The organism is Salinispora pacifica DSM 45544, from assembly GCF_000378845.1.
In the GTDB taxonomy this organism is placed as follows: Bacteria; Actinomycetota; Actinomycetes; order Mycobacteriales; family Micromonosporaceae; genus Micromonospora; species Micromonospora pacifica.
This window is the reverse complement of sequence record NZ_KB905359.1, coordinates 1,625,374-1,708,450: the sequence shown is the minus strand read 5'-3', so window position 1 is coordinate 1,708,450 and position 83,077 is coordinate 1,625,374. Positions and strand designations below refer to the sequence as shown.

73 protein-coding genes and 2 pseudogenes (1 of these 75 cut by a window edge) are annotated in these 83,077 nt (G+C 71.5%); 52 read left to right on the top strand and 23 right to left on the bottom strand.

The annotated features are described in order from the left end of the window. The first annotated feature begins 1 nt into the window (after position 1). Positions 2 to 838, top strand: coding sequence for a GNAT family N-acetyltransferase (locus tag SALPAC3_RS0107715; protein WP_080635137.1), 837 nt, complete (start codon positions 2 to 4; stop codon positions 836 to 838). An 82-nt stretch (positions 839 to 920) separates the two neighbouring features. Here the strand turns inward: SALPAC3_RS0107715 and SALPAC3_RS0107710 are convergent, their stop codons facing one another. Beyond that, entirely contained in the window at positions 921 to 1,910 is a 990-nt protein-coding gene (locus SALPAC3_RS0107710) for a MerR family transcriptional regulator (protein ID WP_018220675.1), read from the bottom strand. 276 nt (positions 1,911 to 2,186) lie between these two features. On the opposite strand from SALPAC3_RS0107710, the gene SALPAC3_RS0107705 reads away from it, so the two are divergent. The 4 genes and pseudogenes from SALPAC3_RS0107705 to SALPAC3_RS26800 all read left to right on the top strand — a co-directional run bounded on the left by SALPAC3_RS0107705 (position 2,187) and on the right by SALPAC3_RS26800 (position 4,860). Further along, on the top strand, positions 2,187 to 2,771 hold the full coding sequence (locus tag SALPAC3_RS0107705) for an RNA polymerase sigma factor (RefSeq protein ID WP_018220674.1): 585 nt from the start codon (positions 2,187 to 2,189) through the stop codon (positions 2,769 to 2,771). Next, positions 2,768 to 3,754: a hypothetical protein gene (locus SALPAC3_RS0107700; protein ID WP_018220673.1), complete on the top strand. Its 987-nt coding sequence runs from the start codon at positions 2,768 to 2,770 to the stop codon at positions 3,752 to 3,754. The genes SALPAC3_RS0107705 and SALPAC3_RS0107700 overlap by 4 nt, the downstream gene beginning before the upstream one ends. Before the next feature lie 115 nt (positions 3,755 to 3,869). Continuing rightward, positions 3,870 to 4,517, top strand: a complete 648-nt coding sequence (locus tag SALPAC3_RS0107695) for a maleylpyruvate isomerase family mycothiol-dependent enzyme (RefSeq protein ID WP_018220672.1) — start codon at positions 3,870 to 3,872, stop codon at positions 4,515 to 4,517. Between the two features lie 123 nt (positions 4,518 to 4,640). Further along, a pseudogene (locus tag SALPAC3_RS26800) lies at positions 4,641 to 4,860 on the top strand (mycothiol transferase). Between the two features lie 126 nt (positions 4,861 to 4,986). On the opposite strand, the gene SALPAC3_RS0107685 reads toward SALPAC3_RS26800, so the two are convergent. Further along, positions 4,987 to 5,565 carry a hypothetical protein gene (locus tag SALPAC3_RS0107685; protein WP_026185329.1) on the bottom strand — a complete coding sequence of 193 codons (579 nt, stop codon included), beginning with the start codon at positions 5,563 to 5,565 and terminating at the stop codon, positions 4,987 to 4,989. 478 nt (positions 5,566 to 6,043) lie between these two features. Between SALPAC3_RS0107685 and SALPAC3_RS0107680 the strand changes: the two genes are divergently transcribed. Next, positions 6,044 to 9,646 carry an ABC transporter ATP-binding protein gene (locus tag SALPAC3_RS0107680; protein WP_018220669.1) on the top strand — a complete coding sequence of 1,201 codons (3,603 nt, stop codon included), beginning with the start codon at positions 6,044 to 6,046 and terminating at the stop codon, positions 9,644 to 9,646. Positions 9,647 to 9,740: 94 nt separating this feature from the next. On the opposite strand, the gene SALPAC3_RS0107675 is transcribed toward SALPAC3_RS0107680, so the two are convergent. Then, positions 9,741 to 11,048, bottom strand: a complete 1,308-nt coding sequence (locus SALPAC3_RS0107675) for a dicarboxylate/amino acid:cation symporter (protein ID WP_018220668.1) — start codon at positions 11,046 to 11,048, stop codon at positions 9,741 to 9,743. Positions 11,049 to 11,359: 311 nt separating this feature from the next. Between SALPAC3_RS0107675 and pcaF the strand changes: the two genes are divergently transcribed. The 5 genes from pcaF to SALPAC3_RS0107645 all read left to right on the top strand — a co-directional run bounded on the left by pcaF (position 11,360) and on the right by SALPAC3_RS0107645 (position 17,607). Next, positions 11,360 to 12,565, top strand: coding sequence for a 3-oxoadipyl-CoA thiolase (gene pcaF, locus SALPAC3_RS0107665; RefSeq protein WP_018220666.1), 1,206 nt, complete (start codon positions 11,360 to 11,362; stop codon positions 12,563 to 12,565). A 157-nt stretch (positions 12,566 to 12,722) separates the two neighbouring features. After that, positions 12,723 to 13,541 (top strand): SAM-dependent methyltransferase, encoded by an 819-nt coding sequence (locus SALPAC3_RS0107660; protein WP_026185328.1) that lies wholly within the window; start codon positions 12,723 to 12,725, stop codon positions 13,539 to 13,541. Positions 13,542 to 13,546: 5 nt separating this feature from the next. After that, on the top strand, positions 13,547 to 15,700 hold the full coding sequence (locus SALPAC3_RS0107655; RefSeq protein WP_018220664.1) for a putative bifunctional diguanylate cyclase/phosphodiesterase: 2,154 nt from the start codon (positions 13,547 to 13,549) through the stop codon (positions 15,698 to 15,700). Positions 15,701 to 16,039: 339 nt separating this feature from the next. Next, a complete protein-coding gene (gene map / locus SALPAC3_RS0107650) occupies positions 16,040 to 16,897 on the top strand; it encodes a type I methionyl aminopeptidase (RefSeq protein ID WP_026185327.1) in 858 nt (285 codons plus the stop codon). After that, on the top strand, positions 16,894 to 17,607 hold the full coding sequence (locus tag SALPAC3_RS0107645) for a VIT1/CCC1 transporter family protein (RefSeq protein ID WP_018220662.1): 714 nt from the start codon (positions 16,894 to 16,896) through the stop codon (positions 17,605 to 17,607). Before map ends, SALPAC3_RS0107645 begins: the two co-directional genes overlap by 4 nt. Positions 17,608 to 17,617: 10 nt before the next feature. Here SALPAC3_RS0107645 and SALPAC3_RS0107640 read toward each other — a convergent pair whose 3' ends face one another. The 3 genes from SALPAC3_RS0107640 to SALPAC3_RS0107630 form a co-directional block, all read right to left on the bottom strand. Continuing rightward, positions 17,618 to 18,088, bottom strand: coding sequence for a nitroreductase family deazaflavin-dependent oxidoreductase (locus tag SALPAC3_RS0107640; RefSeq protein ID WP_018220661.1), 471 nt, complete (start codon positions 18,086 to 18,088; stop codon positions 17,618 to 17,620). 86 nt (positions 18,089 to 18,174) lie between these two features. Then, on the bottom strand, positions 18,175 to 18,618 hold the full coding sequence (locus SALPAC3_RS0107635; protein WP_018220660.1) for a ferritin-like domain-containing protein: 444 nt from the start codon (positions 18,616 to 18,618) through the stop codon (positions 18,175 to 18,177). Then, positions 18,615 to 19,046 (bottom strand): hypothetical protein, encoded by a 432-nt coding sequence (locus tag SALPAC3_RS0107630; protein WP_018220659.1) that lies wholly within the window; start codon positions 19,044 to 19,046, stop codon positions 18,615 to 18,617. The genes SALPAC3_RS0107635 and SALPAC3_RS0107630 overlap by 4 nt, the downstream gene beginning before the upstream one ends. Positions 19,047 to 19,284: 238 nt before the next feature. On the opposite strand from SALPAC3_RS0107630, the gene rimP reads away from it, so the two are divergent. From rimP to SALPAC3_RS0107575, 10 genes are all read left to right on the top strand, one after another. Beyond that, positions 19,285 to 19,938 (top strand): ribosome maturation factor RimP, encoded by a 654-nt coding sequence (gene rimP / locus SALPAC3_RS0107625; RefSeq protein WP_018220658.1) that lies wholly within the window; start codon positions 19,285 to 19,287, stop codon positions 19,936 to 19,938. After that, positions 19,935 to 20,978 carry a transcription termination factor NusA gene (gene nusA, locus SALPAC3_RS0107620; RefSeq protein WP_018219008.1) on the top strand — a complete coding sequence of 348 codons (1,044 nt, stop codon included), beginning with the start codon at positions 19,935 to 19,937 and terminating at the stop codon, positions 20,976 to 20,978. Before rimP ends, nusA begins: the two co-directional genes overlap by 4 nt. 15 nt (positions 20,979 to 20,993) lie before the next feature. Further along, positions 20,994 to 21,326 (top strand): YlxR family protein, encoded by a 333-nt coding sequence (locus tag SALPAC3_RS26795; protein WP_026185325.1) that lies wholly within the window; start codon positions 20,994 to 20,996, stop codon positions 21,324 to 21,326. A 93-nt stretch (positions 21,327 to 21,419) separates the two neighbouring features. Then, positions 21,420 to 24,422 carry a translation initiation factor IF-2 gene (infB, locus tag SALPAC3_RS0107610; RefSeq protein ID WP_018220657.1) on the top strand — a complete coding sequence of 1,001 codons (3,003 nt, stop codon included), beginning with the start codon at positions 21,420 to 21,422 and terminating at the stop codon, positions 24,420 to 24,422. Positions 24,423 to 24,508: 86 nt separating this feature from the next. Beyond that, positions 24,509 to 24,802 carry a DUF503 domain-containing protein gene (locus SALPAC3_RS0107605; RefSeq protein ID WP_018220656.1) on the top strand — a complete coding sequence of 98 codons (294 nt, stop codon included), beginning with the start codon at positions 24,509 to 24,511 and terminating at the stop codon, positions 24,800 to 24,802. Between the two features lie 155 nt (positions 24,803 to 24,957). Then, on the top strand, positions 24,958 to 25,428 hold the full coding sequence (gene rbfA, locus SALPAC3_RS0107600) for a 30S ribosome-binding factor RbfA (protein WP_018220655.1): 471 nt from the start codon (positions 24,958 to 24,960) through the stop codon (positions 25,426 to 25,428). Continuing rightward, on the top strand, positions 25,425 to 26,471 hold the full coding sequence (locus SALPAC3_RS0107595) for a DHH family phosphoesterase (RefSeq protein WP_018220654.1): 1,047 nt from the start codon (positions 25,425 to 25,427) through the stop codon (positions 26,469 to 26,471). Before rbfA ends, SALPAC3_RS0107595 begins: the two co-directional genes overlap by 4 nt. 214 nt (positions 26,472 to 26,685) lie before the next feature. Beyond that, positions 26,686 to 27,093, top strand: coding sequence for a hypothetical protein (locus SALPAC3_RS0107590; RefSeq protein ID WP_018220653.1), 408 nt, complete (start codon positions 26,686 to 26,688; stop codon positions 27,091 to 27,093). After that, a complete protein-coding gene (locus SALPAC3_RS0107585) occupies positions 27,093 to 27,302 on the top strand; it encodes a DUF6186 family protein (RefSeq protein WP_018219014.1) in 210 nt (69 codons plus the stop codon). The genes SALPAC3_RS0107590 and SALPAC3_RS0107585 overlap by 1 nt, the downstream gene beginning before the upstream one ends. Positions 27,303 to 27,817: 515 nt before the next feature. Next, the gene (locus SALPAC3_RS0107575) at positions 27,818 to 29,146 is read left to right on the top strand and encodes an MATE family efflux transporter (protein WP_018220652.1); all 1,329 of its coding nucleotides are present in this window, start codon (positions 27,818 to 27,820) and stop codon (positions 29,144 to 29,146) included. 78 nt (positions 29,147 to 29,224) lie between these two features. Here SALPAC3_RS0107575 and SALPAC3_RS0107570 read toward each other — a convergent pair whose 3' ends face one another. Further along, on the bottom strand, positions 29,225 to 29,542 hold the full coding sequence (locus SALPAC3_RS0107570) for a hypothetical protein (RefSeq protein ID WP_018220651.1): 318 nt from the start codon (positions 29,540 to 29,542) through the stop codon (positions 29,225 to 29,227). A 101-nt stretch (positions 29,543 to 29,643) separates the two neighbouring features. Between SALPAC3_RS0107570 and truB the strand changes: the two genes are divergently transcribed. From truB to dapB, 6 genes are all read left to right on the top strand, one after another. After that, entirely contained in the window at positions 29,644 to 30,567 is a 924-nt protein-coding gene (gene truB / locus SALPAC3_RS0107565) for a tRNA pseudouridine(55) synthase TruB (protein ID WP_018220650.1), read from the top strand. 38 nt (positions 30,568 to 30,605) lie between these two features. Beyond that, positions 30,606 to 31,535, top strand: coding sequence for a bifunctional riboflavin kinase/FAD synthetase (locus SALPAC3_RS0107560; RefSeq protein ID WP_018220649.1), 930 nt, complete (start codon positions 30,606 to 30,608; stop codon positions 31,533 to 31,535). Positions 31,536 to 31,757: 222 nt separating this feature from the next. Further along, complete coding sequence (rpsO, locus tag SALPAC3_RS0107555) at positions 31,758 to 32,027, top strand: 30S ribosomal protein S15 (protein ID WP_018219020.1); 270 nt, start codon at positions 31,758 to 31,760, stop codon at positions 32,025 to 32,027. A gap of 233 nt (positions 32,028 to 32,260) precedes the next feature. Continuing rightward, positions 32,261 to 34,624: a polyribonucleotide nucleotidyltransferase gene (locus SALPAC3_RS0107550; RefSeq protein ID WP_018220648.1), complete on the top strand. Its 2,364-nt coding sequence runs from the start codon at positions 32,261 to 32,263 to the stop codon at positions 34,622 to 34,624. Between the two features lie 93 nt (positions 34,625 to 34,717). Beyond that, positions 34,718 to 36,064 (top strand): M16 family metallopeptidase, encoded by a 1,347-nt coding sequence (locus SALPAC3_RS0107545; RefSeq protein ID WP_018220647.1) that lies wholly within the window; start codon positions 34,718 to 34,720, stop codon positions 36,062 to 36,064. A gap of 144 nt (positions 36,065 to 36,208) precedes the next feature. After that, positions 36,209 to 36,982 carry a 4-hydroxy-tetrahydrodipicolinate reductase gene (dapB, locus tag SALPAC3_RS0107540; protein ID WP_018220646.1) on the top strand — a complete coding sequence of 258 codons (774 nt, stop codon included), beginning with the start codon at positions 36,209 to 36,211 and terminating at the stop codon, positions 36,980 to 36,982. A 114-nt stretch (positions 36,983 to 37,096) separates the two neighbouring features. Here dapB and SALPAC3_RS0107535 read toward each other — a convergent pair whose 3' ends face one another. Beyond that, positions 37,097 to 37,693, bottom strand: coding sequence for a GNAT family N-acetyltransferase (locus tag SALPAC3_RS0107535; RefSeq protein WP_018220645.1), 597 nt, complete (start codon positions 37,691 to 37,693; stop codon positions 37,097 to 37,099). Between the two features lie 35 nt (positions 37,694 to 37,728). On the opposite strand from SALPAC3_RS0107535, the gene SALPAC3_RS0107530 reads away from it, so the two are divergent. From SALPAC3_RS0107530 to SALPAC3_RS0107505, 6 genes are all read left to right on the top strand, one after another. Further along, positions 37,729 to 38,964 carry a glycosyltransferase 87 family protein gene (locus SALPAC3_RS0107530; RefSeq protein ID WP_018220644.1) on the top strand — a complete coding sequence of 412 codons (1,236 nt, stop codon included), beginning with the start codon at positions 37,729 to 37,731 and terminating at the stop codon, positions 38,962 to 38,964. A 10-nt stretch (positions 38,965 to 38,974) separates the two neighbouring features. Beyond that, positions 38,975 to 40,204 (top strand): winged helix-turn-helix domain-containing protein, encoded by a 1,230-nt coding sequence (locus SALPAC3_RS0107525; RefSeq protein WP_018220643.1) that lies wholly within the window; start codon positions 38,975 to 38,977, stop codon positions 40,202 to 40,204. After that, positions 40,201 to 40,788: a DUF2752 domain-containing protein gene (locus tag SALPAC3_RS0107520; protein ID WP_018220642.1), complete on the top strand. Its 588-nt coding sequence runs from the start codon at positions 40,201 to 40,203 to the stop codon at positions 40,786 to 40,788. The genes SALPAC3_RS0107525 and SALPAC3_RS0107520 overlap by 4 nt, the downstream gene beginning before the upstream one ends. A gap of 252 nt (positions 40,789 to 41,040) precedes the next feature. After that, positions 41,041 to 41,784, top strand: a complete 744-nt coding sequence (gene thyX / locus SALPAC3_RS0107515) for an FAD-dependent thymidylate synthase (RefSeq protein ID WP_026185323.1) — start codon at positions 41,041 to 41,043, stop codon at positions 41,782 to 41,784. A 46-nt stretch (positions 41,785 to 41,830) separates the two neighbouring features. Further along, positions 41,831 to 42,757 carry a 4-hydroxy-tetrahydrodipicolinate synthase gene (gene dapA, locus SALPAC3_RS0107510; RefSeq protein WP_018220640.1) on the top strand — a complete coding sequence of 309 codons (927 nt, stop codon included), beginning with the start codon at positions 41,831 to 41,833 and terminating at the stop codon, positions 42,755 to 42,757. 52 nt (positions 42,758 to 42,809) lie between these two features. After that, positions 42,810 to 44,498 carry a ribonuclease J gene (locus SALPAC3_RS0107505; RefSeq protein WP_018220639.1) on the top strand — a complete coding sequence of 563 codons (1,689 nt, stop codon included), beginning with the start codon at positions 42,810 to 42,812 and terminating at the stop codon, positions 44,496 to 44,498. A 35-nt stretch (positions 44,499 to 44,533) separates the two neighbouring features. On the opposite strand, the gene SALPAC3_RS0107500 is transcribed toward SALPAC3_RS0107505, so the two are convergent. After that, positions 44,534 to 46,168 (bottom strand): type III secretion system chaperone family protein, encoded by a 1,635-nt coding sequence (locus SALPAC3_RS0107500; protein ID WP_018220638.1) that lies wholly within the window; start codon positions 46,166 to 46,168, stop codon positions 44,534 to 44,536. Further along, positions 46,165 to 46,641, bottom strand: a complete 477-nt coding sequence (locus SALPAC3_RS0107495; RefSeq protein WP_018220637.1) for a type III secretion system chaperone family protein — start codon at positions 46,639 to 46,641, stop codon at positions 46,165 to 46,167. The genes SALPAC3_RS0107500 and SALPAC3_RS0107495 overlap by 4 nt, the downstream gene beginning before the upstream one ends. Before the next feature lie 112 nt (positions 46,642 to 46,753). On the opposite strand from SALPAC3_RS0107495, the gene SALPAC3_RS0107490 reads away from it, so the two are divergent. After that, positions 46,754 to 49,219, top strand: a complete 2,466-nt coding sequence (locus SALPAC3_RS0107490) for an FtsK/SpoIIIE family DNA translocase (RefSeq protein ID WP_026185322.1) — start codon at positions 46,754 to 46,756, stop codon at positions 49,217 to 49,219. 95 nt (positions 49,220 to 49,314) lie between these two features. On the opposite strand, the gene SALPAC3_RS0107485 is transcribed toward SALPAC3_RS0107490, so the two are convergent. Further along, positions 49,315 to 49,629 (bottom strand): DMT family transporter, encoded by a 315-nt coding sequence (locus tag SALPAC3_RS0107485; RefSeq protein ID WP_018220635.1) that lies wholly within the window; start codon positions 49,627 to 49,629, stop codon positions 49,315 to 49,317. Between the two features lie 102 nt (positions 49,630 to 49,731). Here SALPAC3_RS0107485 and SALPAC3_RS0107480 point away from each other — a divergent pair, with 102 nt between their 5' ends. From SALPAC3_RS0107480 to pspM, 7 genes are all read left to right on the top strand, one after another. After that, entirely contained in the window at positions 49,732 to 50,652 is a 921-nt protein-coding gene (locus tag SALPAC3_RS0107480) for an ornithine cyclodeaminase family protein (protein WP_026185321.1), read from the top strand. 130 nt (positions 50,653 to 50,782) lie between these two features. Beyond that, on the top strand, positions 50,783 to 52,306 hold the full coding sequence (gene rimO / locus SALPAC3_RS0107475) for a 30S ribosomal protein S12 methylthiotransferase RimO (protein WP_018220633.1): 1,524 nt from the start codon (positions 50,783 to 50,785) through the stop codon (positions 52,304 to 52,306). A gap of 56 nt (positions 52,307 to 52,362) precedes the next feature. After that, on the top strand, positions 52,363 to 52,950 hold the full coding sequence (pgsA, locus tag SALPAC3_RS0107470) for a CDP-diacylglycerol--glycerol-3-phosphate 3-phosphatidyltransferase (RefSeq protein ID WP_018819400.1): 588 nt from the start codon (positions 52,363 to 52,365) through the stop codon (positions 52,948 to 52,950). 25 nt (positions 52,951 to 52,975) lie between these two features. Next, positions 52,976 to 53,503, top strand: a complete 528-nt coding sequence (locus SALPAC3_RS0107465; protein WP_018220631.1) for a CinA family protein — start codon at positions 52,976 to 52,978, stop codon at positions 53,501 to 53,503. A gap of 201 nt (positions 53,504 to 53,704) precedes the next feature. Further along, positions 53,705 to 54,160: a helix-turn-helix domain-containing protein gene (locus SALPAC3_RS0107460; RefSeq protein WP_018220630.1), complete on the top strand. Its 456-nt coding sequence runs from the start codon at positions 53,705 to 53,707 to the stop codon at positions 54,158 to 54,160. Between the two features lie 147 nt (positions 54,161 to 54,307). Next, the gene (locus SALPAC3_RS0107455; RefSeq protein WP_018220629.1) at positions 54,308 to 55,183 is read left to right on the top strand and encodes a PspA/IM30 family protein; all 876 of its coding nucleotides are present in this window, start codon (positions 54,308 to 54,310) and stop codon (positions 55,181 to 55,183) included. Between the two features lie 23 nt (positions 55,184 to 55,206). Continuing rightward, positions 55,207 to 55,986, top strand: a complete 780-nt coding sequence (pspM, locus tag SALPAC3_RS0107450; RefSeq protein ID WP_018220628.1) for a phage shock envelope stress response protein PspM — start codon at positions 55,207 to 55,209, stop codon at positions 55,984 to 55,986. Between the two features lie 47 nt (positions 55,987 to 56,033). Here pspM and SALPAC3_RS0107445 read toward each other — a convergent pair whose 3' ends face one another. Both SALPAC3_RS0107445 and SALPAC3_RS0107440 read right to left on the bottom strand, forming a co-directional pair. Then, on the bottom strand, positions 56,034 to 59,840 hold the full coding sequence (locus SALPAC3_RS0107445) for a hypothetical protein (protein ID WP_018220627.1): 3,807 nt from the start codon (positions 59,838 to 59,840) through the stop codon (positions 56,034 to 56,036). An 18-nt stretch (positions 59,841 to 59,858) separates the two neighbouring features. Then, positions 59,859 to 60,707 carry a helix-turn-helix transcriptional regulator gene (locus SALPAC3_RS0107440; RefSeq protein WP_018220626.1) on the bottom strand — a complete coding sequence of 283 codons (849 nt, stop codon included), beginning with the start codon at positions 60,705 to 60,707 and terminating at the stop codon, positions 59,859 to 59,861. Positions 60,708 to 60,843: 136 nt separating this feature from the next. Between SALPAC3_RS0107440 and SALPAC3_RS0107435 the strand changes: the two genes are divergently transcribed. Next, complete coding sequence (locus SALPAC3_RS0107435; RefSeq protein WP_018220625.1) at positions 60,844 to 61,623, top strand: NAD(P)H-dependent oxidoreductase; 780 nt, start codon at positions 60,844 to 60,846, stop codon at positions 61,621 to 61,623. A gap of 34 nt (positions 61,624 to 61,657) precedes the next feature. On the opposite strand, the gene SALPAC3_RS0107430 is transcribed toward SALPAC3_RS0107435, so the two are convergent. The 3 genes from SALPAC3_RS0107430 to SALPAC3_RS0107420 all read right to left on the bottom strand — a co-directional run bounded on the left by SALPAC3_RS0107430 (position 61,658) and on the right by SALPAC3_RS0107420 (position 68,049). Further along, complete coding sequence (locus SALPAC3_RS0107430; protein WP_018220624.1) at positions 61,658 to 62,476, bottom strand: DNA-formamidopyrimidine glycosylase family protein; 819 nt, start codon at positions 62,474 to 62,476, stop codon at positions 61,658 to 61,660. Between the two features lie 38 nt (positions 62,477 to 62,514). Beyond that, complete coding sequence (locus tag SALPAC3_RS0107425) at positions 62,515 to 63,327, bottom strand: S-adenosyl-L-methionine hydrolase (RefSeq protein ID WP_018220623.1); 813 nt, start codon at positions 63,325 to 63,327, stop codon at positions 62,515 to 62,517. Between the two features lie 81 nt (positions 63,328 to 63,408). Then, complete coding sequence (locus SALPAC3_RS0107420; protein WP_018220622.1) at positions 63,409 to 68,049, bottom strand: ATP-dependent helicase; 4,641 nt, start codon at positions 68,047 to 68,049, stop codon at positions 63,409 to 63,411. Positions 68,050 to 68,223: 174 nt separating this feature from the next. On the opposite strand from SALPAC3_RS0107420, the gene SALPAC3_RS0107415 reads away from it, so the two are divergent. From SALPAC3_RS0107415 to SALPAC3_RS0107395, 5 genes are all read left to right on the top strand, one after another. After that, positions 68,224 to 68,616: a hypothetical protein gene (locus tag SALPAC3_RS0107415; RefSeq protein WP_018220621.1), complete on the top strand. Its 393-nt coding sequence runs from the start codon at positions 68,224 to 68,226 to the stop codon at positions 68,614 to 68,616. Positions 68,617 to 68,776: 160 nt separating this feature from the next. Next, entirely contained in the window at positions 68,777 to 70,333 is a 1,557-nt protein-coding gene (locus tag SALPAC3_RS0107410) for a M20/M25/M40 family metallo-hydrolase (protein WP_026185319.1), read from the top strand. Between the two features lie 178 nt (positions 70,334 to 70,511). Continuing rightward, entirely contained in the window at positions 70,512 to 71,870 is a 1,359-nt protein-coding gene (locus SALPAC3_RS0107405; protein ID WP_018220619.1) for a hemolysin family protein, read from the top strand. Continuing rightward, the gene (locus tag SALPAC3_RS0107400; protein ID WP_018220618.1) at positions 71,867 to 72,931 is read left to right on the top strand and encodes a hemolysin family protein; all 1,065 of its coding nucleotides are present in this window, start codon (positions 71,867 to 71,869) and stop codon (positions 72,929 to 72,931) included. Before SALPAC3_RS0107405 ends, SALPAC3_RS0107400 begins: the two co-directional genes overlap by 4 nt. Positions 72,932 to 72,954: 23 nt before the next feature. Next, complete coding sequence (locus SALPAC3_RS0107395) at positions 72,955 to 73,884, top strand: sporulation protein (protein ID WP_018828060.1); 930 nt, start codon at positions 72,955 to 72,957, stop codon at positions 73,882 to 73,884. Between the two features lie 44 nt (positions 73,885 to 73,928). Here SALPAC3_RS0107395 and leuE read toward each other — a convergent pair whose 3' ends face one another. After that, positions 73,929 to 74,591, bottom strand: coding sequence for a leucine efflux protein LeuE (gene leuE, locus SALPAC3_RS0107390; RefSeq protein WP_018220616.1), 663 nt, complete (start codon positions 74,589 to 74,591; stop codon positions 73,929 to 73,931). 90 nt (positions 74,592 to 74,681) lie between these two features. Further along, the gene (locus tag SALPAC3_RS0107385) at positions 74,682 to 76,121 is read right to left on the bottom strand and encodes an MFS transporter (protein WP_018220615.1); all 1,440 of its coding nucleotides are present in this window, start codon (positions 76,119 to 76,121) and stop codon (positions 74,682 to 74,684) included. 220 nt (positions 76,122 to 76,341) lie between these two features. On the opposite strand from SALPAC3_RS0107385, the gene SALPAC3_RS0107380 reads away from it, so the two are divergent. Next, positions 76,342 to 77,844 (top strand): glycerophosphodiester phosphodiesterase family protein, encoded by a 1,503-nt coding sequence (locus SALPAC3_RS0107380; RefSeq protein ID WP_232430473.1) that lies wholly within the window; start codon positions 76,342 to 76,344, stop codon positions 77,842 to 77,844. A 46-nt stretch (positions 77,845 to 77,890) separates the two neighbouring features. Here the strand turns inward: SALPAC3_RS0107380 and SALPAC3_RS0107375 are convergent, their stop codons facing one another. Genes SALPAC3_RS0107375 through SALPAC3_RS0107365 form a run of 3 tightly spaced genes read right to left on the bottom strand, consistent with a single transcriptional unit; the run spans position 77,891 to position 78,662 of the window. Further along, positions 77,891 to 78,160 (bottom strand): hypothetical protein, encoded by a 270-nt coding sequence (locus SALPAC3_RS0107375; protein WP_026185318.1) that lies wholly within the window; start codon positions 78,158 to 78,160, stop codon positions 77,891 to 77,893. Next, positions 78,157 to 78,444 (bottom strand): hypothetical protein, encoded by a 288-nt coding sequence (locus SALPAC3_RS0107370; protein WP_018220612.1) that lies wholly within the window; start codon positions 78,442 to 78,444, stop codon positions 78,157 to 78,159. The genes SALPAC3_RS0107375 and SALPAC3_RS0107370 overlap by 4 nt, the downstream gene beginning before the upstream one ends. Further along, the gene (locus SALPAC3_RS0107365; RefSeq protein WP_018220611.1) at positions 78,444 to 78,662 is read right to left on the bottom strand and encodes a hypothetical protein; all 219 of its coding nucleotides are present in this window, start codon (positions 78,660 to 78,662) and stop codon (positions 78,444 to 78,446) included. Before SALPAC3_RS0107365 ends, SALPAC3_RS0107370 begins: the two co-directional genes overlap by 1 nt. A 180-nt stretch (positions 78,663 to 78,842) precedes the next feature. Here SALPAC3_RS0107365 and SALPAC3_RS0107360 point away from each other — a divergent pair, with 180 nt between their 5' ends. Continuing rightward, entirely contained in the window at positions 78,843 to 79,610 is a 768-nt protein-coding gene (locus tag SALPAC3_RS0107360; protein WP_018220610.1) for a DUF5753 domain-containing protein, read from the top strand. Further along, positions 79,601 to 79,792 (top strand): DUF397 domain-containing protein, encoded by a 192-nt coding sequence (locus SALPAC3_RS26790; protein ID WP_018744547.1) that lies wholly within the window; start codon positions 79,601 to 79,603, stop codon positions 79,790 to 79,792. Before SALPAC3_RS0107360 ends, SALPAC3_RS26790 begins: the two co-directional genes overlap by 10 nt. 143 nt (positions 79,793 to 79,935) lie before the next feature. Here the strand turns inward: SALPAC3_RS26790 and SALPAC3_RS28645 are convergent. Beyond that, positions 79,936 to 80,805 (bottom strand): annotated as a pseudogene (locus SALPAC3_RS28645) (peptidoglycan DD-metalloendopeptidase family protein); the annotation flags it as partial. A 61-nt stretch (positions 80,806 to 80,866) separates the two neighbouring features. Next, positions 80,867 to 81,121 (bottom strand): hypothetical protein, encoded by a 255-nt coding sequence (locus SALPAC3_RS26785; protein ID WP_080635135.1) that lies wholly within the window; start codon positions 81,119 to 81,121, stop codon positions 80,867 to 80,869. Between the two features lie 346 nt (positions 81,122 to 81,467). Here SALPAC3_RS26785 and SALPAC3_RS0107340 point away from each other — a divergent pair, with 346 nt between their 5' ends. After that, a complete protein-coding gene (locus SALPAC3_RS0107340) occupies positions 81,468 to 82,439 on the top strand; it encodes a helix-turn-helix transcriptional regulator (RefSeq protein WP_018220607.1) in 972 nt (323 codons plus the stop codon). 158 nt (positions 82,440 to 82,597) lie between these two features. Next, a protein-coding gene (locus tag SALPAC3_RS0107335) for an autotransporter outer membrane beta-barrel domain-containing protein (protein ID WP_018220606.1) crosses the window boundary here: on the top strand, positions 82,598 to 83,077 show its start. 948 nt of this gene lie beyond the right edge of the window; the window shows 480 of its 1,428 coding nt (coding positions 1-480); the start codon lies at positions 82,598 to 82,600; the stop codon falls past the right edge of the window.

The following is an 83,077-nucleotide window of genomic DNA, read 5'->3' as shown; positions in this document are numbered from 1 at the left end:
GCTGACGACGCCGGTACGGCAACTCGGGGATTCGGAGCGTCGCGCAGTCGAGCAACTGCTCGACCTCGACCCGTACGCGGGCGCACAGGTCGCCGAGCGGGTCGCCGCGCGCGGGCTCGGCTGGTGGCGGTCCGAGGGACGCGTCCTCGGCTACGGCCCCCGTCGAAGTCTGGAATCCGTCTGCTGGCTGGGCGGCAACCTCACCCCGGTGCTCGCGACCGAGCCGGCCATCGCCGCCTACGCCGACCTACTCGCCGGGCAGGAGCGGCTCTGCTCGTCGATCGTCGGCCGGGCGGACGCGGTGCTCGGCCTCTGGGAGCGGCTCGCCTCGACCTGGGGCCCGGCCCGCGACGTCCGCCCCAACCAGCCGTTGCTCGCCACCGACACCGTGCCCGCGGTGGCCCCGGACCCACAGGTGCGCCACGTCCGCCGCGGCGAGGTGGACCGGCTCTTCCCGGCCGCCGTGGCCATGTACACCGAGGAGGTCGGTGTCTCGCCGCTGTCCGAGGACGCCGGGCGCGGCTACTACCGTCGGGTCCAGGACCTGGTTCGGTCCGGTCGGGCCTACGTCCGCTTCGTCGACGGCGAGGTCGTCTTCAAGGCCGAGCTGGCGGTGGTGACCCGGCGCACCGCCCAGGTACAGGGGGTCTGGGTGGCCCCCGAGTGGCGGGGTCGGGGGATCGCTGCTGCGGCGATGGCCGCCGTCGTCCGCGACGCGCTGCACCGCTTCGCGCCCACGGTGAGCCTCTACGTCAACGACTTCAACCAAGCCGCCCGGCGGGTCTATGAGCGCTGCGGCTTCCGCCCGGTGGGCACCCTGGCCACCGTCTTGTTCTGAGCGAGTAGCACGCAGCCAGCCACTGGATCAGCCTCGCCGGCAACTCCGGCTGAATACCGGCACGACCCCGGGCCGTGCAGCGTCAGTGCGGCAGGGCGGATGCGCGCAGTGCCGCGGCTAGCCACTCCCACGGGAACTGCTCCTGCGGCGCGTTGTTCACGGTCTCGACCAATGCCATGTATCGGTCATACGGTCCCTCCGGCTGCGGAGGCGTGCGGTCCCACTCCGCGCCCGCCAGCATGTGGTCAGCCGCCTGGATCCGGAACTCGGGAGTATCCGGTGACTCGGGGCTGTCCGGCGTTGCGAAGACGCCGGACAACCACCCGATCCATTGGTCGGCGATCTCCCGCCCCCGCGGCGAGTCCGGTGGCACCTGCTCCCGCGACGCGTCCATCGCGGCCTGACTGATCGGCGTGGCCGCTTCCAGGCTGTCCAGCATCGGCGACGAGGTCATCAGCGGCCCGGCCCCGGTGGTGCATGCCTCGTACAGCTGACGGCGTACGGCCTGCCGCGCCTCGTTGTCCTGGACCAGCTCAGCCAACTCGATCCACGCCTCCAACTGGGCCGTGGCGGGATAGTCGGGCAGTTCCGGCCGCGCCGCCCGCCACCACTCAGTCATTCGCTCCGGCGGCTCCCAACCGGTGCAGACCTCGGTCCAGAACTCGTCGATCAACTGGTGGCGCTCCTCGTCCGACAATCCAACCAGCTTGTGCATCAGCAGTACCTGCTCGGCCGTGGAGTCCTGTCTGAGGATCGTCGACAGCACCGCGCGCCGCCTGCGCAGCCCCGCCTCCTGTCGCTCCAACAGGGCCAGGTGGGTGGCGGCCAACTCGCGCAACGTCGCCTCACCGGCCAGCACCCGCCGGATTTCGTCCAGGCCGGCACCGAGCTCCCGTAGCGTCCGGACCAGTTCCAGCCGAGCGATGGCCGACACGTCGTACAGGCGGTGGCCGGCCGGGTTGCTGGCGGAGGGCGTGACGACACCGACGTCCGCGTAGTACCGGACGGCGCTGATGCTCAGGCCGGTCCGCCGGGCGACATTGCCGATTGGGTACAGCTTGTTCATGTCCATGAGGCTCACCTTGCAACCTCGAGCGGCTTGAGACGCAAGTTTTGGTCCAGTACCTGATGAGAGCCTCACCCCGGCGTGTCCGTCGGCGACCCTGAGGCACGCCACCAACGGCGGCGAGTGAGACGCGGACGGCGTGAACCCCAGGACGGCGACCGGGCATGAGGAAGTGTGACCACCAAACCAGGGTTGCAAGCCCGTCAACGTGAACCGGGGAGCCCTGCGGCTGGCAGATCGTCGCCCGCCGACGGCCCCCCGGCCGACCATGCCCCCGACGAGGTGCCGGACGGCTCCCCGATCGACCAGCCCCCCGACGAGGTGCTGATCAAGCAGTCCCTGCTGGTGGCGGAGCGGTTCGGGCCGCTGTTCGACCGGCACGCCAGCGCCGTACACCGGTATCTGGCCCGACGGATCGGGTCGGACGCCGACGACCTGTTGGCCGAGACGTTCCTGATCGCGTTCCGCCGACGAGCGACGTACCGGAAGCTGCACGTCGACGTACGCCCCTGGCTGTTCGGCATCGCCACCAACGTGCTGCGCCGACACGCGCGTCAGGAGAAGCGGCGGTACCGGGCCCTGGCCCGGGTCCCAGCGGATCCCAGTGGCGAGGCGTACGCCACCGACGATGCGCTCGGGCGGCTGGAGGCCCAGGCACTGCGCCGGGACCTGGCCGCCGCGCTGGCCGCACTCAAGCGGGGCGACCGGGACGTCCTGCTCCTGTCCGCGTGGGCGGAGCTGTCGTACAACGAGATCGCGGCGGTGCTGGACATCCCCGTCGGCACCGTTCGCTCCCGCCTGAACCGGGCGCGACGGGTGACTCGTGCGGCCCTCAGCGTCACTATCACCAGCGAGGAACGCGCATGAACGAGATCACTCTGCTCCAGCAACACGGTCCCGATTCGGCGCCTGCCACCGAGAGCGTGCTGAACTCTGCCCGCCACCGGCTGCTGACCGAGATCGCCGGAGCGGCGACCGAACCCCGGCAGCGGCGGGCGGGACTGCACCGCCAGCACGGCATTCAGCGGGCCCGGGTACTGGCCATGACTGTCATAGCGGCCAGTGCGCTCTTCGTTGTTTCGGTGGTGGTCGGCGGTGTGAACTCCGCCGAGCAGTCGCCGGACCGAACGCCGGCCGCCGTCACCCTCGTCGCGTTCCAGATGCCGGTCTTCCCGCTCGCCCTCGATCCGATGCCGGCCGGGCTGAAAGCCCCGTCGTTCAGCCTCCACGACAGCCGCTTCCTCGCGGTGCACCAGGATACGGCTGGGGAGAGCGATGTCTACCTGAGCGTCTATGACCGGCGACCCGAGTCGCTCGGGAGCACCAGACCGGTGACCGTGCACGGCCAACCCGGCGAGTTGTCGGAAAATCGTCCGCAGAACGGGTCCAAATATGTGTCCGTGAGCTGGGAGCGGGAGCCGGGCCAGTGGGTGCGGGTCACCGGCCAGGGCCGGTTCGGCACCGGGGTAGCCGTCCTGGCCCTCGCGGACACGGTTGTCGAGCGGCCACAGGAGGTGCCGTTGCAGGTCCACCTCGCGCCGGCGGGCTGGGACGTGTTCGCCTTCAAGGGAGACACGATCCTCACCCTGAAGGACGAGAACTCGGACGCCACGATGTCAGTGCAGGTGGTCGGGGAGGCCTCGTCGGACCTCCTGGGCACCGTTGTGGGAGCCCAGGAGGTGGGTAGGGTCGAGGTCAACGACCGGGCGGCCCACCTCGTCCGGGCCGACGAGATCTGGTTTCTCCAGGTCCCACTGGCCGACGGCTCGGCGTTCAACCTGCAGGCGCCGCGTTTCATGACCCCGGATCAGGTCGTTGCCGTCGGCGAGCAGGTGACCGTGGGGCGCTGACACCCCGCCGGCCATCCCCACGGCCGGGGTGGCCGGCGCGCACGCCTCAGCTTCGCCGGCCGCCAGAACCGCGCGCCCACCCCGCAGTGTCAGTCCCTGCTGCTTGGATGGCGGCATGAACAGCCGGCATGCCGCGGTGTGGACTGTCGTTCACCACGAGCGCGCGGCCCTCGTGCGTAGCCTGGAGACCCTGGGGCCCGAGCAGTGGGCTACCCCGACTGCCTGCCCCGGGTGGGACGTCCACGACGTCGTGGCCCACCTGGTCGACACCGCGAAGACGACGCGGGTCCGCTTCGTTCGAGACATGATCACCGCCCGTTTCGACTTCGACCGCCAGAACGCGGTGGGTCTCGCCCGCGAACGGCGCACGGACCCGTTGGACACCCTCGCCGCCCTCCGCGCGGTCGTGACCCGCACGAGCACCCCACCAGCCGCGATCGTCACCCGTCTCGTCGAGGCGTTCGTCCACGGCGAGGACATCCGACGGGCAGTTGGGCTCAGCGGTGAGTACCCGGTCGAGCAAGTGGCGGCGGCACTCACCTTCCAACTACGGACGACGGCGCAGCTGGGCGGTGGCAAGGAGCGCGCGAGTGGGCTGCGACTGGTCAGCTCGGACGCTGCCGTCGACAGCGGAGTTGGCCCTGAGGTGCGGGGCACGACTCTCGCTCTCCTGCTCGCGGTCTCCGGTCGGCCGGTTGCGCCCGACGAGCTCTCCGGGCCCGGCGCCGCGACCCTCATCGAGCGCGCGGTCTCCGGACGGTGACCCAGGTGGGGCCCGCGATCACGTCGAGCCGAAAGCGAGCGCGCGGCATCCCGGGGCTGGCCATTCCGGACGGCCCGACGGGCGCTGTTACCCGGCCCCTGGTCGGTCGAGCAGACTCCATTCATGACAGATCAGTGGGAGGGCAAGGGCTTCGGCTGGCAGAACATGTTCGTCCCGCCCGCGCAGGACCCGCGGGACCAGGGCACCGTCCACGGCGAGCGGGACGTGCTCCTCGGATGTGGAGCTACGGGAAGTCCTGGTCCGCCTGGTCGAGGAGTACGCCCGCCACCTTGGCCATGCCGACCTTCTCCGCGAGTGCATCGATGGGCGCAGAGGGCAGTAGTTAGACTCCAGGACATCCGGAGACGACTGTTGGCCGGCACCCGGTTCGGGTGCCGGCCAACAGTTTCTTTCCCCCTTTGTGTGGGTCAGGTCTGCGGGGGTTTGTTTGTGGGTGGTGCGGGTGGGGTCAGCTGGTCCAGTGCTCGGCGACCAGGTCGGCGGCCTGGGTTTCCCACTGGGCGTAGTGGAACGGGTACGCCGACACCTGCACCGTCTGCGCGGCCTCGGTCAGGGGCATGTCCTGCCAGCCCTCGACCTGCTTGAGGCCGTTGAGGAAGGCGGTGGTGGAGTACTCGGGGTCGGTGATCTGCTCCACNNTGCCCCANCCNGANGANGGNCGCTGCTGGAACAGGCCCTGCGAGTCGTGGTCGTTACGCGCGCCCAGGTGTCCCAGGTTCTCCAGCTTCGACTCCTGCAGGCTGGTGCCGATCGCNACCACGGCGGCGCGCTCGTCCATGCCGGCCTTCTTGGTGGCCTCGATGATGGCCTTCACGTTGGCGACCTGCTCGTCGCCCAGGTCGATGCGTGACTGCTCGCCCTGGGTGCCGTGCGGGATCAGCGTGTCCATGTCCGGCTTCGCGACCTGAACGGCCGCAGCAGCGGCCGGGGTGGTGTCGGTGAGGGTGGCCAGGGGGCCGGCGACGACACCGGTGGACAGGGCCAGACCAGCGATACCAAGGACGCTACGACGCAGAATCGTGTTCATCATGAGGGTTGCTCCATTCGGGGGTCGACACCCACACGCACGCCCGAAGGAAAAAGGGGGGGGGGCCTTCAGGCGGCAAAGGGGCGGGTGCAAGCACCGTCCGGCGCTCAACAAAACAGGGGAGAGAGGATCCTCGGCTACCGCGGTCGGGGGGACACGCACGGCGCCGGGTCCAGATGTAACGACCGGCGGGCCGCCAACATTCCGGGGCTCACGCACGGCTGGCATCCGCCATCGGCGGAACGCCGGCTCGGTCGTACGCATGGTGTAACGCCCTGACGGCGGCCGGGATTCCGCCACCACCGTGCCCCCGACCATACCGCAATCAGGCATCAATCGGACATAAGTGAATTTTGACCTGAGAAGCCCATTGCATTCCATAAGCGCTCAGATCGTGCTGGCCAAAATGCGTTGAGCTGCGGGTCCCCGCCGGGCGAGGCTGGGCGTTCCAGCGCCGCTCGTCTCGTTAGGGTTTCCCGTGCGTCTGCTCCGTGACCTGTGGGCCACCGCGCCTCGCCGCATGACGATCGTGGGCATCCTGGTCCTGCTCGGCGCCGGCGGTCAGGCCGCAGCCGCCGCGTTGGCCGGGCCGGTCCTGGTACACCGATCCGTCGGTGCCTTCGCCCTGCTCGCGGTGGCGCTGGTCGCCGCCGTGACCAGCGCTCTCGTGGTCAACCTGGTGCTGGCCGGGGTGACCGCCGACTGGTCCGCCGCCGTCCGGCGCCGGCTCTGCCGGGTCGCCTTCGGGCAGGACCTGCCCACCTTGGAGGCGACCCCGGTCGGCGAGCTGCTGGACCGGATCGACGGTGACGTCTATGACGTGGCCGCCGGGGTTCGATCGCAGGGTATCCGCATCGCCCAGATGCTGACTGCGGGCCTGCTCTCCGCGGTTGTCGCACTGGGTGTCTGGTGGCCGGCCGGGCTGACCATGCTGCTGCTCGCCGGTGTCCTCGCCGTCGGCCTGCGCCGGCCCACCGCGCGCATCGTTCCAGCCCGGATGGCCGAGGAGGCGGCCTGGTCCGACCTCGCCGCGGTCACGGAGGAGGCCGTCCACGGCCAGGACGACGTGCGGACCAGCCTCGCCCAGCCGTACGTGCTGCGGCTCTGGGCCACCCGGGCGGCGGCCGTGCTCGCCCGAGGGATGCCGGTGTGGCGGATGTCGGCCCGGGTCACCACCACCGCGGTCGGTGTCACCAACGTCGGGATCGCCGCGGTGGTGCTCGTCGGAGCGTGGGCGCTGGCCAGCGGTCGGGTCGACGGTGCCCGGCTGACCGCCGTGTGGCTGCTCGCCATCGCTTTCGGCGCGACCGTCGAGCACGTCAGCCGGCTGGTGCCGGAGCTCCAGTACGCCCTCGGTGCCTGGGGCCGCGTACGGCTGCTGGCGGGTTCCCCGCAGGAGCCGGTGGGCGGGTTGGCCCCGGTTGACGGCGAGCTGACGGTGCGGGGTCTGACCTTCCAGTACCCGCTGGCCGAGAGCAGCCGCGGGCCGGCCCTGCGCGACATCCACCTCACCTTCGCCCGGGGCCGTTCGTACGCCCTGGTCGGCCGGACCGGTTCGGGTAAGTCCACGCTGGCGAAGGTGCTCACCCGAGCGGTCGACGTGCCGGCCGGGACGGTCCGGCTCGGTGGTCGGGATCTGTGCGACATCGATGTCGAGCAGCTGCGCCGCTGGGTGGCGGTGGTGCCGCAGCGTACCGAGATCCTGGCCGGCACCCTCGCGGAGAACATCGCCCTCTTCGACCCGGACCTTCTCGACGCCGCCGCCGATGCCCTGCGCGAACTGGGCCTCGACGGGTGGGCCACCGAACTCCCCGACGGGCTGCGGACCCGGCTCGGCGAGGGTGGGCACGTCCTCTCCGCTGGTCAGGAGCAGTTGGTCGCGTTCGCCCGGATTCTGGTGCGGGACCCGCACGTGGTGATCCTGGATGAGGCGACCGCCCGGCTCGATCCGGTCACCGAGGCGCGGGTGCAGGCCGCCACCGAACGGCTGCTGCGCGACCGGATCGGCATCGTCATCGCGCACCGGCTCTCCTCGGTCCGACACTGCGACGAGGTGGTGGTGCTGGCCGACGGCGCGGTGCTGGAGGCCGGGCCACTGCGGGAATCGGGGCGCTTCGCCGAGCTGCTGGCCAGCAGCGACGCCATCGGCCCTGCCGCCGTCCCCAGCGACGCCATCGCCCCGGCCGTCACTCCCGTCAGCACCAGCGTCCACGCGCCCGTCCAGGTTGGCGGCGGCCCCGGCACCGTCAGCGGTGGCGGTGGCGGTGGCGGGGTCGGGCTGCTGGACGGCCCGAAGCCGGACGCTCGGCCCGAACTCGGCCCGGTTGTCGCCGCGGCGAAGCCCATCTCGCCGCTCCCCGTGGACGTCTCGCCATCAGCTGTGGAGGCCTCGCCAGCGGCGGCGTCCCTGGGCCGAACGCTGCGGGAGCTCTTCCGGCTGCTCCGTAACGACCCACGGTACGGGCTGGCGTCCATGGCGCCCTTCGTGGTGCTGGTGTTGGTCGGCCTGGACGGCCCGGTGCTGCCGTGGCTCTGGGCGGACGTGGTTGACGGCGTCGGTCAGCCGTGGCTGCCGGCGCTCGGCATCGCGGCCGGGCTGCTGGCCACGCTGCCCTTCCACTGGCACACGACGCTGTGGTTCCAGAACTGGTGGGTGCGGCAGATGCTGCGGATCAACCTCCGGCTGGTGCATGGGCAGACCGGGCCCCGGCGGGTCAGCGGCTACACCCCCGCCGAGGTGGTCGCCCAGGGCGGTGACACCGAACGGGTCGTGGAGCTCGCCGACAACGTGCTGGACCAGTTCACCGGCCTGGCCCTGTTGGTGGCGATGACCGTGATCTCCGGCAGCGTCGTACCCGGACTCTTCTTCCTCGGGACGATGGTGGTGTCCGCGCTGGCGGCCGCCTTGTTCGGTCCGGCCCTGGAGCGCAGCGCACGGGCGACGGTGACGGCGCGGGCCGCGTACGCGACCGCGCTGGTCTCCGGGCTCTCCGCCGCGCGGACGGTGAAGCTGGCCGGCGCGGCCGGGCCGGTGCTCGACCACCTCGCCGCCCTGGATGCCATCCGCAGCGAGCGCCAGCGGCGGGAGATCGCCACCCAGGTGTGGTCCCGCTCCACACCGTCGGTGGTCAGCGGACTGCTACCGATCGGCGCGTGGGCGCTGTTCCTGGCCGGTGTTCTGTCGGCCGGAGCGACCCTGGTCGCCGTCTCCACCCTCGTCGCGGCGCGCTGGATCGCCTGGACCACGGCGTCGCTGCTCTCCCAGGTGCCGTCGGCTCGGGTGTGGACCCAGCGGACGGTGGCGATGACCGGGGCGCCGGCGTACTCGGCGGCGCTGCCGGCCGTTGACCCGGCCGTCGGTACCGCTCCGGCGCCGCCGGCACCGGCCCGGCGCCCGCTGCGTCGGCTCGAGTTGGTCGGGTTCGGGGTCCACCACCCGGACGGGGTGGCGGCGGTCCGCGATGTCGACCTGACGATCGAACGCGGCCAGCTCGTCCTGGTGGTCGGTCCGGTCGGGTCGGGCAAGTCGTCGCTGCTGCGGGCCCTCGCCGGGATCGTGCCGCACACCGGCCGGCTGCTGTGGAACGGCGTGCCGGTGACCGAGCCGGAGCTGTTTCTCCGCCCGCACCAGGTCGGCTACGTCGGTCAGCAGCCCCGGGTGCTCTCCGGGACGGTCGCCGACAACATCACCCTCGGCTTTCCGGTGGACGTCGGCGCGGCGGTGTCGACCGCCCAGCTGGAGCCGGATCTAGCGGCCTCCGGGGCCGGCCTCGGATTGGTCATCGGGCACAAGGGCACCCGGCTCTCGGGCGGCCAGCTACAGCGGCTCGCGCTGGCCCGTGCGCTCGCCCCGCGAAGTGAGTTGCTGGTCGCCGATGACGTCTCCTCCGCGCTGGATGTCACCACGGAGCTGGCGCTCTGGGCGGCGCTGCGACGGCACGGGGTCACGGTGCTGGGGTCGACCTCGAAACGGGCGGCGCTGCTCCGCGCCGACCACGTCCTGGTGCTGAACGACGGCCGGGTGGCCGCCCAGGGCCGTTGGGCTGAGCTGGCGGCCCGGTGGTCCCACCTGGCCGGCTGACGGGAGAGGCCCGATGCTGGGCGCGGGTGCCGGCGAGGGCCGGGACGGATGCCGGCCCCGCCCCCGCGACGGGGGCGGGGCCGGCGGGGTCCGCTCAGGCCGGGGCCAGGGCCGGCTCCTCGTGCTGGCCGGGCCGGGAGTCGGGCTCGCCCGGGTCCTCGTCGACCAGGCTCCGCCGGCCGGCCGCGTCGTACGCGGTCCGGTCCAGGGTGCCCTCCCGGGCCGCCACGATCGTCGGCACGAGAGCCTGCCCGGCGACGTTGGTCGCGGTGCGCACCATGTCCAGGATCGGGTCGATGGCCAGCAACAGGCCCGCGCCGGCCAGCGGCAGGCCGAGTGTGCTCAGCGTCAGCGTGAGCATGACGATCGCGCCGGTGAGCCCGGCGGTCGCCGCCGAGCCGACCACGGAGACGAAGGCGATCAGCAGGTAGTCGGTGACACCCAGCTGCACCCCGAAGACCTGCGCCACGAAGATCGCGGCCAGGGCCGGGTAGATCGCCGCGCAGCCGTCCATCTTCGTGGTGGCGCCGAACGGGACCGCGAACGAGGCGTACTCGCGGGGGACCCCCAGCCGCTCCACCGCGCGCTGGGTCACCGGCATGGTGCCGACCGAGGAGCGGGAGACGAAGGCCAGCTGGATCGCCGGTGCGGCGCCGGCGAAGAAGCGCAGCGGGTTGAGCCGGCCGGCGCCGAGCAGCAGCAGCGGGTAGACCACGAACAGCACGATCGCGCAGCCGACGTAGACGGCGGTGGTGAAACGGGCCAGCGGGGCCAGCAGGTCCCAGCCGTACGTGGCGACGGCGTTGCCGATCAGGCCCAGGGTCCCGATCGGGGCGAGTCGGATCACCCACCACAGCGCCTTCTGGACGATCGCCAGTAGCGCCCGGTTGAGTTCGACGAACGGCTCGGCGGGCGAGCCGACCAGCAGGGCCGCCGCGCCGATGACGAGCGCGAGGAAGACGATCTGGAGGACGTTGCCCTCGACGAACGCGCCGACCGGGTTCGTCGGGACGATGCCGGTGAGGAAGTCGGTCCAGGAGCCGGTCCTGGTCGGGGCGGTGGCGTCGGCCGTGTCCAGGGCGACCCCGCGGCCGGGGTTGGTGAGGAGCCCGAGGCCGATGCCGACGCTGACCGCGATGAGCGCGGTGGCACCGAACCAGAGGAGTGTGCGCAGCGCCAGCCGGGCGGCGTTGGCCACGCCCCGCAGACTGACCACGCTGATCACGATTGCGGTGAAGACCAGGGGTGGCACGGCGAGTTTGAGCAGCTGGACGAAGAGGCCACCGACGGTGTCGAGGCCGCTGGCCAGCCAGCTCAGCTCAGCGGCCCGGGCGAGGTAGCCGAGGGCCACGCCGAGGGCGAGGCCGAGCAGGATCTGCACGGAGAAAGGGATCTTGCGCATGAAAGTCCAAGTCTGGAAGAACGAAAGGTGCGGGCGGCGTCAGCGGTGCGGCCGCGCCGGACAGACGCCGCTGGCCTGCAGTCGAAGGTCGACGTACAGGCGCACGGTGAGATTCCAGACGTTGGTCATTGCCGGACGACGTTACACCGTTCTCCGCGGTCCTGGGGAGCGACTTGCCGGTGACCCTCCCCACCAGGTTGGCTCGGGCACCTGCGACCCCGCTGGTCCGGGCGTCGATATTCTGACGCCGGAGCGTTGCCCGGGACCGGGTCCGTTCTTCCCCCCGACCTTCCCACCCCGAAGGACTCGCGATGACCGTGGCATATCTGGTGGCTGGTGTCCGTACCCCGATCGGGAGGTACGGCGGGGCACTCGCCGGCGTCCGCCCCGACGACCTGGCCGCGCACGTGATCCGGGAGTTGGTGACGCGGTACCCGACGGTGGACTGGGCCCGGACCGACGACGTGATTCTGGGCTGCGCGAACCAGGCCGGCGAGGACAACCGCAACGTGGCCCGGATGGCGGCGCTGCTCGGCGGGCTGCCCGAGCAGGTGCCCGGCAGCACGGTCAACCGGCTCTGCGGATCCGGCCTGGACGCCCTCGCCCTCGCGGCCCGTTCCATCGTTGCCGGCGAGGCCGACCTGGTGCTGGCCGGCGGGGTGGAGAGCATGAGCCGGGCGCCGTTCGTGCTGCCCAAGGCCGAGACCGCGTTCTCCCGTAACGCGGAGGTCTACGACACCACCATCGGCTGGCGGCTGGTGAACCCGTTGCTGGAACAGGGGTGGGGCATCGACTCGATGCCGGAGACCGCGGAGAACGTGGCCGCCGAGTACGGCGTCGCGCGGGCCACCCAGGACGAGTTCGCGTACCGCTCCCAGCAGCGTGCGGCCAAGGCGCAGGCCGACGGTCGGCTCGCCGAGGAGATCGTGCCGGTGTCGGCTCCGGCCGGTCGGCGGGGGACGACGCTGGTCGAGGTCGACGAACATCCGCGGGAGACGTCGCTGGCGAAGCTGGCTGCGCTGCCCACCCCGTTCCGGGCGGGGGGCACGATCACCGCCGGTAACTCCTCCGGTGTCAACGACGGCGCGGTGGCGCTGCTGGTGGCCTCCGAGGCGGCACTCACCCGGTACGACCTGACCCCGTTGGCCCGGGTCGTCGGCTCCGCCGCGGCCGGTGTGCCGCCGCGGGTGATGGGCGTCGGCCCGGTGCCCGCCACCCGTCGGCTCCTCGACCGGCTCGGCCTGGGGGTGGGCGACCTGGACGTGGTCGAGCTGAACGAGGCGTTCGCCGCGCAGGCGGTGGCGGTCCTGCGGGAACTGGGTCTGCCGGCGGACGCCGAGCAGGTCAACCCGAACGGGGGCGCGATCGCGTTGGGGCATCCGCTCGGCGCGAGTGGGGCCCGGCTGGCGCTGACCGCTGCCCTGGAGCTGCGGCGCCGGGGCGGCCGCCGGGCGCTGGCCACCATGTGCGTCGGGGTGGGCCAGGGCATCTCGCTGCTGTTGGAGGCGGCGGTATGATCGGCGGCCCGCCCGCACCCTCCCGCCCGCATCGACGCACGCCTACAGTTGTGGGCACCTGATGATCCGCGGGTCGGCCGGTCGCCTCCGCGTGCCCACACGCGCCCTCGACACCGGTACCCTCCCGCGTCGCGGCGACGAACTGGGGTGCAGCACTGTGCAGAAGCAGGACGGACTTCCCGCCGAGATTGACCTATCTCGCCCGAGCGCGGCCCGGGTGTATGACTACTTTCTCGGCGGGGCCCACAATTTCGAGATCGATCGGCAGCTCGCTGAGCAGATCGCCAGCATGACGCCGAACCTCGCCGGCACCATGCGCGCCGGCCGTGAGTTTCTTCGCCGCGCGGTCCGGGTGCTGCTGCACGAGGGCATCGATCAGTTCCTCGACATCGGCTCCGGCATCCCGACCGTCGGTAACGTGCACGAGGTGGCCCAGGCGGTCAACCCGAACGCCCGGATCATCTACGTCGACATCGACCCGGTCGCGGTGGCGCACAGCCGGGAACTGCTGGTGGGTAACGACCGGACCGGGGTCATCCACGCCGACCTACGCGATCCCGGGCGCATCCTGGCGCAGGCCCGGGCGCTGGAGCTGCTGGACTTCGACCGACCGCTGGGCATCCTGCTCGCCGGGGTGGTGCACTTCATCGGTGACGACGATCGCCCGGGCGACCTCCTCGCCACGCTCCGGGCCGCCGCCGCGCCCGGAAGCTGTCTGGTGATCTCACACTCCACATTCGAGGACCAGCCGCGGGAGATGCTCGATGCCCAGCGGTTGTCAGCGCGGACCGACACCGAGATCACCCTCCGTTCCCGCGCCGAGATCACCGGTTTCTTCGGAGACTGGACCCTCCTGGAGCCGGGGGTGGTCCACATGCCGTTGTGGCGGCCGGACTCCGCCTCCGACGTGGATGACAATCCGGCGCAGTTCGGTGCCTTCGGCGGGGTTGCCCGGCACGACCAACCGGTCGGCTGATCGCGGTGGCCGTCGTCCTGGAATCGGGAGGGCGCGACCGTAGCCAGGCCGGCGCCGAGGGGTATGCCGCCGAGTGGGCCCGCGCCGTACGCCGCATCGGCTTCGTGCCGTTCAGCGCTGCGGAGACCCAGCGGCTGCTGCACCTGCACACCATCCGGCTGGCCCAGGCGATGCGCGCCGAGCCGTTCTCCCCCCAGCCCGCGGCCCAGGTCGGCCAGGCGCTGGCCGAGGCGCACCTGACCGAGCCGGGGGTGCTCGACTGGTCGATCCGGGCGCTCGGTGACCGGTTCCTCGCCCGGGTGCTGCCCGACCTGGTCGGTACGGAGGAGGTGACGACCCGGGTCGCGGCGCTGCAGGGCGCGATGGCAGCCGGATTCGCCGGCGCGCTACGGGAACGCACCTTCACCCAGCAGGAGCGGATCGCCCGCTCGGCCTGGCAGGCGCGGGACGAGGTGGAGCAGGCGTTGCGGGACAGCGAGGCCCGGTTCCGCGCGGTCTTCTCCGGTGCCGCCATCGGGATCGGCATCGGCCTGGTCGATGGCCAGATCATCGACGTCAATCAGGCCTTCGCCGACATGCTCGGCTACACGATCGAGGAGCTGCGGCGGCGTAACGTGTCGTCGCTGTTCCACCCCGACGACGCGGCCGGGATCTGGGAGCTGTACCAGGAGGTCGTCGAGGGCAAGCGGGACACCGTCCGGATCGAGAAGCGGTACTACCGTAAGGACGGCACCACGGTCTGGACCGACCTGGCGGTGTCCCTGGTCCGGTACGACGACGGCCGTCCCCGGTTCACCGTCGCGGTGGTCGAGGACATCACCGAGCGCTACGAGCTCCAGCAGCGGCTTCGGTTTCAGGCACTGCACGACCCGCTCACCGGCCTGCCCAACCGGACCCTCTTCTTCGATACCCTCGGGATGGTCTTCGACAACGCCGGCGCCGGCCGTCCGGTCGGGCTCTGCTTCCTCGATCTGGACGGGTTCAAGGCGGTCAACGACAGCCTCGGTCACGATCTGGGCGACCAGCTGCTGGTGGTGATCGCCGACCGGTTGTCGGACTGCGTCGCCGGGTTCGGGCATCTGGTGGCCCGGATGGGGGGCGACGAGTTCGTCATCCTGGTCGACGACGGGGAGTCCCTCGATGATGTGGTGAGCGTCGCGGAGGCCGCACTCGCGGCCGTGGCCGCACCGATTCGGATCGGTGACCACCAGCTCATGGTTTCGGCCAGCGTCGGCATCGTCGAGTGTCCGGTACACACGACCGACCCGTCGGAGCTGATGAAGGCCGCCGACACCACGCTGTACTGGGCCAAGGCCGAGGGGCGTGGCCAATGGGCGGTCTGGGACCGGGAGCGAAGCGCGCGTGAGATCGCCCGATCCACGTTGGCCGCCGCACTGCCGGCGGCCTTGGAGCGGGATGAGTTCGTGCTGGACTACCAGCCGATCGTCTCCCTGCGGGACGGCTCGATGCTGGCCGTGGAGGCGCTCGTCCGCTGGCAGCATCCCAAGCTGGGTCGGCTTGGCCCGGCTCGGTTCGTCGGGCTGGCCGAGGAGACCGGGTTGATCGTCCAACTCGGGGAGTGGGTGCTGCGCCGGGCGTGCCGGGACGCCGCTGCCTGGCGACGCGAGGTGCCGGCGGCCCGCCTGGTCGTCAGCGTCAATCTCGCCGCGCGTCAGGTGGAACACCCCGACATCGTGGACGTGGTGGCGGAGGCGTTGACCGACAGTGGGCTCCCCGCCGAACTTCTGCAGCTGGAGCTGACCGAGAGCGCCGTGATGGGTACCGCGGGGGAGCCGCTGCGGGCGTTGCACCGGCTCGCCGGGCTGGGGGTGGGGCTGGCGATCGACGACTTCGGCACCGGCTACTCGAATCTGGCGTACCTGCGTCGGTTGCCGATCAGGTCGCTGAAGTTGGCGGGCCCGTTCGTGGAGGGACTGCGCGAGGGCGGAACCGAGCAGGCGGCCGGCCATCGGGACGAGCAGATCGTGGACGCCCTGGTGCGGCTGGCGCGGGCGCTCGGGTTGTCGGTCACCGCGGAGGCGGTGGAGACCGGGGTGCAGGCCGAGCGGCTGCGGGCACTGCGGTGTGACACCGGGCAGGGCTACTGGTTCGGGGCGCCGGGGCCGGCGGGTGAGATCACGGCCCGGCTCCGTGGGTAGCGCAGCTGAGGGCATCCCCGCCAACCGGGTGCTCGCCGCCGTGGACGGCGCGCCATGGGCGGGGGAGCGACGCCGTGGGCGGGGAGCGGTGGCGTGGAACCCATCGGGTACGGCGGATCACCGTACGTGAGAGAGAGGTTGGGTTCCGCGCCACCGCTCCGCCGGGCGTTGCCGAGCGCCCGGCGCTGGCCCGTCCGGATCGGGCCTGGTCACCGCAGTCAGGATGCGGCCGGGGCGGGCAGTGGGGCAAATCATTTCGGGCGGCTTGTGGCCGTCCGCACCGGCCCGGAGCGCGATGGGCACCACGCGGTGTCCAGGTCGCGGAGTTAGGCTTGCGCCATGACCGTCCGTGCACCACTGACTCCCGGCACGCTCTCTCCCTGGCGACAGGTGCCCGCCCACATTCCCCGACCGGAGTACGTGGGCAAGAAAGAGCCCAAACAATGGCGTGGCTCACACGTGCAGACACCGGAGACCATCGAGCGGATGCGGGCCGCCGGGCGGTTGGCGGCGCAGGCCATCGCGCTCGCGGGCGAACACTGCAAGCCGGGGGTCTCCACCGACGAGATCGACAAGGTGGTGCACGAGTTCCTCTGCGACCACGGCGCCTACCCGTCAACGCTGGGCTACCGGGGGTTTCCCAAGTCCTGCTGCACCAGCCTGAACGAGGTGATCTGCCACGGCATCCCCGACTCGACGGTGCTTCAGGACGGCGACATCATCAACGTCGATGTCACTGCCTTCCTCGACGGGGTGCACGGCGACACCGATGCCACCTTCTGTGTGGGTGAGGTGAGCGAGGAGGTCCGGTTGCTGGTCGAGCGGACCCACAAGGCGACGATGCGCGGCATTCGGGCGGTCGCCCCCGGTCGGCAGATCAACGTGATCGGTCGGGTGATCGAGTCGTACGCGAAGCGCTTCGGCTACGGCGTGGTGCGTGACTTCACCGGGCACGGCATCGGCGAGGCCTTCCACAGCGGGCTCTATGTGCCGCACTACGACAGCCCGCGGCCCACCGACGTGATGGAGCCGGGCATGACCTTCACCATCGAGCCGATGATCACCCTCGGCACCTACCAGTACGACATGTGGGATGACGGCTGGACCGTGGTGACCAAGGACCGGAAGTGGACCGCCCAGTTCGAGCACACGATTCTCGTGACCGACGACGGTTACGAGATTCTCACCCTGCCGTGACCGAGACCCCGGCGGCGCTACGGGAGGCACACCACGCGGACGTCTCCGGCGGCTGGCTGCGACCTGCGGTTTTCGGGGCGATGGACGGACTGGTCACCAACATCGCCCTGATCGCGGGGGTGGGGGGTGGCGGGGCGTCGGCGCGTGCCGTGCTCCTCACCGGCACCGCTGGCCTGGTCGCCGGCGCCATCTCCATGGGGCTGGGGGAGTACACCAGCGTCCGGTCGGCCAACGAACAGGTTGCCGCGGAGGTGGCCAAGGAGCGGCGGGAGCTGGAACGGCACCCCGAGGTCGAGGCGCGCGAACTGGCGGACACCTGGGTGGCCCGCGGCCTGCCCCGGGAGCTCGCGACGCAGGTCGCGGAGGTGGTGCGGCGTAATCCGGAGGAGGCGCTGCGGGTGCACGTCCGGGAGGAGTTGGGCGTCAACCCGGACGACCAGCCGAGCCCGTGGGCGGCGGCCCTCTCGTCGTTTGTCTGCTTCTCCGTCGGCGCCCTGGTGCCGCTGCTGCCCTACCTGCTCGGCAGCACCAGTCTCTGGCTGGCGCTCGGCGTCGGCGGCCTCGGCCTCTTCCTGGCCGGCGCGATCGTCGCCCGGTTCACCAGCCGGCGCTGGTGGGCGGCGGGCCTGCGTCAGCTGCTGCTGGGTGGCCTCGCCGCCGCCGCGACCTTCGGGATCGGCACCCTGATCGGTGTCCAGGGCGGGCTGTAGGAGGAGCCGGTTATCCGGCGACGGGCACCAGCCGGAACATGTGGATCTTGCGGTCGCCGGCCCGCTGCACGTAGGTCTGGTAGGCCGGCCACTCGGTCACCAGCAACTGCCAGAGTCGGTCCCGCTCGGCGCCCTCGGGCGTGTCGGCGCGTACCCGAAACCGGCGCCCCTTGATGTCCACCTCGGCGTGGGGGCTGGCGAGCAGGTTCAACGCCCAGGCGGGCTGGTGGGTCTGTCCCCAGTTCGACCCGACCACCACGTAGCCGTCTCCGTCCGGCACGTACAGCAGGGGGTTGCTCCGGGGCTGGCCGGAGCGACGGCCGGTCGTGGTGATGACCAGCGACGGGAGAAGCCCGAGGGCGATCACCCGCCCGCGGCTGAGCCGCCCGACCGCGCGGTCAACCGGGACGAGGAGCCGGGCGGCGGTGCTGAACCAGCGGTGGTGGCCGACCCGGCGGGTGAGGGAACCCAGAATGGACATGGGAGCATTCTGCCGACCTGCGGCCCCAGCGGTCGACCCGAGGAACGCATCCACCGCGACCCGGGGGCACACCGTCGCCGAACGGGTCAGGCGGTCCTTCCGGGGAAGGGCGTGGTCAGGGGGGTGTTCCCGGCGGTTCGCCGCCAGCGGGTGGCCCGCACCGCACAGTCAACCAGCGCCGCGAGCGCACGTTCCCGTTCGGCGCCGTTGGTGGCGGCCACCGCCGCCTGCCAGAATCCCGCCGTGCGTTCCTCGACGTCAACGGCGAGCCGGAGGGCGCTCGCCTCGTCGGTGACGGGGAACGGCAGGGCGTAGCCGGCCTGGTCGGCTGGGAGGCTGTCACCTGCGTCGGTGAGGTGCAGCACCAGGTCGTCTCGACGGCGCCGGTGCGCCGCCTCGGCGTCGCGGGCCGCCTCCTGGTCAGGGCCGGTCAGGCGTACGCCGATCGGGCCGTAGGCCCAGATGGCGGCGTATTCGGCGGTCAGGGCGGCGGCGTGGGCGGAGATCGCGCCCGGGGTGGGGGTGTTCACTGCAGCGCCTCCAGGTGGCTGGCGCGGGCGGCGGCGATGCTGGCGAGCAGCGCGGCCCGCTCGGCCGGTGCGGCCAGGCAGGCCCGGGTGGCCGACTCGCCGGCTGCCCGCTCGCGTTCGCGTAGCCCGGTGAGGGTCGCGTCGGAGTTGGCGGGGGTGCTGCTGGTCGGGGTGGCCGACGGTAGGGCCACCTTGGTGATCCGGGCGAGCTCCGCCGCGTGCGCGGCGTGCGCTTCGGTGATCGGCGTCAGCCGCCCGGCCAGCGTGGGGTGCGTCGTGGCGGCGTCCCGGTAGGCCGCGGCGAGCACGAGCGCCTCGTCCACCATGGGGGCGAGTGGGTCGGGGGGTGGTTCCTGGTTGAACAGGTCACAGCCGGTGAGCGACGGTACGGCGCCACCGAGAGTCAGGAGGGCGCCTACTCGTAGCACTCTTCGTCGGGAATGTCTCATTGTTCCGTCCGGAAGTGGGTCCGGCTGCGTCGTTTTGCCCATCACCGTCCAAGTCAACACCATGTTGGCCACCTCCGCGTTGTCCGGAGTCGGTGCGCCGGCCCATCCGACTGGCGGGCAGCGCGTTACGCTCTGCGCAACCACCGGCGCGTCCGCCCCGGTGGCGTGTGGCTATGGCGACCGACCGGGCGCCGCCAACAGCAGATAGGGGCGCTAGATGAGCCAGCGTGGCCGGGCCACCGGGCCGACGGGGCGACCGCGGCGTACGGGTGGCCAGCGCAGCGCCGGTCGGGTCGGCCGCGGCGGTGATCTCGCCAGCCGGCGGGCTCGGTTGCACGAGGTCGTCGAACCAGTCATCGGTGCGGCCGGATACGACCTGGAGGAGCTGTCGATCTCCCGGGCCGGCCGGCGCCACGTGGTGCAGGTGATTGTCGACGCCGATGGCGGTATCGACCTGGACGGCGTCGCCGACGTCTCGCGGGCCGTCTCCGCCGCCCTGGACGCCGCTGAGGAGGAGCGCGGGGACCTCGTCGCCGGCGAGTACCAGCTTGAGGTCAGCTCGCCGGGCGTGTCCCGCCCGCTCACCCTCCCTCGACACTGGCGGCGGAACGCGGGCCGTCTGGTCCGGGTCATGGTGCGGGGTGGGCCGGACGTTGGCGACCGCCAGGTGACCGGCCGGGTGGTCGAGGTGGACGATGAGCAGGTGGTGTTGGAGACCGACGCCGGCCGGACGGGGTGGCGCTACGCCGAGTTGGGCCCAGGACGGGTGCAGGTCGAGTTCACCCGCCCGGGCGAGGCGGATGGCGCTGACGGCGCCGACGAGGCCGGCGATTTCGACGACGACGATGATGTGGAGGGCGAGGAGCGGTGAACATCGACCTCGCGGCGCTGCGCGCACTGGAGCGTGAGCGGGAAATCCCGTTCGACACGATCCTCGCGGCGATTGAGACCGCGCTGCTGACGGCGTACCGGCACACCGAGGGCGCGCAGCCGCACGCCCGGGTGGAGATCGACCGTAAGACGGGTGCGGCCTTGGTCTTCGCCCAGGAGGTGGAGCCCGACGGCGGTGTGGTGCGGGAGTGGGACGACACCCCGCACGACTTCGGTCGGATCGCGGCGATGACCGCCAAACAGGTGATTCTTCAGCGGCTGCGGGAGGCCACCGACGAGGTGCACTTCGGCGAGTATGTGGGCCGGGACGGGGACCTGGTGACCGGGGTGGTCCAGGCGCACGAGGCGCGTGCCGAGAAGGGCATCGTCAGCGTGGACCTGGGCAAGCTGGAGGGGGTGCTGCCCCAGTCCGAGCAGGTCCCCGGTGAGCAGTACGCGCACGGCGAGCGGGTGCGCTGCGTCGTGGTGCACGTGGCCAAGGGCGTACGCGGTCCACAGGTGACCCTGTCCCGCTCGCACCCGGCGTTGGTGAAGAAGCTCTTCGCCCTCGAGGTGCCGGAGATCGCCGACGGCACGGTGGAGATCACCGCGATCGCCCGTGAGGCAGGTCACCGCACGAAGATCGCTGTCCGCTCCACCGCGGCGGGGGTGAACGCCAAGGGCGCCTGCATCGGGCCGATGGGGCAGCGGGTGCGGGCGGTCATGGGTGAGCTGCACGGGGAGAAGATCGACATTATTGACTGGTCGGAGGATCCGGCTGCCTTCGTCGGTAATGCGCTCTCGCCAGCCAAGGCTCTCCGGGTGGAGGTGGTTGACCTGGCCTCCCGTACCGCCCGGGTGACGGTGCCGGATTTCCAACTTTCACTGGCTATCGGGCGAGAAGGGCAGAATGCCCGGCTTGCCGCCCGACTGACTGGTTGGCGGATCGATATCCGCTCCGACGTCGAGCCGGCCCGTCCGGCGGGTGACGCGGATGTCGATCACGTCCCGGAGCCGGGCCGCGCGATCTCCGGGGGCTAGGGGTAGACTTTCCCAGTGGTACGACGCGCGCTGCCGGAGCGCACCTGTGTGGGTTGCCGGTCTCGAGCGTCAACCAAGGAACTGCTGCGGGTTGTCGCGGTGGGTGACGGGGCTGGTCACAGCCTCCGTCCCGACCCAGCCCGCAGGATGCCGGGTCGGGGGGCGCACGTGCACCCAGACCCGGCCTGCTTCACGCAGGCGGTGCGGCGTCGTGCTTTCGGGCGGGCGTTGCGCGTCACCGGGGTCCCCGACCATGGTGAGCTTGTGAAGCATCTCGATGCGCCAGCCACGACGTCCGGCCAACCCGACCGGACGCGGGTCGCTAGCAAGGTAGGACGACCGACATGAGCACACGATGAAGTCGCAGAAATGACCAGGCTTCAAGTGCACGAGTGAGGTCGCTGCGGGTGCTGCCCGCACGACCTCGGAATGAGGAGTGCAGTGGCAGGAAAGGCCCGCGTACACGAGCTCGCCAAGGAGCTCGGGGTCGAAAGCAAGACCGTTCTCGCCAAGCTCAAGGAGATGGGCGAGTTCGTGAAGTCCGCGTCCAGCACGGTCGAGGCGCCGGTCGCCCGACGGCTGCGTAACGCGTTCGTCAACAACACCGGCTCGCCCGCGCCGGCAGCTCCGCCGGCGGCGACCCCGCCGACCCCGACCCCGACTCCGACCCCTCCCCGGACCCCGACCCCGGCGCCGCCCCCGGGCGGGCCCCGCGTCACGGCCAAGCCCATGCCGCCGCGGCGGCCGGGTGCACCGACGCCCGGCCCGAAGCCCAAGGGCCCGGTTCCGGGTCCGCCGCAGTCCGCGACCCCGGCCGCCAAGCCGGCGAGCGCTCACGACATCGAGGTGGCGGCCGCCGAGGCGCGTGCCGCCGCGCTGAAGGCCGAGCAGGAAGCCGCGGTCAAGGCCGCGCAGGCTGCCCGGCAGCAGCAGCGGGAGAACGTCCGGCGGGAGCCGCCCACCGAGGGTGGTCCGCGCCCGGGTCCCCGCCCCGGCCCCGGCACGATGCCGCCCCGGCCCGGCTCTCCGGCCGCCGGACGTTCCGGCGGGCCCACTCCGGGCCCCGGTCCCCGGTCCGGCGGTCGTCCGCCGGCGCGCGGCGCCGGTAACAACCCGTTCGGCATCCAGGGCGGCCAGCAGCGTCCCCCGGCCGCCGGTGCAGGTGGCCCGCGGCCGAGCCCGGCCTCCATGCCGCCGCGGCCGAGCCCGGCCTCCATGCCGCCGCGGCCGAGCCCGGCCTCCATGCCGAGCCAGCGTCCCGGCCGCCCCGGCGGTCCCGGCTCCGGCCGTCCCGGTTCCGGCGCCGGCCGCCCCGGTGGCGGCGGTGGTGGTGGCTACCGCGGCGGCCCCGGTGGTGGCGGCGGCGGTGGTTACCGCGGCGGCCCCGGTGGCGGCGGCCCCGGTGGCGGTGGCGGCGGCGGTGGCTACCGCGGCGGCCCCGGTGGTGGCGGCGGTGGTTTCCGCGGCGGCCCGGGTGGCGGCCGTCCCGGTGGCGGCGGCCGTGGCCGCGGTGGCGGTGCCGCGGGTGCCTTCGGGCGTCCCGGTGGTCGGCCGACCCGCGGTCGCAAGTCGAAGAAGCAGCGCAGACAGGAGTTCGACAACCTGTCGGCCCCGACCATGTCCTCGGGTGCGCCCCGGGGGCAGGGTCAGACCGTCCGGTTGTCCCGCGGCGCCTCGCTGTCGGACTTCGCCGACAAGATCAACGCCAACCCGGGTTCGCTGGTCCAGGAGATGTTCAACCTGGGCGAGATGGTGACCGCGACCCAGTCCTGCTCCGACGACACCCTGCTGCTGTTGGGTGAACACCTGGGCTTTGTCGTCCAGATCGTCAGCCCGGAGGACGAGGACCGCGAGCTGCTCGCGCAGTTCAACATCGACCTGGACGCCGAGGTGGCGGAGGACCGTCTGGTCAGTCGGCCGCCGGTGGTTACCGTCATGGGCCACGTCGACCACGGTAAGACGAAGCTTCTGGACGCGATCCGGAAGGCGAACGTGGTGGCCGGCGAGGCGGGTGGCATCACCCAGCACATCGGCGCCTACCAGGTCCACGTCCCGCACGAGGACCAGGACCGGGCGATCACCTTCATCGACACCCCCGGTCACGAGGCGTTCACCGCCATGCGTGCCCGTGGCGCCCAGGTCACCGACATCGTGATCCTGGTCGTCGCGGCCGACGACGGGGTGATGCCGCAGACGATCGAGGCGTTGAACCACGCCAAGGCGGCCGACGTGCCGATCGTGGTGGCGGTCAACAAGGTCGACAAGCCGGACGCCAACCCGGACAAGGTCCGCCAACAGCTGACCGAGTACGGACTGGTCGCCGAGGAGTACGGCGGCGACACCATGTTCGTCAACGTGGCGGCCAAGCCCGGTACCGGGATCGACAGCCTGCTCGAGGCGGTGCTGCTGACCGCGGACGCGTCGCTGGAGTTGACCGCTCCGACCGACGGCCCGGCGCAGGGTGTGGCGATCGAGGCGCACCTGGACAAGGGCCGGGGCGCGGTGGCGACGGTGCTGGTGCAGAAGGGCACCCTGCGGGCGGGCGACTCGATCGTCGCCGGTGGGGCGCACGGCCGGGTTCGGGCGATGCTCGACGAGAACGGCAACCAGGTCGCCGAGGCGGGTCCATCTCGCCCGGTGCTGGTGCTGGGTCTGACCGCGGTGCCGGGGGCGGGCGACACGTTCCTGGCCGCCGAGGACGACCGCACCGTGCGGCAGATCGCCGAGCAGCGGCAGGCGCGGCGGCGGGCGGCGGCGTTCGCCAACTCCCGTGGTCGGGCCACCCTCGAGACGCTCATGGAGCAGCTCAAGGCGGGCGAGAAGACCTCGCTCAACCTGGTGCTCAAGGGCGACGTCTCCGGTTCCGTGGAGGCGCTCGAGGATGCCCTGTTCAACCTCGACATCCCCGAGGAGGTCCAGCTACGGATCATCCACCGGGGCGTTGGGGCGATCACCGAGAGCGACGTCATGCTCGCGAGCGCCTCGTCGGAGGCGGTCACGATCATCGGCTTCAACGTGCGGGCCGCCAACAAGGTCCGCGAGATGGCCGACCGCGAGGGCGTGGAGATGCGGTACTACACCGTCATCTACCAGGCCATCGAGGAAATCGAGGCGGCGCTCAAGGGCCTGCTCAAGCCGGAGTACGAGGAGGTCGAGCTGGGCACCGCGGAGGTCCGCGAGGTGTTCCGTTCGTCCAAGGTCGGCAACATCTCCGGTTGCATCGTCCGGTCGGGTCTGCTCCGACGCAACGCCAAGGCCCGGCTGCTGCGCGACGGCGCGGTGGTGGCGGACAACGTCACCATCAGTTCGCTCAAGCGGTTCAAGGACGACGCGACCGAGGTGCGCGAGGGCTTCGAGTGTGGTCTGACCCTGGCCGGTTTCAACAACGTCCAGGTCGGCGACGTGATCGAGACCTTCGAGATGCGGGAGAAGGCGCGCGCCTGATCCGGTAGGGACACAGGTCAAGGGGTTTACGCCAGACGGCGTAAACCCCTTGATCATGTCCGGCTTCGTCCGTAGTCTCCGGGACGATGTTCACCGGAACCGCGGTATTCGACCTTCTCCTGCCGGGCGACTCCCGGTCGCTGAAGGCCAAGAGGTCCTATGTTCGGCCGATCGTGTCGGCGCTGCGCCGCGTCGAGGTCTCCACCGCCGAGGTGGGGGCGCTCGACCTGCACGGGCGGGCGGAGATCGGCGTCGCGGTGGTGGCCGCGACAGCGGCGCACGTACGCGAGGTGCTCGACTCGTGTGAGCGCCTGGTCGCCACCCGTCCCGAGGTTGAACTGTTGTCGGTGCGGCGGCGACTGTACGGCGCGGACGACTGATCCACTGGCGTCGCTGCGGGGCTGCTCGGTGGGCGGTCACCGCACCGGCGACGTACGGGCGGACCGGCGGCGCGGGTAGTGTTCATGGTGATGGCCGGCGGCTTGGGCACTCCTGGTGCCCGGCGGCCGGGAGCGGTACGCCTGGAGGTGGCGAGATGTCGGATCCGGCCAAGGTGCGCCGGCACGCGGAGCGGGTGCGTGAGCTGGTGGCGTCGGTGGTACGTAGCCAGATCAAGGATCCCCGGCTTGGCATGATCACCATCACGGATGCGCGGATCACCGCTGACCTCCGCGACGCCACGGTCTTCTACACGGTGCTCGGCGACGCGGCTGCCCAGGCGAGCACCGCGGCGGCGCTGGAAAGCGCCAAGGGCATGTTGCGCAGCACCGTTGGGAAGGCGCTGGGGCTGCGCCACTCGCCGACGCTTACTTTCGTCCTGGACGATGTTCAGGACCAGGTCAAGCACATCGACGACCTGCTCGCCCAGGCCCGCCACGCGGATGCCGAGGTGCAGCGCCTCGCCACCCGGGCCGAGTACGCGGGTGAGGCCCAGCCGTACCGGCTGGAAGAGGAGCCCGAGGCCGCCGGGGACGAGGTGCTGCCGCCGGGCGGAGAGCAGCGGTGACCGATTCCGCCGCCGGGGCGCGGTCCGCGCCGGCGGAGGTCGACTGGGCGGCGGCGGTGGCCGCGGTCCGGGCAGTGCCGGCCGCGGGGCGGGTGCTGCTGGTCTGTCATGTGAACCCGGACGGCGACGCGCTCGGCAGCATGCTCGGCTTCGCTCTCGGCCTGCGTTGGCTCGGTCTGCGACAGGTGCAGGCCACCTTTCCCGGCCCGCCGCAACTCCCGGAGCCGCTGCGCGGGCTGCCCGGTGAGCAGTTACTCGTTCCGGCGGCGGAGGCGGTTGCCGATCCGGACCTTCTGATCAGCTTCGACGCGGCGAGCGAGTCCCGGTTGGGGGAGCTGGCTGACCGGTTGACGACCGCCGGCAACACGTTGGTGCTCGACCATCACGCGTCGAACCCCGGCTTCGGTGCGATCAATCTGGTTGACCCGCGGGCGGCGGCCACCGCGGTGCTCGTGGACGAGCTGCTCAATCGGCTGGGGGTGCCGCTCGATGCGGAGATCGCGGAGTGTCTCTACGTGGCGTTGACCACCGACACCGGTTCGTTCCGGTACGCGGCCACCACCGCGGCGGTGCACCGCTTCGCGGCCCGGCTACTCGCCACGGGCATCCGTCCCGGTGAGATCTCTCGGCGCGTCTTCGACACCCGCCCGTTCGGTGCCGTGCGGCTCTACGCCGAGGTGCTCGGTCGGGCCCAGCTGGAGCCGGCCGCTGCGGGCGGTCACGGCCTGGTGTGGACCTGGGCGAGCCAGGAGGACCTGGCCCGGCACGGGCAGCCGGCGTACGTGCTGGAGGCGCTGATCGATTCGGTGCGGTGCACGGCGGAGGCCGACGTGAGCTGCGTGGTGAAGCAGACCGCCGACGGCGAGTGGGCGGTGTCGTTGCGGAGCAAGGGCGCGGTGGACGTGAGCCGGGTGGCGATGGCGTTGGGCGGCGGAGGGCACCGGCTCGCCGCCGGCTTCACCGGCCGGGGCAGCGCCGACGAGGTGGTGGAGGCCGTCCGGCGGGAGCTGGCCGAGGCGCTACTCGCCCCGACCGGCGGTTGAGGGGTGGCCTCGCGGTGTCGGTCTGGTCAACCCCGCGGTGTCGGTCTGGTCGGCTTCGCGGCAACGGTCGGGTAGCCCTGCGGTAGCCGTCAGGTCAGCCCTGCGGTCTACTGCTGGCTGGCCTGTCGGCTGATGATCTGTCGGACAAAGTTCAGGGTCGGCTTACGGGGTGTTCGGTCTTCCCGCCGTTGGTGACGGTGGGCAGAATTGCGGAATGGAACAGCCCTGTGACCTGACCATCGAGGCGCCGCGCGCCTGGGATCGTCCCGCTGTCACCGTGCCGGTGCTCGTCTGCCTGTCGTTGGTGGGTGGCCGGTTTCCCTCCTTCTCGATGGAGGCGAATCTGTGGACGCTCGGCACCGGTGGTGTCTTGATCTGGCTTGGCCTGGGTAACCGGGTGCCCCGGCGACCCGCACCGGTTCGGCTGGACGGGGGTGCGGTGTGGTGGACGTTGCCGGTGGTGGTGTTTGTGGTCTTCGAGGGGGCCACCTTCGTGGCCGCTGCCGGTGATGATTTCCCGACCTTCTCCCGGCTGGCGGATCCACTGCTGGAGGACGGGGTGATCCGTTCAGCGGGTTGGCTGGCCTGGTTGTCCGCGTTCTGGGGGATGGTGCGGCGATGATGCGGACGCTGGCGATCGGCGGTTTCCTGGTGGCGGTGGCGCTCTTTGTCGCGGTGGAGTTGGCAGCCCGCCGGGAGGGGTCCCGCATCCCCACCCTGGGTGAGGTCTGCGCGTACGTCATGCGGTACGAGGTCGGCTCGGTGCCGGTCGGCCGGATTGGGCTCTTCGGCTTCTGGTGGTGGCTGGGCTGGCACTTCCTGGCTCGTTGAGGTGCCGCTTCCGCGCTGGCCGACCACCGGCCTTCGGAGCTCTGGCTCCGCCCGGATGGTGGGAACAGCCGGCGGTGGGTGGACCTGAACGATAGCTTGGACATTGACCGATGCCGTGCTGACGGTGCTGGTCGTGAGCGGTGGGGCCGTACCCGGCGTCGTCGCTCTCCAGGGTCGGACCGACCCGGGCTCGATGCTTCGTGCGCCGCTCCGGCGACCCCGGACGTCCGCGGGTGGCAGACCTTGCCCGTGAGTTCCACCGCTGCCTTGGTGGCTCGCGCCCTGGAAGGGGTTTCCCATGCCGAACAAGCCCAAGCCCGACACCGCGGACGAGGCACGTGAGCAACTGCGCCGTGCCCTGCAGACCTCGATGGACACGCGCCAGTGACGTCGCCGAGCAGCTGACGCCCTCCCCGACGGGCGGCGCTGCCCGCCCGTCGTCCGGCGCCACTGATCGCCGGTAAGTGACTAGCCCGGTTGCGGTCCTTACCGAGCCCGTGTCAGGATCGGCGACGATGAACCCGCCGTCCGCCCCCGCAACCCGCTCCGCCTCGCCCCGCCGGATCGCCGCGCTCGCCCTGCCCGCCCTCGTGGTGCTCGCCGCAGAGCCGCTGTACGTGCTGGTCGACACGGCGGTGGTGGGACACCTCGGCCGGGTCCCGCTCGCCGCGTTGGCGATCGGCGGCACCGTGCTGACGCTCATCGCCTGGCTGGGCACGGTCGTCGCCTATGGCACCACCGGGCGCTCCGCCCGGCGGTTCGGGGCTGGTGACCGCACCGCCGCCGTTGCCGAGGGGGTCCAGGCCTCCTGGCTCGCGCTCGCGGTAGGGGTCTTCGTCGCGGTCGGCATGCAGGCCGGTGGCGGCGTACTCGCCCGTGCCCTCGTCGGGGCGGACAACGAGGTGGCGGAGGCCGCCGCGCAGTGGCTGCGGATCGCCGCCCTCGGCGCACCGGGGCTGCTCCTGGCCGCTGCTGGCAACGGCTGGCTGCGGGGTGTCCAGGACACCCGCCGGCCGCTGTGGTTCGTGCTCGGCCCGAGCCTGCTCTCCGCGGTGCTCTGCCCGGTGCTGGTCTATCCCGTCGGGCTCGGCCTGCCCGGATCGGCGGTGGCCAACGTCGTGGCGCAGACGATCTCTGGTGTGCTCTTCGCCGGGGCGCTGGTCGCCGAGCGGGTGGCCCTCCGCCCCCGGCCCCGGGTCCTCGCCCAGCAGCTTGTGCTCAGTCGGGACCTGCTCATCCGCGGCGTCGCCTTCCAGGCGAGTTTTCTCTCCGCCACCGCGGTGGCCGCCCGCTTCGGCGCGGCGGCGGTCGGCGCCCATCAGATCGTCCTGCAACTCTGGTTCTTCACCGCCCTGGTGCTCGACGCGCTCGCCATCGCCGCGCAGGCCCTGGTCGGCGCCGCGCTGGGGGCCGACGACGCGGCCGGCGCCCGTGGACTGGCCCGCCGGATCGGGTTGCTCGGCGCCGGCTGCGGTGTGGCGTTCGCGCTGGTCATCGCCGCTGGCGCCGGGGTCGTCCCGGGCTGGTTCAGCGCCGATGGGCAGGTCCGCGACGAGGCGATGGTGGCCTGGCCCTGGTTCGTCGCGATGTTGCCGCTGGCAGGCGTCGTCTTCGCCCTGGACGGGGTGTTGATCGGCGCGGGGGACATCCGCTACCTGCGGAACCTCACGATCGTGGCGGCGTTGGGGGGATTTCTGCCGGCCATCTGGTTGGCGTACGGACTGGACCTCGGACTCGGTGGGATCTGGGCCGGACTCACCTTCTTCGTGGTGCTCCGGTTGGCCGCCCTGCTGCTGCGCCTGCGCTCCGGTCGCTGGGCGGTCGTCGGTGCCACCCGGGCCTGAGTCGCCGGCGTGGTCGGAGCCTGAGTCTTCGGAGTGGGTCCGGGCCGCCGACCGCAGCGTGCGGGAGTGGAGCGCCGGCTAGGACGAGGCCATGCCCAGCAGGGCGTAGGTGGCCATCACCAGCCCCAGGGCCACGGCGAAGGAGACGATGAAGCCGGCTAGCTTCATCGTGTTCGGGAAGCGTTGGTACAGCCGGCGTCGGCCCTGCCACACCTGCCACCGCCGGCGCAGGGCGGCGGCACCCGGGAGCGCGAGCAGCGCCGCGGCGATCCGGTCCACAGTCGTGCGCCGCGGGGGCGGTGGGTCGAGCATCCAGGAGGGGAGGCTGGGCGGCTGCTCCGGTTGGTGCAGTCGGGGAAATCGCTGCCGGTCCTGATTCTGGTGCTGGCGTGACATTGCCTAACCCTCCCGTGGTTGATCAGCCCATTGGTAGCAGCCGGTGTCAATGCGATCGTCGTGGTGCAGGTGGGTGGTCTGGTTGTCCGGGTGGCGTCCCGGTGTCGGCCTGGCCGGCCCGTCTGGCAGGCTTGGCGGTCGTGAGCGCAGACGGACTGATCGTGGTCGACAAGCCCGGCGGCATGACATCGCACGACGTGGTGGCACGGGTGCGCCGGCTGGCCCGGACCCGGCGGGTCGGGCACGGTGGCACACTCGATCCGATGGCGACCGGGGTCCTGGTCCTCGGCGTGGGGCGAGCCACCCGGTTGCTGACCTACGTCATTGGGGCCGGCAAGAGCTACGCCGCCACGATTCGGCTGGGGCAGGCGACGGTAACCGACGATGCCGAGGGGGATGTGATCTCCAGCACGCCGGCTGGTCTGGTAACCGACGAGGCGGTCCGGGCCGTGCTGGCAGCGCAGACCGGTGCGGTGGACCAGGTGCCCAGCGCGGTCAGCGCTATCAAGATCGACGGTCAGCGGGCGTACCGCCGGGTTCGGGAGGGGGCCAGCGTTGACCTGCCGCCCCGGCGGGTCACCATCTCCCAGCTCGACGTGCGGGCACTGCGGCGCGACAAGCCGGACGTGGTGGACGTGGATGTGGACGTCACCTGCTCCTCCGGCACGTATGTGCGGGCGATCGCCCGGGACGCCGGCCAGGCGCTCGGCGTCGGCGGGCACCTCACCGCGCTACGGCGTACCGCCGTGGGCGGTTTCACCCTCGCTGAGGCCGCTACCCTCGATGACCTGGAGCGCCGGGCACCCGAGGTGGTCACGCTCTCCCTCGCGGCGGCGGCCGATCGGTTCTTCCCGCGCCGGGAGGCGACCGCCGAGGAGGAGCGGGTGCTCTCGCACGGCGGTCCGTTGGACCCGGCGGGGATCGACGGCCCGTACGCCGTCTTCGGCCCGGCGGGCGGGTTGGTCGCTATCGTCAGCGAGCGGGCCGGTCGGGCCCGTGCCGAGATCGTGCTGGCCCCGGCCTGACGGCGCGGCGGTCGGGACAGCGACAGGGGAGGAGCGTTATGCAGCGGTGGCGGGGGTACGACGCGGCGCCCGGCGGCTGGGGGCGGTCGGTCGTCACCATCGGCGTCTTCGACGGCGTGCACCGGGGGCACCAGGCGATCATCGGGCACGCGGTGGCGCGGGCTCGCGAACTCGGCGTCAGGTCGGTGGTGGTCACCTTCGATCCGCACCCCGCCGAGGTGGTCCGTCCGGGTTCGCACCCGGCGGTGCTCACCGAGCCGGCCCGGAAGGCCGAGCTGATCGAGGCGCTCGGCGTGGACGTGCTCTGTGTGGTGCCGTTCACCCCAGACTTCTCCCGGCTGTCGGCAGAGGCGTTCGCGCACGACGTTCTGGTCGAGCACCTACATGCCGCGCTGGTCGTGGTGGGGGAGAACTTCCGGTTCGGGCATCGGGCCGCGGGAGACGTGGCGTTGCTGGAGCAGCTCGGTCGGACGTTCGGTTACGCCGTCGAGGGGGCACCCCTGGTGGCCGAGGCGGGGACGATCTTCTCCTCCACGTACATCCGTTCGTGCGTCGCCGCCGGAGACGTGGTGGCCGCTGCCAGCGCGTTGGGGCGGCCGCACCGGCTGGAGGGCGTGGTGGTCCGCGGCGACCGGCGCGGTCGCGAGCTGGGCTTTCCCACCGCCAACCTGCTCTGCCACCGGTACGCCGCGATCCCGGCCGACGGGATCTACGCCGCCCGCCTGGTGCGGCGGGGGCAGCGGGAGCCGCTGCTGGCGGCGGTGTCGGTCGGCACGAACCCGACCTTCTCCGGCCAGGAACGGCGGGTCGAGGCGTACGTGCTCGACTTCGACGCGGACCTGTACGGCGAGCGGCTGGCCCTGGACTTCGTGGCGCACCTGCGTGGGCAGGTCCGCTACGACTCGATTGAGCCGTTGGTGGCCCAGATGGCCGAGGACGTCGAACGTACCCGCCAAGCCTTGGGATGATCACGGAAAGTGATCGGGTTCGACACCCCGGTCCGCCCCTGGTCCGGAGTTTCGGACTGGCTGGTACCCTGACAGGGACGTCGGCCGACCGACGTGGGTCCTGGCATGCCTGCACGACGCCGCGGGTGCGAGGACCGTCCGCCGCCGGGCTTCGCCCGGCCATCCGGGCGAGGCCCAACCGGGCGGACACGATACCGATCAACCCACCGAAACAGGGAGAACATGGCGCTCGACCAGCAGGACAAGGCCAAGATCCGCGAGGAGTACGCGACCGTCGAGGGTGACACCGGTTCGCCGGAGGTGCAGGTCGCCGTCCTCACCAAGCGGATCGCGGGCCTGACCGAGCACCTGAAGGTGCACAAGCATGACCACCACAGCCGCCGTGGGCTGCTGCTGCTGGTCGGCCGCCGCCGTCGGCTGCTCAACTACGTGCAGAAGAAGGACATCAACCGCTACCGGTCGCTCATCGAGCGGCTCGGTCTGCGCCGGTGACGTGACGGGGGAGTGGCCGAACGGCCGCTCCCCCGCTCCGGTTCACCGCCAGAAACTCCGAAATCAGGGCCGCACGACCCCCCGACCACCGGGAGCCGGTCAGCGCACCGGTCTCCGGTAGTGGCCTCCGGGCATCCGGCACCTCGCCGATCCGCCCGGGCGCTTCGATCGAAGACCGGCCGTCTGAGCAGCTGCGCGTCGCGGTCCGTAGACGCGAAGGAGCGCAACCACAGATGACCGAGAGCAACCTCGGTACCCAGTCTCGTACCGCCACGATCGACAACGGGGCCTTCGGCACCCGTGTGATCACCTTCTCCACCGGCCGGCTGGCCCGTCAGGCCGCCGGCTCCGTCGTCGCCCAACTCGGCGAGACGGTCGTCCTCTCCGCCACCACCGCCGGTCGGCAGCCGAAGGAGCACTTCGACTTCTTCCCGCTGACCGTCGACGTCGAGGAGCGGATGTACGCGGCGGGCCGGATCCCCGGTTCGTTCTTCCGCCGGGAGGGGCGCCCCAGCGAGGACGCGATCCTCACCTGCCGGCTGATCGACCGGCCGCTGCGTCCCTCGTTCGTCAAGGGCCTGCGCAACGAGGTCCAGGTCGTCGAGACCGTCCTGGCGCTCGACCCCAGCCACCCGTACGACGTGGTGGCGATCAACGCCGCCTCGATGTCGACGAAGCTCTCCGGCCTGCCGTTCTCCGGCCCGATCGGGGCGACCCGGATGGCCCACATCGACGGCTCCTGGGTTGCCTTCCCGACCCACGAGGAGCTGGAGCGCGCCACCTTCGACATGGTGGTCGCCGGTCGCGCCCTGCCCGACGGCGACGTCGCGATCATGATGGTCGAGGCGGAGGCCACCGAGCACACCGCGAAGCTGGTCGCCGACGGCGCCTCCGCGCCGACCGAGGAGGTCGTGGCGAGCGGGCTGGAGGCAGCCAAGCCGGCCATCCGTGAACTGTGCCGTGCGCAGAGCGAGCTGGCCGAGGTGGCGGCGAAGCCGGTCGCCGAGTTCCCGGTCTTCCTCGACTACGCCGATGACGCGTACGACGCGGTCACGGAGCTGGCCCGGGAGGATGTGGCTGAGGCCCTGAAGATCGCCGGCAAGGCCGACCGTGAGGAGGCCCTGGACCGGATCAAGGCCCGGGTGGTCGAGGAGCTCGGCCCGCGCTTCGAGGGTCGGGAGAAGGAGCTCTCCGCCGCGCTGCGGTCGCTGACCAAGTCCGAGGTCCGCAACCGGGTGCTGCGCGAGCAGGTCCGCATCGACGGCCGCGGCCCGCGGGACATTCGCCCGCTGACCGCCGAGGTCGGGATCCTGCCCCGGGTGCACGGCTCGGCGCTCTTCGAGCGGGGCGAGACCCAGATCATGGGCGTCACCACGCTGAACATGCTCCGGATGGAGCAGTCCCTGGACACGCTCTCCCCGGAGAAGTCCAAGCGTTACATGCACAACTACAACTTCCCGCCGTACTCGACCGGGGAGACCGGCCGGGTGGGCTCGCCGAAGCGGCGGGAGATCGGCCACGGCGCGCTCGCCGAGCGGGCCCTGATCCCGGTGCTGCCCTCGCGCGAGGAGTTCCCGTACGCGATCCGGCAGGTCTCCGAGGCGCTCGGCTCCAACGGCTCGACCTCGATGGGCTCGGTCTGCGCCTCGACGCTCGGCCTGCTCTCCGCCGGGGTACCGCTGAAGGCGCCGGTCGCCGGTATCGCCATGGGTCTGATCTCCGACGAGGTCGAGGGTAAGACCCGGTACGTGACGCTGACCGACATCCTCGGCGCCGAGGACGCCTTCGGCGACATGGACTTCAAGGTCGCCGGTACGCCGGACTTCGTCACCGCGCTGCAGCTCGACACCAAGCTCGACGGCATCCCGTCGGACGTGCTCGCCGCGGCGCTTCAGCAGGCCTACGAGGCCCGGCAGACGATCCTGCAGGTGATGCAGGCGGCGATCGAGGCGCCGGCCACGATGAGTGACTACGCGCCTCGGGTCACCACCGTCAAGATCCCGGTGGACAAGATCGGCATGGTGATCGGCCCGAAGGGGCAGACGATCAACGCCATCCAGGACGAGACGGGCGCCGAGATCTCGATCGAGGACGACGGCACCATCTACGTCGGTGCGACCAACGGCCCGGCGGCGCAGGCCGCGGTCGAGCGGATCAACGGGATCGCGAACCCGACCCTGCCGAAGATGGGCGACCGCTTCCTCGGCACGGTGGTCAAGACCGCCGCCTTCGGCGCGTTCGTCTCGCTGCTTCCCGGCCGCGACGGTCTGCTGCACATCTCCAAGGTGGGCGACGGCAAGCGCGTCGAGAAGGTCGAGGACTTCCTCAACGTCGGTGACAAGGTCGAGGTGGAGATCGCCGACATCGACCAGCGGGGCAAGATCTACCTGGACAAGGTGCGCCCGGAGGGCGCCGAGGCCCCGGCGGAGGGCGCCGGCGAGCGGCCGGCGGGTCGGGACCGGGGCGACCGGGGACCGCGCGACCGCGGTGACCGCGAGCGCGGTGGCCGGGGCCCGGACCGCGGCGACAGCGGCGACCGTGGCGACGGCGGTGAGGGCGGCGAGTCGCGTCCGCGCCGTCGTACCCGGCGCAGCTGACCGTCGGACCAACGCACCATCCACCCCTCGTCGAACCGGGAGCCCTTCGTGAGCCGGACTGTCTCCGTACCGTCCACACCGGAACGACGGGGGGTGGCCGCGTTTCGGGGCGCTCCCGGCGGCGCGGCCAGCCGCGCCGTAACCCGTACGCTCAGCGATGATCCGCTGGGTGGCACGGTCCGCCGGACCGTGCTCCCCAGCGGGCTGCGGGTCCTCACCGAGGCCATTCCCGCGATGCGCAGCGTCTCGTTCGGCATCTGGGTGTCGGTCGGCTCCCGGGACGAGACCGGCCCCCAGTCCGGTGCCGCCCACTTCCTTGAGCACCTGCTGTTCAAGGGGACACGTCAGCGGTCGGCACTGGAGATCTCGTCGGCGATCGAGGCGGTCGGCGGCGAGACCAACGCCTTCACCACGAAGGAATACACCTGCTACTACGCGCGGGTCCTCGACGACGATCTACCCCTCGCCATCGACGTGATGTGCGACCTGGTCGCCGACTCGGTGCTGACGCCGGAGGACGTGGAGGTCGAGCGGGGCGTGATCCTCGAGGAGATCGCCATGCACGACGACGAGCCCGGCGACGAGGTGCACGACCTCTTCGCCCGGGCCGTCTACGGTGAACACCCGCTCGGCCGGCTGATCTCGGGGACGGAACAGACGGTCACCCCGATGACCCGGCGACAGATCCAGAGCTTCTACCGGCGGCACTACACCCCGCCCCGGATCGTCATCGCCGCCGCGGGGAACCTTGATCACTCCAGCGTGGTCAAGCTGGTCCGGCAGGCGCTGCGGGGCACACCGCTGGACACCGACCCGGCGGCGCCCGCTACCTACCGGAGCGCCACCCCGGCGGTACGCACGCAACCGGCGACCACCCTGGTTGGGCCGAAGGAGACCGAGCAGGCGCACGTCGTCCTTGGCTGTACCGGCATCGATCGGCGGGATGAGCGTCGGTTCGCCCTCGGGGTGCTGAACAACATCCTCGGCGGCGGCATGTCCAGCCGGCTCTTCCAGGAGATTCGCGAGCAGCGGGGGTTGGCCTACTCGGTCTACTCTTACGCCAGCCAACACGCCGACAGCGGCCTGTTCTCCGTCTACGCCGGCTGCGCCCCGGGTCGAGCCAACGAGGTGCTGGAGTTGATCCGCGCGGAGCTGGCCCGGATGGCCGCCGACGGACTCACCACAGCCGAGCTGGCCCGGGGCAAGGGCATGAGCAAGGGCGCGTTCGTGCTGGGCCTGGAGGACAGTGGTTCCCGGATGAGCCGGCTGGCCAAGGGGGAGCTGCTCTACGGCGAACTGATGCCGGTCGACACCTTGTTGGCCCAGGTGGACGCGGTCACCCTGGCCGACGTGAACGCGCTCGCCGCAGAGCTGCTGAGGCGCCCGATGTCGCTGGCGGTGGTGGGTCCGTTCGGCGAGTCCGACTTCCCGCCGGAGTGACCCCGACCACCCCTGCCTGACCGCCTCCGCCCGACCACCTCCGCATCGCCGCCCCAGCCGGAGCGCCGGCACCCGGGTTCCGGGTCGCGGTCCATCGGGCTACCCCGGCGATGCCCGTGTCCCGGTTGGGATAGGTTGTCGGCTGTGACTGACGAGCAGGACAAGAGCGCGGACGAGCCGCTCCGGGTCGGTGTGCTGGGCGCCCGTGGCCGGGTGGGCATCGAGGTGTGCAAGGCGGTGGACGCGGCCCCCGACATGGAGTTGGTGGCCATGGTTGACCAGGGCGACTGGTTGTTCAACGCCTCCGACGCCGGAGCCGAGGTGATCGTCGACTTCACCACCCCTGACGTGGTCATGGACAACCTGCACTGGTGCATTGACCAGGGCATCAGTGCCGTGGTCGGCACCACGGGTTTCACCGAGGCGCGGCTGGAGCGGATGCGCGGCTGGCTGGCCCGGAAGCCGGGGGTGGGCGTGGTCGTCGCCCCCAACTTCGGCATCGGGGCGGTACTGATGATGCAGTTCGCCGAACGGGCCGCCCGCCACTTCGAGTCAGTCGAGATCATCGAGCAGCATCACCCGCGCAAGCTGGACGCGCCGAGCGGTACCGCGACGCACACCGCGCGCCTGATCGCGGCGGCCCGCGCCGCCGCCGGTCAAGGCCCGGCACCGGACGCCACCCGGGACGAGGTGGCCGGTGCCCGCGGCTGCGACATCGACGGTGTACGCGTGCACTCGGTCCGCGCCACCGGCCTCGTCGCCCACCAGGAGGTGCTCTTCGGCGCCGCCGGCGAGACGCTGACCATCCGGCACGACTCGTACGACCGAGCCTCCTTCATGCCCGGCGTGCTGCTGGCTGTCCGCGAGGTGCGCAACCGGCCCGGCCTGACGGTCGGCCTGGACGCCCTGCTCGACTGAGCGGATCGTCCCGCACCGGCGGTGAACCGGGCCGCCCGGGAGCCGGGAACCGGGCCGCCCGGGAGCCGGGAACCGGGCCGCCCGGGGTCGCGGGGCCGTCCGGAGGTTGGGTCGTCAGGGAGTCGGATCGTCCGGGAGTTGGGTCGGTTCCGCGGGGACCGCGACGTGTAGTCGTAACTGGGCGACCAGCATGTCGTCCACGTCCAACGCGCGGGTCGCCCCGTCCGGCTCCCACCCGGTGCCGGTCAGAAACCCCCGGGTCGCCGCGTCGGCATCGAACGCCCACGCCACCGCGCGGGTGAACCCGTCATCACGCCAGTGGTCCACCGCTGCGGCGAGTAGCCGACTGCCGTGCCCGCGCCGGCCCCAGCGCGGCTCCACCAGCAGGTCGGTGACCGCGACGACCTTCGGACCCAGCGCTTCGGCGGGTTCACCGGGCGCCTGGGCCTCGGCGTCGGCCGGGCCGGAGGCGGCGAATCCCACCAGATACGATTGCTCGGCCTGTTCGACGGCGACCAGCACCCGGTGGGCGGCCGAGGGCGGCTCTTGCACCGCTGCGGTCCACCGCTGGGCCAGCCACGCCTCGTCGAGGTTCGCGAGCACCTGCCGGGGCAGGATGCGGCGGTACGCGACCCGCCAGGTTGCGAGTTGGATGCGTGCGATATCGCCGGCGTCCTGCGGACGCGCCGGGCGGACGTACCCGAGAGCCATGGCACGAAAGCCTACGCAGGGTGGAGGAGGCGACGATGGCGCAGGGTGCCAAGCGGACGGTCAGACAGGCGATCGGTGTGGTCGGGCTCGCCATCGGGGTGGCCCTGTTCCTGTCCGTGGCGGCCGCGCGGCACGGATTTTTTGACCTTGGGGTCTACTACGGCGCGATCCGCTACTGGGTGCACGACGGCGGAGAGATCTACGACTTCCTGCGCCCGTTCACCCAGTACGGCTTCACCTACCCGCCGTTCGCAGCCCTGGTCATGCTGCCGATGGCGTACGTCTCCTGGACTATGGCGATCGTGCTGAGCGTCTCCGCGAGCGTGGTGGTCACCCTGGTGCTGTTCTGGTGGCTGCTGGACCCGATCTCGCGCCGCGCTGGCTGGACCCGCTGGTTTGCCATCGCGGTGGCGCTCTGCCTCGCCGCGGCCTACGAGCCGATGCGGGAGACGGTGAACTTTGGCCAGGTCAACATGCTGTTGCTGTTTCTGGTGGCGGTTGATCTGCTGCGGTTACTGCCTTCGGGTAGCCGGTGGGCCGGTGCCACCATCGGCCTGGCCACCGCGATCAAGCTGACCCCGGGGATCTTCATCGTCTACCTGCTGGTGACCGGGCGCTGGCGGGCGGCGGTAACCGCGATGGGCACGGCCGCCGGCGCGACCCTGTTCGCCGCCGCCCTCTTCCCGGATGCCTCCCGGGTGTTCTGGACCGAGGCGCTGTGGAACACCAACCGCGTGGGCGAGCTCTCCTTCGTCTCCAACCAGTCCCTCCGTGGAGTGGTGGCCCGGCTGAACCCGGAGAATCCGAGTACCGTCGCCTGGTTGGCGCTGGTGGTGGTGGTGCTGGCGCTCTGGGTGTGGCGGGCCCGGGCTGCGGTGGCGGTCGGTGACGAGGCGACCGGGCTGGCGTTGACCGGTGTGCTGATGTGTCTGGTCAGCCCGGTCACCTGGGTACACCATCTGGTCTGGCTGCTGCCGGCGCTCATCCTGTTGGTGGACAACGCGATGGCGGCGCCCGCCGGCAGCCGTCGGCAGCGCCGGCTACTGGCGGCCGTGGGCATCGCGTACGCGTTCCTGATCAGCCGGATCGTGTGGGCCTGGGAGCGGGACTTCACCGGGATCGACGGCTTCCTCGGCAGCAACACGTACGTCTGGATCAGCCTGGCCCTGCTGGCGTTTCTGCCGATCCGGACCGTGACGCACCAGACCGCGGTCGGGACGGCCGGGCAGGAGGAGGGCCGTCCCCGGAGCAGTGTCGTACCGGTGACCTAGTGTCCCCGCGATGACCGCGCCGGAATCGCTCTCGCTCGCCCAAGCCCGACGGATCGCCCTGGCAGCCCAGGGTTTCACCGACCCCGCGCCGACCGGTGTGCCCACCCGCCGGCACCTGCGTCGGGTGCTGGACCGGGTCGGTCTGATCCAGCTGGACTCGGTCAACGTGCTCCAGCGGGCGCACTATCTGCCGCTCTACAGCCGCCTCGGTCCCTACCCGACGACGCTGCTCGACGCGGCCGCGTACCGCCAACCCCGGGATCTTTTCGAGTACTGGGGGCACGAGGCGTCGCTGGTGCCGGTCGCGTTGCAGCCGGCGCTGCGCTGGCGGATGGCGCGCGCCCGTAGCCAGGCCTGGGGCGGCATGCGCCGGATCGCCGAGGAGCAGCCGGATCTGGTGGCGTGGGTCCGGGACGAGGTAGCGGCCCGCGGGCCGATCACCGCCGCGGAGATCGAGCACGACGCTGACCGGGTGACCGGTAACTGGGGCTGGAACTGGTCCGCGACGAAGCGGGCGGTGGAGTACCTGTTCTGGTCCGGTGAGGTGACGGCCGCCGAGCGTACGACGTCCTTCGCCCGCCGTTACGCCCTGCCGGAGCAGGTGCTGCCGCCGGCGGTACTGGCGGCGCCCACCCCGAGCGACGCCGAGGCGTACCGGACTCTGGTGGCCGTGGCCGCCCGCTCCCTCGGCGTGGCGGCGGAGCCGGAGCTGCGGGACTACTTCCGGTTGCCGCTGGCGCAGGCGCGGGCGGCGATTGCCGAGCTGGCGGAGGCGGGGGAGCTGCTTCCGGTAACCGTGTCGGGCTGGCGGCAGCCGGCCTGGCTGCACGCCGAGGCCCGACTGCCGCGTTGGGTGCGGGGCAACCGGCTGGTCAGCCCCTTCGACCCGCTGGTCTGGGAGCGGGGCCGCACGCTGCGGTTGTTCGATTTCAGCTACCGCATCGAGATCTACGTCCCGGCGCCGAAGCGGGTGCACGGCTACTACGTGTTGCCGTTTCTCCAGGGGGAGCGGTTCACGGCCCGGGTCGACCTGAAGGCCGACCGGAAGCACGGGGTACTCCTCGTGCCGGCAGCGTGGCAGGAGCCCGGCGTCGAGGCGGGTGAGACGGCGCTAGCGCTCGCCGCCGAGCTGTACCGGCTCGCCGGCTGGCTGGGCCTGGCCGCTGTGGCGCCACCGACCGCCGGTGACCTGGCGGTGCCGCTGGCCGCTGCCCTGAGGAGCGTGGCGGGTGTACCGTGATCGACGTGACGAGCGTTGACGGGCCGCAGAGCCGGGCCGCCGCGGCGACTGATGCTGCTGGCCAGCCGTCCGCGGCTGGGGCCCCGCCGCCGGATGGCTGGCCGGTGGAGGCGACGCCGGTCCATCCGGCTCCGCAGCCGGACCGACTGACCCGATTCGTGCTCCGTCTCCAGCAACGCTCGCCTCGGTGGGCGGTGCCACTGGCCGCCCTGGGCTGTGTCGGCGCCGGTATCGGCTACACGCTGATGATCGATCCGACCCGGTCCACGCCGGACGCGGCCCCCACCTGCCTGCTCAAGCTGACGAGCGGGCTCGACTGTCCGGGCTGTGGTGGCACCCGGGCCCTTTGGTACCTGCTGCACGCCGACCTGCCGGCCGCTGCCCGACACCATCTCCTTCTCGTCTTCGCGCTTCCCTTCCTGGCGTACCTGTTCGTGGCGTGGGCGGGTCGGCAGGCCTTCGGGTGGCGGCTGCCCGAACTGCGGATCAGCAACAAGCTGATCGGGGTCTTCCTGGGCGCCTGGTTGGCTTTCTCCGTGGCGCGTAACCTGCCCTGGGCGCCGTTCACCACGCTCTACGTCTGACCGGGCTCCGCGGCTCGGCCCTGCCGGTCGTGGGTTGCCGGTCGAGGTACGGGGGTGGTGGTCCGCGTCGGGACCGCAGGTCCAGGTGGTGGGGCAGCCGCTGACGGTCGGTCCACCCCTGGCACGCCCCGTTTGTGTGGGCAGCTCGACAGGATGCGCCGGCGCCCCCGGTCGCTCGGGGCGGGAGGCAAGCTGCGGGGTCCGATTTCCGTCGGCGCCGGTCGCGCCACTACAGTCGCAGGAATGCCGGACATGGTGCAGCCCCAGGTCAAGCTCATTGCGTGGACCCAGTTCGCGCCCCCAGACGACGTTGAGTGGTCGACTGACGCGGACGGAGGGCAGGCGCTCGCGGAGTTCGCTGGGCGGGCCTGCTACCAGAGTTGGAAGAAGCCAAATCCGGCGACGGCGACCAACGCCGGCTACCTCGCCCACATTCTCGAGGTGGGCCACCTGAGCGTGCTGGAGCACGGCTCGGTGAGCTTCTACCTCACCGGGGTGTCGCGGTCGCTCACCCACGAGTTGATCCGGCACCGGCACTTCTCGTTCTCGCAGCTGTCCCAGCGGTATGTGCCGGAGCGGGACGCGGCGATGGTGGAGCCGGCCGTGATCGCCGACGACCCGGAGCTACACAAGCGGTTCGTGGAGGCCGCCGAGGCGAGCGTACGGGCGTACACCGAATTGCTGGCGGGCCTGGAGCAGCGCTTCACCGACGAACCCAACGCCACCCTGCGGCGTAAGCGTGCCCGGCAGGCGGCGCGGGCGGTGTTGCCGAACGCCACCGAGACCCGCATCGTGGTCACCGGCAACTACCGGGCGTGGCGGCACTTCATCGGCATGCGGGCGACCGAGCACGCCGACGTGGAGATCCGGGAGCTGGCGGTGGAGTGCCTCCGCCAGCTGCAGGGGGTGGCCCCGAGCGTCTTCAACGACTTCGTGATCTCCTCCCTGCCCGACGGCACCGAGGTGGCGACCAGCCCGCACGCGGAGGTGTCCTGAGCCCTTCCCCGTCGGGGGCTCAGCGGCCGTCCGCTAGGTTGGACGCATGACGAGTGACCTCCCCGACACCCCCGCCCGGACGGCCTCCCGGCCGTTCGGGCGGGTGCTCACGGCCATGGTGACCCCCTTTGCCGCCGATGGTGCGCTCGATCTGGATGGCGCGGCCCGGTTGGCGAACTACCTGGTCGACGAGCAGGGCAACGACGCGCTGGTGGTCAACGGCACCACCGGTGAGTCGCCGACCACGACCGACGCGGAGAAGGAACGCCTGATCCAGACGGTGGTCGCGGCCGTCGGCGATCGAGCCAAGGTGGTGGCCGGGGTCGGCACCAACGACACCCGGCACACCATCGAGCTGGCCGCTGCGGCGGAGAAGGCCGGAGCGCACGGCCTGCTGGTGGTGACGCCGTACTACAGCAAGCCACCGCAGGCGGGCCTGGTGCGACACTTCACCGCGGTGGCTGACGCCAGCGGGTTGCCGGTGATGCTCTACGACATTCCGCACCGCGCCGGGGTGGCGATCGAGACCGAGACGCTGGTGCGCCTGGCCGAGCACGGGCGGATCGTCGCGGTGAAGGACGCCAAGGGCGACCTGACCGCCACCAGCTGGGTGACCAGCCGGACCGGTCTGGCCTACTACAGCGGCGAGGATTCGCTCCTCCTGCCCGCGCTGGCGGTGGGTTCGGTCGGCGTGGTGGGCACGTCAACCCACTTCACCGGGGCGCGGACCCAGGAGATGATCCGGGCGTTCGACGCGGGGGACAACGCCACCGCGCTCGCCCTGCACCGACAGCTGCTGCCGCTGTACACGGGCATTTTCCGGGCTCCCGGCACGATCCTGGTCAAGGCCGGCCTGGCGGCGAGGGGACTGCCCGCCGGCCCGGTCCGCTCCCCGCTGGTGGACGCCACCGCCGACCAGCTCGCCCAGCTCCGCGCCGACTGTGCGGCGGCGGGCCTGGACCTCCCTGAATGAACGAACGACACGACGGACGCCGGGTGACGGCGTCGCAGAATGAGGTGAACGCGTGACCGAGGCGCGAATCGAGACAGAACTGCCGCCGCCGCTGCCCGAGGGTGGGTTGCGGATCGTTCCGCTGGGCGGGCTCGGCGCCATCGGTCGGAACATGACCGTCTTCGAGTACGACGGGAAGCTGCTGGTCGTCGACTGCGGCGTGCTCTTCCCGGACGTGGAGCAGCCGGGGGTGGACCTGATCCTGCCCGACTTCGCCCCGATCCTGGACCGCCTCGATGACGTACAGGCGATCGTGCTCACGCACGGCCACGAGGACCACATCGGCGCGGTGCCGTACCTGCTCGCCCACAAGCCGGACATCCCGCTGGTCGGTTCGGAGTTCACCCTCGCCCTGGTCGAGGCGAAGCTCGCCGAGCGGCGGATCCAGCCGTACACGCTGACGGTGCGGGAGGGCGGTCGGGAGCAACTGGGCCCCTTCGAGTGTGAGTTCTTCGCGGTCAACCACTCGATCCCGGACGCGCTCGCCGTGGCCATCCGCACCCCGGCCGGCCTGGTGCTGCACACCGGTGACTTCAAGATGGACCAGCTCCCGCTGGACGGCCGGATCACCGACCTGGCCGGCTTCGCGCGGCTCGGCGCGGAGGGGGTGGACCTGCTCCTGTCCGACTCCACCAACGCCGAGATCCCCGGCTTCGTCACGCCCGAGCGGGAGATCGGCCCAGTGCTCGACTCGATCTTCGCCAAGGCTCGGGGCCGGATCATCGTCGCGTCGTTCGCCTCGCACGTGCACCGGGTCCAGCAGGTCTTCGACTCCGCGGTGGAGCATGGCCGCAAGGTGGCGCTGATCGGCCGGTCGATGGTGCGCAACATGGGCATCGCCCGCGACCTCGGTCTGCTGAACATCCCGCCCGGCCTGGTCGTCGGGCTCGACGAGGCCACCAGCATGCCGCCCGACCAGATCGTGCTGATGTCGACCGGTAGTCAGGGTGAGCCGATGAGCGCGCTGGGCCGGATGGCCAGCGGTGACCACCGGCACATCACCATCGCTCCCGGCGACACCGTGGTGCTCGCCTCCTCGCTGGTGCCCGGCAACGAGACCTCCGTCTACCGCGTGATCAACCGGCTGGCCCGGGCGGGCGCCGTCGTCGTGCACAAGGACGTGGCCAAGGTGCACGTCTCCGGGCACGCCCCCGCTGGCGAGCTGCTCTACCTGCTCAACATGGTTCGGCCGAGCAACCTGATGCCGGTCCACGGGGAGTGGCGGCACCTACGCGCCCACGCCCGGCTCGGCGTCGAGTCCGGAGTCGCCGCCGATCGGGTGGTGCTCTGTGAGGACGGCGACGTGGTCGACCTGGTCGAGGGGCGGGCCAGCCTGGTCGGACGGGTCAGGAGCCGGTACGTCTACGTCGACGGCCTCGCCGTCGGGGACGTGTCGGAGTCGCTGCTCACCGAGCGGCGGATCCTCGGCGACGGCGGGTTCATCGCGGCCACCGTGGTGGTCGACTCGGTCACCGGGAAGGTGGTCGGTGGGCCGACCGTCTCCGCGAAGGGCTTCTCCGAGGACCCGGAGGCGTTCAGCCCGGTGGTGCCGTTGATCACCGAGGCGCTCAACCGCGCGGCCTCCGACGGCATCACCGACCCGCACCAGCTGCAGCAGATCGTGCGGCGCACGGTGGGGCGGTGGGTCAACGACGCCTACCGCCGTCGGCCCATGATCGTGCCGAACGTGGTGGAGGTCTGAGCCGAGGCGCGGCAGGGTCGGGGAGCCGGCCCGGGTCAGGGCAGCTCCGCGACCGCGTCGGCGTACGCCGAGCCGGTGCGTACCGCGGCGGCCAGCAGCACATCCAACTGGGTGGGCGCGACCCCGTGGGACAGGTCGGTGCTGACATCGCCGGCCAACACCAGTTCGGCGCCGGAATCGTGCACGTAGGCCGTCGGTAGCAGCCGGTCCTGGTTCCAGGCGTTGCAGAACGCGTACGCCTCGGCGCGCCGGTCGGCGGGCAGCCGGCGGCTGGCCACGGCGCGTACGTGCAGGACCTCGCCCCGCTCGCCGGCCCGCCGTACCTGGATCAGCGCCTCGCCCCAGCGCCCCACGACGGTGTCCGTGGCGTCCAGGATGTACTTGTCGCCGCGCCGGTCCAGGGCACTGGTGATCGCTGCCAGGCTGAGCGGGGCGGGCTGGTCGGCCGGTTGGTCGTCCGGCTCGCGGTCGGGTTCGTCGTCGTCCGGGCGCTCGAACGGCAGCGCCACCGGGTGGGCCAGGGCCCGGTCGGCTGCGCCCCGCTCGTCCAGCCAGGAGGCGACCCGCCCGGACTGGTGCCCGGTGCCGTTGCGCGCGTCGAAGCTGCCGGCGAGCCCGGTGGCCAGGTCGGTCAGCGCGGCCCCGAGGGTGGCGAGATCGAGGTCGGCCGCGGGCCGTGGCCCGTACGCGGGGCGGTGCACCCGCTGCTCGCCGAGGTCGGCGGCGACCGCGACCCCGCACACCAGCGCCCCGGCGGCGGCGAACTCCATCGCGGAGAGCTCGTCGGGCGCCCGGTCCAGCTGGGGCAGCTGCTCGGTGAGGACGGCCAGCCCGCGGACCGGGTTCCCGCTGAGCGCGCAGAAGCGCAGGTGCGCCGCGAGGTATGCGAAGCCGGCCCGTTCGCGTCGGTGCCGCTGGTACGCGTGCACGTGCGCCGCCGCGGCCGACTCGGTGGCACCGACCCGGAGCCACGGAAGCATCCCCGCGGCGAGCCCCCGTTCGGGTGCTCCGGTGCAGTCGCCCGGGCTCACGCCGGCCAGGACGTCCAGCGCGGCGGACCACTCCTCCCACCCGGCGAGCAGCTCCGCCCGTCGGACGGCGGCGCAGCTGACGCAGCCGTCGGCCGGGGTGGCGGGCGCCGCTACCCAGCGGTCGTACCAGGACCGGGCGGTCGGCTCGTCGCCGAGGTGGTCGGCGATCCGGCAGTAGAGTTCGGCGGCGGTCGCGGTGTCGGCGGTGCCGAGGTCGTCGAGGAGGGCCCGGGCCTGGTCCAGGCCACCACGTGGGCTGCCGAGCAGCGCTTCGACCGCGTACCGCCGGTAGCGGGCCAGAATTTCGTGACCGTCGGGCGGCAGCAGGTCGGGCCGCCGGTCCACGGCGGCGAGGCAGCGGCGGACCGGCTCGACCAGGCGCCACCGCCCTTCGTCGAGCAGGTAGGTCTCGATCAGCGCGAGCCGGGCCTCCAGCGCCGACTGGTCGTCGCCGGCGGCGTCGGCGCGCGCGGCGATCCGTTCCAGCTCGGCGCTGCGGGTCTCGCCGTCGGGGGAGTCCCGGGCGTCGGCCAGCTCCTCGGCGAGGGGGCGGCCGTTCCGCCCGGGTCGTTGGCGGCGTGGTGGCCATCCCGGCCAGCCGAACTCGTCCAGCCCGCGGCCGCCGGGCTGCCCGATCACGACGGCACCCCGCCGGGTAGCCGGGCCACCTCGGCGGCGAGCTGACAGCCGGTGGTGATGCCGCGGTCGAGGAGCCGGTCGAGTTGGTGCGGGGTCACACCGCGTTCGAGGTCGGTGATGACCTCCCCACAGATTCGTGCCCGACCGTCATCTTCGACGTGCACGAACGCCTTGGGCCAGAGCCGGTCGTGGTTCCAGGCGTTGCAGAAGGCGTGCAGCGCGGGGACGTACTCGATCGCGAACGTGGGTGCCACGACGGTGCGTACCTGGAGTAGCTCGCCGGCGGTCCCGGGCCGCCGGAACCAGATGAGGCTGTCGGCCCACCGGCCGACCAGTTCCCCGGCCGGGTCGGTCTCCACCGTGTATCCCCGCTGGGTGAGTACGGTGGCGACCAGCTCATTGGTGAGTGGGCTCAGGGTGCCCGGGTAGCCGCCCAGGAGGCGGTCCGGAATATCCCCGGTCGGCGACGCCATGCGGCATCCCTTCTGAGGCGAATATCACGACCGGCGGCGGATTCGCGTGCCGACGCGCGGACACGACCTGGAATAGCGGCGATCCACCGGGTACCGCCGCTAGGTTGATGCTATGGCGGGCCGTACCTCTCAGGCGAGTCGGCGGCGCGGCGCGTCGCCACGAGGCAACACGAACAACCGTGCCCGGCAGCCGGCGAAGAAGCCCCGCGCTGCCGCCAAGCGTCGTCCTACGGCCCGTACCAGCCCGGCTGGTTCGGTGGGTCGGGCGCTCGGGGCACTGTGGATGGGCCTCGCGCACGGGGTGGGCTGGTCTGTTCGCGCCGCCGGCCGGCAGGCCGCCGCGGCCCGTGGCCTCGACCCCGAGCACCGGCGCGACGGCGCCGGGCTGCTGGTGCTCGGCATCGCGTTGCTCAGCGCGGCCAGCATCTGGTTCGAAAAGGCCGGACCGGTCGGGGAGCGGCTGGCCGACACCGTACGGCTGTTTCTCGGTGCGATCGCCGTCGTGGTGCCGGTGCTGCTGATGATCGGTGCCTGGCGGCTGATGCGGGAGCCGACCGCTCCGGAGCACCGGGGGCGGGGGCCGGTCGGCTGGGGGTCCATGCTGGTCGCTACGGCCGCGCTGCTGCACATCGGGCAGGAGCCGACCTCGCCGGCGCAGCGGGACTTCGCGGGCGGCCTGATCGGTGCGGGGGTGGGGAGCCTGCTGGAGCGGGCGGTGACGGCCTGGGTGGCCGTGCCGCTGCTGTTGCTGCTCCTGGTCTTCGGGCTGCTGGTGGTCACCGCGACCCCGATCAACAAGATTCCGGAGCGGCTCGGTCTGTTGGCCGGCACGGTGGTCGGCACCCCGGCCGGCGCGGAGGCCACCGAGGAGGCCGCGGCGGAGGCTGGCAAGCCGGTTCGCAAGCGTGCGGCGAAGCGGACGCCGCCAGCACCGCCGGACCCGGCGGACTTCGCCGACGACCTGGCGGGCGCGGATCTGCAGGAGACGCTCGTGCTGCCCCGCAGGTCGTCGGCGAAGGTGCCGGCCAGTCGGAAGCCGGCGGAGCCGCCGGAGCACTCGCCGCTGCCCACCCGGGCCGAGCAACTCGCATTGACCGGGCTGGCGGGCGACTACGCGCTGCCCCCGGCGACGCTGCTGGGCAGTGGTGCCGCCCCCAAGAAGCGCAGCCGGGCCAATGACGAGGTGATCGCCGCGTTGACCGGGGTGTTTGAGCAGTTCGACGTGGACGCCGCGGTTACCGGTTTCACCCGGGGGCCGACGGTGACCCGGTACGAGGTCGAGTTGGGCCCCGGGGTCAAGGTGGAGCGGATCACCCAGCTCTCCCGCAACATCGCGTACGCGGTGAAGTCGCCGGACGTGCGCATCCTCAGCCCGATCCCGGGCAAGAGCGCGATCGGCGTGGAGATTCCGAACACCGATCCGGAGAATGTCGCCCTCGGCGATGTGCTGCGCTCCCGGGCGGCCACTGGTGACCATCATCCGATGGTGGTCGCGCTCGGTAAGGACATCGAGGGCGGCTACGTGGTGGCCAACCTCGCGAAGACGCCGCACATTCTCATCGCGGGGGCCACCGGCGCGGGGAAGTCGAGCTGTCTGAACTCACTGCTGGTCTCGCTCCTGACCCGGGCCACCCCGGACGAGGTGCGGCTGCTGTTGATCGACCCGAAGCGGGTCGAGATGACCGGCTACGAGGGGATCCCGCACCTGGTCACGCCGATCGTGACGAACGCCAAGAAGGCGGCCGACTCGCTGGAGTGGGTCGTGCGCGAGATGGACATGCGCTACGACGACCTGGCCGCCAACGGGGTGCGGCACATCGACGACTTCAACCGCAAGGTTCGCAATGGTGAGATCACGGCTCCGCCCGGCAGTGAGCGGGAACTGCGGCCGTACCCGTACCTGCTGGTGATCGTGGACGAGCTGGCCGACCTGATGATGGTCGCCCCGCGGGACGTGGAGGACTCCATCGTCCGGATCACGCAGCTCGCCCGGGCCGCCGGCATCCATCTGGTGCTCGCCACCCAACGTCCGTCGGTGGACGTGGTGACCGGTCTGATCAAGGCCAATGTGCCGTCCCGGCTCGCCTTCGCGACCTCGTCGTTGGCGGATTCGCGGGTCATCCTGGATCAGCCGGGTGCGGAGAAGCTGCTCGGTCGCGGTGATGGTCTCTTTCTGCCGATGGGTGCCGCCAAGCCGGTCCGAATCCAGGGCGCGTGGGTGACCGAGCGGGAGATCGCCGATGTGGTTCGGTTCTGCAAGGAGCAGCGGGAGCCGGAGTTCCGCGCGGATGTGCTCACCGTGGCCCAGGAGAGCAAGAAGAAGATCGACGAGGATGTCGGCGACGACCTCGACCTACTGGTGCAGGCGGTTGAGCTGGTGGTGACCTCGCAGTTCGGCTCCACCTCGATGCTGCAGCGCAAGCTGCGGGTTGGTTTCGCGAAGGCGGGTCGGTTGATGGATCTGATGGAGACCCGCGGCGTGGTGGGCCCGTCTGAGGGCTCCAAGGCCCGGGATGTGCTGGTGAAGCCGGACGAGTTGCCGGAGGTTCTGGCCGGCCTGCGCGGTGGCGAGGACTGACCGGGACGGTCGTCGTGCCCGACGGATTCGGTCTGGCCCCGGTGCCGGGCGGGGTCAGTCCGGCACCGGGGCCGGGCGTATCCCGGGGCCGGGCGTCAGTGGTAGATCTTCAGGCCCATCACGCCGGCGATCACCAGCAGGAGGCAGAGGATCCGGGGCAGGCTGGTTGACTCGTTCAGCGCCACCATCCCCACCACGGCGGTACCGACCGCGCCGATGCCGACCCAGACCGCGTAGCCGGTACCGACCGGGATCTCCCGGAGCGCGTAGGCGAGGCCGATCATGCTCAGGGCGGCCGTGACGGCGAAGACAATCGTGGGGACGAGCCGACTGAAGCCGGCGCTGCGGTCGAGGGCGATGGCCCACGCGGTTTCGAGGAGTCCGGAGATCACCAGCACGATCCAGGCCATTGCCGGACGGTAGCAGCTGCCGGAGAGCGGAGCAGTGCGGTGAAGGTGATCTTCACCACCATGACTGGAGCTGAACCTGACTTTATCTTGCAGTATCGGTCCATGCCGCCGCTTCTCACTGACTCCGAGGTCGCCGCCGCGCTCGACGCCCCGACGACCATCGCCGCCATGCGGGACGCGCTGCACGCCGCCCACGACGGTCGACTGGTCGCCCCGCCCCGCGCCACCGCGCCGCTGGACGGGGGCCGGATGGTGTTGACCGCCGGGCACCTCGTCGGTCAGTGGTACGGCTCCTGCTCCTACGACACCTTCGGGCTCCCCGGAAGCGAACCGGTGGCGGTACTACACGACGCCGGCACCGGCGGCGTCCGGGCGGTCGCGGTCGGGACGGAGCTGAACTCCCGGCGTACCGGTGGGTTGGGTGGGGTCGCCATCGACACGCTGGCCCGCCCGGACGCGGCCACGCTCGGGGTGGTCGGCTCGGGTCGGCAGGCGTGGGCGCAGGTCTGGGCCGCCGCGGCGGTACGGCCCCTGCGGGAGGTGCGTGTGCACAGCCGCTCGGTGGCGCGGCGTACCGCTTTCGCCAGCCGGGTCCGCGCCGAACTGGGCGTACCGGCGCGGGCGGTCGACTCCGCGGCGGCGGCCGTCGCCGACCGGGACATCGTGGTGATCGCCACCTCCAGCACCACCCCGGTAGTGGACGCCGCGGACCTCGCGCCCGGGGCCCACGTGAACGCGGTGGGCTTCAAGCAGGTAGACCGGCACGAGTTCGGCCCGGATCTGCTGGACCGGGCCGAGGTGCTGGTCACCGACTCGCCGGCCCAGGCCGCCGGGTACGCCCCACCGATGCTCGCCGCCCTACCCCCGTACGCCGAACGGCTGCGCGACCTGGGTGCGGTCCTGGCGGCGGCGGTGCCGGGCCGGACCAGCGCGGACCAGATCTCCGCCTTCTGCGCCACCGGCCTGGGCGGCACCGAGCTCTTCCTGCTCGATCGCCTGGTCCGGGTTGCCGCGACGGTCTGACCAACCAGTGTGCGACCCCGCGGGCTGGCTGACCCCCGGTGTGGCGCTGTCGGGTTGACCCGGACGGGCGCGCGGTCGAGGCCGGCCGCTGGCGGTTGCCGGGCGGTCAACCGGCGCCCGGTACCCTCGGATGGTGTCTGCCACCCCTCCCGCACCCGCCGACGGCCGCCGCGTCGCCCTGCTGACCCTGGGCTGCGCCCGCAACGAGGTCGACTCCGAGGAGCTGGCTGCCCGGCTGAACTCCGACGGCTGGCAGGTGACCACCGACGGTGAAGGCGCCGACGTGGTGGTCGTGAACACCTGCGGATTCGTCGAGAAGGCCAAGCAGGATTCGATCCAGACGCTGTTGGCCGCCGCCGAAACCGGCGCGAAGGTGGTGGCGGCGGGGTGCATGGCCGAACGGTACGGGCGGGAGCTCGCGGAGAGCCTGCCCGAGGCGCAGGCGGTGCTGAGCTTCGACGACTACCCGGACATCTCTGATCGGCTCCAGACGGTGCTCGCCGGAACCGCGATCGACGCGCACACCCCGCGGGACCGGCGCGAGCTTCTCCCGCTCACCCCGGTACGGCGGGCGGAGGCGGCGGTGTCGTTGCCGGGCCACGGCACCCCGGCCACCGGGTCGCACTCCGGCACGCGGTCCGCTCCGATCGAGGTGGACGAGCACACGCCGGCGCATCTGCGTCCGGTGCTGCGGCGTCGGCTCGACACCGGACCGGTCGCGTCGCTCAAGCTGGCCAGCGGTTGCGACCGACGGTGTGCCTTCTGCGCCATCCCCGCCTTCCGCGGCGCGTTCGTCTCCCGTCCGCCGGAGGCGCTGCTCGCCGAGGCGGAGTGGCTGGCCAAGACCGGGGTACGGGAGTTGGTGCTGGTCAGCGAGAACTCCAGCTCCTACGGCAAGGACCTGGGCGACCCGCGGGCGCTGGAGAAGCTGCTGCCCCAGCTCGCCGCGGTGGACGGCATCGTTCGGGTGCGGGCGAGCTACCTCCAGCCGGCGGAGACCCGTCCCGGACTGGTCGAGACGATCGCCACCACGCCGGGCGTCGCCCCGTACTTCGACCTCTCCTTCCAGCACTCCAGCGAGACGGTGCTGCGGCGAATGCGTCGATTCGGCTCCACCGACCGGTTCCTGGAACTGTTGGGCAGTATCCGGGAGCTCGCGCCGGAGGCCGGCGCGCGGAGCAACTTCATCGTCGGGTTTCCCGGCGAGACCCGGGCCGACGTCGCCGAGCTGGTCCGCTTCCTGGAGGAGGCGCGGCTGGATGCGATCGGGGTGTTCGACTACAGCGACGAGGACGGCACCGAGGCCGCCGGCCTGCCCGGCAAGGTCACCGCCGCTACCGTCAAGCGTCGCTACGACCGACTCAGCTCCCTCGCCGACGAGCTCTGCGCGCAGCGGGCCGAGCAGCGGCTCGGCTCGACGGTGCAGGTGTTGGTCGACTCGGTCGACGGTGGCGCGGTGGAGGGTCGGGCCGCGCACCAGGCCCCCGAGGTGGATGGCTCAACCACCCTGGTCGCCCCGGCCGAGGGCGGCGTGGACCTTACCGCCCTGTGCCCTGGTGACCTGGTTCAGTGCACGGTGACCGCTACGGAGGGTGTGGACCTTGTCGCCGTACCGGAGGCGATGATCTCGGCCGCGCCGGGCGTGGCGCGGTGACGGTGCGGCGGGAGGATACGGAGGGCGCGGGGCCGGAGCGGCGGCGGGACACGGCGATGACCGGAGCGGCGGAGCCAGCGCCGGCGGCTCCCCGGGTGCCGGTGCTCAACGCCGCCAACGCGTTGACATTGCTGCGGCTGGTGTTGGTGCCGGTCTTCGCCGCCTCGGTGGTCGTCTCCGAGATGACTCACGTCGGCTGGCGGATCGTGGCCTGTCTGATCTTCGTCGGGGCTGCCCTCACCGACCTGGTGGACGGGTGGATCGCTCGCCGTTTCGGGCTGGTCACCTCGGTGGGTAAGGTGGCCGACCCGATCGCGGACAAGGCGCTTACCGGCGTCGCGCTGTTGTTGCTCTCCGCCTACGACCAGCTTCCGTGGTGGGTGACCGTCACGATCCTCCTTCGGGAACTGGGCATTACCGCGCTGCGGTTCTGGGTGATCCGGCACGGCGTCATCGCCGCCAGCCGGGGCGGGAAGATCAAGACGGCCCTGCAGACCCTCGCGATCGTCTGGTATCTCTGGCCCGTGCCGGCGCCGCTGGACCTGGTCGGACCATGGGTCATGGGTGTCGCGGTGGCGGTTACGGTGGTCAGTGGCATCGACTACGTGGTGCGGGCGCTTCGTCTACGGCGGCACGCGCGCTGACCAGGACGGCGAGGGGAGAGTAGCCATGGGGCTGGGAGCGGATGCCGAGCAGCCCGTCGGAAGCCCCGCCGCCAGCATCGTGCACAGCCTGGCCAAACGGGGGGAGACGCTCGCCACGGTCGAGTCGCTGACCGGTGGTCTGCTCGCCGCCACGATCGTGGAGGTCGCCGGGGTGAGCAGCGTCTACCGCGGTGGGTTGGTGGTCTACGCGACCGAGCTGAAGTCCCGGCTGGCCGACGTGTCGGAGCAGCTGCTCGCCGGGCGTGGTCCGGTCGACCCGGACGTGGCCGTGGCGCTTGCGCAGGGAGGTCGGCGCCGGTGTGCTGCCGACTGGTGCCTGGCTACCACCGGGGTGGCCGGGCCGGAGCCACAGGGCGGCAAGCCGGTCGGCCTGGTGTACGTGGCGGTGGCCGGTCCGGGTGGCAGCGTGGTGCGCCGGCTGGAGCTGGGTGGGGGCCGTGAGCTCATTCGGTCCGCCAGTGTGGTGCAGGCGTTTCGACTGTTGGCCGAACGGGTGGCCGGGGCGCCCCGCGATACGGCCGATGGTGCGTAATGACACCGACCGTGATACGGTCGGCACTCTTTGTCGACAGCGTTGTCATTCGGTGGGCTAGCCGGCCCGCAGCCTGTCTCGGCAGGCGGGGCGGTATGTCGGTCAAGCCGGCACCGGGTACGGTTGCGGGAAGGTTCCGGTGGTCGGGGCCCGGATTCCCCGGGTCGTCGACGCACGGAGTGTTCCTCCAGGGGAGGTGCGATGGTCCTGCTACGCCGGCTGATCGGTGACGCGCTACGGACACGCCGGCAGGGGCAGCACCGCACCCTGCGCGAGGTCTCCTCTGCCGCCAATGTCAGTCTCGGCTATCTCTCCGAGATCGAGCGTGGGCACAAGGAACCGTCGAGCGAGCTGCTGGCCGCCATCTGTGACGCGCTTGGCGCCCGCCTCTCCGAGCTGCTGCGTGAGGTGAGCGACACGGTGGCGCTCGCCGAGCAGATGTCGGGGGTGCTGGTGCCGGTCCAGGACGAGCCGACCGGGCAGCAGCCCGCCCCGGTCCCGGCCGCCAACCACGGCAAGACCGCCGGCCGGGCGGTCCGCCAGGTCTCCTCCTCGGACGGCACGGTGTCGGTGCAGGTCCGCCAGGAGTCGCCGCTCAAGGCGACCCTGCACACCCGGGTTCGCGCAACGGACCGGGACGTGGTCTGCGCCGCCTGAGCGCGCGTAGGGTTGTCGTGGCACCGTGGCCCCGCTGGGTTGTCGGCGGCTGCCCATACTGGCATCCGCCTGCGACGATGGAGTCACTGCCGTCGCGGCCGGCCAGGTCGCGGCCGGCCGCGTTGCTAGTGAGGGGATACCGCGGAGATGGCGAACCCGTTCGTCAAGGGTTGGAAATATCTGATGACGCTCTTCGGCACCAAACTTGACGAGCGTGCCGATCCGAAGGTGCAGGTTCAGCAGGCGATCGAGGAATCGCAGCGGCAGCACCAGCTGCTCGTCCAGCAGGCCGCCGCGGTGATCGGCAACCAGCGGCAGCTGGAGATGAAGCTGTCCCGACAGATGTCCGAGGTCGAGCGGTTGCAGGGCAACGCCCGCCAGGCCCTGGTCCTGGCCGATCAGGCCCGCGCCCGGGGCAGCGTCACCGAAGCCACCCGCTACGAGCAGTCCGCCCAGGCGCTCGCCACCCAGCTGGTAGCCGCGGAGCAGGCCACCGAAGACCTCAAGACCCTGCACGACCAGGCGCTCGGCGCGGCGGCGCAGGCGCGTAAGGCGGTCGAGAACAACTCGATGATCCTCCAGCAGAAGCTCGCCGAGCGGGCGAAGCTGCTCAGCCAGCTTGAGCAGGCCAAGATGCAGGAGAACGTGGCCGCATCGCTGGAGTCGATGTCCGCGATCACCGCCCCGGGTACCACCCCCACCCTGGACGAGGTGCGCGAGCGCATCGAGCGGCGTTACGCCAACGCGATGGGTCGAGCCGAGCTCGCCGGCAACTCGGTCGAGGGGCAGATGCTCGACGTTCAGCAGGCGGCCCTCGACGCGGCCGGCTCCGCCCGACTCGATCAGATCCGCGCCGGCATGGCCGGGGAACAGCTACGCGGCGCGGCCGAGCGGCCCGCCGTCACCCGGCCCGAGCAGCAGGGTGCTCCGGTCGCCGACTCGGCCGCCGTGGCCCGGCTCGACGAGATTCGCTCCACTCTGGGTCGCGAACGCGGCACTGGGGACAGCACCGCCGCCGGCTGAGCTGCGCGGGATGGGGAGGCGACGTGGCGGACGAGCGGACGCGATACTTCCGGCGGCTGGCCCGCCGGCGGCGCTCTGCCCGGCGGTGGAGCGTCATCGCCGGTGGGCTCGGCGGTGCCGCGGCGGTGCTGACGCCGTACGCCGGTCTGGGGTTGCCCGACGCGGCCTGGGCCGCCGGCGCGGGTGGGGCGATCGTGCTCGCCGCGTGGCGCTGGGCCGACCTGCGGGCGCTCGCCGCCCAGCCGGCGCCGCCGGCGCTGGGCCCGGCCGAGGCGGCGGCCCAGTCCCGGGCCCGGCTGGTCGCGGCGGTGCAGCGCCTCCCGGCCGGCTCCGGCATGCTCGCCGAGGCCCGACGGGTACGGTCCCGGGTCGCGCTGCGCGGCACCAGCGCCGCCGAGCCGTGGGGCCGGCTGGATCGGGCCGGGTCGACCTTCGCCGGCCTGCGGGGCCGGTTGACCGGGCTGGCGGCGCCCGCGGTCGCCGAGGCCACCGCGGCCGACCACTCGCTGCGGGACCTCGCCCTCCGGGTCGGGGAGGTCGAACGGGCCATCCGGTTTGCGCCACCCGACACCCGGCCCTCGCTTGAGCAGGCCCGGACGGCCCTCGCCGACCAACTGCGCGACGGTGTCGAGGCGTACGAGCGGCTGGTGGCGGCCGCCGCTGGCTACGTGGCCGAAAACGTACGGTCCGATGTCCAAGAACCGGCGGTGGCCCGGCTCACCGAGGCGACCGACCTGCTGCACGGGGTGGCGTCGGCCCTGGCGGAGCTGCGCGCCACCGACCCCACCTACCGCGCCTCCTGAACAACGGGGCCGAAGCCACCACCGGCTGGCGGCGCCGGGTTGGGGTGTCAGTCCGGCGTCGTCACCACGATCGGGGCGGCGAACGGGGACAGTCCGACGACGTTGAACGCACGGATCCGGTAGTGGTAGGTGGTTCGGCGGGCCAGGCCGGTGTTGGTGAACCCCCGTCCATGCACGGTGAAGGTGGCGACGTCCTGGCTGAACGCCGGGTCCGCGGCCCGCTGCACGGTGAAGCCGGCCCCGGATCCGACGGCTGCGCTCGTCGTCCAACCGAGGATGACCGTCGCCGTGTCCGGTGCGACCGCGGTGGCGGTGACAGTCACCGACTCCGGTGCCCCCGGTCGGGGCGGTGTGGTCACCTGAGCCACTCTGGACCAGGGGGAGGCCGAGCCGAGGTAGGTGGTGCGGACCCGGTAGTAGTAGCGGGTGTCGGGCGCCACGGCGGTGTCCAGATGGGTGTCACCGACACTGATGGCGGTGGTGCCGGGCCCGCTGGTGAACGTGGGGTTGGTGGCGCGCTGCACATCAACGCCGGTGGCGAAGGAGCGATTGCGCCACTGCAGCCCCACCCGTAGCGGTGCGGCCGGCGGCACCGCCGCGGCCAGGCCGGTCGGTGCGGTGAGTTGCACCGATGCGGGCGCGCAGTTCGACCATGCCGAGCAGCTGACCGCGTTCTCCGTCCGGATGCGGTAGTGGTAGGCCACCCCGGGAATGACGGTCGCGTCGGTGTACCGGGTGGCGTTGGCGGCTACCGTGATCGTGGCGAGTCCATCGGTGAACACCGGGTCGGTGGCCCGTTGGAGTTGGTGGCTGGTGGTGGGGGGCCGGTCGCCGTTGCGGGTCCAGGCGAGCAGGATCGCCGGCAGCGTGGTGGCCGACCCGGGTCCGGGGGTTGCGGTCAGCCCGGTCGGGGCCTTCGGGGCGACCCGCAGCACCAGCGGCCGGCTCAGGCCCTGGTCGCGGTAGCCGGCGAGCTGGCTGTGCCAGCGGTACTCCCAGCCCAGGTTGACCGGCTGGGTGCCCGCCGGGGCGGCTTGGCCGCCGCGCGGCGCGCCTGGGGGGTGGCTGCTCGCTGGTCGGCTCGGGTCCAGCGGTCGTACGCTGTCCGTGATCTTGAATGGGAGGGGCGGTGCGACCGGGCGTAGTGCCACCACCACATCCTCCCGTGGGTTGACCCGGATCACCTGTTTCCAGCCCAGCTCGTTCGGTGCCGGCGCGCGGAGCGTGCCGTCCCACCCGGCTCGGTTGACCAGCTGCAGGTCGACGCCGTCGAGGCGGACCGGCTGGGTGTGTCGACCGGTGCCGCGCAGCCGCCACAACTGCACCTCGTCGATGACCGGGTCCCCCGTTACCGCCGACTCGCCGACCGACACCACCTCGGTGGCCGGATCGGTCGGGTCGAGTGGTGTCACGGCCGGGGTGCGGGACGCTCCGGGTGGTGGACCGACGCCGAAGCGGCCGGCGAGTCGGCCGTGCGCGGGCTCGAAGACCTCCCCGATGGACTTCACGGCGAGCGGCAGCAGGATGGGGTAGGTGCTGCCGGTGGGGGCGAACGTGACCGTCGCAGCGTGTACCGGGACGACGGTCTCTTGGGCCGTGCGGGTGCCGAACGCCGCGTCGTAGGCGGGCTGCGGCACGACCGGCGGACGCTGGCTGGCCGAGTACGCCCGGGGCAGCCGCTCCTGGAGCCGGGCCAGGTCGTAGCGGGGCTTCGGAACGCCGGCCACCCGGAACAGCAGCAGGGTACGGGTGTTCGGCCCGTACCCGGGACGGCTCGGTGGTGTCCCGCCCCCGGCGGTGTGGTCCGGGGCTTCGGTGTGGTGGTCATAGCGGGGGTCGAAGGCGGGGAACGGGGCCGGGGCGTCGTTGTAGAGAAGCACGGTGCTGCCGGGGGTGACGGTGGCGAAGTCCACCAGCACGTCGGCCTGCTCTCCGGGGGCGAGCAGCAGCGTGTGCCGGTCCACGTTGAGCACGGTGGGGTCGCGTCGGTCGTACCGGTAGGTCACCGGCTGGTTGGGGAGCACCGCGGGGGCCGGTAGGAGGCCCCCGTCGTTGCCGATCTGCACCAGGTCGGGGCCGGCGGCACGGGGATCCGGCACCCCGCCCTCCCGCCCGTCGGTCGGCCACCAGGAAGGCCGGCCGGGCACCGGAACCGCCGCGACCATCGGTACCTCGCCGGCGTTCGGGTCGGCCAGCCTGCCATCGCTGTCCCACATCGGGCCGGCGGAGCGCGCGTGGTAGAGCTGGAGGTTCAAGCTGCGGTCCAGGCACGCGTTGAGGACGCGGAACCGGTAGGCGCGCGGCTCGACCGCCAGCCAGGGGTACGCGACGCCGTTGACCAGCACCGTGTCGCCGTACGCGGCCGGCACCGCCGACGGGTGCGGTATGCCGGGTGCCATCGGCGGTTCAGCCGAGGCGTCGTCGACCGGGTCGTGGTGTGGGTTCGGGACCGGCCTCGGTCCGGTGCCGGTGGGTTCGGTGCCGTTGGGGCTGGTTGTGCCGTCGGTCCCGAACTCTTCGGCGGTTCGCGTCCACGGCCCGTAGTCCCAGCGCCCGGTCGGGTTGATGCCATCGTTGCGGTAGGGGTTCTGCCGGGGTTGGTAGATGTGTGGGTGCCAGAGGCTGCCCCGCGCCCCCCAGCGGTCGCGGTCCCAGGTCGGGTCGGTGGCGGCCAGCTGACTGTCGTCGGGCACGAAGGTCTTGTCCTCGAAGACCAGCGGGATCTGGTCGGCGGGCAGCACCCCGTCGGCGACCAGGTCGTCCTCGGCCGGTTCGGTGATCAGGTAGATGCCCAGCTGTCCCGAGTAGCTGGTGAGCCGGGCCAGTCCAACGGTGTTGTCGTGGTACGCGAGTAGCCGGCCGCTCTGCTCGTTCGGGTAGTACAACGTGGTGGCCCCCCGGCCGGGCGGCGGCATGTCCGGCACGGGGGTCAGCCCGGGACCGGTTGGGTACGGGGTGATCTCGGTGGCAGGTGTGATCCAGTGCCATGGGTTTCCGGCGCTGATCCAACCGGTCTGCGCGCCAGCGAGGTGCAGCACCGCCCGATTCTGCGGGTATGGTGCCGGCCCGTCGAGTGGCCCGGGACCGGCACCGTGGATGGTGGGGTCAACGGGTAGGAACAGCTCACCGGCCCGACCGGCAGGAAGCTGGTTGATGAACTTGACCCGTACTGGTCGGCCGCGCCGCGCGACGAGCACCGGGCCGAGGTGGACCGGGCACCTCGGTGGGGGGACCGTGTTGTGCCCGGTCGAGTCCGTACCAAGATTCAGTTGCCGGTATCCCCGCAGCCGGGTGGCCGGCAGGTCCCGGTGCAGCTGTTGCGCGTACTCCTGAAGGCCGATTTCGTAGTAGTCGCAGCCCGGGTAGGTGATGGTGTCGGGTACGGCCACCGGCAGGCGGCCGGGGTCGTTGGCCGAGCCGAGCGTGGGCAGCGGGTCGACGAATTTGCGGATGCCGGTGGCGGGCACCACGTCGCCATCGTCGTCCACGGTCGGCAGCGGGCTGTGCGCGTGGTTCGGCACCCGGCCGAAACAGCGGGGCAGCGCCGCCGGGTCCAGCGTTGTCGGCGCCACCGGGTCCAGGGCCGTCGGTGGTGCCGGATCCAGGGCCGTCGGCGGGTCCGGGGCCTCCGCTGGCGGGCTCGCCGCAGCGTCTCGCGCGCTCCGTGTCGCCGGCACCAGCGGGCCGTCGTCATCGGTGGCGTCTGTGTGGTTGGTGGCGGGTCGCTCGGCCCAGGGGATCCGGAGTCTGCGGAACAGGTCCATGGCTCTCCCGGCGTCGGGCGCGGCACCGACCACCTCGGCGTGGCGGTGGACGCGCGAAACGAACGGTGTGTGAGCGCTCCACCGCAGCATGCGACCTGTGGGGGTGGGTTAGGAAGTGTCCAATCGTCCCTTTCTGCGACCGCCCGTCGTTTCGTCCGTGCCCAGCCCCGCGAGCAGGCGTAGCCCGTCCTCGCTGGGGCTGCCGGGGGCTGCGGACAGGACCAGCAGTTCCACGCCGGACTCGTCCGGTGGCATGAGGCTCTCCTGGTGCAGTTCCAGGAGCCCCACCAGCGGATGCCGATATGTTCGGCGTCCGTGGGTGCGGGCGCGTACGTCCGCGCGGGCCCAGAGGCCGCGGAAGCGCTCGCTACCCATCGCCAGTTCGCCGATGAGCGAGGTGAGACGGGGCTCCTCGGGGTACTTGCCGGCAGCCAGGCGCAGATGTCCGACCACGTTGAGTGTGCACGCCTCCCAGTCCGCGTACAGACCGCGTTCGTCCTCCTCGAGGAAGATGTGCCGAGCGGTGTTCAGGCCCGGCATCGGCAGGCCGTAGAGGAGCCGGGCGAGGCGGTTTCCGGCGAGCACGTCCAGGCGATGGTTCATGATCAGCGCGGGCGCGTCGGCCATCAGGTCGAGGAGGTGGAGCAGCTCGGGCCGGACCCGCCCGCCCGGTGTCTTCGTGCGGTGGCGACGCTGTCGGGCGAGCCGGAAGAGGTGCTCGCGTCCGGTCTCGTCGAGGCCGAGAACGCGGGCGAGCGCGTCGAGGACCTGGTCGGAGGGTTGGGTCGCGCGGCCCTGCTCCAGGCGTTGGTAGTAGTCGACGCTGACTCCGGACAGGTGCGCGACCTCCTCGCGGCGCAGCCCCTGCACCCGGCGGTGCCGGTCGGTGGGGATGCCGACGGCCGTCGGGTCGACCCGGGAACGCCGGGTCCGCAGGAAGCTCGCGAGACTGTCCATCCTCCCAGTATCGCCGGGCTACTGCCGGGTGGGTGGTACTGCTGTTACCAGGACGTCCCGTCCGAGGAAGCGGCGCCCCTGAATGTCGAGCGCCCCGGCGCCCAGGATCGAGACACCGATCCGAAGGGGAGCCCTCATGAAGACACTGATCGTCTATGCCCACCCAGAGTCGAAGTCGCTCAACGGCTCGCTGAAGGACCTCGCCGTCTCCACCCTGCGCACCGCCGGGCACGAGGTGCGGGTCAGCGACCTGTACGCGATGAACTGGAAGGCGGTCGTGGACCGCACGGACCACGAGCCCGACGCCTCCGGCCGGCTGAAGGTCGCGCTGGACTCGGGCCGAGCCTTCGACGCCGGGACACTCACCCCGGACGTCCTCGCCGAGCAGGAGAAGCTGCGGTGGGCCGACACGGTCATCTTTCAGTTCCCGCTGTGGTGGTTCACCATGCCCGCGATCCTCAAGGGCTGGGTGGATCGAGTGTTCAGCTTCCACTTCGCGTACGGCGTCGGCGAGTACAGCGACACCAGGTTCGGTGACCGTTTCGGCGAAGGCACCCTGGCTGGCAGGAAGGCACTGCTGTCGGTGACCGCCGGCGGATCGGAGCCGCACTACTCTGATCGTGGGATCAACGGCCCCATCGAGGACCTGCTGTTCCCGATCCAGCACGGCATTCTCTACTACCCGGGTATGCAGGTGCTGCCGCCGTTCGTGCTGTACGGCGCCGATCGGCTGACCGACGAGGACTACCCGGACATCGCCAAAGCCTGGACGCAGCGCCTGCTCACCCTGGAGTCGACCGAGCCGATCGCGTTCCGACAGCAGAACTCCGGCGACTACGAGATCCCCTCGTTGCGGCTGAAGGAGGGGTTGGAGCCCAGCGGCCGTACCAGCTTTGGGCTGCACCTGAGGGACTGACCGCGGTCGCCGGCCACCGTCTCGACGGTCTGTCTCAGCCGGGACGTTCGGGTTGGCAGGTCGGGCACCAGTAGGTGACCCGTTCATCCTGCTCCTGCCGACGGATCGTGGTGCCGCAGCGGCGGCAGGGCTGAGCCCGCCGGCCGTACACGTAGGTGGTCTGTCCCCGGTGCCGCGATCCGGTGGTGCTCTGGGTCCAGTGCCCCCGGTTGGCGGCGAGCAGCCGCTGCGCCAGGGCGACCAGGCCGATCAGGTCGGGTACGGCGCGCACCGGCGTCCACGGCGACACCCCGCGCAGGAACAGCACCTCGCACTTGTAGAGGTTGCCGACCCCAGCGAGGCTGCGTTGGTCGAGCAGGGCGGTGCCGATGGTGACCTCGGGGCCGGCGGTGAGGCGCCGGACTGCCTCGACCGGGTCCCAGTCGGGGCCGAGGAGGTCCGGGCCGAGATGGCCGACGAGGCGGTGCTCCGCGGCGGTCGGCACGAGGGCGAGGTCGTGCAGGTGATAGCCGACGGCCACCGCCCGGGGGCCGCGCAGCACCGCCCGGATCAGGTGTGCTGGGCGGGCGGACCAGCGCCGTCCGGGCGGATACGTTCGCCAGGTGCCGTCCATCCGTAGGTGCGAGTGCAGCGTCCAGCGCTCGCCGTGGTCGTCGTCGCCGTGGTCGGTGTGCGGAGCCGCGAGCCGCAGCAGCAGGTGTTTGCCCCGGCTGGTTGACTCCCGGACCGTCCAGCCGGCGAGGTTCGTCGTGGCGAGCTGTGGCACGCGGAAATCCGCGCCGACCAACCGGTCGCCGGCCAGCGCCCGCTGAAGTACGTGGGCGGTGTTCCAGACGGTGTCGCCTTCGGGCACCTCCCCATCCTCCCGCTCGGGCGGCCTCGGCGCTGCCGTCAACCGGCGGTGACGCGGAGCTGGTCGCCCGGCGCCACCCCGAGCAGGTCGGCAGCTCGCCCACCGTTGACCGCGACCGCGACCAGGCCGGCCGAGTCCACGTACACCAACAGCCCTCCCGGCGGCGCGTCGTCGAACGTCCGGGCGTGCACCGCGTGCGCACCGACGCGGTCCGGGTCCGTTGGCCGGTGCGCGACCCGAAGTGACCGGGGTAGCGGTCCCAGTAGGGCGCCCGTCGCCGCGAGCTGCACGTTGCCGAAATGGTCCACAGTCAGCGCCTCGGCGGTGAACCCGTCGGGCTCTGGTCGGACCAGCGGGGTGGGTAGCCGGACCAGGGCGCCCGGTTCGACGGCCGGGCCGGCGTCGGCGAGCGGCGCACCGAGCGCCAGCCGGGCCGCGACCGGCGCGAAGACGTCCCGGCCGTGGAAGGTGGCGGACAGCTGCGTTCCGAGCCAGTCCGGGTTCGTCAGCTCCACCGCGGCGCTGACCCCGCCGAGCGCCTTCGCCGCGTCCAGCAGCAGCCCGTTGTCCGGTCCGACCAGCAGTCCGTCCCCGGCGGCGAGGGCGATCGCCCGGCGGCCCGTGCCCACGCCGGGGTCGACCACGGCGACGTGGACGGCGGCCGGCAGGTACGGCACGGTCTGCGCCAGCACCGCCGCACCGCGCCGGACGTCGCCGGGTGGGACCAGGTGGGTCACGTCGATCACCCGGGCGGTGGGCGCCAGCCGGGCCAGCGTCCCGTGGCAGGCGGCCACGAAGCCGTCGGCGAGACCGTAGTCGGTGGTGAAGGAGATCCAGGGCGTCGGCGCCATGGAGGGAAGGCTAGCTGAGCCAACCCGGTCGACCCGGGCACCCGGCGGATAGCCCGGGGCGGCCCGAAACCGGCGGACCGATCAGGCCCGGAGGCGGAGTCCGCGGGGGGTGGGCTGGAACCCCGCGGCGGTCAACGCGTCGTGCAGCGGTGACGAGCGCACCGCCTCGCCGTCGGCCCGTTCGACGGAGATCGTCCCGAGGGCTCCCCCCTGTACGGCGTCGGCGAGCGCCTTACCGGCGGTCGCCAGCAGGTCGCTGTCGTCGGCGAAGGAGAGCAGCGTCCGACCGCCCCGCTCGACGTAGAGGACCAGATCACCGGAGACCAGCACCACCAGGGCGCCGGCCTTGCGGCCGGCCCGGTGCCCGGTCGGGGTGGCACCGCCGTCCCCGGAGTCGACCACCCGTTCCGGCCAGGGCAACGCCGCGCCGTACGGGTTGGCGGGGTCGGTCGCGGCGAGGACCAGAGCCAGGCCGGCACGGACCCGCCCACCGTCGGCCGGGTCGGCCAGCGCGCGCAGTCGGTCAACCGCCCCGGGTACGGCGAACTGCGCGGCCCCCAGCCCCTCCACGAAGTAGCCGCGCCGGGTGGCGCCCCGTTCCTCCAGCGCGGACAGCACCGGGTAGACGGCGGCGTACCCGCCGGGCACCTGCTCCGCCGCGACCGCGCCCCGCGTCACCACGCCGTGCCGTTCCAGCAGTACGTCGGCGAGGGCCGCGGCGCGGCGGGTCGGGTCGGTGTCCCGTTCGGGCAGGCGCGACCAGCGGCCGGCGACGGTGGGTGGGCCGCTGCGTGACGGCAGGGCGACGCGGCCGGGTCGCCGGTAGCGGGTACGGGGGGTGGCCGGGCGGGACCGGTGTGCCCCGCGACCGGCCAGCAGGGCCCGCAGCGGGGCGAGAGTGTCGTTGGTCAGGTGACCGGCCCACACCAGGTCCCAGACGACGGCGGCGAGGGCGGTGTCGTCGGTGGCCCCGAGCCGGTCGGACAGGGCACGGAAAAACAGCGCCTGTCCATCGTCGAGGGCGTCGAGCACCGCGTCGTGCAGCGGGGTACGGGTCAGTGCCGCGTCCAGCGGGGGAAGCAGCAGCGGGGCGGTGTCCGCGTACGCGAGCACGACCCAACCGTCCCCGCCGGAGATCGCCCCGGAACCGGCCCACACCACCTCGCCGCTGGTACACAGCTCGTCGAGCTGGGCGGGGGAGTAGTCGGCGATCCGGGCCGGCAGCACCAGTCGCTCCAGGGCGGACCCGGGCAGGGCCAGCCCCTGTACCTGCTCCAGGGCCGCGGCGACCGCCGGCACCCCTCGCCCGGCCGCACCGACCTGTTGCCAGCGGGGCAGAAAGGTGGCCAGTGCCCGGGGCGGCACCGGCTCGATCTCCCGGCGCAGCGCCGCCAGGGAGCGGCGGCGCAGCATGCGCAGCACCTCGGCGTCGCACCACTGGGTGCCGACCGTGTCGGGGGCGAACTCACCGGCGAGCACCCGACCGGCGGCGGCGAGCCGGCGCAGCGCCCCCTCGACCACGGCCACTCCGAGCCCGAACCGGGCGGCGCAGGTGGCGGCGGTGAACGGCCCGTGGGTGCGGGCGTAGCGGGCGATGAGGTCACCGAGCGGGTCGGCCACCGGGGCCAGGTACGCCTCGGCCACGCCGACCGGAAGCGCGACACCCAGCGCGTCCCGTAGCCGGCCGGCGTCCTCGATTCCCACCCAGCGCTCCTCGCCGGCGATGCGGACCCGCAGCACCCGGCGGGCGGCGACCAGCTCGGTCAACCACTGCGCCGGCGCCCCGCGCTCGGCCAGTTCGGCGCTGCTCAGGTCGCCGACCATCCGCAGTAGCTCGACCACATCCTCGGCGTCGCGGGGGCGGCGCTGTTCGGTGCGCCAGCGCAGCTGGCGTTCGGTTTCGGCGAGTACCGCCGGGTCGAGTAGCTCCCGCAGGTCGACCCGGCCGAGCAGCTCGCCGAGCAGGGCCGAGTCCAGGGTGAGGGCGGCGGCCCGCCGCTCGGCGAGGGGCGCGTCCCCCTCGTAGAGGAACGTCCCGACGTAGCCGAAGAGCAGCGACCGCGCGAACGGCGACGGCTGCGCCGTCTCCACCTCGACCAGGCGTACGCTGCGGGCGGCCAGGTCACGCATCAGCGCGGCGAGCGCGGGCTGGTCGAAGACGTCCTGGAGGCATTCCCGAGCCGCTTCCAGGGTGACCGGGAAGTCCGCGTACTCCCGGGCGACGTCGAGGAGTTGGGCGGCGCGCTGCCGTTGCTGCCAGAGGGGCTGCCGGCGGCGCGGATCCCGGCGGGGCAGCAGCAGCGACCGGGCGGCGCACTCGCGGAACCGGGCGGCGAACAACGCGGACGTGCCCACCGACTCCTCGACCAGCTGGGTGATCTCGTCGGGCTCGAAGACGACCATCTCCGCGCCCGGCGGCTCCGCGGCGGTGTCGGGCAGGCGGACGACGATCCCGTCGTCGGCGGGGAGCACCTGGGCGTCCACCCCGTACCGCTCGCTGAGCCGGCGGCCGATGGCCAGCGCCCACGCGGCGTTGACCTGGGCGCCGAGGACACTGTGCACGGCGAGCCGCCAGTCACCCAGCTCGTCGCGGAAGCGCTCGACCACCACGGTCCGGTCGTCCGGCAGGCTACGGGTGGCCGCCTGCTGCTCCCGCAGGTACGCCAGCAGGTTTCCGGCTGCCCACTCGTCGAGGCCCCCGGCGCGCAGCGCGGCTACGGCGGTGTCGTCGTCGGTCCGCAGCAGGGTGCGGAGGCGGGCGCCGATTGCCCGGCCCAGCTCCACCGGGCGGCCTGGCTGGTCGCCCTTCCAGAAGGGCATCTTGGCTGCCTGGCCCGGGGCGGGGGTTACCAGCACCCGGTCCGGGGTGATGTCCTCGATCCGCCAGGATGAGGAGCCGAGGAGGAAGACATCGCCGACCCGTGATTCGTAGACCATCTCCTCATCCAGTTCGCCGACGCGCGCGGCCCGCTCCGCCCCGGCCAGGAAGACGCCGAACAGACCCCGGTCGGGGATGGTGCCGCCGCTGGTCACCGCGAGCCGCTGGGCACCGGGCCGGCCGGTCAGCAGGTCGGTGGCGCGGTCCCAGACCAGGCGGGGCCGCAGCTCGGCGAAGGCGGTCGACGGGTAGCGGCCGGAGAGCATGTCGAGCACCGCGTGCAGCGCCGAGTCGGGTAGTTCCGCGAAGGGCGCGGAACGGCGGACCAGGTCGGCCAGGTCGCTGACCTGCCACGGGTCGAGTGACACCATCGCCACGATCTGCTGGGCCAGCACGTCGAGGGGGTTGCGCGGGTGGTGCAGCTCCTCGATCGCGCCTTCGGCCATCCGTTCGGCCACCACCGCGCAGGCGAGCAGGTCTCCGCGGTGCTTGGGGAACACCACGCCCCGGGAGACGGCGCCGACCTGGTGCCCGGCGCGGCCGACTCGCTGGAGCCCGGCGGCGACGCTCGGCGGCGCCTCGATCTGCACGACCAGATCGACCGCGCCCATGTCGATGCCCAGTTCCAGGCTGGAGGTGGCGACCACCGCCGGGAGCTGCCCGGACTTGAGGGCTTCCTCGATGTGTTCGCGTTCGGATCGGGAGACGCTGCCGTGGTGGGCGCGGGCGATCACCGGTGGCGCTCCGGTCCCCGACCCGGCCTGCGCCATCAGCTGGGCCGGCGGTCGGGCGGCGCTGACCGGTCCTCCCGGTGCCTCGGTGCCGGCCGTGCTGCCGGCCGCGCCGGTGAGCTCCTCGGCGGCCAGTTCGTTGAGCCGGGCGCAGAGTCGCTCGGCGGAGCGGCGGGAGTTGGTGAAGACGATGGTGGAGCGGTGCGCCCGGACGAGGGCGTAGACCCGCTCCTCCACCGCCGGCCAGATCGACGCGCGGCGGGGGCGGTCGAGGTCGGGCCCGGGCTGCTCCGGCTCGTCGAGGAGAGTCATGTCGGCGACCGGGACCTGGACGCCGACGTCGATGGTCTTGGCGGTGGGCGGGGCGACCACGTCAACTGGTCGGGCTCCGCCGAGGAAACGGGCGCAGGCGTCAACCGGCCGGACGGTGGCGGAGAGGCCGATGCGTTGGGCCGCGGTGGGTAGCAGGTCGTCGAGCCGTTCCAGCGACAGCGCGAGGTGGGCACCGCGCTTGGTGCCGGCCACCGCGTGCACCTCGTCGACGATGACCGTCTGCACGCCCCGGAGCGAGTCGCGGGCGGCGGAGGTGAGCAGGAGGAACAGCGATTCCGGGGTGGTGATGAGGACATCCGGCGGGGTCCGGGCGAAGGCGCGGCGTTCGTCGGCGGGGGTGTCGCCGGTGCGCATGCCGACGGTGATCTCGGGCGGGGTCAGCCCCAGCCGGGCGGCGGCCTGCCGGATACCGGTGAGCGGGGTCCGCAGGTTGCGTTCGACGTCGAACGCGAGCGCCTTCAGTGGGCTGACGTAGAGCACCCGGCAGCGCTGCCGGGGCTGCTCCGGGGCGGGCTCGCGGGCCAGCCGGTCCAGCGACCAGAGGAAGGCGGCCAGGGTCTTGCCGGAGCCGGTGGGGGCCACGACCAGTGCGTTACGGCCGGCACCGATGGAGCGCCACGCTCCCGCCTGGGCCCTGGTCGGCGCGGCGAACGCCGCGGCGAACCAGTCCCGGGTGGCCGGGCCGAACGCGTCGAGCGCGGTGTTGTCGGTCATGTGGGGCGCTGTGGTCGCGTCGCTGGCCTCGCCGCTCGTCGACCTGCCGCCCGCCTGGTTCGCCACGTCCCCATCGTGCCCCCACGGTCCGACACGTATCCGAGAAGCTGTGGCGTTCTGTCCGGCTAGACGCTAAAAGCATCGAATGTAACTATGCATTGCTTAAGTCTTAGTTAACTGCTTGATTGTAACCCACAACATAAAGTAACTTCCTCGCGATGTAGTGCGAGTGGAGGGCGGATGGCGGTCGAGAAGGCGCCTGCGGTGGTGTCGACGGCGGGTAAGCGGGCGGCCCGGGCTGGCACCGATGTGCTGATCCGGAAGGTCGACGGTCATCTCGCCGCCGTCCGCGCCGGCCTGGCCGAGCCCGAGTTGGAACTCGCCGAGCGGCTCGCCCAGGTCCTGCGCGAGCTGGTTGTCTCCACGGCCCGGGCCAGCGCCGCGGACCGGGGTCGAGTGCGCGCGGCCGTGCACTACTTCGTCCTGCGTCGGGAGAGTCGGGGGCGGTTGCTCTCGGTGCGCTCGCTGACCGCCGCTCAGCGGGTCGTCAACCGCGTCGTGCTCGACCTCGGGCGTCCTGACCTGCTGGTCGAGGCTCGTTGGGACTGTCGTCCCGGGGGCCCGCCGCGCTGACCGACTCCCCGAGACCGCCACCCCGCTGGTTGCCTTCAGGTCGGTTCACGTCTTGCCGTACGGGGAGTGTCAGGGCACGCTGGGATAGCGAAAGCTGTCAATGCAATCCCGGATGTGTGGTCGTGCCCACCGGTACGGCCCGCCCCGACCCGGAGGACCCATGAGACCCCGTACCCCTCGACCCGTCTGGCCGGCGGTGCTGGCCGTCGTGGCCGCGACGGCGCTGACCGCCACCGCGGCCGCCGCTGCGCCGGTGCGCCCCCACCTCGCGCCGTCCTCGGCTGCCGTCGACGCCCCGGACATCCCGCTGGCCAACGTGAAGGCCCACCTGAACCAGCTCCAGTCGATCGCCAACGCCAACGGCGGAAACCGGGCGCACGGTCGACCCGGCTATCTGGCCTCGGTGAACTACCTGCGGTCGCAGCTCGACGCGGTCGGCTACACCACTACCGTGCAGTCGTTCACCTACGCCGGTGCGACCGGCTACAACCTGCTCGCCGAGTGGCCGGCGGGTGACCCGGACGCCGTGGTCCTGACCGGAGCGCACCTGGACGGCGTCACCAGTGGACCGGGCATCAACGACAACGGGTCCGGCTCGGCGGCCATCCTCGAGGTGGCACTGGCCGTACCGAGCAGCGGCTTCACCCCGGACAAGCGGCTACGGTTCGCCTGGTGGGGCGCGGAGGAGTTGGGTCTGCGCGGCTCCCGTCACTACGTGAACAGCCTGTCAGGCGCGGAGCGCGACCGGATCAAGCAGTATCTCAACTTCGACATGGTGGGTTCGCCGAACGCCGGCTACTTCGTCTATGACGGCGACGACTCCGACGGGGTGGGTGCCGGCCCCGGGCCCGAGGGCTCCGCCGAGATCGAGCAGATTATCCAGGCGTACTACACCTCGATCGGCGTGACGACCCAGGGCACCGACTTCAACGGCCGCAGCGACTACGGGCCGTTCATCGCGGTCGGCATCCCGGCCGGGGGCACGTTCACCGGCGCGGAGGGCATCAAGTCCAGCGCCCAGGCGGCGCTCTGGGGCGGGACGGCGGGGCGGGCTTTCGACTCCTGCTACCACCGTTCGTGCGACACCATCGCCAACATCAACGACACGGCACTGGACCGCAACGCCGACGCGATCGCGTACACGGTGTGGGAGTTGGCCCAGACGTCCCCGCCGGGTGACACGGTCTGGAGCGACACCTTCGAGACCGCCACCGGCTGGGTCGTGGACCCGGCCGGCACCGACACCGCCACAACCGGGGCCTGGGAACGCGGCGACCCCGCCACCACCAGCAGTTCCGGGACCACCCTGCAACTCGGCACCACGGTGAGCGGTAGCTTCGACCTGGTCACCGGCGCGGCTGCGGGCAGCAGTGCGGGCAGCCACGACGTCGACGGTGGGGTCACCTCGATCCAGTCCCCGGCGGTCAGCCTGCCGTCGACCGGCACGCTGACCCTCAGTTTCTCCTGGTACCTCGCCCATCTCAGCAACGCCACCAGTGCCGACTACCTGCGCGTCCGGGTGGTGGGCAGTAGCACCGTGACGGCGTTGAGCGTCACCGGCACGGCGAGCAACCGGGCTGGGTCCTGGCAGATAGCCAGCGCGGATATCTCCTCGCTAAGCGGCCAAACGGTACAGATATTGATCGACGTGGCGGATGCCAGCAACCCGAGCCTGGTGGAGGCCGCCGTCGACGACGTGCGGATCACCCAGAGCTGACCGTGCGCCGGAAGGGTCCGGGTCGCCGAGACCCTTCCGGCACCGCCAGCGTACTTTCAGGTACTCCCGATAAAATGGACGGCATGATCGACTCGTCTGCCCAGGAGGGCAGCAGTAGCGAGCCGGGTAATGCCCGGCTATCCCCGGCCCCGAAATCGACGGGAGCCCTGAAGCTCCCGTGTTGATCGTCGTTGGGCTCCTCTTCATCGTTGTCCTCACCGCCGCCACCGGATACTTCGTGGCCCAGGAGTTCGGCTACGTCGCCGTAGATCGGGGCAAGCTCAAGCAGCGTGCCGCCGAAGGCGACAAGGCCTCGGCCCGGGCCCTGGAGGTGACCGGGCGGCTGTCGTTCATGCTCTCCGGCGCCCAGCTCGGCATCACGGTCACCGCACTGCTGGTCGGCTACGTCGCCGAGCCGTACCTCGGCGCCGGCCTGGCTGATCTGCTCGGGCTATCCGGAATGTCTGACCAGGTCAGCGGGCCGCTGTCCGTCGCGTTCGCGCTGCTCATCGCCACCATCGTGCAGATGGTGCTGGGTGAGTTGGCGCCCAAGAACCTCGCGATCGCCCGCCCCGAGGCGCTCGCTCGGGCGCTCGCCGGCTCCACCCTGATCTACCTCAAGGTCGCCGGCCCAGTGATCAAGCTCTTCGACCGGGCCGCCGTCCGGCTGCTCCGCCGGGCGGGTGTCGAGCCCGTCGAGGAGCTGCCCAGCGGGGCGACGCTGGAGGATCTGGAGCAGATCATCGCCGAGTCCCGCGAGGGCGGACACCTGACCGCGGAGATGTCCACCCTGCTGGACCGCGGCTTGGACTTCCGGCAGCTCACCGCCGGGGAGGCCATGGTGCCCCGGGTCGACGTGCACACCGTCCGCGCCCACGAACCGGTCAGCCGCGTCGTCGAGCTACTGGAGACCGGCCGTTCCCGGTTCCCCGTCCAGGGGGCCGAGGGCGTTGACGACGTGATTGGGGTGACCGGCATCGCCGACGTGCTCGGCGTGCCGTTGGAGCGCCGAGCCACCACCCCGGTCGGTACGGTGGCCGTTCCTCCGCTGCTGGTGCCGGAGACCCTGCCGTTGCCGACGGTGCTGGACCGGCTGCGCTCCAGCCATCGGCAGCTCGCCTGTGTGGTTGACGAGTACGGCGGCTTCGCCGGCGTGATCACCTTGGAGGACATCGCCGAGGAACTGGTGGGGCCGATCCGCGACGAGGATGATCCGCCGGAGCGGATACCGACCCGGCAGCGCGACGGCTCCTGGGTGGTGCCGGCCCGCTGGCGGATCGACGAGGTCGCCGACAGCACCGGCATCTCGCTGCCCGTGGCCCCGGAGTACGACACGCTCTCCGGGCTGGTCATGCGGGAGCTGGGCCGAGTACCAGAGGTCGGCGACCAACTGGAGGTCGCCCTGCCGGCAGACGGGGATGAGGCGGCAGCCGGCCCCCGGGCGCTGGTTGAGGTGCTCGTGGTTGACCGGCACGTCGCCGACTCGGTCCGGCTGCGCCTGCAGGAGTCGGAAGGCCAGCCGGAGGTGCAGGCATGAGCGTCGGTGTCGCCCTCACGGCCTCGGTGGTCCTGCTGGCGTTGAACGGGTTCTTCGTCGCCGCCGAGTTCGCCCTCGTGGCGAGTAAGAGTTACCGGCTGGAGCAGGCCGCCGCCGGTGGTGGCCGGGGTGCCCGGGCCGCGTTGGACGGCGTACGCGAGCTCTCGCTGATGTTGGCCGGTGCGCAGCTCGGCATCACCCTGTGCACGCTGGGGCTGGGTGCGCTGGCCGAACCGGCGATCGAGCAGCTGCTCAGCCCGCTGCTGTACGCCGTGGGCCTGCCCAGCGCGGCGAGCCACGTGATCGCATTGATCTTCGCGCTGAGCCTGGTGACCTTCCTGCACCTGGTGGTGGGGGAGATGGCGCCGAAGTCGTGGGCGATCACCGACGCGGAGCGGTCGGCGACGTTGCTGGCGCTGCCGTTCCGCGCTTTCGCCCGGGTCTCCCGGCCGGTGCTGTCGGCGCTGAACTCCCTGGCGAACGGCATCCTGCGGCTGGTCAAGGTCCAACCACAGGATCAGCTCGCCCAGGTGCACGGTCCGGAGGAGTTGCGGCTGCTGCTGGAGCAGTCCCGTGAGCACGGGCTCCTCGGTGCCGAGCAGCACGAGTTGCTGACCAGCATGCTGCAGTTGCAGGGCACCACCGTGGCGCAGGTGATGGAGCCGTTCGACCGGATCGTCACCGTGCGACGGGACGCGGACGCGGGCCAGATCGAGCAGGTCAGCCGGGACAGCGGGCGGTCCCGCCTGGCGGTGCTCGACGAGGCCGGTGACGTGTGCGGGCTGGTGCACGTACGGGAGGCGGTTCGGGCCGCGGCCAGCCGTCCGACGGCGACGGCCGAGAAGCTGATGACGACCGCGTTCACCCTGCCCTCGTCCGCCACGGTCACCGAGGCGGTGGCGGCGATGCGGGCCCGGCGTTCCCAGCTGGCGTTGGTCCGCAACGGTGGGGGGCCGACCCGTCCGGTCGGTTTTGTCGCGCTGGAGGACCTGCTGGAGGAGGTCATCGGCGAGTTCGACGACGAGACGGACCCGGTTCCGCGGGGACGGCGGTTGCGCTGATCTGGTCTGGGTAACCGGGGCCGGTGCGGTTGACGGGGGTGTCGCCGGAGTCCGGTCGGACGGGGCTGACCGTCCGGACCGCGCTGGCCAACCCGAGCACCCGCCCGGGCCTGCTGTTGCCCGGGCGGGTGACTGTCAGCGCCGGCCCGGTTGACGTTCCGGTGCTGCATGTCCGGCTCGGCCTGGTCACGTCGGCCGAGCCGGACGACCCGGAGGCCCCCCGGCGGCTGGTGCAGTTCCATCAGGCGGAGATCGCCACCGGGTTCATCCTGCGTGCCGGGCGGGCCCGCAGTATTCCGTTCTCGTTCCCGATGCCGTGGGAGACCCCGGTGACGGTGGTCGGTGGAGCGCCGCTGCTCAGCCTGCGGATGGGGCTGCGTACCGAGGTGGCGATCGAGCCCGGGCTGGATCAGGGTGCGATGGTGCCGCTCTTCGTGCACCCGCTGATCGCCCAGGCGCACATTCTCACCACCCTGGAGATGCTGGGGTTCAGGCTGCGGCAGGCCGGCTCGGTCGCCGCCCGGCTGCCCGGGGTCGAGCAGCAGCTAGCGCTGCACCAACGGCTGGGCTACTGGGTCGCGCCGTTGTACTCCGGGCCGATCACCGAGCTGGAGGTGATCTTCATTGCCAACTCTGCCGGTCTCGAAGTGCTCCTCTGGTGTGATCGTCGACTGGCGCTGGCCGGGATCACCCACCAGAGCATCAGTCGGTTTCGGATCTGGCATGACGGCGCCGAGCGGCAGGACTGGGTGGCGACCGTGGACGGGTGGCTGCGGGGTGCGATCAACCGACACGCGGCGATGGCGGCGCACGCCGACTGGTCGGCCCCGATCAACGAGTCCGCCCATGTGAGCCGACCTCCGGACGCGCCACTGCCGCCGGGAATCGGGCTGGGCGGCACGGCCGGGGGCCCGGGCGTCGGCGGTGGCGGTGGCGGTGGCGATGGCACGTGACCGGGGCTGTCGGCCGCTGGCGGTGGCAGGTGACCCGGGGCGGGTCAGCCGGTGGCGAGTTTCAGACTGAAGCCGAGGAAGAGCGCACCAATCGTGGTCGTCCCGCCCGCGGCCAGGCGGCGGCGTTGGTGGAACTGGGCGGCCAGGAAGGTGCCCGCGAAGATCAGTATGGTCAGGAAGAGCGCGCTGATGAGCTGCGCGATCGACCCGAGCAGCAGGAACGACAGTGCCGGCCAGGGGTAGTGCGGGTCAACGAACTGGATGAAGAACGAGACGAAGAAGAGGATCGCCTTCGGGTTGAGCAGGCTGATCACCAGAGCTCGGCGGAACGGGCTGCGTGCTGGGGTGGGGTCGTCGGCGTCGAGAAGTCGCGGTGCGGCCGGGTCGTGGCGGGTCCGCCAGCGCTGCCAGGCGCCGCGCAGCATCCCCAGACCCAGGTAGCCCAGGTAGGCGGCGCCGGCATATTTGATCACCAGGAAGAGCGGCGGGTACGCCTGGAGCAGGGACGCCACCCCGGCGGCCGAGAGGATCATCAGGACTCCATCGCCCACGAACACCGCGCTGGCCGCGCGGTAGCCGGCGGCCACGCCACGGCGGGCGGCGGTGGAGAGCACGAAGAGCGAGTTGGGCCCGGGCAGCATGATGATCGCCACGGTGCCCAGCACGTACGTCCAGATGTCGGTGATCCCCAGCACGCCGGACATCATGCCGGTGTCGACACCACCGGGGCGAGTCCTTTCCCCGGCGCCGGTCTGTGTCGTTGGCCACCGAGGGCCCGGCACGGGCTGTGCGAACGGTCAGGCTGCCGAGTCGAGTGGACGCCGGTGGTCACCGACGATGCCGGCGATGACGGTGAGCAGCGCGGCGGTGACAATGCCGAACTCCACACCGAGTGCGTGGCGAAGGGCCGTTGACCAGTCTCCGTTGTTGGCGGTGACCGAGCCGAGCAGGGTTGCGCTGATCACCGCCAGCCCGATCGCGGCGCCGGCCTGCCGCATGGTCCGGTACATGCCGGCGGCGCTGCCGGCGTTCCGCACGGGCACCTGCGCAAGGGTCAGGGTGTTGTTCGGTGTGATCACGAGGCCGCTCCCGACTCCGGCGAGGAGCAGCGGGAACGAGTTCAGGACCGAGAACGTCGTCCCGGTGACGCTGGTGAGGGCGATCATCAGGGCGAGGCTCGCCAGGACGGTGAGTAGCCCGACGGCGATCAGCCGGCGACCGAGTCGTTCGACGTGCCGGCCGCCGAGCAGCGCGCCCAGCGCGGAACCCACCGCGAATGGCGCGATCGTGAGGCCGGTGTGCAACGGACTGCGGTGGAGACCGTACTGCAGGTGCAGGCTGAAGATCAGCGGCAGCGAGGTGAAACCGGCGTAGTAGAAGAAGCCGAGCAGCAGCCCCAGGCGGTACGTCCGATGGGTGAGTAGGTGAAAGTCGAAGACCGGCGGATGTCGCCGGGCAGTGGAGGTCTCCCAGGATCGGAAGGCGAAGAGGACGCCGATCCCGGCCGGCAGCAACAGCCACGGCAGCAGCCCCGGCCACTGCTCCCGCTGTAGCGCGGGCAGGATCACCAGCATGAGTCCGGTGCCCAACAGCAGCGTGCCGATCAGGTCGGGTCGGTGATCCTTCGGGCCGCCCAGCGGCTTCGCCGGGAACAGCCGCCAGACGAGCACCGTCGCGACGACGCCGATCGGGATGTTGCCGAGAAAGACCAGCCGCCAGCCGTTCTCCACCCCACCGAGAGCGATGATCAGCCCGCCGATCACCGGTCCGATCGCGGTGGCGATGCTGGTCGTGGCTCCGAGAAGTCCGAAGGGTCGGCCTCGCCGCTCGGGGCGGAACAACTCCTCGATCAGGGCCGTGAGCTGGGGGACGAGGACACCGGCCGCGGCGCCCTGCGCGAGCCGGGCGACGACCAGTGCGGTGCCGGAATCGGCCGTTCCGGCAACTGCGCTGGCGCCGGTGAACAACGCGAGGCCGAGGATGAGCGCGTGGCGCCGCCCTCTGGCGTCACCGAGTCGTCCGGCGGGGACGAGTGCGAGCGCGAACATCAGCGAGTAGCCCGAGACGACCCACTGGACAGCACCGTTGCCGGCGTCGAGCGTGCGTTCGATCGAGGGCAGCATCACGTTGATGACGCTCAGGTCGAAGAAGCTCAGGAAGGAGACGGCTGCCGCGATGACGATGATTCGCCACCGCCGGGTGTTCCCGGCTCCGCCCGGGGCGTCCGACCGTGACATCCACCCCGCCTGATCGTGAAATGACCGCTTCGTGCTAATCGAAGGTAATGCGGGATATCACCGAAAGCCGGGGATGCAGCTAAAGATCTTGAAAGTCTGGCATCGACATGTAAGCACCTGTTTGTCGTGTTGTTACTCGCTAGGGCCGCGTTTCGTGGGGGGAAACCGGCAGGATGACGGTGGTTTGCGCTGGCTTCGGTGTGAACCGCTGATCACTCGGATGTCTACTCGGGAGTTGCTCGTGCGTAGGAAATGGTGGGGTGGGGCGCTGGCCGTGGTGACGGCGGGTGTGGTGGTCGGTGTGGCTCCGACGGTGGCGGGGGCCAGGGCCACGGCCGGGACCACGCCGATTGCGGGGTCGGCGCCCGCCCAGACTGTCGAGTCGGCGCCCACCCACACCGTTGCGCAGGTACGAAAGCAGTTCCTGCAGCCCGGTCCGGGTGCTGAGGTGCTGGTGGTGGCGCACCGTGGGCACTGGCGTGCCGCACCGGAGAACTCCCTGAAGGCGATCAGGTCCGCGGTTCGTGTGGGCGCGCACGTGGTGGAGATCGATGTCCGGCGTACGGCTGACGGTCATCTGGTGTTGATGCATGACAGCACGGTGGACCGGACGACGAATGGTACGGGTGCGGTGTCGGAGTTGACGCTGGCCGAGGTGAGGCGGCTGCGGTTGAGGGTGGGCCTGGGTGGCGATCAGGCGCCGTTGACCGATCAGCGGGTGCCGACGTTGGCGGAGGCGATGGCGACGGTGCGGGGCCGGGCCATGGTCAACCTGGACAAGGCGTGGGACATCCGGGACGAGGCGTACGACGTCCTGGTCGACAGCGGCACCCTGGACCACGTTCTGTTCAAGAGTTCGGCGCCGGTCGCGGAGGTTGAGCAGTTCCTCGCCACCGACCCGGAAATCCTCTACGTCCATGTCGTGAAGGAGGAGAACGCCGCCGACCTCGACGGGTTCACCGACCACCAGCCGGAGGCGTACGAGCTGGTCTTCGACCGGCTCACCGAGCCGCAGATCCAGCCGGCGGTGGTGGCGGCGCTCCGCGAGCGGGCCCGGGTCTGGGTCAACACCCTGTGGTACGGCCTCGCCGCCGGCTACACCGACGAGTCGTCGTTGCGGGATCCGGCGCAGGGGTGGGGTGCGGTGGTGGATCGGCACCAGGCGGACATGATCCAGACTGACAACCCGGAGCAGTTGGTCAGCTGGTTGGCGAGTCGGGACCGGGAGCACGGTGGTCGGGGGGAGTGGCCGTCGTTGCCGAAGGGGTCGGTGCGGGTGCAGGCCGAGGACTACTCGCCGGCGGGTAGGGGGATCGGGTACCACGACCTGGAGGACGAGAACCGGGGTGGCACCGCGGGCCGCCCGTACGAGGGCGTGGACATCTGCGACAACAATGCTGCGATCGTGATGTGTTGGATCCGCGGTGGTGAGTGGGTCACGTACACCGTCGAGGTGCCGAAGTCCGGCAACTACCGGGTGAGCGCCCGGATGTCGTCGCCGTACTTCCCGGCGGGGCGGTTCTCGATGACCTTCGACGGTCAGTCGACGACCGGTCCGGTGGACGTGGTCGGCACGACCTCGCACGATGCCTTCGAGTTGCAGGAGATCGAGGGGACCCAGTACCTGCGTCGGGGTACGCACGAGTTCGAGGTGCGGATGGACGAGGACGCCCACCAGAACTTCAACATCGACTACTTCCAGTTCGACCGCGTCAAGCACTGAGCCGCTGGCTGCCGCAGCTCGCCTTCGGCGTACCGCCGCCGGGTCGCTATACCCACAGCAGGAACCGGCGGTACAGGTCGGATGCCGTGTGGGTCTGGACCTGGGCTAGCTGTTCGGCCGCTTCCGACATGAGGGCACCCAGGTAGACCCGCAGCGCGGTGCGGTCGGTGTGGTATTCGGCCAGGAGGGCGTGTCGGGCTGCCGGGCAGGGCCACTCCGCCTGGCAGCTGCCGCACCCCCACAGTGGGCGCATCGGTAGGTGTGGCCGGTCAGTGGCCGGGTCACCCGGACGTGGGGGCCTCGGGCTGGTCGTCATCGCAGCACCCGGAGTGCGATGGCGGCCACGACGATCACCAGGATGAGCGCCGCGATCAGCTGGTGCCGGGTGGTGGCGGATGGCGGGGGAGTGCTCGGCGTGCTCGGCCGCACCCGGTCACCGTCGGGCAGCGGCGGCGACCCGTGCGGGTCACGGTACGCGCGCCGGCCAGCGCGCGTCGGCTGGTCGGGGCGTGCGGGCCGGTCGAGGCTCGCCGGCTGGTCAAGGTGCGCCGGCAGGTCGCGGTGCGTGGGCTGGTCGGTGGTCGGGTTGTCATCGGCCATCACAGTCTCCGTAGCCCCGCGAGCACCGCGGCGAGGAGGTCGGCGCCGGGGGCGGTGTGGACGACGCGGGCCCGGCCAACCACCCGCCCACCGGAGAGCAGCCGTTCCAGCTCCCCGTCGGAGACAGTCGCCGCGTGGTCGGGGCTGATCGCGTCGGCGAGCGCGGCGCGGCGCCTCCGTCGCGGTAGTGGTGGTGGCGCGGTGGTGGTTGTTGGCACGGCTCGCCTCCCGGCTGTGGTGGTTGCTGGTTGGTGGTTGCGGTCCGGCAGCGCCTCCGGCGGGTCGGGCCCGCCACCGGTTCACGCCGTCTACGGGCAGTTTTCCGACAGTTGTGGGGCGAACACACCGCGTAGTACTAGGTTTTTGGGACGTCTGGAACGTTTGAGGGAGGTTGGAGCATGAACCACGCAGTCATCGCGGCGATGACGGAGGCGGGTGAGACCGCCGAAAGCCTCGCAGCTCAGATCGGGGTGGATCCGAAGACGGCCGCGAAGTGGGCGAGCCGTGGACGGATTCCCCAGACCCGGCACCGCGCGAAGGTGGCCGCGATCCTCAAGCGGGAGGTGGAGGACCTGTGGCCGGATGCGGTGCGGCGCCGCGAGCCGGCGTGGTTCCGCCCGTGGGCCGACATTGAACGCGAGGCGGTGTCACTCCGCGCGTTTCAACTTGCGTGGGTGCCGGGCCTGCTGCAGACCGCGGCGTACGCGCGGGCGACCCTCGCCGGGGAGGCGCTCAGCCCCGAGACGGTTGAGGAGCTGGTCGACGTGCGGATCAAGCGGCAGGCGATTCTGCGTCGGGACCGGGCGCCGATGTTCATCGCGGTGCTGGACGAGCTGATCCTTCGCCGGTCCGCCTACGGCGACCGCGGGTTGATGCGGGAGCAGTGCGAGCAGTTGGCGGCCTCCGCGGAGTTACCGAACGTGTCGATCCATGTCGTGCCGCTCTCGGCGGGTATGCACCCTGGTCTCGGCGGTCCGTTCACCCTCGCCGAGTTGGAGAAGGGCGCAGTGGTGGCCCATGTGGACAGCCAGGCGAAGGCGCAACTGGTCGATGGCGTCACGGATATTGCTACGCTGAGTCGACGGTGGGAACGCATCCGGGGGGAGGCTCTCTCCCGGGCGCAGTCCCGAGACCTGCTCAGGGAAGCGGCGAGTTCATTGACCTGATCGGCGCGCGGTGGCGCAAGAGCAGTAAGAGCGGCAACAACGGCGGCGACTGCGTCGAGGTCGCCGGTAACCTTCCCGGCGTCGTGGGAGTCCGGGACTCCAAGGACCCGGCCGGGCCGGCGTTGGTCTTCGGCCCGGCGGCGTGGCGGGCGTTCGTCGCCCAACTTCCCGGGCAGCCCTGACCCCACCCAGCGGGGCAGCCCCCGACCATTTCGGAAACACTGAACCCCCAACCCGGCCGGTTGCCAGGTTGGGGGCTCAGCGCGTTGCTGGGTGCCGTCAGGTGGTGCTGCTAGGTGATGGTGTCGAAGGTGTTCCAGCCCTGGCCGATTTGTTGGGCTGAGCTGTAGGGGGTGCCGTTGTCGCGTTCGATGTTGTTGGGGTAGAGCCAGAGGGTTCCGTCGGTTTTGCGGGCGACGAGGTCGGTGTAGCCGTCGCCGGTGACGTCGGCATCGGTGATGGTGTCGAAGGTGTTCCAGCCCTGGCCGATTTGTTGGGCTGAGGAGTAGGGGGTGCCGTTGTCGCGTTCGATGTTGTTCGAGTAAAACATCAGCGTTCCGTCGTCTTCCCGCGCCACCAGGTCGTGGTAGCCGTCACCCGTAACATCGGCAATCCAAGGCTCCGGTTCAGCCGGCGGTTCAGTATCGCAGTTGGCGCTGGTTACGTTGCGAGGCGGTGACTGCGGCTCGCCGGCAGGGAACCCGTCCGTGGTTATTCCAGATGGTTCGCCATTGAACCACGATTCGACCTTGGCGCCGTCGCGGAGCTGTTCGTAGTGCAGGTGCGGTCCACTGGAATTTCCGGTGCTGCCCACCCGGCCGATGAGCTGGCCGCGGGTGACGATCTGTCCTACGGACACCGGCGGTGGTGCGATCATGTGTAGGTATAGCGTCTGCCACCCGTTGCCGTGGTTGATTCGGACGTAGTTGCCGCCGCCGTTGTCCCAGCCAGATCGGACTACTGTTCCTCCGTACGATGCCAGGATGGGGCGGTTGTTAGTGGTGCCGCTGCTGGCGATCATGTCGATGTCGAAGTCGTCATGTCCGGCGTACGTGGATAGGCGCCACGACTCCCCGCAGGGGAACGGGAGCTGGAACAGCGGGCGCGGGCCGGCGGCCTGCGCGGGGTTGATCGCAGTCGCGCAGATCGTCGCGGCGGTCAGGGTGCTGAGTGCGGCGGCGGCGAGGCGTCGCATCGTTGTTCGCATGGTTGTCCTTCTCGTGGGCCGTGAGTGATGAAATGAAGGGGCTGAATCGCTATACGATGCGCCAGGAGTGAAGTGGTCCTGTCGTAGCTATTTTTTCGTGCACCAGGTTGCGCAGAATGTCGAGTGCTGCCTCGGCGTTGTCGCTGTCAACGAATGCCAGGATGTCGGCGCCATGCGGGCCAGCGCGGATGCGGATGTGCTCCACGCGGCCCTCCGGATCTGTGAGTAGCAGGTCCCGGAGAACCGACGGGTCAATGGTTGTGGTCGGGGTGAGAGGTGCGATGCGTAGATGTGCCGCCCTCACGCCGAGGTCCTCGAGAACCCCCAGCCGAAGCCCTCTCCCGGCGCACTTTTGTAGCCGATCACGGTAGCCAAGGTCGCTGCATTAATTACGGCAAAGTGCGAAATAACGGTATTGCTTGACATTAGTCGATTCCCTCCGTAATGACTGCGTTGAACAAGTGAGGTGCGCCTTGGGCGCTTCGCGAACCTTGATTGCCGCGCTGAGGAAAGCATCGCGGGGTTGGCGACCGTTGTCAGTAGGTTCGGCCTGGCGTGAGCACGCCTGGCGGGATCACGCCACTACCCGTGCCGACCACGAAACGTTGCGCAACGGCACAATGTGGAGGGAACTCATTCGGGGAGGAACGATGCTCGATCTGCTAGGCCTTTCAGCGCAGCACGAGACGGTCTATCGGGCCATGCTTCAGCGGCCGGACCTGAACGTTGCTGGTCTGGCCGACTATCTGGGCGTCCCGCCCGGCCAGGTGCGGGAGGCGCTCGATGTGCTGGCCGACCTGGCGTTGATCCGACTCGACTCGGGAGGCGACAGCGCCCGTGCGGTCCGGCCGCAGGCCGGGCTGATCGCGCTCCTGGCCAAGGTGGAGGCGGACGTTGCGGTACGGCAGCGGCAGGTCGAGGCGACCCGAGCCGCGATCACCGCCATCGCCGCCGCGCACGAAGGCCACGAGCAGGAAGTGCAGGGGCGTGCCCTGGACGGACTCGACGCCGTCCGGGAACGGTTGATCGAACTCGCGCATAGCGCCCGTAGCGAGTGTCTGTCCTTCACCACCGGCCGCGGCCAGCGGCCGGACACGATGGAGGCCGAAGGTTCACTCAACCAGGTGGCGTTGGGGCGGGGGGTCCTGATCCGCAACGTCTATCAGGACAGCTTCCGCAACGATCCGGCCACCCTCGCGCACGCACGGTGGATGGCGAGTCTGGGCAGTCAGTCCCGCACCGCGCCGACACTGCCGATGCGCATGGTGATCGTCGATCGAGAGTTGGCGCTCGTGCCCGTCGATCCGAACGACCCCGTTCGGGGCGCCCTGGAACTACGTAGTCCCGGCGTTGTCACGGGGCTGGTCGCACTCTTCGAGCAGGTCTGGCACGCGGCGAGGCCCTTCGGCGATGAGGCGTCCCAGGACGAGCAGGGACTCACCGCCCAAGAGCGAGAACTGTTGCGCCTGCTCGCGGCGGGCAACACCGACGAGTCAGCGGCACGAAAGCTGGCGATCTCGCTGCGCAGCGTCCAACGCATGATGACCTCCCTGAGCGAACGGCTCGAATCGGAGAGTCGGTTCCAGGCCGGGGTCCAGGCCACCCGCCGCGGCTGGGTATGACGAGGTGGTCGAAGCGATCACTTGAGGCAACTTGTCCTGTCTGCACCTTTTTAGGGGTAATTTTCGTGTATGCGGGTCAACGTGAATTTTACTGGCTTAGCTCAAGGAGGTTGCTGCCGCCTGCCGGGTAGCCGAGGAACAGTCGATCTGCCCCTGGGGTGGCCGGTTCCTCGCCGTTCACGGGGAAGGACGTAGAGATCGCCATGAACCATCAGCGTCAGGAACGCGAACTGTGCCGCTCTGGCTCACGTAGGGCGGGTGCGCGGTGGTGGGCTGTTGGACTGGCCGGCGTCGCTGGCCTGGCCCTCACCGCCACCACGGTCGGTGCCTTCGGCGGGCCGGCCGCCGGCGCCGTCGGAGGGGCTCTCGCTGCCGCCGACGATCAGCCCGGAAAGTCTGATCGGCGCACTGCTGAAGGCCACCGCACCGAAGGCAAGGCCGACGGCGAGGTGCCGGGGAAGAAGCGGGAGAAGTCGAAGGGCATTCCGGTGCCCTGTGACGCGGACAAGCTGATCGCCGCGATCACCCTCGCCAACGCCCGCGGCGGCGCCACCCTCGACCTCGCCAGCAAGTGCACCTACCTGCTCACCGCCATCATCGACGACGCCGGCCTCCCCGACATCACCACCCCCATCACC

Excerpts from the sequence above, each read along its gene's own strand:
- SALPAC3_RS0107710 (WP_018220675.1), bottom strand. The coding sequence starts at position 1,910 with ATGGACATGAACAAGCTGTACCCAATCGGCAATGTCGCCCGGCGGACC.
- SALPAC3_RS0107700 (WP_018220673.1), top strand. The coding sequence starts at position 2,768 with ATGAACGAGATCACTCTGCTCCAGCAACACGGTCCCGATTCGGCGCCT.
- SALPAC3_RS0107695 (WP_018220672.1), top strand. The coding sequence starts at position 3,870 with ATGAACAGCCGGCATGCCGCGGTGTGGACTGTCGTTCACCACGAGCGC.
- SALPAC3_RS0107675 (WP_018220668.1), bottom strand. The coding sequence starts at position 11,048 with ATGCGCAAGATCCCTTTCTCCGTGCAGATCCTGCTCGGCCTCGCCCTC.
- pcaF (WP_018220666.1), top strand. The coding sequence starts at position 11,360 with ATGACCGTGGCATATCTGGTGGCTGGTGTCCGTACCCCGATCGGGAGG.
- map (WP_026185327.1), top strand. The coding sequence starts at position 16,040 with ATGACCGTCCGTGCACCACTGACTCCCGGCACGCTCTCTCCCTGGCGA.
- SALPAC3_RS0107640 (WP_018220661.1), bottom strand. The coding sequence starts at position 18,088 with ATGTCCATTCTGGGTTCCCTCACCCGCCGGGTCGGCCACCACCGCTGG.
- rimP (WP_018220658.1), top strand. The coding sequence starts at position 19,285 with ATGAGCCAGCGTGGCCGGGCCACCGGGCCGACGGGGCGACCGCGGCGT.
- SALPAC3_RS0107605 (WP_018220656.1), top strand. The coding sequence starts at position 24,509 with ATGTTCACCGGAACCGCGGTATTCGACCTTCTCCTGCCGGGCGACTCC.
- rbfA (WP_018220655.1), top strand. The coding sequence starts at position 24,958 with ATGTCGGATCCGGCCAAGGTGCGCCGGCACGCGGAGCGGGTGCGTGAG.
- SALPAC3_RS0107590 (WP_018220653.1), top strand. The coding sequence starts at position 26,686 with ATGGAACAGCCCTGTGACCTGACCATCGAGGCGCCGCGCGCCTGGGAT.
- SALPAC3_RS0107585 (WP_018219014.1), top strand. The coding sequence starts at position 27,093 with ATGCGGACGCTGGCGATCGGCGGTTTCCTGGTGGCGGTGGCGCTCTTT.
- SALPAC3_RS0107575 (WP_018220652.1), top strand. The coding sequence starts at position 27,818 with ATGAACCCGCCGTCCGCCCCCGCAACCCGCTCCGCCTCGCCCCGCCGG.
- SALPAC3_RS0107570 (WP_018220651.1), bottom strand. The coding sequence starts at position 29,542 with ATGTCACGCCAGCACCAGAATCAGGACCGGCAGCGATTTCCCCGACTG.
- SALPAC3_RS0107560 (WP_018220649.1), top strand. The coding sequence starts at position 30,606 with ATGCAGCGGTGGCGGGGGTACGACGCGGCGCCCGGCGGCTGGGGGCGG.
- rpsO (WP_018219020.1), top strand. The coding sequence starts at position 31,758 with ATGGCGCTCGACCAGCAGGACAAGGCCAAGATCCGCGAGGAGTACGCG.
- SALPAC3_RS0107550 (WP_018220648.1), top strand. The coding sequence starts at position 32,261 with ATGACCGAGAGCAACCTCGGTACCCAGTCTCGTACCGCCACGATCGAC.
- SALPAC3_RS0107535 (WP_018220645.1), bottom strand. The coding sequence starts at position 37,693 with ATGGCTCTCGGGTACGTCCGCCCGGCGCGTCCGCAGGACGCCGGCGAT.
- SALPAC3_RS0107530 (WP_018220644.1), top strand. The coding sequence starts at position 37,729 with ATGGCGCAGGGTGCCAAGCGGACGGTCAGACAGGCGATCGGTGTGGTC.
- SALPAC3_RS0107525 (WP_018220643.1), top strand. The coding sequence starts at position 38,975 with ATGACCGCGCCGGAATCGCTCTCGCTCGCCCAAGCCCGACGGATCGCC.
- thyX (WP_026185323.1), top strand. The coding sequence starts at position 41,041 with ATGGTGCAGCCCCAGGTCAAGCTCATTGCGTGGACCCAGTTCGCGCCC.
- dapA (WP_018220640.1), top strand. The coding sequence starts at position 41,831 with ATGACGAGTGACCTCCCCGACACCCCCGCCCGGACGGCCTCCCGGCCG.
- SALPAC3_RS0107495 (WP_018220637.1), bottom strand. The coding sequence starts at position 46,641 with ATGGCGTCGCCGACCGGGGATATTCCGGACCGCCTCCTGGGCGGCTAC.
- SALPAC3_RS0107490 (WP_026185322.1), top strand. The coding sequence starts at position 46,754 with ATGGCGGGCCGTACCTCTCAGGCGAGTCGGCGGCGCGGCGCGTCGCCA.
- SALPAC3_RS0107485 (WP_018220635.1), bottom strand. The coding sequence starts at position 49,629 with ATGGCCTGGATCGTGCTGGTGATCTCCGGACTCCTCGAAACCGCGTGG.
- SALPAC3_RS0107480 (WP_026185321.1), top strand. The coding sequence starts at position 49,732 with ATGCCGCCGCTTCTCACTGACTCCGAGGTCGCCGCCGCGCTCGACGCC.
- rimO (WP_018220633.1), top strand. The coding sequence starts at position 50,783 with ATGGTGTCTGCCACCCCTCCCGCACCCGCCGACGGCCGCCGCGTCGCC.
- pgsA (WP_018819400.1), top strand. The coding sequence starts at position 52,363 with ATGACCGGAGCGGCGGAGCCAGCGCCGGCGGCTCCCCGGGTGCCGGTG.
- SALPAC3_RS0107465 (WP_018220631.1), top strand. The coding sequence starts at position 52,976 with ATGGGGCTGGGAGCGGATGCCGAGCAGCCCGTCGGAAGCCCCGCCGCC.
- SALPAC3_RS0107460 (WP_018220630.1), top strand. The coding sequence starts at position 53,705 with ATGGTCCTGCTACGCCGGCTGATCGGTGACGCGCTACGGACACGCCGG.
- SALPAC3_RS0107455 (WP_018220629.1), top strand. The coding sequence starts at position 54,308 with ATGGCGAACCCGTTCGTCAAGGGTTGGAAATATCTGATGACGCTCTTC.
- SALPAC3_RS0107445 (WP_018220627.1), bottom strand. The coding sequence starts at position 59,840 with ATGCTGCGGTGGAGCGCTCACACACCGTTCGTTTCGCGCGTCCACCGC.
- SALPAC3_RS0107440 (WP_018220626.1), bottom strand. The coding sequence starts at position 60,707 with ATGGACAGTCTCGCGAGCTTCCTGCGGACCCGGCGTTCCCGGGTCGAC.
- SALPAC3_RS0107435 (WP_018220625.1), top strand. The coding sequence starts at position 60,844 with ATGAAGACACTGATCGTCTATGCCCACCCAGAGTCGAAGTCGCTCAAC.
- SALPAC3_RS0107425 (WP_018220623.1), bottom strand. The coding sequence starts at position 63,327 with ATGGCGCCGACGCCCTGGATCTCCTTCACCACCGACTACGGTCTCGCC.
- SALPAC3_RS0107415 (WP_018220621.1), top strand. The coding sequence starts at position 68,224 with ATGGCGGTCGAGAAGGCGCCTGCGGTGGTGTCGACGGCGGGTAAGCGG.
- SALPAC3_RS0107410 (WP_026185319.1), top strand. The coding sequence starts at position 68,777 with ATGAGACCCCGTACCCCTCGACCCGTCTGGCCGGCGGTGCTGGCCGTC.
- SALPAC3_RS0107400 (WP_018220618.1), top strand. The coding sequence starts at position 71,867 with ATGAGCGTCGGTGTCGCCCTCACGGCCTCGGTGGTCCTGCTGGCGTTG.
- leuE (WP_018220616.1), bottom strand. The coding sequence starts at position 74,591 with ATGATGTCCGGCGTGCTGGGGATCACCGACATCTGGACGTACGTGCTG.
- SALPAC3_RS0107385 (WP_018220615.1), bottom strand. The coding sequence starts at position 76,121 with ATGTCACGGTCGGACGCCCCGGGCGGAGCCGGGAACACCCGGCGGTGG.
- SALPAC3_RS0107380 (WP_232430473.1), top strand. The coding sequence starts at position 76,342 with ATGTCTACTCGGGAGTTGCTCGTGCGTAGGAAATGGTGGGGTGGGGCG.
- SALPAC3_RS0107375 (WP_026185318.1), bottom strand. The coding sequence starts at position 78,160 with ATGACGACCAGCCCGAGGCCCCCACGTCCGGGTGACCCGGCCACTGAC.
- SALPAC3_RS0107370 (WP_018220612.1), bottom strand. The coding sequence starts at position 78,444 with ATGGCCGATGACAACCCGACCACCGACCAGCCCACGCACCGCGACCTG.
- SALPAC3_RS0107360 (WP_018220610.1), top strand. The coding sequence starts at position 78,843 with ATGAACCACGCAGTCATCGCGGCGATGACGGAGGCGGGTGAGACCGCC.
- SALPAC3_RS0107340 (WP_018220607.1), top strand. The coding sequence starts at position 81,468 with ATGCTCGATCTGCTAGGCCTTTCAGCGCAGCACGAGACGGTCTATCGG.